The 115,343-nt window shown below is 42.2% G+C and carries 70 protein-coding genes and 1 rRNA gene (1 of these 71 running past the window's edge); 11 read left to right on the top strand and 60 right to left on the bottom strand.

What is annotated here, in order from left to right; all coding sequences use genetic code 11:
• The 30 genes from EWE74_RS17225 to EWE74_RS17080 all read right to left on the bottom strand — a co-directional run.
• On the bottom strand, window positions 1–138 hold the 5' portion of the coding sequence (locus EWE74_RS17225; protein ID WP_130142904.1) for a TonB-dependent receptor plug domain-containing protein. 1,935 nt of this gene lie to the left of the window's left edge; the window shows 138 of its 2,073 coding nt (coding positions 1–138); the start codon lies at window positions 136–138; its stop codon lies off the left edge, out of view.
• 24 nt (window positions 139–162) lie between these two features.
• Window positions 163–1,419, bottom strand: a complete 1,257-nt coding sequence (gene soxC, locus EWE74_RS17220) for a sulfite dehydrogenase (protein WP_130142903.1) — start codon at window positions 1,417–1,419, stop codon at window positions 163–165.
• 6 nt (window positions 1,420–1,425) lie between these two features.
• Window positions 1,426–2,013 carry a c-type cytochrome gene (locus EWE74_RS17215; protein ID WP_130142902.1) on the bottom strand — a complete coding sequence of 196 codons (588 nt, stop codon included), beginning with the start codon at window positions 2,011–2,013 and terminating at the stop codon, window positions 1,426–1,428.
• A 16-nt stretch (window positions 2,014–2,029) separates the two neighbouring features.
• Window positions 2,030–3,637: a hypothetical protein gene (locus EWE74_RS17210; protein WP_130142901.1), complete on the bottom strand. Its 1,608-nt coding sequence runs from the start codon at window positions 3,635–3,637 to the stop codon at window positions 2,030–2,032.
• Window positions 3,638–3,657: 20 nt separating this feature from the next.
• On the bottom strand, window positions 3,658–4,995 hold the full coding sequence (locus tag EWE74_RS17205) for a DoxX family protein (RefSeq protein ID WP_130142900.1): 1,338 nt from the start codon (window positions 4,993–4,995) through the stop codon (window positions 3,658–3,660).
• Window positions 4,996–5,009: 14 nt separating this feature from the next.
• Window positions 5,010–6,347, bottom strand: coding sequence for a RagB/SusD family nutrient uptake outer membrane protein (locus EWE74_RS17200; RefSeq protein WP_130142899.1), 1,338 nt, complete (start codon window positions 6,345–6,347; stop codon window positions 5,010–5,012).
• A 7-nt stretch (window positions 6,348–6,354) separates the two neighbouring features.
• Window positions 6,355–9,384 carry a SusC/RagA family TonB-linked outer membrane protein gene (locus EWE74_RS17195; RefSeq protein WP_130142898.1) on the bottom strand — a complete coding sequence of 1,010 codons (3,030 nt, stop codon included), beginning with the start codon at window positions 9,382–9,384 and terminating at the stop codon, window positions 6,355–6,357.
• Between the two features lie 738 nt (window positions 9,385–10,122).
• Window positions 10,123–11,619 carry a hypothetical protein gene (locus EWE74_RS17190; RefSeq protein WP_130142897.1) on the bottom strand — a complete coding sequence of 499 codons (1,497 nt, stop codon included), beginning with the start codon at window positions 11,617–11,619 and terminating at the stop codon, window positions 10,123–10,125.
• Window positions 11,620–11,631: 12 nt separating this feature from the next.
• Window positions 11,632–13,074 (bottom strand): hypothetical protein, encoded by a 1,443-nt coding sequence (locus tag EWE74_RS17185; RefSeq protein ID WP_130142896.1) that lies wholly within the window; start codon window positions 13,072–13,074, stop codon window positions 11,632–11,634.
• Between the two features lie 4 nt (window positions 13,075–13,078).
• The gene (locus tag EWE74_RS17180; protein ID WP_130142895.1) at window positions 13,079–14,407 is read right to left on the bottom strand and encodes a DoxX family protein; all 1,329 of its coding nucleotides are present in this window, start codon (window positions 14,405–14,407) and stop codon (window positions 13,079–13,081) included.
• A 19-nt stretch (window positions 14,408–14,426) separates the two neighbouring features.
• Window positions 14,427–15,803 (bottom strand): RagB/SusD family nutrient uptake outer membrane protein, encoded by a 1,377-nt coding sequence (locus EWE74_RS17175; RefSeq protein WP_130142894.1) that lies wholly within the window; start codon window positions 15,801–15,803, stop codon window positions 14,427–14,429.
• A gap of 20 nt (window positions 15,804–15,823) precedes the next feature.
• Window positions 15,824–18,871, bottom strand: coding sequence for a SusC/RagA family TonB-linked outer membrane protein (locus tag EWE74_RS17170; RefSeq protein WP_130142893.1), 3,048 nt, complete (start codon window positions 18,869–18,871; stop codon window positions 15,824–15,826).
• Window positions 18,872–19,287: 416 nt separating this feature from the next.
• Window positions 19,288–20,235, bottom strand: a complete 948-nt coding sequence (locus tag EWE74_RS17165) for a DUF4350 domain-containing protein (protein ID WP_130142892.1) — start codon at window positions 20,233–20,235, stop codon at window positions 19,288–19,290.
• 22 nt (window positions 20,236–20,257) lie between these two features.
• Window positions 20,258–21,793 (bottom strand): sulfatase, encoded by a 1,536-nt coding sequence (locus EWE74_RS17160; RefSeq protein WP_165384760.1) that lies wholly within the window; start codon window positions 21,791–21,793, stop codon window positions 20,258–20,260.
• A gap of 35 nt (window positions 21,794–21,828) precedes the next feature.
• Complete coding sequence (locus tag EWE74_RS17155; protein WP_165384759.1) at window positions 21,829–22,929, bottom strand: formylglycine-generating enzyme family protein; 1,101 nt, start codon at window positions 22,927–22,929, stop codon at window positions 21,829–21,831.
• 102 nt (window positions 22,930–23,031) lie between these two features.
• The gene (locus EWE74_RS17150) at window positions 23,032–24,690 is read right to left on the bottom strand and encodes a sulfatase family protein (RefSeq protein WP_206365291.1); all 1,659 of its coding nucleotides are present in this window, start codon (window positions 24,688–24,690) and stop codon (window positions 23,032–23,034) included.
• A 51-nt stretch (window positions 24,691–24,741) separates the two neighbouring features.
• Window positions 24,742–26,151: a sulfatase family protein gene (locus EWE74_RS17145; protein WP_130142889.1), complete on the bottom strand. Its 1,410-nt coding sequence runs from the start codon at window positions 26,149–26,151 to the stop codon at window positions 24,742–24,744.
• Window positions 26,152–27,765, bottom strand: coding sequence for an arylsulfatase (locus EWE74_RS17140; protein ID WP_130142888.1), 1,614 nt, complete (start codon window positions 27,763–27,765; stop codon window positions 26,152–26,154).
• Window positions 27,766–27,814: 49 nt separating this feature from the next.
• Window positions 27,815–29,326 (bottom strand): sulfatase family protein, encoded by a 1,512-nt coding sequence (locus EWE74_RS17135; RefSeq protein ID WP_130142887.1) that lies wholly within the window; start codon window positions 29,324–29,326, stop codon window positions 27,815–27,817.
• A gap of 5 nt (window positions 29,327–29,331) precedes the next feature.
• A complete protein-coding gene (locus tag EWE74_RS17130) occupies window positions 29,332–30,879 on the bottom strand; it encodes a sulfatase family protein (protein WP_206365290.1) in 1,548 nt (515 codons plus the stop codon).
• A gap of 28 nt (window positions 30,880–30,907) precedes the next feature.
• Entirely contained in the window at window positions 30,908–32,416 is a 1,509-nt protein-coding gene (locus tag EWE74_RS17125; RefSeq protein WP_165384758.1) for a sulfatase family protein, read from the bottom strand.
• A complete protein-coding gene (locus EWE74_RS17120) occupies window positions 32,385–32,759 on the bottom strand; it encodes a hypothetical protein (RefSeq protein WP_165384757.1) in 375 nt (124 codons plus the stop codon). Before EWE74_RS17120 ends, EWE74_RS17125 begins: the two co-directional genes overlap by 32 nt.
• Window positions 32,702–34,126 (bottom strand): sulfatase family protein, encoded by a 1,425-nt coding sequence (locus tag EWE74_RS17115; protein WP_130142884.1) that lies wholly within the window; start codon window positions 34,124–34,126, stop codon window positions 32,702–32,704. Before EWE74_RS17115 ends, EWE74_RS17120 begins: the two co-directional genes overlap by 58 nt.
• Before the next feature lie 8 nt (window positions 34,127–34,134).
• On the bottom strand, window positions 34,135–35,544 hold the full coding sequence (locus tag EWE74_RS17110) for an arylsulfatase B (protein ID WP_130142883.1): 1,410 nt from the start codon (window positions 35,542–35,544) through the stop codon (window positions 34,135–34,137).
• A 68-nt stretch (window positions 35,545–35,612) separates the two neighbouring features.
• Entirely contained in the window at window positions 35,613–37,427 is a 1,815-nt protein-coding gene (locus EWE74_RS17105; protein ID WP_239018696.1) for an arylsulfatase, read from the bottom strand.
• Window positions 37,428–37,438: 11 nt separating this feature from the next.
• Window positions 37,439–38,791: a DUF4959 domain-containing protein gene (locus tag EWE74_RS17100; protein WP_130142882.1), complete on the bottom strand. Its 1,353-nt coding sequence runs from the start codon at window positions 38,789–38,791 to the stop codon at window positions 37,439–37,441.
• A gap of 38 nt (window positions 38,792–38,829) precedes the next feature.
• On the bottom strand, window positions 38,830–40,794 hold the full coding sequence (locus tag EWE74_RS17095; RefSeq protein ID WP_130142881.1) for a RagB/SusD family nutrient uptake outer membrane protein: 1,965 nt from the start codon (window positions 40,792–40,794) through the stop codon (window positions 38,830–38,832).
• A 20-nt stretch (window positions 40,795–40,814) separates the two neighbouring features.
• A complete protein-coding gene (locus EWE74_RS17090; RefSeq protein WP_130142880.1) occupies window positions 40,815–44,009 on the bottom strand; it encodes a SusC/RagA family TonB-linked outer membrane protein in 3,195 nt (1,064 codons plus the stop codon).
• 355 nt (window positions 44,010–44,364) lie between these two features.
• The gene (locus EWE74_RS17085) at window positions 44,365–45,870 is read right to left on the bottom strand and encodes a sulfatase (RefSeq protein ID WP_130142879.1); all 1,506 of its coding nucleotides are present in this window, start codon (window positions 45,868–45,870) and stop codon (window positions 44,365–44,367) included.
• A gap of 20 nt (window positions 45,871–45,890) precedes the next feature.
• Window positions 45,891–49,892: a hybrid sensor histidine kinase/response regulator transcription factor gene (locus tag EWE74_RS17080; RefSeq protein WP_130142878.1), complete on the bottom strand. Its 4,002-nt coding sequence runs from the start codon at window positions 49,890–49,892 to the stop codon at window positions 45,891–45,893.
• A 129-nt stretch (window positions 49,893–50,021) separates the two neighbouring features.
• On the opposite strand from EWE74_RS17080, the gene EWE74_RS17075 reads away from it, so the two are divergent.
• The 4 genes from EWE74_RS17075 to EWE74_RS17060 are packed head-to-tail and all read left to right on the top strand — an operon-like array spanning window position 50,022 to window position 58,028.
• Window positions 50,022–53,111, top strand: a complete 3,090-nt coding sequence (locus EWE74_RS17075) for a SusC/RagA family TonB-linked outer membrane protein (RefSeq protein ID WP_130142877.1) — start codon at window positions 50,022–50,024, stop codon at window positions 53,109–53,111.
• A 29-nt stretch (window positions 53,112–53,140) separates the two neighbouring features.
• Entirely contained in the window at window positions 53,141–54,613 is a 1,473-nt protein-coding gene (locus EWE74_RS17070; RefSeq protein ID WP_239018695.1) for a RagB/SusD family nutrient uptake outer membrane protein, read from the top strand.
• A gap of 9 nt (window positions 54,614–54,622) precedes the next feature.
• Window positions 54,623–56,449 carry an arylsulfatase gene (locus tag EWE74_RS17065; RefSeq protein ID WP_130142876.1) on the top strand — a complete coding sequence of 609 codons (1,827 nt, stop codon included), beginning with the start codon at window positions 54,623–54,625 and terminating at the stop codon, window positions 56,447–56,449.
• Window positions 56,450–56,507: 58 nt separating this feature from the next.
• On the top strand, window positions 56,508–58,028 hold the full coding sequence (locus EWE74_RS17060) for a sulfatase (protein WP_130142875.1): 1,521 nt from the start codon (window positions 56,508–56,510) through the stop codon (window positions 58,026–58,028).
• Between the two features lie 69 nt (window positions 58,029–58,097).
• On the opposite strand, the gene EWE74_RS17055 is transcribed toward EWE74_RS17060, so the two are convergent.
• Entirely contained in the window at window positions 58,098–60,353 is a 2,256-nt protein-coding gene (locus EWE74_RS17055) for a RagB/SusD family nutrient uptake outer membrane protein (protein ID WP_206365289.1), read from the bottom strand.
• 22 nt (window positions 60,354–60,375) lie between these two features.
• Window positions 60,376–63,675: a SusC/RagA family TonB-linked outer membrane protein gene (locus tag EWE74_RS17050; RefSeq protein ID WP_130142874.1), complete on the bottom strand. Its 3,300-nt coding sequence runs from the start codon at window positions 63,673–63,675 to the stop codon at window positions 60,376–60,378.
• Window positions 63,676–64,075: 400 nt separating this feature from the next.
• On the opposite strand from EWE74_RS17050, the gene EWE74_RS17045 reads away from it, so the two are divergent.
• From EWE74_RS17045 to EWE74_RS17020, 6 genes are all read left to right on the top strand, one after another.
• Window positions 64,076–64,339, top strand: coding sequence for a 5-oxoprolinase (locus EWE74_RS17045; protein ID WP_130142873.1), 264 nt, complete (start codon window positions 64,076–64,078; stop codon window positions 64,337–64,339).
• Window positions 64,340–64,400: 61 nt separating this feature from the next.
• Window positions 64,401–65,324, top strand: a complete 924-nt coding sequence (locus EWE74_RS17040; RefSeq protein ID WP_130142872.1) for a family 2A encapsulin nanocompartment shell protein — start codon at window positions 64,401–64,403, stop codon at window positions 65,322–65,324.
• Window positions 65,325–65,354: 30 nt separating this feature from the next.
• Window positions 65,355–67,088 carry a family 2A encapsulin nanocompartment cargo protein cysteine desulfurase gene (locus EWE74_RS17035; RefSeq protein WP_130142871.1) on the top strand — a complete coding sequence of 578 codons (1,734 nt, stop codon included), beginning with the start codon at window positions 65,355–65,357 and terminating at the stop codon, window positions 67,086–67,088.
• 64 nt (window positions 67,089–67,152) lie between these two features.
• Window positions 67,153–67,962: a serine O-acetyltransferase gene (locus tag EWE74_RS17030; RefSeq protein WP_130142870.1), complete on the top strand. Its 810-nt coding sequence runs from the start codon at window positions 67,153–67,155 to the stop codon at window positions 67,960–67,962.
• Between the two features lie 2 nt (window positions 67,963–67,964).
• Window positions 67,965–68,216, top strand: coding sequence for a hypothetical protein (locus EWE74_RS17025; RefSeq protein WP_130142869.1), 252 nt, complete (start codon window positions 67,965–67,967; stop codon window positions 68,214–68,216).
• Between the two features lie 397 nt (window positions 68,217–68,613).
• Window positions 68,614–68,904, top strand: coding sequence for an NIL domain-containing protein (locus tag EWE74_RS17020; protein ID WP_130142868.1), 291 nt, complete (start codon window positions 68,614–68,616; stop codon window positions 68,902–68,904).
• A 47-nt stretch (window positions 68,905–68,951) separates the two neighbouring features.
• Here the strand turns inward: EWE74_RS17020 and EWE74_RS17015 are convergent, their stop codons facing one another.
• The 23 genes from EWE74_RS17015 to EWE74_RS16905 form a co-directional block, all read right to left on the bottom strand.
• Window positions 68,952–69,212: a DUF5675 family protein gene (locus EWE74_RS17015; protein WP_130142867.1), complete on the bottom strand. Its 261-nt coding sequence runs from the start codon at window positions 69,210–69,212 to the stop codon at window positions 68,952–68,954.
• Between the two features lie 1,015 nt (window positions 69,213–70,227).
• Window positions 70,228–71,679 (bottom strand): arylsulfatase, encoded by a 1,452-nt coding sequence (locus EWE74_RS17010; RefSeq protein WP_130142866.1) that lies wholly within the window; start codon window positions 71,677–71,679, stop codon window positions 70,228–70,230.
• Window positions 71,680–71,681: 2 nt separating this feature from the next.
• Window positions 71,682–73,310, bottom strand: coding sequence for a RagB/SusD family nutrient uptake outer membrane protein (locus EWE74_RS17005; protein ID WP_130142865.1), 1,629 nt, complete (start codon window positions 73,308–73,310; stop codon window positions 71,682–71,684).
• 4 nt (window positions 73,311–73,314) lie between these two features.
• Window positions 73,315–76,425: a SusC/RagA family TonB-linked outer membrane protein gene (locus EWE74_RS17000; protein WP_130142864.1), complete on the bottom strand. Its 3,111-nt coding sequence runs from the start codon at window positions 76,423–76,425 to the stop codon at window positions 73,315–73,317.
• A gap of 65 nt (window positions 76,426–76,490) precedes the next feature.
• Window positions 76,491–78,155 (bottom strand): sulfatase family protein, encoded by a 1,665-nt coding sequence (locus tag EWE74_RS16995; protein WP_239018694.1) that lies wholly within the window; start codon window positions 78,153–78,155, stop codon window positions 76,491–76,493.
• A complete protein-coding gene (locus EWE74_RS16990; RefSeq protein WP_130142863.1) occupies window positions 78,152–79,669 on the bottom strand; it encodes a sulfatase in 1,518 nt (505 codons plus the stop codon). Before EWE74_RS16990 ends, EWE74_RS16995 begins: the two co-directional genes overlap by 4 nt.
• The gene (locus EWE74_RS16985; protein WP_130142862.1) at window positions 79,656–81,095 is read right to left on the bottom strand and encodes a RagB/SusD family nutrient uptake outer membrane protein; all 1,440 of its coding nucleotides are present in this window, start codon (window positions 81,093–81,095) and stop codon (window positions 79,656–79,658) included. The genes EWE74_RS16990 and EWE74_RS16985 overlap by 14 nt, the downstream gene beginning before the upstream one ends.
• Before the next feature lie 28 nt (window positions 81,096–81,123).
• Window positions 81,124–84,231 carry a SusC/RagA family TonB-linked outer membrane protein gene (locus tag EWE74_RS16980; protein ID WP_165384754.1) on the bottom strand — a complete coding sequence of 1,036 codons (3,108 nt, stop codon included), beginning with the start codon at window positions 84,229–84,231 and terminating at the stop codon, window positions 81,124–81,126.
• Window positions 84,232–84,291: 60 nt separating this feature from the next.
• On the bottom strand, window positions 84,292–84,558 hold the full coding sequence (locus tag EWE74_RS16975; protein ID WP_130142860.1) for a hypothetical protein: 267 nt from the start codon (window positions 84,556–84,558) through the stop codon (window positions 84,292–84,294).
• Between the two features lie 11 nt (window positions 84,559–84,569).
• The gene (locus EWE74_RS16970; protein ID WP_130142859.1) at window positions 84,570–85,982 is read right to left on the bottom strand and encodes a sulfatase; all 1,413 of its coding nucleotides are present in this window, start codon (window positions 85,980–85,982) and stop codon (window positions 84,570–84,572) included.
• A 12-nt stretch (window positions 85,983–85,994) separates the two neighbouring features.
• On the bottom strand, window positions 85,995–87,401 hold the full coding sequence (locus EWE74_RS16965; RefSeq protein WP_130142858.1) for a sulfatase family protein: 1,407 nt from the start codon (window positions 87,399–87,401) through the stop codon (window positions 85,995–85,997).
• A 19-nt stretch (window positions 87,402–87,420) separates the two neighbouring features.
• Window positions 87,421–88,809 (bottom strand): RagB/SusD family nutrient uptake outer membrane protein, encoded by a 1,389-nt coding sequence (locus EWE74_RS16960; protein ID WP_130142857.1) that lies wholly within the window; start codon window positions 88,807–88,809, stop codon window positions 87,421–87,423.
• 13 nt (window positions 88,810–88,822) lie between these two features.
• Entirely contained in the window at window positions 88,823–91,933 is a 3,111-nt protein-coding gene (locus tag EWE74_RS16955; RefSeq protein WP_130142856.1) for a SusC/RagA family TonB-linked outer membrane protein, read from the bottom strand.
• 343 nt (window positions 91,934–92,276) lie between these two features.
• Window positions 92,277–93,737, bottom strand: a complete 1,461-nt coding sequence (locus tag EWE74_RS16950; protein ID WP_130142855.1) for a sulfatase family protein — start codon at window positions 93,735–93,737, stop codon at window positions 92,277–92,279.
• Window positions 93,738–93,759: 22 nt separating this feature from the next.
• Window positions 93,760–95,661 (bottom strand): sulfatase-like hydrolase/transferase, encoded by a 1,902-nt coding sequence (locus EWE74_RS16945; protein WP_130142854.1) that lies wholly within the window; start codon window positions 95,659–95,661, stop codon window positions 93,760–93,762.
• A 4-nt stretch (window positions 95,662–95,665) separates the two neighbouring features.
• Entirely contained in the window at window positions 95,666–97,126 is a 1,461-nt protein-coding gene (locus EWE74_RS16940) for a RagB/SusD family nutrient uptake outer membrane protein (RefSeq protein WP_130142853.1), read from the bottom strand.
• Between the two features lie 2 nt (window positions 97,127–97,128).
• Complete coding sequence (locus EWE74_RS16935; RefSeq protein WP_130142852.1) at window positions 97,129–100,269, bottom strand: SusC/RagA family TonB-linked outer membrane protein; 3,141 nt, start codon at window positions 100,267–100,269, stop codon at window positions 97,129–97,131.
• Window positions 100,270–100,417: 148 nt separating this feature from the next.
• Window positions 100,418–103,009, bottom strand: coding sequence for a TonB-dependent receptor (locus EWE74_RS16930; RefSeq protein ID WP_130142851.1), 2,592 nt, complete (start codon window positions 103,007–103,009; stop codon window positions 100,418–100,420).
• Between the two features lie 385 nt (window positions 103,010–103,394).
• The gene (locus EWE74_RS16925) at window positions 103,395–104,297 is read right to left on the bottom strand and encodes a sulfite exporter TauE/SafE family protein (protein WP_130142850.1); all 903 of its coding nucleotides are present in this window, start codon (window positions 104,295–104,297) and stop codon (window positions 103,395–103,397) included.
• A 172-nt stretch (window positions 104,298–104,469) separates the two neighbouring features.
• On the bottom strand, window positions 104,470–106,251 hold the full coding sequence (locus EWE74_RS16920; RefSeq protein ID WP_130142849.1) for an acyl-CoA dehydrogenase family protein: 1,782 nt from the start codon (window positions 106,249–106,251) through the stop codon (window positions 104,470–104,472).
• A 14-nt stretch (window positions 106,252–106,265) separates the two neighbouring features.
• On the bottom strand, window positions 106,266–107,441 hold the full coding sequence (locus EWE74_RS16915) for an acetyl-CoA C-acyltransferase (RefSeq protein ID WP_130142848.1): 1,176 nt from the start codon (window positions 107,439–107,441) through the stop codon (window positions 106,266–106,268).
• A 6-nt stretch (window positions 107,442–107,447) separates the two neighbouring features.
• Entirely contained in the window at window positions 107,448–109,874 is a 2,427-nt protein-coding gene (locus EWE74_RS16910) for a 3-hydroxyacyl-CoA dehydrogenase/enoyl-CoA hydratase family protein (RefSeq protein WP_130142847.1), read from the bottom strand.
• A 33-nt stretch (window positions 109,875–109,907) separates the two neighbouring features.
• The gene (locus EWE74_RS16905; protein ID WP_130142846.1) at window positions 109,908–110,396 is read right to left on the bottom strand and encodes a MarR family winged helix-turn-helix transcriptional regulator; all 489 of its coding nucleotides are present in this window, start codon (window positions 110,394–110,396) and stop codon (window positions 109,908–109,910) included.
• Between the two features lie 263 nt (window positions 110,397–110,659).
• Between EWE74_RS16905 and EWE74_RS16900 the strand changes: the two genes are divergently transcribed.
• Window positions 110,660–111,079: a nucleoside-diphosphate kinase gene (locus EWE74_RS16900; protein WP_130142845.1), complete on the top strand. Its 420-nt coding sequence runs from the start codon at window positions 110,660–110,662 to the stop codon at window positions 111,077–111,079.
• Between the two features lie 64 nt (window positions 111,080–111,143).
• Here the strand turns inward: EWE74_RS16900 and ybeY are convergent, their stop codons facing one another.
• The 5 genes from ybeY to rrf form a co-directional block, all read right to left on the bottom strand.
• Complete coding sequence (gene ybeY, locus EWE74_RS16895; RefSeq protein WP_130142844.1) at window positions 111,144–111,578, bottom strand: rRNA maturation RNase YbeY; 435 nt, start codon at window positions 111,576–111,578, stop codon at window positions 111,144–111,146.
• A 4-nt stretch (window positions 111,579–111,582) separates the two neighbouring features.
• The gene (ruvX, locus tag EWE74_RS16890) at window positions 111,583–111,996 is read right to left on the bottom strand and encodes a Holliday junction resolvase RuvX (RefSeq protein WP_130142843.1); all 414 of its coding nucleotides are present in this window, start codon (window positions 111,994–111,996) and stop codon (window positions 111,583–111,585) included.
• A gap of 31 nt (window positions 111,997–112,027) precedes the next feature.
• Complete coding sequence (locus tag EWE74_RS16885) at window positions 112,028–113,092, bottom strand: glutaminyl-peptide cyclotransferase (protein ID WP_130142842.1); 1,065 nt, start codon at window positions 113,090–113,092, stop codon at window positions 112,028–112,030.
• Between the two features lie 60 nt (window positions 113,093–113,152).
• Complete coding sequence (gene dnaG, locus EWE74_RS16880; protein ID WP_130142841.1) at window positions 113,153–115,138, bottom strand: DNA primase; 1,986 nt, start codon at window positions 115,136–115,138, stop codon at window positions 113,153–113,155.
• A gap of 126 nt (window positions 115,139–115,264) precedes the next feature.
• A 5S ribosomal RNA gene (rrf, locus tag EWE74_RS21575) occupies window positions 115,265–115,343 on the bottom strand; the annotation flags it as partial.

The raw sequence follows: 115,343 nt of genomic DNA, 5'->3' as shown, positions 1-115,343 counted from the left end.
AGATCCTTTCCCAAAAATGATGACTTCCTGAATCGCATAGTAGCGACTTGTACTATCATTTGACCCAATTTGTGCAAAAGAGTCCTGCACAAATAATAAAATAAGCAAAGGTGATAGTTTCTCAAAAATTCCTTTCACGTCTTCCGAATAATAAATAAGTTATTAGATATCCTTAATGTCTGCCAAGTACACTTCACCACTTTTCTCAATATCCCACCCCACAACAGGATTAAAATGGTAGCCGCCCTTCGATTCTCTTGCTTTTACAAGCTGATTGTATGTCGGTTGCTCATAACCCGTCTCATCAATCGCTTTACTGAGGACACGCGTAGGCTTTCCGTCCCAGTTCCACATGAATTTAAATGCGGTATGTGCCTTTTCTAAAACCGGTCCCTGCAAATGTGCTTCCTGCCATGTTTTGCCATTATCTACACTCACCAGTACTTTCGTCACTTTCCCCCGACCGCTCCATGCTATGCCACGCAATTCTTGCCAACCTTTTTCAATTTTCTTCGGATAAGCAGGATAGGTAACAATAGATCGGGCATCCATCACCAAACTAAACATCCGGATTTTCCCGTCCTTAACTTTCTCTGTATATTTAGAGGTTTCCTCCCGGGTCATCACCGGTTCGTCTGTCACTTCAATACGTCGTAACCATTTGATTTGGGTATTACCTTCGAAACCGGGAATGACCAGTCGCATCGGATAACCTTGCTGCGGTCGGATAGCCTCGCCGTTCTGACCATAGGCGATGATGGCCTCTGTTAACGCCTCCTTCAGCGGCACGCTACGTGCCATAAGCGCACCGTCAGCACCCTCTGCCAACAACCATTTGGCCTCCGATTTGACACCGAGATCACGTAAAACGGTAGACAATAACACACCCGTCCACTCACTTTGGCTAGTTAACCCACATACTTCTCCCGGTGTCATTTCCCGCTTTCCATAACGAAAATTACCCGAACATTCAATAAAACAAATTCGTGACACCGAAGGATATTTTTTGATATCTGAAAGCTTCAGACGTATAGGCTTTTCGACCAAACCGTGAATAAGTAATTCGTGTTGTTCAGGATCTATCTCCGGTATACCGGCATGATGTCTTTCAAAATGCAGATCCGACGGCGTAATCGTACCTTGCAGATCTTCCAAAGGCGTTCGTGAAGCCGTCGCGTAAGTCGCTATACGCTTGGGGCTATCGAATTTAGAACGATAACCCACTTCGGATGATGGGGCTCCTTGTACCTTACTAGGGTCAACAACAATTTTTGAATCAAAATCTGGTTCTATAACCTGATTAAATGTATGTTGATACACCACAAAGCCTACCGTCACTATTAGAAAGATGGCGACGGCCGCTGTCAACCAACGGACAAGGTTCCGTATTTGCTGAAAATATTCTTTTTCTACTGACATCGTATTTTATCTTATCTCCGGACCTCCCTGTCGGTCATCCAAGACATATCTTTTCCTGGCTGGCATTTCTATCGTAGGTAGGGTCTTTTCTGTAATAATATGCTCTTCCTGTATGATACCATTTAAATACAGCAAATACGCTGTGATATCATAAACTTCTTGATCCGTTAATGAACCCGGAGCATTAAATGGCATGGCGCGACGGACATAGTCAAAGATTGTGGTCGCATAGGGCCAATAATTTCCAATCGTATTTCTTCCCGTCGAATCCGTGACCAGCTTATCCTCAGGCCCCTCATAACCATTGACGCCATGACAGCTTGCACATTTATGCTGATATACTACGGCGCCGTTTTTCGCCCTGCCCTCGCCTTTGGGCAGTCCTTTACCGTCGGGCCGGACGTCGATATCCCATTTAGCAATAAAACTTTTATCGGCTGATTTTCCTATCCCAAATTTATCCGGCCACGTTGCTTCGTACGCCTCAAGTCCGTCTGACCAATCTGCTTCATGCCGTTGCACTTGAACGACAGAAGGATTTTTATCAATAGGATTGCAACGGACAAGCAATGCTACGGCGCATCCAAGCAACATATATACGCTCCCATTTTTAATCATATTGTCCGGCAACCAATTTACCTGGGGCAAGCTTATAATCTTTTATAACCCTATCCAAGACGACATAGAGCGAATCACGGTTTTCATCTATCCCTTCCAATATGACTTTATTGCCCTTATCATATACGGTATAATTGACTACAAAACGCTGCCTCACTTCTTTCTTCGCCAATTCATCTGCTTTAGCAAACTCGCGGATACGGCGTGTCGTCCTGGCTTGGGGATGTACATCATTCACCTCATCAGCAAACTTACTTTTTACGGAATCGGGTAACCATTCTTCTAAAGAAATCGACGGAGCATCATCATATGCTTTTTGATCTTTCAGATAGTTTCGAACACCTCCATCGCCCCCTTCACCAGCTGTCACATTACGTGGATCGGGAATAAGCTTAAATTTATCTTCTAGATACAATTTTTTATTGTCGGTGTCCGCATAATAATGAAACGCACGTTGTCCTCCTGCAACCCCAGATAATTCAAATGTGCGGTTCACATCTCGTTTTGGATCGCCACCACCATTTGATAAGTCTAATAGCACAGGTCTATTGACACGGAAAGTTAATGTAGACCAATTCTCAAACGTTGCAGACTGCCAGCGGATAGTGTCGTATGGATTAAAGGGTCTTGTTTCTCCGTTTAATTTAAATTCCGTCACATTATAATGACCCCGCAATTCCTTTACACCTGCAGAGGAGGGCTGCTTGTAAGGGTCATATCGATAGTCAAGATATTGTAAATAGAAGAAAACACCTACAAAAATGAATATAATGACGGTTTTGAAGCCAATTCTAAAATAGTTAAACGTAGGTTTAAATTTGGGGAGATAAAGTTCGACTTTCGTAACTATTTCTTTGACAAACAAATTATAGAACGGTCTGTAATACGGCACCAGCAAAAATAAACTCAACAATACGAAGTATGAACTGTAAACATGCACGCCCCCGTTGTAAGCAAAATTCACCACAACAATGGCTCCCAATGCGCCAACAAGTAAAGCCGCTCCGATAGGAACTGTTTTTCTGAAAAACAGCAAGGTACCTGCTCCCACTTCCAATATTCCGGCAAACACCTGATACCAGGGTACGATTCCAAATGAAAGCCAAAAAATCTTTTGTGCGGTTAAATCACCATAGTCGGTATCCAGAATCCCAAAAGAAGGATAAGGCATCTGCACCGGAAAAAGTTTTGTAAAACCAAACCCGATAATGCCCAAACCTGCTCTATAGCGCACGATAACATTAAGCCAATAAAACGACTTATTGTATTCTGACCGCTCTCTTTTGAACAGTTTCAAAACAAATGTCCAAATGAAACCTGCTATAATAGAAAAAAATAGGGTATTAACCCAAATACTGTATCCCTCTAGACGATATCCAAAGGTGGTCCGACCAAACCAATTCACACCTGACCCAAATCGACAAACATCATACAGATCCCTGTAATCCAGATTAAGCCAATCTATGGCAAACACATGCTTATACCACAAGGGGTTATTGGGTATAGATATGATGATAAAGAAAACAAAGCTGATACGAAACGCGATGAGTTGAAAGGTAGTCCATTGACGCTTACCTTGCGACAGATTATTCACTGACATCTTCAAATGATTTTAAATATTTATAACTTATATCCCAGTCCACGACGTCCAATCTTTTTAACCTCATACAAAAGATACTTTTTATCGACCTTGTTAAGCTCAATCTGAAGCGTATCTCCCCGTACGTTAAAACCGGACAAATTTATACGCAGACTATCCGGTCGTTCCACTTTGAATAGGTAGGTGTCGTCATGATAGTTTCTATTTGGATTTTTAAATGCTATACTGTCATTGGTAATCGTATAACGATAGTATAGACGATCCCCCACCTGGGTATATTCATAATCTCTGCTATCGTCTTCGCGTTGAAAAAAAGCTGTAGGGGGTTCGTCCTTGAAAACCGTGTTTACTTTTCGCACACTTAACGTATTCCATTTTTCGAATACAACATCTCTCCATCTTACGCTATCTGTCGGCGAAAAAGCCAATGTATCGCCATTCAATACAAAAGTATCCACCAAATATTTTCCTTCAATATCGGGTAGACCTGCCTCATTTGGATAATGTAACGATTGGTTTGGATCTTGGTATATAGAATAAGACCTGACGGCTACCAGTACAATAAACACGAAGACGAAAACTGCTTTAAGTGATAATCGCCATTTTGACCAGCTTACTTTTTGCCAATCCAATTTCCAACTGGCGGGTAATGTCTCTTTCAAAGAGACAATCAATGATCCTAAACGTTGAACATCGTACACAAAAATGGGCAAGGTCAATAACACAATATAAGTAGAGACAAAATAACTGGGACCTTGATACGCCAAATCCGCCAAAAATGCATTCCCATAAAATGGCACAACAAAAATAACGGCTAGAAAAGCTGTTTTCCGGAAGAGCAATAGTACCGCAGCAATAAGCTCAACGATGCCCAAAAACACCAAATAGGCCGGAGCTGTGGATAAACTTAACAGCAGATGTTTCCAATCTGCAAAATAACCATACGCTGTATTTAAGTGGCTCAAAGATAGTTCTGGAGCAAAAATGGGGAATAACTTGAGAAAGCCGGCTACAAACAATATGGCCGCCAGTTTAAACCGTACAAATATCCGCAAATAATAATAGTATAGTTGTTCTCTATCCGTATTTCCGGGTTTTTCCTTTTTCAGCCAGACAGCTGCTCCAATCAATGCAATGATCAAGAGCAATACCCAATCCAATAGACCAGTCTGTTCGCCAAAATAATGTGGCAGGAAGGTAGCTAAGTAGAATACGTCCGCAATAAAATATTGCCAACTGATCGTAAACAACGTTTTATAAAAATCTGGTTGCAAAGGCAAACTAAGCAACCCGATAAAAAGTATGCTTACACGAAGAATATACTTCTTCCATACGGGATTTTGAAGATATGATGCCATCTTATATCGATACTTTATGATGAATAATCTGGGTTTTGTTTCAGTGCCGGATCGGCTAGTATCTGGCTGTATGGAATCGGCAATAATAATCGGAATGATTCGGTTATTCCCAATACCTGCTGCGCCCTCCCTGTTCGCACCAAATCGAACCAACGGTGTGCTTCAAACGCAAATTCGAGACGGCGCTCATCCTCAATCCACAGCAAAAGATCAGCTTGGTTTGTTGTGTACGACTTATCTGCAAGCGAAGTTCTTTCTCTAACTTTGTTTAGATCATCTACCGCCAAGTTGTATTCTTCCAATTCAGCATAGGCCTCTGCACGGATAAGATAGACTTCAGCGATACGAATGACATAAGTTGGATCGGCTCCTGTGCTTCTGTAATATAAATCACCGTACCAGCGATTTTGGTTATCCCTTGCTATTAACTGGCTGCGAGCACCAGCTGTACTAGCATTTGTCAATAAAGCTATCAGTTCCTCACTAGGCGCCCATTGTCTAGTCCCACCATTGGTTTGCGGCTGCCATTGCGCTCTATGAGGATTTGCTTCATTGGCACTGTAAAACAGTTCGAACACCGACTCTTTAGTTCCTGTAACGTTATTCTTAAAGAAGGAATAATAAGGGGCGATTAGTTCATAATTTGATTGGTCATCAATCAATAGTTTTGCATAGTCTCTCGCCCCTTCCCAATTTTTCTGATACAAATGGTATCGAGCCTTTAAAGCCCAGACCGTTTTCTTGGTAAAAGCAAAACGATCGGTTGCGGAAGGTAAAAGATCTTCCGCGAGATTCAGATCATCAATCACTTGTTGATACGTTTGTGCTACAGTGCTACGCTCTATCCCAATATTATCCCCGACTTTCTCCGTTGGCTCTGTGATTAACGGTACCCCGCCCCAAACGCGCACTAAATCAAAATAGGCCAATCCGCGAATAGCGTATGCTTGCCCTAAAACGTTGTCCTTTACAGCTGCCGATATTCCATCTCCTTCGTAATTTACGAGTGCGTTAATTACATTATTCGCTCGATTTATCGTTCTATAAATTCCGTTCCATGTAGAAGATATCGTTGAATTCTCTGGATTGACTTTATTGTTGATAAACTCTTGCACCTGTGATTGCGACCCTGTCCATTGGACATTATCACCCGACAAGTAGGCGATGGACTGATAATCTACACTATAGTAACTTCTTAGTGCATCATACACTCCGCTGATAGCTGCGTTTGCGGATGTTTCATCTTTGATTATACCTTCCCCTGAGAGAGATGACTTGGGATCTACCTCTAAGAACGAAGAGCAGCTTGTGAATAGGACTATGTAAAATAAATAAAGAAATTTTGTTCTCATGACTCTCTTATAAAGTTAAATTAACACCTAGCTGAAAACTTCTGGGCTGCGGCGGTGTTCCCAAATCAATACCTTGTTGATTTGCTGCGCTATTCGCCGCAGATTCGGGGTCAAGCCCTGTGTATTTCGTAATCGTAAATAAGTTGGTTGCCTGAGCATATATTCTCAACTTAGACAAAGGCAATTTCCCTAGGTTCTTCGCTGTGAAATTGTACCCCAAACTTAATGTTCTAAATCTTAAATAGGATCCGTCTTCCAGCCATCTACCACCGCCGTCTTTATAGTTATTGTTATTGACGCCATCTGAACGAGGGACATCTGTAATATCTCCAGATTGTTGCCAGCGATCCAGATTAGATTTAAAAATGATACGCGCCGCATCTCTAGCCCCTCCAGCTTCCCCGAAAAAACGATTGTGATTATATATTTTATTGCCGACTGAGAACGTAAAGAATGTGCTTAAATCAAAGTTTCTATAGGAAAAATCGTTACTTAAACCTCCAAAATAGTCTGGCCAGATACTGCCCAGAATTTGTCTGTCATCGGTCGTTATGCGACCGTTACCGTCCACATCTTCGTATACCGCATCCCCTGTCTGGGGGTCTACATATAATTGGTTGTATACCCAAAATGAATACATTGGAAATCCCTCTCTAAACTGGATGAGATCTCTACTTCCATAATTTTGAGGCGTTTCTAATTTTTCGATGTTATTGATATTACGGGCAATATTAAATGAGGTATTCCAAGAGAAAACATCGCTATTGATATTCAACGAACTAATGCTCAACTCAAACCCTTTATTGCTAATCTCTACAGCGTTGTTCGTAAAACTGCTAAAACCTGTTGTTCCGGGCAACACTTCGGTCAATAAACCGTCCTTAGTATATTTATAATAATAGTTTAAGGACGTAGTCAATCTGTTATTTAATAAGGCGGCATCCAAACCGATGTTAAACTGCGATGTAGTCTCCCAGCTAAGCCCCTGATTGGCTAGTTGCTCAGGAAAAATACCTGCGACCCCTCGATAAGACGACCCTACTCCGGACCACAATTGCCGTGAAGCAAAGGAATTGATACCATTCTGGTTACCGGTCAGCCCATAACTGGCTTTTAATTTTAAGTCATCCAAGAAGGCAACATCCTGTAAAAAGCTTTCTTTACTTAAACGCCAAGCGACACCGACTGCCGGAAAATACCCCCATTGATATCCTTTATTAAATTTTGAAGATCCATCTGCACGTAGTGAAAAATCCAATAGATATTTATCATCAAACGCATAATCCACTCTGCCGAAAAAAGAAGCCAATTTATATTGGTCCCAATCTTGGTTACTTGTGGTCGTAGCAGCGGTATTGATTAGTGTAAAGTCATCCGTTGCGAAGCCCCGACCTTCTGCCGATGTTAGGGAAAAATAACTTCCCTGTAACGTGTTACCTAATAATGCGCCGATAGTATGTCGAGCATCTAATCTTTTCCTGTACGTTAATGTTTGCTCGTTGATCCATGTTGTCGATTGAGAAATTGCAGAAGTTGCTAATCCGTTAGCACCACTTCCGGCAATCAGCAATTTATTCCAGTACTCGTGCTCATTGTAATTATTATAATCAACACTAAATGTCGAACGAAATTTCAAAGCCGGTGTAATCTGGTATTCACCATAAACATTTCCAATGTAGCGCAAACTTGTCGACCCGACATCATAATTGTCTAATAACAAGGTTAAATTATCAAATCCGGCTCTGCCAACCAAGACACCTTCTTCATTGTAGGGCGATAGATACGTCGGTGTATGCAATGCCGCCTGCAGAATACCTCCTTGAGGACCATCTCCTGCCCGACCTTGGTTGCGACCCGTTCTCGAAATACCATTACTCGAACCTATTTTCAGGTTATTGTTTACCTTTTGGTCTAAATTAAAACGAAAATTTGCCCGGTCAAAGGAGATTGGCTTCAATATAGACTCTTGCTTATTATACCCTGCACTTAAATAATAAGCTGTATTCTCACTACCTCCATATACAGATAAATCTGCGTTATGAACTCCTGCCGTCCGGAATGCCTCCGACAATCTGTCGTATGTTTGCTGTTCAGAAGGCAGCCCTCTCCCCCCCTCTGCAACGGGTCTAAATGGCTCGGTCTGACCAATGTTTCTAAAATACTCGTTCACCAATTCAGCGTGCTCAGGTCCGGTAGTTAATTCCCACAATTTGGCGGCTTTTCCTCTTCCAGAATAAAGATTGACATCAATCTTTGCCGATTGCGAATTTTTTCCTCGCTTTGTCGTAATTAAAATAACCCCGTTTGCGCCTCTTGATCCGTATAAGGCTGTTGCCTCAGCGTCTTTCAGTACTTCGACATATTCAATATCAGAAGGGCTCAAGTCGGCTATGGGAGAAGTCGCTTTACCTCCTGTATTGATGGTTTGAAGGCTTTCTGAATTCAGAAAAACACCGTCAATAACATATAAGGGATTATTATCTGCATTAATAGAGGTCGCTCCTCGCAGACGGACGTGTAATGCTTCCCCGGGAATCCCTGTACTAGCCGCGACTTGCATACCCGCAACTTTACCTTGTAGCTGTGCGTCAAAACTTCCTGTGGGTATATCTTTAACTGCTTGTTGAGATACCCGATCTACAGCGCCGATGAGATTCTTTTTCGCTATAGTAGTATACCCAACGACAACTACTTCATCCAAATCTTCCGTAGATCGATGTAACTCGATGACGGCCGGCGAATTTTCAATGACAAGGTTCTGTGTTGCGTAGCCAACCGAAGTAACGGTAAGCTTAAAAGGCAATTTCTGACCTGTTACAAAGGAAAACCTCCCATTGCGATCAGTTTTCACATTATGTGTTACAGCCTCCAGCTGCACGGTAGCACCTTCGATAGGGTCTTTTGTTGCTGCATCAATCACCGTTCCAACAAGGGAAGCATTAATAATTGGTTTTGTTTCTTGTGCCCACACTGTTAGAACAGAGGCCCAGATTAGAAAAACAGAAAGCGAGTATCGGAATACTCTATAATATTTCATAGTTTTAAGTATTTGATAGTGAATACTGACAAGTGCCAACGCCAATTGAACTTGTTATTTGCTTATTAAATCAAAAGGGAGGAAGAATTAACTTCCCTTTTTGGTTTTTATGTAGAGAGGGAAGTTAACAAGTGCACATTCGCATTCGAAGCGAAAGACAATAAAGATTGACAAAATCACGTGTTGCGCGAAGAGAAAAAAATAGGGTCTGGTAGAAAGTTTTCATATCCTGTTTAATGTTTTAATACTATCGTTGCCAACGCCAATTGAAACGAACAGTGCAAATATAAAAACATTTTTCATAAAGTCTACTATTTAAGTAGACTTTATGAAAAATATTATTTATAGTTATAATACCAATCTATTAACTCCGTTTTCAGCGTATAATCTTTTTCGCGTTTATCCAATACGACATATAAAGAATCCTGTCGGTATAAACGGGACACCTAGTTATATAACAGTTGGATGCCATGTGTCGCCACTCCTGCCCATAATGCTTTTTTGTTTTAAACTACAACGCTGTCCACGTGGCCGGCTTTAAAGCTTTTAACCAAAAGCTTGTCAAATCCAGCGGATGACGCGGGAAATGCAATGGCCCCATCGTATCTAGAGTCAAGCTTTCCCATCGGTTAATGATGGGTAGAATCAATCTTTGTAGGTACGCGCATCCAAACCAAAATTTTATGTGTTTCATCTAAACTATAATGATCGCATCGTATTTTGCTGAAATTTTGCTCACTATCTATTCACACTTAATAATGGCTGTTGATATGTTGACTTCTTTAATTCGACATATATCGAATCTTTTTGATCATCTAAACCTTTCAAAATTATAGTTTGTTTATCTGGTTGTTCATACGTAAATGTCATTTTTTCATCTCTGTGGTATCTATTTTTATTAACTAGTTTGAGCACATTGTTAACGGTGTCAGCTTCATAATAATAAAATACCCTGCCTTGCATACCTGCAAATTCCCAATCAATGTTAACATCCCTGGGCCATTTTACTTTAGCAGGAAGTTTTTTACCATCAGCATCTAAATGGTATCTTCTAAAATCACCCCTCCAATCGAAATGCAATTTACCGTCATAAGGTTCGTTTACCCTTGGATAGCTACCTGCTGCAAACATGGCTATTTGTTGTGGCTTATTCACATACTTAACTCCTATAGAAGACCAATTTTCGAAAATTACATCTTGCCATCTTGCTGTATCTAATGGGTTGTGGGGCAGTCCGGTACCGTTACGTTTAAATGTTCTTACTTCATAAACTCCCTTGGTATCTTCCAAGCCTGGTGTATTGGGTATCTTATAAAAATCGTTCTGCACTACTGCCCTTACCTCATAATAGGCAAACAATGCTACCAAAAGAAAGTTGAACACAACTTTCAGCCCTGTTCGTACCCACCGTTGCCACGCTTTACCAAAAGTGGGGTTATAATGTTTTAATATGGTATTTTTTTCTCTAACAATAACCTGATATATTGCAGGAATATCTTTCCACAATATGAATAATGCTAAAACAGCCATTAAAGCACTAGGCACCTGTTCACCGATATCATAAGCATGATTAGATATAGCTATATTACCAAAAACAGCAAATGCCAAAGCTGCCCCAAGTGTTGTTGTGCGTCTAAACAATAAAAGGAAACCTGCAAAGAATTCGGCACAACCCAAATAAACCTCATATACAGGAGCTACACTGAGTACTTCCCAATAAAGACGCTTGGCAAAGAAATTTATTAGCTCCGTATTCCATATAGCTTCAAACTGCACGGGCATCTGCATGACAAATATCTTCTTATACCCCCAACTTATACCTGCATAAGCCACACGATAACGGGCAAATACCCGTACCAGATAATACAAATCGTTATACGATGGTCTGTGCTTATCAAAATACCCCCATATCAGTGCACCAACAACAGCTATCAACAGCACAAACGGCCAATTGATGTAACTGGCAACACCAAAAAAACCACTTTCAGAGTATACGTTTAAGAACTGTGGGTTAAAGAATGCTGCCATTTCTGTCAACTGCCTATAATTGAGATTGAGCCAATCAAAATGTCCTAGCATCACATAATACCCATAATCTGTAGGTATACTCATGATGGTAAAAAAGATAAAAGCAATGCGAAATGCTACTTTTTCTTTTTCAGTCCACGGTTCGTTACGATGTATGTTAGCTCGGGTTTCTTCGGATTGCCAATGTAAGTTTACAATATTTTTCATCCTTCAATATTATTATGGTGTCCAAATATTTTTCCTGCCACGTTCCTGAAATATAAGGTAAGATTTGTCCTTTCTTTTCAATAGCAACTCTATATCTTGACCGTATTCATTATTTCCTTGCAGCAATATTTCTTTACTATTAGGCCTTTGATAATGGAATATTAGCACCTGGTTTTTATATACTTTGTTTTTATTCTGCAAAGTCAAGGCATTATTCACATCATCTATCTCGTAATAAAAATGACGACGGCCCCCGCCTGTACCGGCAGATTCATAGGTTCTATCTATATCTTCATACTGCTTGCCCCTACCTGCTTCTCCGTGTATATCAAATGTATTGAAAACCGTAAAGGATAGCGTAGACCATTTTTCCAGACTTACTTCTTGCCAACGTAGCGAGTCAAGTGGAGAATACGGAAGCTCCTCTCCATTAACTTTAAAGTATTCTACACTGTATATCCCCCTAGCATTTGCCAAACCCGGATTTTGTGGAACTTTATACGAATCGTACTTATAGTTTTGCAAATGCAAATAAGCACTGACCCCAAAGAAAAAGAAGAAAATAAAACTCTTGAATATTATTCTGACCCACTTTTCCCAAGGCTTGCTAAATGGATAATATACGATGTCTAATGCAACATCCTTTTCACCAACAATTAGTTTCCATATAGCTGGTAAATAACGCCACAACACGAAAAGACCACCTAATATATAGAAAGAAGCCAATAAGTGTATCCCTCCGTCGTACGCATGATTCGCTAAGGCTATTACTCCTATCATAGCGATGCTTAAAGCCGCTCCTATTGCCCGTGTGCTTCTAAAAAACAACGCGAACATGATGACCAATTCTGCCCAACCGGCGTATCTTTCAAAATTGTGTACAAAGCTAAACTGTATCCAATACAGTTTCTGTGCTACAAAATCTCCGTAAGGCGTGTTTAACTGGGTTATAGCCAAGTCTGGCATTTGCGTGGGAAACACCTTGGAAAAGGTTAGCCCCTGTAACCTTATCAACATGGAGTAACTTACCAAAGCACCCAAAAAGTAATAAAGGGTATTGTAATTTTTAGAACGCTTATCAATGAGTGTCCAGATTAATGCGCCCACTATACCTATACCAAAAGCTATAACCCAATTTATATAGCTCCAAGCACCGTATTCACCTGACTTTGGATAGATGACATATTTAAATTCTTTTTTCCCGGGCGCCCCCCCAGTATCATTCCCTCCTTCCCTTTTTGTAGCTACTTCAATAATTTTGAAACTAGAACCACTTAAAGAGCCAATATCTCTGATGTGTAAATTTTCCCAGTCGGTAGTAAACCATCTCTGATAATATCTGGCATCCGTAGGAATCAACATGATCAAAAAGAAAACAAAGAATGTTCGGAAAGCAAATTTTTGAAAACCAGTCCAAACGGATCCACTATAATTCTTTTCATGAGTATTTGCCATAGTATTATAATTTAATTGGTTTCCTTCTACCTTCAAACAGCAGATATTTTTTGTTAATCCTGTTCAATTCTGCATAAACAGAGTCTTTCTTTTCATTTATCCCTGTAAGTACTATGGTGCTATCATTTACAACTCGGTAGTTGAGATTAAATATCTCTTCCTTATGGTTTTTATTTTTATTGACCAATTTTAATGTCTTGGACAAGGTATCCGCCTCATACGCAAAATACCTTCTACCTCCAACCCCAGCCGACTCAAAATTTCTTTCATAATCACTATCGGTAAATTGGTCTCCCAGACCCTCATCTATTACAATTGGCCTCGCAGTTTTAATACTCAACGTTGCCCATTTTTCAAAAACTACGTTCTGCCACCTGTTCATATCTGTCGTAGAATAGGGTATCTCTACATTATTAAACTTAAACACACTTACATTGTAATAACCGTAACTATCTTTTATACCTACGGTTTTAGGGTATTTATAAGGTGCCGTAGTGTAGTTCTTGTAGGTAGTATAGCCTAGAGCAATGATAAAAACCGCAACCAAAGACCTAACTACATTCCTGACCCATTTTTCTCTGTTATCGAACCAAGGATGATAGGTATTAGCTACAGTATATTTCTGAGCAACCAATAAGCTGTATAAACGGGGGGCATCATAAATAAACAGCACAATCGCAAAGATGGTCAATTGCAAGCTATACACCTCGTACCCCATACTATAGGCAATATTAGATGCAAATACATTACCATAGTAGCCTGCCAAAACACCTGATCCAAAAGTAACTGTTTTACGATACAGCAATAATAAACCTGCAAATATCTCTACACCTCCTAAGAACGCTTCGAATGGAGGAGCAATCCCAGTAGTATGGAAATAAATCTTCCAAGGTAGGAAATCACCATAATTGGTATGCAAATTACCTAAGCTAGGATAGGGCATTTGTAACGGGAACAACTTAATAAGCCCATACGATATGGCTACTAATGCTAAACGATAACGTAGAATTACCCTTAGCCAATAATACAGTTTATCGAAATCCGGATTAGTATTACGATAGAACCTATCCGCTGCCAATGCTCCTATTAATGCTATTATTGCAGCTATCAACCAATTTTGATAGCCGCTAAGTCCAAAAAACTGCGGATTGTAATTAGCAATTTTAAACAAGATATAAAATCCCTGTCCCCCACCACTTATGGCCAATAGATCTGTATAGAATTTATAATCAAAAGGAATCGCCTGTATAAAGAAATAGATAAGAAGAAAACGTAATACAAACGCATTTGTTCTATTCCATTGAATGGGTGTATTATAATTTAAAAAACTCATGAACCTTCGTTTTAAAAAGTTAATAAACCGGATTTTGATCCAAATTGTCCCTATCTAATTGAATCTGTGTAACCGGTATAGGGAATACATTTTGATGAGCACCTATCGTAATATTTGGGTTCAATGCTTCCAATACCGCCTTAGCCCTTCCTGTCCTGGCCAAGTCGAACCAGCGGTGCGCCTCCCAGGCAAATTCATATCTTCTTTCTTCTTCTATAGCTAACAAAACATCAGCTTTGCTAACAGCATTTGAAGGAGCCAACTCTGCCCTATCCCTTACCTGATTAAGGTCAAACAAAGCTCCGGTTGTAGCCGATAGGTTATCTTGCTCTGCTCTGGCCTCGGCACGTATCAAATACATTTCTGCAATACGGAATATGTAGGCCGGATCTGTAGCATCTCTTCTGTAATATAAATTACCAACCCAGTTTACAATACCGCTTTGGGTCACACTAGTAATCAAAGCTTTTCTGCCTCCGCCTATCGTTGGGTCATTGAGCAACTGTACGAACCTATCGTTAGGCGCGTAACGGTATTGTCCGCCATTGGTAGAGTGCGCCATTTGTATACGGGTAGAGTTTACATTATTTACGCTAAACTGCAACTCAAAAATAGACTCCCGGGTATTTTTCACATTATCTGCAAACCAATTACTAAAGGGTTTTATCAAAGTATAATCTGCGGTTTTCTCGATGAGTTTAGTTGCATAAGTTTCTGCTAGTCCCCACTCTTCTTTATAGAGATGCAATCGTGCTCTCAATGCCCAAACAGTACGTTTGGTTGCTCTAACTCTATTCACTACGTCAGGCAAAAGAATTTCTGCATCCTTCAAATCTTCCAGTACTTGCGCATAGGTCTGCTCTCGTGTACTTCTTTTGACCTGTGGTGTATTTTGTAGAGAGGTAGTAGGTTCCAATATGATCTGCACACCACCCCATGCACGGGCAAGATCAAAATAGGCAAGCGCTCTTAAAAATTTAGCCTCACCAACATATTGGTTTTTCAATGCGTCAGTAAGCAAAGGATCATTAACTGAGGGCACTTTAGTAATCACATGGTTAGCACTATTTATGGCTCTATAAATCGCAATCCAGGTGGTATTGAAGAGGACCTCGTCTGTACGAAAGTTAGCATTTACCAAGTTGCCCGCTCCTCCCGTTGTTAAATTTTTAATATCACCACTTGGAAAGTATCCAAACGTAACATAGTTTTCTCCATAATAACCTATGTTACCAAACTGGCGATAAACGGCTCTTAAAGCCGTTTCGGCAGAAACCTTGTCTATAATAGTAGCTTCATCAGAAACTGCGTTTAGAGGCTCTGTAGTTAAGAATTTCTCACAACCGGTAAAAGTTAACAAACCGGCAGAGAAGAGTATATATCTTAATATTCTCATGATCAATCTAATGATGATTTTTATAATGAAACATTTAAACCAAACTGTACAGTACGAGGTTGTGGTGGGGTATCATAATCATAACCTTGTATGTTCTGTGTTCCCAAATTCGTTTCCGGATCGGCACCTGTATACTTGGTAAATATTAAAAGGTTGTTACCCGTTACATACAAACGTACTTTGTTAATTTTGGCCCGTTGTGTAAATGATTTTGGCAGTGTATACCCAAAAGTCAATGAGCGTAAACGCAGATATGAAGCATCTTCAAAAAAGCGACTATTCTCTTGGCGAGCGTAATTTGCGGCGGTTAACCTTGGAATTTCTGTAATTTGTCCCGGGGTGGTCCATCTATCAAATTGGCTGGCCAACAATACCCGTCCGGCATCAAGCGTACCACCTGTTTCCCCAAGCATACGATTGTGGTTCCAGATGGAATTGCCGTAAGAGTAAACAAAAAATGCTGACAAATCGAAATCCTTATAGGTAAAGTTGTTACTTATTCCTCCGAAAAACTTAGGCCAAGTACTTCCTAAAATCTGTCTGTCCTCTGCATCTATTTTTCCATCTTTGTTGTAATCGTCAAAAATTACATCTCCCGTGCTAGGATCTACGCCTATTTGTTTATATAACCAGTAAGCATATAACGAGTTGCCCTGTTGTAAACGGATTAAATCCCGTCCTGCAAAAGGAATATCGGCAGGTATCTTTTCGATGGTGTTTTTATTACCAGCAATGTTAAAGTCTGTTTTCCAAGTAAATGACCTACTGCGAATATTCACCGAATTAATAGACACTTCGTAACCATTGTTGCTGATTTCGCCATAATTGGTTAAGTATGAGGTAAAACCTGTAATACCCGGTGTTGCTACCTGTAAAAGCGCATCGCTCGTATATTTACGATAGTAGTTCAGTTCGATTCCTAAGCGGTCACTGAACAAACCTATGTCCAATCCAGAACTAAATTGCGCTGTACTTTCCCATTTTAAATCGGGATTGGCAATCTGTAATGGACCTGTACCGGGCAACTCGTCACCTCCAGCTACATCGGCATAACCAAAACCTCCTGTCCATAAACCTCTTGATGCAAAATCGCTAACACCGCCTTGGTTACCAGTTATACCATAACTAAGCCTTAGTTTTAAATTAGATATTTGCGGAATTTTCTCAATAAAATCTTCTTCGCTTATACGCCATGCCCCACCTATTGCCGGAAAATATCCCCATCTATTATTCTCTCCAAATTTTGAGGAACCATCAGCCCTTATGATAAATTCTGCATAGTATTTCGAATTGAAATTATAATCTACACGTGAAAAGAAGGAAGCCAATGTACTATTGTTCTTATACTGCGAAGCAGTTTGTGTTGCAGCAGATGAAATTTGGGTATAAGAGTTGTTTGGGAAATTTGTTCCTGTAGCCGAAACATTCTTAATTTCTATTCCCTGTAAAGTGTTACCCAACAGCACTCCAAAGCTATGCTTACCTATTTTATCATTATAGTTTAGGGTTTGCTCGTTAATAGCAGTTGATGACTGGGTTATACTTTGTGTGCCACGCCCCCCATTATTTCCGAGAATTGTTCTGGTATCCCAATATTCATTTTCTTCATAATTATTATAATCTACACCAAATGTTGACCTAAAGCTCAGCTTGGGAGTTATTTTATAATCAAAATTTACATTACCAACATAGTGATAACTATTAGACCATAAGTTCTGTGTACTGGTAAGCACCCAAATATTATCAAAGTTTACCCATTTAAGTGGTAAACCTGCGTCATCAAAAATTGGCAGATAGGTAGGAATATTTAATGATGCTTGCAATAAGGTTCCATTTGCCCCGTTGGCCGGCCTTGCTTGATCGCGATGTGTTTTACTGATGCTGTTACTAGTTCCAATAGTGATTTTATCGGAAATTTTATGATCCAAATTAATTTTGACAGTCCCACGCTCTAAACCCATTGGACGCCATATCGATTCTTGTCCGGTATATCCTCCTCCAAAATAAAATTTAGTTTTTTCGCTACCGCCCAGTAGAGAAACATCATAGTTGCGAAGGCTAGCATTACGAAATAAGTAGCTCAGCCGGTCATAAGTGGGCTGTTCGGATGGCAATCCTCTACCGGCGACACCGTTAATTATAATGCTCTTATCTCTGAAAGGCTCCGGATTCCCCATGTTTCTATTGTACTCATTGACCAATATTGCATGTTGCTCTCCTGTTGTAGCTTTCCAAATCCTATCACTGGGAGACCATCCGACACCCTCGGAACCATTGAATTCTATTTTGGTTTTTTGCCCATAATTACCTCTTTTTGTTGTCACAATGACTACACCGTTCGCTCCTCTAGATCCATAAATAGCTACTGCAGAGGCATCTTTTAATATCTCTACACTTTCTATATCAGCAGGATTAATATCAGCCAATGGCGAAATCCCTCTCTCCTGATCAATATTTTGAAGACTGGAATTATTTACAAATACACCATCTATTACGTACAAGGGGTCGTTGGAAGCATTGATAGAAGTCGCCCCTCTTACCCTAATAAAAACATCAGCACCCGGAACCCCAGAATTTGCATTAATTTGAACTCCGGCAGCTTTACCTTGCAATTGGACATCAAAACTTCCGGTTGGAATAGTCTTGGTATCAGTAGGATCTATTTTAGATACTGACCCGACCAAACCCTTTCTGCTCTGCGTACCATACCCCACGACAACGACCTCATCCAAATCCCGGGAAGACGGCGTCAATTCGATAACAGCTGGCGATGAGGTAACGACCAAGCTCTGTGGCTGATAGCCTATAAAAGTAACATTGATTTTAAATGGCAACCTCTGCCCTGTTACAAAAGAGAACCTCCCGTTACGATCAGTTTTCACACTATGTGTAACGGCTTCCAGTTGAACCGTAGCACCTTCAATAGGACTTTTTGTTGTCGCATCTATAACGGTTCCAACGAGCGATGCATTAATAATGGGCTTGGTTTCTTGGGATTGAGCCGACATAGTGGCGACCCATAATAAAAAAATAGGAAGTGAGTATCGGAATACTCTGCGAAATTTCATAGTTTTGAATGTTTAATAGTAAATTACAGACAAGTGCCAAGACCAATTGAATACTTGTTATTTGTTATTGAGCAAAAGGGGGAAGCGTCAACTTCCCCTTTCGCATTCATATAGTGAGGGAGAAATTAGTGACAACACATTCGCATTTGCTGCGAGCATCTATACAGGTTGACAACACCCACGTACTTGTGGGTTAACGGGGATAGGGTTTGGTTGAAAGTCTTCATATTCTGTTTAATGTTTTAAATACTGCCGTGCCAACGCCAATTGAAACGAACGATACAAATGTAGAAACTTTTTTTACAAAGACTACCATTTTAGTAGATTTTTTTTAAAGAAAGAGACTTCATACTCTGAACTAATATGTTTCGTACTCGATCAGTCCTAAAATAGATCTACCATCTGCTAAAAATTCATTACTCTTTATCCACAACTGTTAACCAATATAGTATGTTTCTTATAAACGAAATATTACCTTTTGCTTTTGGGTGATTAATTCCCATAGGGCGCTTATCCTTTCCGCTAAACTGTGCCGAAAACATGGCAGCCTCACCGAATAGCGCCATCCTTCCCTTTCCAAACTCTAAAACAGCTCCTTGGGAAAATCCACCTACATTCACAGAATGTGTGGATGGACTAAACTTCCAAGCGGTATCTGGCAATAGGATATGAAATCTATCAGGCAACGTTATTAACGAAATTGCATTATCAGGAATCTCGAATGCCTGTCCACCAAATGTGGCAATAGAATCAACATTTTGTGTATTATCTTTTCCTTGTGCAGCTAAATGTTTAGATAAAGTACCTTCTTGAATACTAAACACATCGGGGCCACCCACTCTTTTAGCAATCTTTACCGCATCCCGTGCAAACCCATCCAACACACTAAAACCAAAAGCTGAAGCAAGGCTATCGACAGCACCGGGGAATGGCATATGGTCTGCAATAAGGAATAAAGATCCCCCTTGAGCTACCCACGATTTTATTGCAGCAATTTCAGACCCCGAAAAAGCTTGATGAATAGGTTTTGACCAATTATTCACATTAAATTCGTTCAAGGCATTAGCGATGACCAATACATCTGTGCCGTGAAGATTTTCAAATGTGATCTCTCCTTTACGACTATCTACCTGATATCCGTAAGCGCGAAGCAGGTTTGCAAATGTGCTATAACGACCATCCAACGTATGGAAATTATGGTGGCCTTCGTCAATGTAAACCCGTGGACCTTCACCAATAGGATGGGTTGGTATTGCAATTTTTGGATCAAATGACGTATCGGAGACTTGTTGCCCGCTTACTTTTGCAGAGGAAAAAACTAATTGAACTGCAATAAAAATATAAATTGCTCTATTTCTAACCATGATTTATTTGTTATTAAAATCACTATTTATTTTTTTGTCTAAAAACTTCGATAGGCAACGGTATTTCCCGATTCCTTAGGGAATTCCTTTTAGGAAAACGGCTCTCCCGCTCTTGTAAGAGCTCTGAAAATGCCAAGGCTAGTTCTTCCACTTTTAGTGGATATGTTGCCGCTAAATCGTTTTGCTCACCAATATCTTCAGTCAAGTTGTATAAAGATAATATCTCCTTATTGTAGTTATAGATCAGTTTCCATTCTCCTTTTCGTATCGCGCTGCTCCATCCGGCGCTATTACCTTTGTAATGCGGCAGATGCCATAACAGAACCCGACTAGAATCTACAAATGAGGGATCCTCGACAAAAGGTAATAGGGAAATACCGTCCACGATCTGTACTATACTATCTCGATTGCTTGCTTCTGCGATATCCAAGACAGTAGAAAAAACATCTTCTATCTGCACATATTGTTTCACTTCCTGGGGAGATTCTAACTTGCGTCTTGGATCTTTAAACAAAAAAGGTATACGAATTCCCCCTTCGTATACCGTCGCCTTACCCGAACGAAGGGGCGCATTACGATTGCCTGCGGCGAAATCCTGCCAACGGGGCATTATACTCACGCCTCCATTATCAGATAGAAATATGATTACTGTATTATCATCGATGGATTTTTTGGCGAGATGGTCCATTAAAATACCGAGGCTGTTGTCCATGCTTTCCACCAACGAAGCATAAGCCACATCGATCGGTGCAAGCCCCTTGCCTTGATAATTAGTTACATAGTTGGAGTCTGCTTGTATCGGAGTGTGTACAGCGTAGTGCGCTAGATAAAGGAAGAATGGTTGGTTGTTCGCTACCGGTCGATCAATTGCCTTTAATGCTTCACGGGTAATTGCTTCGGTCAAAAAGATGTCCGTTCCATGATAACTATCTAAATCTTTAACCGCAGCTCTGCTACTAGCACCATCTCTCGCGTTGTCGTAGCTTTTACGACCATAGTAACTGGCAGGATAACTGAATTCACCGCTCGCTATAGCTAAATCGAATCCTAAGGATCGGGGATCCGCAGCCGGTGTATCTTTTGGGCCAAAATGCCCCTTACCGCTCAGCACGGTATAATATCCGTTTTGCCTGAGGATTTCGGGAAGCCCTGTTGCGTAAAAAGTGTGAGGAATCCCAGGAACAGGACTAACACCGTTAGTGTTCCAATCCACTTCTCCTATCTTTAGATTGGGGCTGCTCTTATCAGGCTTTGTCCAAGAGGTGACATGATGTCGGGAGGCATTCGCTCCGGTAATAAGACTGACTCTTGACGGGGTACACAATGGATTAGCATAAGCATTGACGAACTTGTACGCCTGTGCAGTCAAGCGTTCCATATTCGGCGTTCGAAAATGCTTATTTTGTATCGTAGTTTTGTCCCAAAAAGGAACTGAAGTATCTTGCCATCCCATATCATCCACCAAAAACACGACAATGTTTGGACGTTTGAGATCTTGCCCCAACGTTATTGAAGCCCATAAACAAAGGGGTAACACCCATAAAAACTTTTCTATCATATTTCTTTCATTTTGAAGTGGCTTTAAAGAATACATCAAAGTGCAGCATCTTTCGCACAGCGAAATCCGACATGGTTACTAGAGCTCGAAATTTCACCTTTTCCTCTAGCTCCCGCTTTGTAGCGCTCACAATACATGTCGCTACATAAAAAAGATCCTCCACGTTGTACGCGCTTTACCACCCCCGGTTCTTGTGGATCATAGGCGGAAACAGGGCCCTTTGGGTTTATAAAGTATTTTTCTACATACTGAGGCTGATAATAGTCTGCACACCATTCCCAGACATTTCCAGACATGTCATATAATCCGTATCCATTGGCAGGAAATGATTTGACAGGAGCCGTTGTAGCATACCCATCCTCTAAGGTGTTTTTTAGGGGAAATTCTCCTTGAAAAATATTGGCCTGCCATACATCTTCCTTTTTTAGGTTAGCGCCCCAATAATAAGTTTCATCAGCATGGGTTGCTCCTTTTGCAGCATATTCCCATTCCGACTCTGTTGGGAGGCGTTTACCTGCCCATTTTGCATATGCCTCGGCATCTTCGTGTGCAACGTGTACTACCGGATGATTTTCTTTCCCCTCAATCGTACTACCAGGTCCCTCCGGCCGATTCCAGCAGGCACCAGATATATACTGCCACCAAGTCAGATGATTTGACAAGTTTCTGGAATTTTCGGGCGCAGTGAAGACCGCAGATCCCGGAACCAACAAGCTTTGGTCCACACCTGGAAAATCTTTTGGGTCCAATGGACGCTCTGCTACCGTAACATATCCGGTCTCTTTTACAAATTGAGCAAACTGTGCATTGGTGACTTCATGTTCGTCTATCCAAAAATCGCTTACCGTTACATCATGTATAGGTTGAGCATCGGGAAAATTGGATGACCCCATTGAGAATTTACCTCCTTTTATCAAAATCATCTTGCCATTATCCTGAATATCAATATTTTTTTGGTTTTTCCGACTTAATTTGATCAGTCCGACACGGGATGGTATCACATTTCCCGCACAGGTCGTAATGCAGTCTATGTCGCTTGTGTCTTTTGTCGTAGCATAATCATCGTTATATGAACTTCGTATTATACCAAACAGAGCAGGAAGAACTAGGATAATTGACATATAAGATCTCTTCATATCTATTAATGTTATAATTTCTCTTCTTTAGTTACTTTTTTGTAAAGATTTTGATGCTCTAAACAATATGTTAATTTTCATCTTTTTAGATAAAAAAAATGTTTATTCCTCGCCGACCGGTTTTTGTTTCAACTTTTTATTGATCTGATTCCTTTGCAGTGTCCCCAACGAAGTGCTCGGCCCACTGTAAGTAATTCGGTCTTCTTGCGTATTTGCAAATGACACGGTGTGTATTCCTTTTTGTAAACCGATCACAGCATAACGTTTATCTTTGTCTTTTACGCCATCAGCCGCTACCAGGACAGCCTGTCCATCAACAGATATACTGCCTGGACCTTTGATATAAAAAGTATAATAGCCGTCTACAGGAGCATTGATGTGGATGCCTTGACTTTCTTGCGAAGCATATAATACTGTATCAATTAAAACAGGATATCCAGAGCGTTTGTTAGGCATATGTTCCAGCGCCAACAGTTCGGTGATAATGCCTTGATCGCCATTATAGTCCATCCATTCTTTGAGTTCAGCGGCCAATTCGTCTTTCACCGTTTCCAATTCGGGTCGATCAATCAGGTTAAATTGATTGTAGGGATCCTCCTGATCATCATACAGCTCTTCTGCCGGTCGTTGAAGGTATTTGTTTACTAATTTTGCCGTCTCGGAATTACTTTTGGCATCTTCAATCCATTCTTTAAAATGTGCTGAATTGATCGCTGCATTGCGAAATGACACCTCTGGTGCTAGATTGCGGATATAACGGTATCGTCCATTGCTCACCGAGCGTATAGGGTAATAATCCGAACCATTAATGACACCTCGGGTCGTCATTTGACCAAATGTATATTGTTTGTGTATATCTTTTTCGCCTGTCAGAATCGGCACTATACTGCTGCCGTCCAGCGCAGATACAGGTGTTCCGCCAGCAATATCGATGAATGTCGGCAACAGATCCGAATACTCGACCAAAGCATTGGACACGCTATTGGGCTTAATTTTTTCTGGCCATCTGGCGATTAGTGCGGATCGCAAACCAAGATTATAGCACGTCCACTTTGCAAAAGGGAAAGAGTTTCCTTGTTCGCTAGCAAAGATCACAATGGTATTGTCCGAAAGGTTATGTTTATCTAAAAGCTCTAAAGTTCTTTTTACCTGGCCGTCCAAGTAATTGATCTCGGCGAGATAATCCCTAAAATCTTGTCGGGTCACAGTAAGATCTGGATAGATAGGAGGCAATGTTAGCTGTTGTTTGTCGAAGAGTGTGGTATCTCCCATATTCCACGGGCTATGCGGTTCATTGGACCACACCAACAAACAAAAAGGTTGACGTTCATTGGATACGGTGTTTAAGAAAGTATCAACACTTGCAAAGTCAGCATCATTCTTCAATTTACCAAGATATTCGATCGGATAATTCTGAGAAGGGCCAAAGTGTCGCTTTCCGGACAGCGCCACCCGATAGCCGAGTGGTTTTAGATAATGTGGCAAACTTTTTACGGTGTCTCTCACTTCTGTATGATTTGGATAAGCACCTGATCTGAATGGAGACAAGCCTGTCAGGAGATTTTGTCTAGTCGGCGAACATACCGGTGTGGATTGATAGGCGTTGTTGAACAAAATCCCTTCTTTGGCGAGCCGGTCCAGTGTAGGTGTTCTGGAATCAGGACTGCCATAAGCGCCAATATCCACCGAGCTACAGTCATCCGCTAAAATCAATACAATATTGGGCTGCTGCGCGAGTCCTCGTTGAATACTGAAAGTCATCAACGTAGTTAAAATGAGAAATATTTTATTTAATTGAAAATGCATACTTTTTTATTTTCTACCAAAGGGAACATCCATAGCTGCTCCTTTGTCATCCTGAGATTCCATCCATTTGGTCAACTCGTGCCTCATCTCATCGATTTTATTTTGGTATTTTGGATCGTTGGCCAGATTCACTAACTCATTCGGATCGAGTTTCAAATCATAAAATTCGACATGAGGACGGTTGGCTATACGCTCGACCAAAAGCTTTGCTTGAGGATCTGATGCCGCCTTTTCCACCCAAGAGGTGTAAGCTAGATTCTCATTTTTGGCGTTCATCATGTAACGGACATAATAGTTGCTGTCGGCACTCAAGTTTAGAATCAGTTTATAGTCCTTGTCCCGAATACTTCTTATCGGATATGCCGGTCCTTCAGGAATATTATTATGAATGCCAAAAGCAAATTTTCTGTGTTGCTGAATGTCTCCATTGATCACGTCCAAGAAACTTTTGCCATCCAAATTTTCAATAGGTTGTCCTCCAGCGATATCGATCAAAGTCGGCGTGATATCCTCGTACTGCGCAATGGCATTGGTCTCTGTTCCGCTATTGACGCGACCGGGCCAGCGGATAAGCATGCCACTCTTCTGCCCATTATCCCACAAATTCCATTTTCCTCCCGGAAATTGAGGACCTTGCTCACTCAAAAATATAACGATCGTATTATCGGCTTGTCCACTACGCTCCAATAACCCCAATACATCGCCAACTTGATCGTCCAAGCGTCTTACTTCTGCCAGATATTTTGTGAATAATTGCCGGGTCAGCTCCGTATCAACCCAATGCTTAGGCAAAGTAAGCTTGCTCGCATCAAATTCTGAAGGATCTCCTACAGTCCAAGGTGCATGTGGATTGATGCTCATCACGAATAGGCAATAGGGCTTTTCTTTGTCGTTGATAAAAGTTTCGACACTATCCAAAAAATAATCATCTGTTGCTGACACACAATTGGGCTCGAATCCGGGGATGATCTCGAAAGGAAATGGTCGAGTGACATGATTTTTGCCCGTCAAGCCAACTCTATATCCAAGGTCATTCAAATAATGCGCTACACTTTTTAAGTCCTTATTGACCGGCTTATGATTTTGGTAAGAACCATGTTTAGCCGGATAAAGACCAGTAAATAACGATGCTCTAGTAGGCACGCACATAGCTTCGGACGCAATAAAATGATTGAATTTGAGTCCTTCTTTAGCCAATAGATCAATGTTTTTGGTATTGATATTGGTGCCGCCGTATGCGCTCAGTTCGTGGCTGTCCAAGTCGTCAGCCATGATGATAACGATATTGGGTCGCTGTTCTTCCTGTCCAACAGTTGTATATTCTTGTGCTGACACAGGATGAAGAATAAATATACCCACAATTGCATATAACAAATGTGTTGACAGTATATATAACTTAGATCTGTTTTTTTTCATTTAATTACTTTCGTTTTTTGCTTTTTCGTAGTCGTAAAACCATTTAACTCCTCTAGTCCACGGTTCTACATTGACTTTCTTACTCCAATCTTTATATGCAGCGATGAGCTGCTCGGCAACTTCGGGATACTCTTGTATACGATTGTGCAATTCCGTACGATCGTTTTCTATATCGTATAGTTGCCAATCCTCTTCCCATTCGGCGACCAACTTCCATTTGCCGGATAGTACTGCCCTATTCCCTTCATGTTCCCAAAAAATCGGGTTAACACGATCAATTGTATGTCCAGAAAAGGCGGGGATCAAACTAACTCCCACCGCGGGTATAACCTGATTATCCCGGTAAGATTGTGGATAAGTTGCTTGACCGAGGTCGGCCACAGTGGCAAGAATATCGGTAATATGGGCAGATTGACGTTCAAACAATCCACGCCGTGCCGTTGGAATACCTTTTGGCCAATGAACGATGGTCGGCGATGATATACCACCTTCATGGGTGTGGTGCTTATATGCCCAGAAAGGTGTACAACCAAGTTCTGCCCATCCTTGTCCGAGAAAGACGGAGGATTGGGAAGATCCGGGATATTCGCCCTCATAACGGGCCTCTGCGCCCGGTTCTGGATTGCCGCCATTATCCGAAAAAAAAACAATTATTGTATTTTCAAGCACATGACGTTTCTTTAATCCTTCCACCAAATCACCAATGCTTTTATCTAGTCTCGATACGACAGCTGCAAAAATGGCCATAATATGGTCATATCGCTCTTTTTCTTCTGTGGTTAAACTATTCCATTTAGGAACCTTTGGATTAAATGGAGGAAGCTTCCAAGAAGAATCGATAACTCCCAGCTCCAATTGACGTTTGTATCGCTCTTCCCGTAATTTCTCCCACCCAGCCAAGTATTTCCCTTTGAATTTTTCTATTTCTTCAGAAGGTGCCTGTAAGGGGAAATGGGGAGCATTATGTGCTAAATAGAGGAGAAAAGGCTTGTCTTCTTGAAGCGCTTCATCGATAAATTGGAGACCAGCTGTTGTCCATAAGTCTGTGGAATACCAATTTTTAGGTAATAAGGGGGAATCGTTTTCTATAGGTTGTCCATTGAGAAATAACTTAGCATTCTTTCCATCTCCGTAATAAAAGCCCCCAGCCGGTGCATAAAGAGACCGGTCAAAACCCCGTGTTGTCGGAATGATACCATGAGCATGACCCACATGCCATTTACCAGTCATGGCTGTGAAATAACCTGCTTGACCCAATACATCGGCAATAGTTACGGTTTGATCATTTAGATGTCCGCGATAACCTGGATGTTCTGCTCCTCGATCGTTCATCATGTGTCCGATGCCCGCTTGATGTGGATATACCCCTGTCAATAATGCCGCTCTTGAAGGACAACATCGTGCCGCATTATAAAAATTAGTAAAACGGAGTCCCTGTGCAGCTAGTCGATCAATATTAGGCGTTGGAATCTCCCCGCCATAACAGCCCAGATCAGAGAAGCCAAGATCATCTACCAAAATGACAATAATATTTGGCGGCGCTTCCTGCGCAATAGTTGTACGGGTTAAAAGCAGAAATGTCAGAAATAAAATGGTAATTCTCAATTTTTTCATGGTTTAAATACTTATATTATTGATGTAATAATCTGGTTTTTGCGGCACTTTATAATTTGATAGTTCCATTTTTAATATGAGGAGCATTATGTTTAGCTTTCTGATAAAGATTCAACCGGTCGGTTAAATCTTTTACAATAACTGGATGTAAATCGTGTATATTCTCTTTCTCTCCAGGATCACTACTTAAATCATAGAGCTGAGCCGGTATTCGTATTCTTTCTGGCTCGTCGTCTTGCTTACTCCTAGATTTGTAATAACATTCAGGGATCAGCTTCCATTTTCCATGCCGCACAGCAACTACTTCGGGATTCCCGTTTAAATGGAATAACGTACGGTCAATCTTTTCATTGGTAACTTCTCCTTTCCATATCGGCGAAATATCCCAAGAATCCAAGGCTTCCGTTTCTTTTAAATGGTAGCCAGTAATGGATGCAAAAGTGGCGAAATGATCCGCTAACGAAACCAGCTGATTTGAAACGGAACCCGCTTTTATATGGCCTGGCCAGCGAACGATATAGGGAATCCTGTGCCCTCCTTCTTCCGAAGATCCTTTTCCCGCTTTATAAATCCCATTTGCCTTATGTCCATTGATCTTTAGCTCATCTTCATCTTCCCGATTACTATTTCTTGATCCCGGATAATAGAAGGAGCCATTGTCGCTTGCGAAAATAAATATTGTATTATCTGAAATGCCCGTATCATCCACCGCTTTTAATATTTCGCCTACACACCAATCCACCTGATGTACAAAGTCTCCGTACTTTCCAATCCCTGTCACTCCTCTAAATTCTTCATCCGGAATAATCGGTTTATGAGGGGAGTTGATCGGAAAATATAGAAAGAAAGGTTCCTCTCTGGAAGCACCTATTTTAATTTGTTCTTTAGCTTTGTCCGTTATCTGCTTTAGCCAATCCTGATGTATAAACTCATCAGAAACAGGTTTATCCTCCTCTAATATTACATTTCCGACTAAAGTTCTTCCCTCCATATTGGCATACCATTTATTTCCGGGTTGTATAGGCGTGCCAAAGAAATAATCAAAGCCCCTGTCCAATGGCCCCAATCTAGTCGGCGCATCCAGTTTCCAGTTGTCGGACGGTTTGGGAAAGCGTCCGCTAATAGGGTTCACATAACCCCAACGTCCATCTTCGCCTTCGAATAAAACGCCATAATGCCACTTCCCCACTATGGAAGTATAATATCCTCGCTCTTTAAGCATTTGTGGCATTGTTTTACAGTCCCATGCTTCTCCTTCTATATTATTAAAATTCTTCCAGCTTGCAGCATCTCTTCCTGTCAGCAAGCCAAATCGCGACGGTGCACATAATGCCCCCACGCAGTGTGCATCTGTAAACCGCATCCCCTGACCGGCAAGTTTATCAATATTTGGGGTGGGTATTCTTGATTTAGGATTATTTACCCCAATATCTCCGTAGCCTAGATCATCGGCTAAAAAGAAAACAATATTTGGCTTTTTGGGGGCAGCAGTCTGTGAACACCCCATAACCGGCAGTGATAAACTGATGCAGCAAAATAAAAAAATACACTTCCAGTTCATAAGTTCTAATTAAAATTATTAGTTTGACTAGCATGGCTGCTTACCTTTATCGAATCTAGTAGGTTTCCCAACGATTCAACGATTTCTGGATTTTCTGTCGCCAAATTTGTGGTTTCGCCAATATCATTCTTAAGATTATACAGCTGCGGTTCGGTCGATCTTCCAAGTTCTTTTTGCCTGTTTGAATTCGCGGTTCTCGCAGATTCAATGAATTTCCAGTCACCTTTTATTATCGCCAGCGCTCCTGCTTGTTTTACCAGTTCCGTTCTCCCAGTTTTAGACTGTCCCAAGAATGCTTCAATCACATTTTCGCTGTCCGGTGCATCTCCCTCGACAAGTTGCTGGTCAACAAGACTGGCAAATGATGAGAAGAAATCGATCTGCCCGACCAAAGCATCAGATTCTGTTCTTGGCGCAGTAACCCCCGGCCAGGATATGATTAAGGGAACCCGAGTTCCGCCCTCGAAAACGCTGTATTTGTTACCCCTTAATGCCCCTGCCGGTTGGTGATCACCTAATTTTTCCACAGCTTCGTCTACATATCCATCATCCAAAACAGGGCCATTGTCACTGCTGAAGATGATCAGGGTTTTTTGAGCTAAACCAAGGTGATCCAAGGTTTTTGTGATCTGGCCTACTGTCCAGTCCAACTGTAAGATGGCATCACCTCTTACGCCTAGTCCGCTTTTGCCCAGAAATTTTGTGTGTGGAGTACGCGGAACATGTATATCGTGTGTGGCGAAATAGAGAAAAAATGGAGTCGACATATTGGTCTCGAGAAATGCAGATGCCTTAGCGGCCAGTACGGCTGCTATGTTTTTATCATCCCACAGCGCAGACTGTCCTCCTTTCATATACCCGATCCTACCTATCCCATTTACGATTGCCTGATTGTGTCCGTGTGAGGATTGCACTTTGATCAGTTCGGGATTGTTTTCATAGGTCGGTTCATCTGGGATCGGTTCGTCATAAGAAACTGTGATGGGATCTTTCGTATCTAAGTTCGCGACGCGATGGTTTTCGACAAATACGCAAGGAACGCGGTCTCCCGTTGCCGGAATGATAAAGGAATAATCAAAGCCCAATTCCAACGGTCCCGGCTTGACATCTCTATTCCAGTCTGGGCCTTCTTCCGGTCCTAATCCCAAGTGCCATTTACCTATTACCGCATTTGTGTAGCCCGCTTTATGGAAAATATCTGCTATGGTGGTCCGTTCGGGATCAATAATAAGAGATGCGTTTCCTCTAGCGATGCCTGTACCCTGTTTCCGCCATGCATATTCTCCCGTTACCAATGAGTACCTTGAGGGGGTACAGGTGGCAGCAGACGAATGTCCGTTTGTAAAAAGAATACCATTGTGTGCTAACCTGTCTATGTTAGGCGTCTGCACCTTTCCGCCGTAAACACTTAGATCTCCATACCCCAGATCATCGGCCAGAATAAAAATGATATTGGGCTTTGTATTTGATTGGCCAAATGAAACCATTGAACTGATCGTCACCAGTAATAGTATGGACGCTGTTCTTTTGATAAAAAATGATTGTTTCAACATTGTATGTTCAATTAATGTAATCCTAATCTCATCTTCCTTCACTATATCTTGCTTTATTTTTATCCAATTCTTCGGCACCCGGGTAAATTCTATAGAACGCTCTGTTCGCTAATTCTGGTTTGTGTCTATTTTGATAAACCGGGACCAATGGATCGTTCGTTTGGATCATCCATTGTTCCAGACTTTTTCTAAATTCCGTTGCCAAAATTGCGGATTCGGGGTCATCGATTAGATTATGGAGCCCATCAGGGTCGTTTTCCAGATCGTACAGTTCTTCTGATATCCGGAAATGATAGAGATTAACGCGTTCTGCTATAGCTTTATCGCTTTCGGCCGCTTCTTTCATTGATTTTAACGTTAAGCCTTCATTGTTATTGGAATAGACCCGCTCCCCATCAGACCAAGCATTGAAGATGTAAGTATACCGCTTCGTATGGATACTGCGCATCGGCGTTGGACCTCCACCTGCTTTATAATCAATCTGTGCAAATATTCTATCCCTATCTGGTTGTTGACCATCTTTTAATAACGGGAAGAAAGACTGTCCGTCTGTGGAGAGTAGAGGTATCCCGAGTCCCTCCAGTAATGTCGGTACAAGGTCCACCGTGGAAATGAAATCCCAGTCATTGACACTTGCTGCCTTTGTGACACCTGGCCAATACACTAAAAAAGGCGTTCTATTGCTGGCATGATAGGTATTAGCTTTTGCAAAAGGCATGGCGATCCCATTATCTGACAGGAAAATCACCACGGTGTTTTCAGCAAGTCCCGATTCCTTTAAAGCTTGTAATACAGTACCAAATGTATCGTCCAAGCGACGTGTAGAGTTAAAATAATGACTTAGTTCCTCCCTGACGCCAGGAAGATCAGGGAGAAAACCCGGCACGGAGATTTCTTCCGGGCTATAGATTCTCGATGGTCTTTCTTCACCATGATCCAACGGGAGATCGGGATTGAAATAAGGGCGGTGAGGATCATGTGAATTAACCAGAAGGAAAAAGGGTTTGTTATCTTCTTTGCGTTCCGACAGGAAAGTCTTCGTTCGTTCATAGTACAGGGCAGGGCTTCTCCCGTTCCCCAGATCAGCCTGGTCGAAAATATAATCCCACTCAAAATTATCTTTGGGTGTAGCGTGTTCGGCTTTTCCCAAAACTCCCAAAGCATAATGATGCTCTCTCAAAATTTCCATAATAAGCGGTACTTTGTGGTCATCTTTAATTTTATAAAACCCATTTACACCGCTATTGTGTGCGTAAAGTCCGGTAGCTAGAATCGCTCGGCTTGGCGCACAGATTGCGGAATTCACAAAAGCATGATCGAAACGAAGTGATTCATTTGCAAAGCGATCAATATTCGGTGTTATATCTGGCACTTGAGAGCCGTAAACACCTAAAGAGTTGCGGTCCAAATCATCGGCGGTAAAAATAAGCACGTTCAAACGATTGGTAGCACCGTTTGCTTCCGTGGGCAATTGCCCGTAACAGGAACATGCCCAAGCAAATAAACTAGTGATAGTAACGATAATTCTTTTTTTCATGATCATTTTTTTCATGAATGATACTGTAACCCTGTTCTTTTATCTGTTCCAAATTTGTTTTTAACTCTTTTACGATATCAGGATATTTGTCATAAAGGTTTACGCGCTCCTCGATATCTTCCTCCAAATTATACAATTGCCCAGGAGTTTCCTCTTTAATGTTTGACCATCCGCCCCCACCATCGCTATCTATAAATTTCCATTTGCCCTGCCTAATCGCAAATATCCCTTTACTAGAATGATGTATAAGGTTTTGCCGTTCAACATTTTTCTGGTTACTGTATACTACCTTGCAGATGGAGGTACTGGCAATGGTAAATAATCTTGATTTAGGATCATCCACTCCTGTAGTTTTGCTTTTAATACTTTCTCCTCTTCTGCAAATTGCGGTTGACCAATCAGGTTTTCATATTCGTACGGATCTTTGTTAAGATCAAAAAGTTCAAAAATCGGACGGTGTCCCGAAAAAAACAGCTTAGAAAATCTTTCGTCTAGCTCTCCTCTAGCTTGTAATTCTGTCAGTTTTTGCCAAAACGGTCTGTTTGCAAAATCTACAGGATGATATGGCAACTGCCATAATGCATTATAAATTAACTTATAGTTTTTCGAAAAAACTGTTCTACCCAGATCGAAGTTAGAACTATTGGTGGGAAGTCCAGATCCGTGCGCTCCTCTTTGGGCAAAAACATACTCTCTGATACTGTTATTAGGATCAGAAAAGACAGGCAGGATACTTTTCCCTGTTACATTTTCTGGAATTTGGACTCCTGCCGCGGACAGGAAAGTAGGCGCGATATCTTCACCAGAGATTAACGCATCCGATACGCTACCCGGCTTGATCTTTCCGGGCCATCTTGCGAGTAGGGGAACATGAATGCCACGATCATACAGCGTTCCTTTGCCCCTCAAAAGTGCGCCCCCATTGTCTCCTATAAAAATGACCAAAGTGTTCTCACGGAGTCCGTGGTCATCTATAGCTTGCAGCAATAAGCCGACATGGTCATCCAAACGCTGTATTTCTCCATAATATCCCGCCAAATCGTTGCGAAGTTCCGGTATGTTGGGCATATCTTCGGGTACGCTAATGTTTGCCGGATCAGGCTCATATGCTGTCGCATTAAAAATTCTATGAGGATCACTGTAACCGACCTGAAGAAAAAAGGGCTTCCCTTTCGGGACTTGTTGAATAAATTCATTAAATATTCCCAAAACTTGCTTGTCTCCTCCAGATTTAATAAAATCCACACGCTTCTGGAATGTCCGTAGGTTATGCTCTTCAAAAACACGCTCTGTTTCGGGAGGAGTTCTAGAGCCATCTAAATGAAAACCTCTCCCACTTAACCCGGTATAATAACCTGCTTCTCGCAACAGTTCTGGATAACTGACAATATCTGTCGGAAGAGGAGCCGAGAAGCGCGTCATTCTAATGTCTACCACTGACCGGCCTGTCATGAGTGATGCCCTCGATAGCACACATTGCGGTGCAGTGGTATAAGCCTTGTTAAATAAGATCCCTTCTTTGGCCAAAAGATCGATGTTCGGTGTGCGCAAATCGGGATGACCATAAGCGCCCAAAAATGGAAAACTATGATCATCTGATATGATAAAGATGATATTAGGTTGCTTTGTGGACTGTGCCTGAATATGTTGGAATAACGCTAGAGAGAGGAACAGGACAAGATAATTTTTAAATTCGAAAATACGGTTCATAAGCGCTATTATTTTACGGGTTGTGGTACATTACTTTTGTCTGTGGTCTTAAAATCCGGCACTTTCCAGTCCACCGGAGGTTGCCAATGGTCGGGCTGTTTCAATAAGGAAAAAGGCAACACTATCTTTTGAAATTCTTTTAGGCAAGCGTCTAGCTTCTTAAAGACATTGGGGTTTTGTTTGGCGACATCCTCTTTTTCATAGGGATCGGTATCAAGATTGAAAAGCTCACCTTTGTTCACCTTCCAATTGTCGGCAACGAGCGCTTCTCTGCCAAGAAAAAGCACCCGGCTATCTATCGCTTTTCCTTCTAATGCAGGTTGTATATTGACGCCATCCAAATTCGGCGGAAGTTCGGCGCCTGCCAAAAAACCAATAGTAGGCACGACATCTACAAAAGAGAGTACTTGGTCTATCTGCTTTCCTCCTTCCACCTTCCCTTTCCAATAGACCAACGATGTACTCCTTACGCCACCCTCCCATTCTGTGTTTTTGTTGCCACGCAAAGGTAGATTGCTCCCCCCTACTTTGGGTGTACCTCCATTGTCACTTAAAAACCAAATAATCGTATTATCAGCGATGTCTGCCTGCTCGATCGTGCTGAGAATATGTCCTACCCCTCTATCCAAACTTGTTACCAAAGCTTTAAATGTCTGTCTGATGTCATTCCCCTTTCCATGAATCGTTTGCTGATCGCCATGCACGCCTTTTGTGGGGTCAAAACCGTTAACTAATAAATCTTCAGCTTTGGCCTGCAAGGGGCCATGTACACCATTAAAGGCCACATATGCTAGAAAAGGTTTTCCTTCTTTTGCAGATTTGGAAATAAAGCGAGATGCTTCATTTGATACCAAATCTACCGTATATCCGATGTCTTTACTTGGTTCAAAATCCATGTGCCAGTCTACCTGTCCTTCCCTTTCATGAGAAAAATAGTCAAGCGCACCATTGTAATGCCCATAAAATGTAGTGAAACCTCTGTTGAGTGGATGATAGCGCGTATCCGAATGTCCCAAATGCCACTTTCCAAACGCTCCCCGGTTTGGATATCCTGCATGTGCCAATATATCGGCAAGTGTCTGCTCTTCCAAAGGCAGGCCCCCAACAAAATTTGGACGAATAACATTATCCCTGATACCAAATCGGTCGGGATATTTACCTGTCAACAATCCGGCACGTGTGGGACTACAGATAGAGGCAACGTAGAATCGGGAAAGTTCAACACCTTTTGATGCTAAATCATCTAGATTCGGCGAAATAATATCCGGATTACGAAAGCCTACATCATTCCAGCCCAAATCATCCGCGACTATTATGACAATATTCGGCTTCTTACTCACCTGACCAAAAGCTTTATTAAACATTATCAATGGTAGTAACAGCACGATTTGCTTTAGATAATTCGGAATGTTCTTCATAGTGAATTATAACGCCAGTTAAATATTACAACGGTTTAACTTCTTCGATTTTTTTGCCCAATGGCATTTTACCTATTTATTGTTTTATTCTTTTTAAGATTAGGATTCGTATTTTCCCATTTATTCTTTAGTGGATAGACATTGTATTTCCAAGCTTCTTCCTCAAATACTTTCTGCAATTCGATCACTTTTCCAGGGTATTTCTTTGACAAATTCTGTATTTCATTGAAATCTTCCTTTAGATTGAATAAATAAGTGGTTGAGGGATCTTCTGCTCTGTTTTTAACGTTGTTCGGAAAAAGTGCTTTCCAGCCATCTTTATATACGGCATACGAACCTGTCATTTCATGGTATTGGAGGGTATGGCGTTCGGGAGCGTCAGGGTTCTCAATGGAATAAGCTAGACTAATGCCATCGGCTGGCTTTTGGGAATAGCCGTTGATAATCTCTGGTATCTTAGCTCCGGTGAGCTCTATCGTTGTGGGCAATATATCACTGACATAGGAGTATTGTGTCCGGATCCCATTTTCTTTGATCTTTTTTGGATAAAAGATAATCAACGGGTCACGTGTTCCCCCTTCCCATATCGGGTTCCCCTTATAATACCTAAATGGTGTATTTGTAGCCGCAGCCCAACCGGCCGGATACATCGGTTTGGTTTCCGCGGAACCGATATTGTCGATAGCCGAGAGGTCGCGATCGAAACGTTCTTGAGAAGTATACTGTTTCGGAGGTAAAACACGTCCATTATCCCCTCCTGCGGAAGTTGCCCCATTATCCCCGATCATAACCACAATAAGCGTGTTGTCTAGTTGATTTATTTCTTCGAGGTAGTCGACTATACGTCCGATTTCATGGTCTGTATGGGATACGAATCCTGCATAAGCTTCTATGTGACGCAGTGCCAGTTTTTTCCTGTCTTCAGTCAGATTGTCCCAAGGCTCGATCCCTGGGTTTTGCGGTGGAAGTTGTGTGTTTTGCGGTACTACACCAAGTTTTTTCTGACGCGCTAATACCTCTTCCCGATACCAGTCCCAACCTTTGTCGAATTTTCCCTTATACTTATCAATCCATTCCCTAGAGACCTGATGTGGGCCGTGAGCCGCGCCGGGAGCATAATACAGGAAGAATGGCTTGTTGGGATCTGCCTCTTTTTGTTCGGAAATATAATGTAGCGCTTCATTGGTAATCAATTCCGTAAAATGTCGTCCTTGGGGATCTTTTGGTTCCAGATGCGTATTTCGGTATATGATAGGATTCCATTGATCCCCTGCACCGGCAGATGGGGTATACCCGTAAAAGCGATCAAAGCCCCTGCCGGTTGGCCAACGGTTGAACGGCCCAGCGGCTGTAACATCCGAAGGGGAAGTGAGGTGATATTTCCCTACGGCATATGTATTATATCCGTTTTCCCTCAATACTTCGGCGATCGTCGCATGTTCAAAAGGTAAATATCCGTCGTAGCCCGGTGTACCATATGAGTTATTTGCAAAAAAGCCGAAATGTACAGTATGAGGATTACAACCCGTTAGCAGAGCGGCACGTGTAGGTGCACAGAAGGCAGCCGTATGCCAGTTTGTATAGCGGAGACCAGCGTTTGCAAGTCGATCAAACGTCGGTGTTTCGATAAGTCCACCGAAAGCCGTACTGGCACCATATCCGATATCGTCAATTAATATCCAAACCACGTTGGGTGAACCCACCTGCGCTTGTGGGTTAATCTGCGAATATGATTCTTGTGTTTCCGCAATTGTTTTACCTATCTTTCCTTTGAAAGGAGAAGTGGGGCTATGCTGTGCAAAGACAACACAATTTACCAAACAGGCCAACCATAAAATTCCGAATCTCTTTTTGTTGTTGCGTGTCAATTTCATTTGATTCATGTTTACATATTTTAATTATCGAACGGGGCACCGTACAGTTCAAATTCAGCAATACGAGGATTCGTATTTCCATTCCACATCGGGAGTACAGAAACAACTCGGATATACCGAAACGGAATACCCGTATATTCAGGAAAAATATCGAAAGCAAACCCGTTCTCTGCAGCATGTACTTTGTCTGCATTGGTCGGTGCCGTAGCACCAGAATAAGGTTTCGTCTCACATTCCGCGATTTTGATCCATCCACCTTCATTCTTCCAAGCATCTGTACCACCAAAAACGCTCCAACTCGTCCAGTAGGCTAAGCTTGCCAGTTGATTCGGAAAATCACTCGGTTGTTTCGGCCTTTCATTAGTCGCCCAGATTTCATAAGATTTCATATTCTGCCCAGCCAGCTCGTTGCCCGGATCGTGCCATAGCCGGTGGTCGCTGATGACAAATGTTTTGCCCAGATCAATCGTGAAGTAAAGTGGAACTAACTGATTACTGCCAGAACCAGGAATGTAGGTTGAAGGCGTATTGTTTACGCCTCCACCGTAAAAGGTGGCAGGAACTTCATCAAACATATTGGTAAAATAATTCTGTCCGCCTCTTGTTGATAGATCACCTCGCCATCTGCTGCTCCCATCTTCAAATCCATACTGGCTCCACAAGAATCCATTCGCGTTTTTTGATGGGATTTTGATCCGCTGAAGAGGGGTTAAGGTTGTGTCCAATGGCGTCGAAAGATTTCCCCATTTGTCTTTTATCTGTATAGTAAACCTCGTACTTTTATTTTCGAAGCCTTTAAAGATATAAGTACCCTGTTCTGCGCTTGAAAAGTAACTCAAATCCTCTGGTAAGCCAGTAGATTCGTTTTCAGCGTATAGGAATACGCCAATATTAAAACGGTGTAAATTTGACCAATTGACCAGTACTCCACCGAAGGAGGCGTCCACTCGCAGTGAGTTTCTTATCTCTTCTAATGGAGACGTCAAAGGTGTAATCTGTACATCCACAGGTTCGGATCTGTTTCTGCTTTCATCTACAGTGATCAATTGTACGGTTGTGGGATTTGTGTCGGGGAAACCTTCCAACCGGATGCTATCGGTAAATACCGAGGCATATGTTTCCACGTACCCATCTTGCTCTCCAGATCGGGAATAACGGGCGATTACGCCTAGCAGGTCGTCGTCTTCCGGCAGTGAATACCAGATAATTGCACCTCCACCGATATTTTCCTGCTTGATCACTGCAACCTGTCCAGGAGGCACATTATCAATTTCCTTATTTTCAAAATCCGGCAATTTGCTACATTGGGCAAACACCAATACCATGAAAACGTATATAGCGGACCGAATAATATAATGATTAATTATAGTCATATTATTAACGTTTTTATTTTAATGAGCTGTTATTCTTATTACCATCCGGGATTTTGAACTAGCTTATCGTTTCTTAGCAGATTGCCCTGTCTCAACGGCCATAAATAGTCTTTTTGTCGAAAATTCGTCTGGTAAAGAGTCACTTGTCTATAAAATTCATTAGCAGTTTCACCATAAATATTTAGTCCGCGGATCGGCTCGTTCAGATAATGTTCTGCCAGTTTCCACCTCCTTAAATCCCAAAAGCGGCTTCCCTCAAAAGCCAGTTCGATCAGACGCTCCCTCCGAATGATTTCGCGTAGTCCTTCTTTTGTCCGAGGCTTGTCTTTTTTTGAGACTACAGCATGGGCGTTCCAGCTATCCACAACTCCTTCCAGACCGCTTCTCTCCCGGATCACATCGATATAATAATAGACCTCCTCGTCCGGTTGTGCCTTTACTTCGTTCAATGCTTCAGCATACAATAGATACAAGTCTGCCAACCGTATTACAGGAAATGCGTATCGAAAATAGACCGGAGCAGTAGCTGCCTCAGCCATCGATGTATTGATGTTGATCATTTTGCGCTGCAGATATCCTGTTGCGGAATGACGGTCATAAACGAAGCCACCCAATGTTCCATGTCTGAACAACGTAGGGCTCAACCTAGTGTCATCAAATGCACCATTGGCGTAGTACAGACTTCCATCAAATGAGATCGCTCCATAAAAACGAGCCTCGCGGTCATAATGAAGATTGACGGTCTGGAAATTATCCTGAATATAATATTTGTGTCCTTCGTCTGAGGGACTAGCTGTACGGAGCCCGTACCAGTCCTTCTCCTGCCAATCTTCATCTTCTTCTAAAGGAACTCCATTTCTACTGTAAAATTGCTCAACGATATGTAGCGGCGGAGCATAGGACATCAGCAAATTGACGGATTTATTGGCCTCGGTGAATGGCGGAAAACTCATGCGCTGGATCAGATCAGGATTGTCCCTGGGTAATTGTCCCCAAATGATTTCCGGATTCCAATGATCTGTTGCGGCGCCTCTCGACTGCATGGCATGTATCGTTGGCTGATGCACAAAAGCAGCCTCGCTGGATGTTCTAAAGTCATATAAAACATGGCCGGCACTTTCCGCATATGCTATTGCCGATTCGATTGCAGTCGCGGCCAACACCCACTTTTCGGACTTGTAACCTCCTGTATGGAAAATTTCTACACCACGGGAGTCCGTAGTTCCCAGATTATCATAATAAGTATTTCCGTTGAACAACGGGCTTGCAGCCAGTACGAGTGTCTGCGCCTTCACAGCTGCGGCAATAGATTTTGTAGCTCGCCCCATTTCCGAGATAAAATTGGGAGAAACTTCTGGTAAATCTACAATTGCTTCGTCCAGTAGACGCGCGATATAATTAGCCACAGAGTCGACGGGTTCACGGTAAACCTGTACTTCTTCCGTTTCCGCACTGATCGGAAGATTTGTATCGATGATTGGAATAGGTCCATAACACCGCAACAACCAAAAATGGAAAAATGCTTTCAGGAACTTGGCTTCCGCAATCCACTGATTTCTTTCATTAATAGTAAGATCTCCGGGTTTATGGATTTCCTCCAGGAAGATGTTTACATCACGTATTGCCGTAAACATAGATATGCCGCCATCTTTACTAAAACCATCCTGGTTGCTCGCCCAATAGTTGAAGATCGGCGTATTTGTATTTTGTTCCCCTCGAGCAATTCTCCAGCCCCTAATATTCAGTACGGATGTATTTACCTCGTTAAATAGCCAGGCTTCATCGCCACCAAAGAAAACTGGGCTATGGTTAGGTGTGGAAAAGGTCGGCAAAAATGAATAACATCCGTAAAGATAGCTTTCTGCATGTGCCCTATCTGAAAATGCGTGATCTATTGTAGCTATATTGTCCGGAACGACATCTAAATAATTGCAGGAAGACAGGATAGATGACAACAATGCGATCCTTATGCCCACAACAATTTTTTTTATGTTATTTTTCATTGTCACAGTTGATTATAAAGTTAGAAAGACACGTTGAAGCCGAGGTTGACGACGCGTTGAAGCGGATAATTAAATCCGTTTCCACCCATTTCGACATCCCAAAGCTTGAAATCTGAAAACGAAGCTAGGTTCAGTCCACTGGCGTAAAAACGGACGTTCTTAAGATTCCATCCGCTGATCCAGCGGGATGGAATGTTATAGCCAATCTCCACGCTTTTCAAGCGCAAAAATTTTCCGTTTCGCATAAACCAAGTACTTGTTTGTGTATTGTTATTAATAATATAATTGGATAATCTGGGCCAGACGGCATAGGGATTTTGATTATTTTCGGACCAATAATCATCCGCTATAAACTTTGCCAGTCCCGTCTCTGTTGCCACTTCGTTGGCGTCGTAACTAATCACAAATGGCGACATTTTATTGGCATTAATCCAGAAAGATGAATTTCCCGATCCCTGAAAGAAAAAAGAGATATCCAAATTTTTATGTCCAAAAGACAGGCCAAATCCATAGTTGATTTCAGGCGTTTGGGGGTAACCAATCGGCACCAAATCCGCTTCATTAATCAGGTTATCACCGTTTATATCTTTATATTTGATATCTCCCGGACCATACTCGCCGAACTCCTGCCTTGCTGAATAGGCAACGTCGGCTTCATCCAAAAATAGTCTTTCGGCAATATAACCCCAGGTCTGTGATATAGGTCTGTCATTCCGCGAACGCCAAGACTGGCCAGCTCTGTTATAGTCCGGTTCTTCATAAAAGTTAAATACTGACCGGGCATAGGTAAAGTTTGCCCTTGCTGTTAACCAGGTGGTTCTATTAATAGTATGGTTGTAATCTAGTGACGCATCGACGCCCCTACCTTGCGCCTCACCAACGTTTACCTGAGGTGTGCTCCAAAGTCCCATCGTACTCGGTAAATCCGCACGATATTGCAAAATGTTAGTCCGATGTTCGTTGAACAGATCTACAAGGATATCGATTTTTCTATTGAACAGCCCCAACTCAATGCCTATGTTGGTTTTATATGCCTTTTCCCACCCAATCAGCGAATTAGGATAATTGAGTATTTTTACTCCGCTGAGATTTTTTCCCGACGCTGAGCTGAAACCTGTAGGATATCCGTTCCCTCCATTTAACTCAATCTGGGAAATATAAAAAAAGCGAACATCTCCTATTTCGTCGTTCCCCACTAAGCCATACGTACCCCGTACCCTTAATTTATTAATGTACCTACTCAGAAAATCACTTTCCTCCCAAAATTTCTCATTGGAAACGTTCCAAGCGACACCCACAGAAGGGAAGAAACCCCATCTATGCCCTTTATCGAACTTCTCCGATCCGTTGTAGCCAAAGTTAAACTCCGTATAATATCGACTGTCATATCCATAAGTAAAACGGCCAGAAACACCAAGGTTTCTTCTAGGCAGCGATTCCGCAAGAGTTTGAGCATCAGTAGTAAGTGAATTCCTGAGAATAGACACCACCATTCCACTGACATCATGTTTACCAAAAATTCTATTGTAATTCACAGACCCCTCGGCGTAAAAGGCACTCGTCACAGTCGTATTTTTATCCCTTCCAGGATTATAACTCAATGCTTCGCTCCCTGCAAATTCACCTTCCGAATTTAATTCTCTTAAAAAATATTCATCATTAGCCTGATCATACCTTGACACCTGATAGAAGTAAGGGCTGTACGATCGGGATAAACCAAATGTTGAATATCGTACGGTATTTCCGAGTACCCGGGCTTCCAATCCTTCTACCCATTGATTTAATTTTTGTTTGAGTTCAAATTGTGCCAACATGTTTGTTGTGCTTTGTTGCCGAAAACCTTTTACCAGCTCGGCATAAGGATTCATGTATCGGGTTGTTGAACCGCCAAAGAGAATATGATTGCTGTGGGCATAATTCCTGTCGGGTTCGTAATATGCAGGAAAGCGAACCGGGCTGACTTGGAGTATTTTATTATACATTTCGTTACCACCGGTAATCGGGCCATTGTAGTCATCAAATGCAGCCTGTACACGTATTAGGGCCTCTGTGGTATTGGTCAGATTTATATTAATATTGGATCTTAATGTATATTTTTTCAGATCTATGTTATTATTAAAATTGTTCCGGTTATCCACTTTTAACACACCATTATCTTGCGTAAATGATCCTGTGATATAATATCGGGCTATATTCCCTCCTCCGGTAACATTCAAGTTCACACGCTGATTGGATGTTACATCTTTCGTCAACATCTCCATCCAATCTACAGCTGGATAAACATAAGGATTGGTCTGTGCAATCGTATTCGCAATACGTTCTTCAGAAAATGCCTGTAAGGGTTGTTGATCGCCTAAGGTACGCGCGCTAATGGCTTCGTTACTGAGCCGCATATAGGTAATAGGATCAGCCATCTCAATCTTTGTCGTTGGGGAGGACAATGAGTTTTCCATCCGCACAGAAACAGATATTTTACCTTCCTTTCCTTCTTTGGTGTTGACTAGAATAACACCATTTGCTCCCCTAGCACCATAAAGGGCGGTAGCGGTCGCATCTTTAAGAATAGAAAAACTTTGGATATCGTCAGGGTGCAAACGAGCCAGATCATTCGTCGTCATTTCCACTTTATCGATCAAAATAAGTGGATCTACTTTACCTGATCCGAAAGATGTTATACCCCGAATAAAGAAATTAGCATTATCCTGTCCAGGCTCACCGCTTGTCTGATAGGATATCATACCCGCTATACGGCCTGCAAAGGAAGTTGTTAAATTACTTGACGGAATCCGTAATTCTTTCGCATCAATCGTTTGGATGGATGAAACGACACTTCCCTTCTTCTGCTGTCCAAAAGCGACGACAGTAACTTCGTCCAAATCTTCTGAAGAAGGAGACAATTCAATAATCGCCGGAGAGGATTCAACAATAATAGTTTTCGAATTATAACCCACCGCGGACAACAATAAGGTGACTGGAAGCTTTTGTCCGGTTACAAAGGAGAACTTTCCTTCCCAATCTGTCTTGACCTGGTGCGTAACAGCTTCCAGCTGTACCGTAACGCCCTCTATAGGCTGCTTCGACACAGAATCGATGACTGTTCCGACCAACGAGGCGTTAATGATTGGTTTGGGGATATCCTGTGCCAACGCCGAAAGATTACACCCCACAGATAGTACGAAAAGAACCAGATACGGGATTGCTCCGTATTTTTTCATATTTTAGCAACGTTTAATAGTAAATTACAGACAAGTGCCAAGACCAATTGAATACTTGTTATTTGTTATTGAGCAAAAGGGGGAAGCGTCAACTTCCCCTTTCGCATTCATATAGAGAGAGAAATTAGTGACAACACATTCGCATTTGCTGCGAGCATCTATACAGGTTGACAACACCCACGTACTTGTGGGTTAACGGGGATAGGGTTTGGTTGAAAGTCTTCATATTCTGTTTAATGTTTTAAATACTGCCGTGCCAACGCCAATTGAAACGAACGATACAAATATAGAAACATTTTCACTAAAGTCTACTGTTTTGGTAGTTTTTTTTGAAGAAAGAACAAAATACTGTAATCTAATCGTTTACAGAAGATAGCTCTGTCTTACCATGTACTTGTTGGATAGCCAACCTGTGAAAATAGTCCAGAACGTCGGCGTATTTTTGATCGTTCGCAAGATTAATGAATTGATGCGGATCGTTCACTACATCCGTCAACGATTTCCCTGCTCCGTGGCCAAAAAATTCAGCGTACCGCCATTTTTCCGTTCGGATCGTAATCCCAGTAACACCTTGCCCATTTTCGCTCCAAACGGTATAAGCAGGTCTTTCCCAGGCTTGTTCAGGTTGATCAAGCAACGGTTTTAAACTGGCTCCTTCTAGACCTTCATAGGGGGGTAATCCACATAAGTCGACCAACGTCGGGTAAATGTCCAGTAGCTCCACTACGCGTGGAGAAGACTGACCATTGCCTTTAGCGCGTGGATCGTGGATAATAAACGGCACACGCGTACCTTGTTCCCACAGCGAACCGGCTTTGGACCACTTTCCCTTTTCGCCCAGTTGATAGCCATGATCGCTCCAAAAGACCACAATGGTATTTTCTTTTAATCCCGATTCTTCCAACTTCTGCAACACGCGACCTACGTTCCAATCCATATAGCTTACACAGGCGAGATAAGCCCGGATGTATTCTTTGGCTTCCTGTGGCGACGCTGTACGATTAACGAAAAAATCGGCGTTTCTTCGGCGGATGGATCCGGCCGGGAAACCAACGGGTATCCCCGGCAAGGAGGAAAAATCGGGTGGCAGAACGATGCTGTCCAAATCATATAGATCAAAGAACTCCTGAGGTGCGATGAACGGCGTATGGGGCTTTGAAAAACCACAGGCCAAGAAGAACGGTTGTTCCGCTTGCTTGTGATCTTCCAGGTATTGAATGGCTCTGTCTGCTACTTTCGTATCGCCCAGTTGCTTGGCTTCTTCACCTGTCAGGGATGCCCATTGATCCGAACGTACTGTTGCCGCATAAGGTTCGATACGGGGAGGCGAACTGGTATACCCCTGCCAATACGATTGAGAATCGACTGCAGCAGGAGGATCGGCATGGATCAAAGTGCCGTACTGACGCGGCTCCCCACCAATATCCCAAGCTTCTGTATCATCTATTCCGCCATGGAAGACCTTACCGCTCCGAATAGTAGTGTATCCATGTTGCTTAAAATATTTAGGGAGACTGATCCAATCTGGAAATGACGCATTAAACCACTCCCTATTGCCATAAAGGCCACTTGTCGTAGGTCGTTTTCCTGTTAATAATGAAGATCTGGAAGGATTGCATAAGGGATATTGGCAATACGCTTGTTCAAACCATACACCTTCCGCTGCTAAACTATCTAAGTTGGGTGTTTTTGCTAAAGGATGGCCATATATACCCATATCCGTCCGCAGGTCATCTGCGATCAGGAACAAAATATTATATTTTTTTGTTCCTGAATCTGTCGGTGGCGTATGCTGAGCTTCTACGTTTGTGCAAAAATTAAGGCCTAAAAAGCAAAGCAAAAGATATAAATATGTTTTCATGGTGATTTATTGATTATATTTTATGAACTGATATTGATCATCTTAAAATGACTTTCTTTATATTTTTGTGGTGAAAGTTGGTAGAATTTTTTAAAGACCCGACTAAAATAATTGAGTTCCCTGTAACCACAACGATAAGCGATTTCGGTGATCGGCATATCGCTTTCCAACATAACTAAAGCCTTTTTTAGTCTATACTCGTTAAGCACTTCGCTGGCACTTTTATGGAGTATGGATTTAAGATTAAGGTGCAACGATGTGCGGCTAATACACATTTCAGCAGCAATATCCTCGATAGATAGCCCTGGATCGGTGTAAAACTTCTCTAAAGTGGCGTTCAGCCTGATTAGAAAATCCTGGTTCTGATTATTGTTTGCTACATTGCTACTCATTAATGTTCCGAGCTCCACAATATGTTCTTTTAATTTAATTCGGGAATCTATCATATTGGAAACCAAAAATTCCAATTCCTTTAAATTGAACGGCTTGCCGATATACGCATCAGCTCCCACAACCAAGCCGTTGATTCGATAAATATCTTCATCAGTCTCTGACAAAAGAATAATTGGAATATGGTCAAGCATTGGATGTTGTTTTAATTTTAGGCACAATTCCAGACCATCAGTTTTAGGCATATTCACATCACTGATAATGACGTCAGGTGGCGTCTTGTTGATCTTGTCCCAAGCGGCGGCGCCATCCCTTGCTTTTATAATACGATAAGCTTCCTGAAAATGTTCGGAAAGAAAATTTAGCAATTCTTTGTTGTCTTCCACGAGCAGCAATGTATATTTTTCAGAAGATATATTCGCGCTGACATGGCTCGCTATTGGCATCTCTGAAACAGGCAGCTTAACTACTGCCTGATTGTTATTTCCTGTTTGCTGCTCATCTAGTCGATCATATATCGGGAGATGAACTGAAATAGTTGTTCCTTTGCCAGGCACACTGGAAGCATCAATCTTTCCATGAAGACTATTAACTAAACTAGCCACTAAAGCCATACCAATCCCCGTGCCCGCAATGTCTTTATGTTCCAAAGATCTGTAAAAAGGATCAAAAATATGGTGTAAGTCAGTAGCAGACATTCCCGTCCCTGTGTCACTAACTGAGAAATCGATCGTCTTGTTATTATCCTGAATCGCCATCACCACGGCTATACTACCCTCATCCGTATGTTTTATAGCGTTGGACAGAATATTTGAAAGTATTTTTTCCAACTTATCTGCATCAAAGAAAACTTCTAAATGATCGACATTAGCTGAAAAAGTTATGGCTAAATTTTTACTCTGGGTTAGAATTTCGAATGAATCGATGATTTGCTGAACAAATACAACCACATCCGCTTTACTAAAAAACACAGCGAATTTGCTGTCTTCGATTTTCCTGAATTCCGCTAACTGATGAATAAGCCTGAATAACTTTGATGCATTTCTTCTAATGTGCAACAAGTCTGTTTGCTCGCTGTGATCGATCTCTTTTTCGGAGATGAACTTGTCAATGCACGCAAGGATGAGTGTTAAAGGTGTTTTGAACTCATGCGATATAAAAGTGAAGAAATTGATCCGATATTGTGAAAGAGCCTCCATTTTTTCCTTCTCCATATGTGCGAGCCGAATTTCAGCACGTTTTTGATGTAGAAAGCGCACAAATCGAGTATACATCCAGATAATACCTACGAGCAAAAATGTATAAAAAATATAGGCAAGATTACTTTTATAAAATGGAGGAGAAACCTTAATGCTAATTTTTGCTTCCATCGGCGAAAGTTCTCCTCCATCATCCAATGTCCTCACATGGAAAACATACTGACCCGGATCTAGATTCGTATAGGTGGCACTTGTTTTGTTGCCTACATAGTTCCATTGATTTTCGAAACCCTCTAAATAGTAGGCGTACTTTGTGCTGCCAGACAGAACATAATCGATAGCGTTATAACTAATGGTGAATACATTTTGATTATATAATAAGTTTATCTCTTTAGCATAAACTATCTGTTCCTTTAAAACAGCACTGCTTTTATCAGGTTGTACGGTTTTATTAAATAGTTGAAAATCAGTAAACACTAACGGTTGCGCCGAACTACTCATTCCCGTTTTTAAAGGATCAAAATAGCTAAGACCATCGATGCTCCCAAAATAAAAAGTTCCGTCACTGGCCTTTAAAAAAGATTTAAAATTAAACTGGTTGGAACTCAGCCCATGTTGCCTGTCGTAATTTATAATTTTGCCGGTTCTTGGGTCACATTTAGAGATCCCTAAATTGGTGCTTAGCCATACCATCCCTGTTTTATCTTCCAAAATACCATATACGTTATTGTTTGCCAGCCCATTTTCAGCGGTGTAATGCTGAAAGGAGTCTTTTTCGATGTTATAGACACACGCACCACCATCTAAAGTTCCGAACCATAACCGCTCCTGTCGGTCCTTATACACACTCACTATCTGATTGCTTAGTAACGGTGCATTTTTCCCTTGATTCGTATAATGTTTGAAGGTTTTTGTTTTGAGGTTATACCTATAAATACCATGTTGCCGCGAGCAAAACCATAAATCACCATTTTTATCCTCGATCATATCATATATGAATTTATCGCCCAGAACTTTCGGTTCAAAAAGATTGAACCGATCTGTCTTGTAATCAAAACAATTTAACCCCTGCTGTGTACCAATCCATAATATTCCCCGGCTATCACGATATACCGTATAAACTTGATTGTTTGACAACGAGTGCGGATCCGATGGACTCTTTTTATAAATCGTAGTCGTTTTGTTCTTTATGTTAAAACGATGCAATCCTCCCAAAAATGTGCCTACCCAAATGTTTCCGGCACCATCATTATGGATGGTATGGACGTTGTTGGAATTAAGAAAGAAAGGTTTAGACTCCTTATTGATGTACTCGAACGATTCCGTTGTGGGATCATAAATCGAAATTCCTCCATCTTCCGTAGCAATCCACACCCGATGTAAGCTATCTTCCATTAATTGGCTAACTGCTTTTCCTGATAAACCGTTTTGGAGATCACTTGGAAGTATTTTCTTAAAACCACCCTCCTCTATCGTAGTATAGTTGATGCCTCCGAAATACGTGCCAAGCCACACTACTCCGTCTTTGCTGATAAAAGTAGAATAAATCGCTTGATCATTTAGCTTGTTCGGCTCTCGATGAAATGATTGTTGATAATTGTACGTTAAACCGGTGAAGACGTGGTGAACGTATAAACCATCTTCAGTACCGATGAACAATTGATCTTTCTGGTCACTGGTTATAGATCTTACCGTTCGATTCTCCATACTTTCATGGATAGCAAAGTTTAGTTTTGTAAGGCGCTGATGATGATCGTCGTAGCGATAGATACCGTATGAAGTGCCTAACCAAATGCGTCCTTTTGGATCCCGATGTATTTGATATACTATAAAATCATCCGCGGAAATTGGCGCGAAAACGTCCTTCCCAAATGAACGTTCTATCTGGCCATTATGATCGATAATAATTAATTTATTGTCCAATGCCAGCAGAAAACGATTGTCTGGAAGTACACACATAGCCCTTACATGAACAGCGCCACTGATTCTTGACACTTGTTCCGAAATCCGAAACAAGCCAATATTTGTCCCTGCATAGATAACACCATTATCCTCTAACAAAAAGGTGATGTTCGGCATTCCGGGAAGTTCCAAAACGGTAAAAGAATCTTGGGTTTGATCATATACATAGAGCCCTTCTTTGGTACCGACATATAACTGCGATCGATAAAATTGCAAAGCATTTATATGATTGGTTGATTTGCCCAACTTGGACATGCTTATGTAATAACTTTTAATTTGATTACCATCAAACTGATTCAACCCCTCTCTTGTCCCAAACCACATAAACCCTGTATCGTCTTGCGCAATAGCAAATACGGTGTTATGGGAAAGTCCCTCTGCAGAAGTCAATTTCCGAAAATTCAGTCCTTGACCGAAAAGTAACATACAAAAAGAAGACAATAAGCAAGTGAAAATAGCTGATTTATTCATGTATAAACAATAATCCTAATAAATTAAACATTGCTGCTAATGCAGCATCAGACATTTGTTTAATTTTGTCTACCAAATCTATAGATTTTATATCAATAACAACAAATAATTTTTAAACCAAATAACAGTATGATTCGATCAATCACAACAGGGAATTTTATGGGCGGACTACTATTCCTTTATTTTGTACTTTTTTTGCTCCCTCATAAACTCCTTGCCCAGACCGATATTAAAGGGCGAGTATTGGACGATAACGGAGAACCGATTTCCGGTGTAAGTATTTCGATTATAGGAACCGATATAGTAACTGCAACTAATGCTCAAGGTTTTTTTACGTTAAATTCTGTTCAGAAAGATGTCACTTTAAAATTTATATATATAGGTTATAAGACACAAGAATTAGCGCTGAATGGTAAATCCGAATTAGAGATCATCATGGTTCCACAGCATGCTTCTCTGGATGAGGTTGTGGTCATCGGTTATGGTGCCGTCGCAAAAAGTGATTTGACAGGTTCTGTATCTTCTATTAAAGCAGAAGATCTTACCAAAGGTGTGAATGTAAACGTACAACAAAGTTTAATAGGTAGGAGTTCGGGTGTGCAGATATACCAAAAAAGTGGCGAACCCGGAGCTGCCATGAGTGTGCAAATAAGAGGAATTACCTCCATTACCGGAAACAATTCTCCGCTATATGTTATCGATGGTATGCCTGTGAATGATGCTGTTGCGATAGGCTCAGCCGGTGTAGCAGGAACAACCAACAATCCGAATAATCGCAATCCACTGAATGCATTGAATCCCGTAGACATTGCTTCTATTGAAATTTTGAAGGATGCATCGGCTACAGCTATTTATGGTTCGCGTGGTGCGAATGGTGTTGTGCTAATTACCACAAAAAAAGGGAAAGAAGGGAAAACAACCGTTTCCTATGATGCCACCTTCGGGCAGCAGAAAGTAGCTAAAACACAGCGCTATCTGTCTGCTGACGAATACACATCAGCCATTAATGGAATAATTGAAGAGGGCAAATTGAACACCAGTGTATATCAACCGGTAGAAGCCTCAGCATATAATACCGATTGGCAGGACCTTTTGTTAACGAATGCGCCGATTCAAAGTCATGACATTTCATTTAGTGGTGGCGTTCAACAAACGAAGTATCATATTTCCCTTGGTTATTTTGATCAGGAAGGAGTCATGTTAAACTCTTCCACTACCCGTTATAACGCACGTATTAATCTGGAAACTGGTGTGGCTTCAAAATATAACATTGGCATGGGCCTCTCCACGGCTTATATCAAAGACTATTACAACGCCAACGGAACAGGACTAAACGATAATGCTAGCGCGCTTTATATGGCACAAAATTATGACCCCACCGCGCAACCCTATAATACGGATGGGACTTATTATCGCTCACCCTTGATGGCGCCTATGGATAACCCCCTAGCAATAATCAATGGACAATATGCAGTAGGCGAAACCTACCGAACTTTTGGTAACATCTATGCGGAATATTTTATTCTTCCTTCGTTATCAGCAAGGGGGAGGATCGGGACAGACATCAATATCTCCCAACGGAATTTCTGGATAGACCCCTCAACAATTACGGGGGCATCCTATAACGGATATGCGGATGCCCGTGACGGAAAAAGAACTTACTATCTATTAGAAGGCACATTGAATTATAACAAAACTTTCGGTAAGCACAAGCTATCCGCACTAATCGGATCCACCTACGAAAACTATACTTCAGGCTCTTTAATTGCCAACGCACGGGATTTTGCATTGCCAGATCTCACATACTACGGAATAGGGTCAGGGAATGATGCTCTAAATGGTGTAAATTATGGGGCTCAGGAGAATAGATTACTCTCATACATAGGGCGGATAAATTATAGTTTCGCTGAAAAATATTTATTTACCGGATCCTTACGAGCGGATGGATCAGCACGATTCGGGCCGGAGCAAAGATTTGGTTATTTCCCCTCAGGAGCGTTCGCTTGGAAGATCAAGCAAGAAGATTTTCTGAAAACAGTAGATCCGATTGACGATCTAAAACTACGCGTAAGTTATGGAACAACCGGCAATCAGCCCAATAGCAATTATATATATTTTTCGACCTATGCAGCTGGTAGATCAGCTGTATTTGATGGTGAGAAGGTAAGTACTATCGCGCCAACAAGAAGTTCAAATGCCTATTTAAGATGGGAATCTGCTAATCAATTCGATATAGGTCTTGATTTTACGATCTTAAATTCGCGGATATCGGGAAGTATAGATTATTATAACCGGAAAACCACAAATCTTCTATATAACGTACCTCAACCATTAAGTTCAGGCTTTTCCAGTCGCACAGAGAATGTGGGAAGTATGCGTAATACCGGAATGGAGTTCAACCTTAACGGATCTATCATAGATAATGGAGATGTTAAACTGGATGCCAATTTTAATATCACTACGTTGAAAAATAGAATTTTAAGTCTAGGCAATGTAAGCCAATTTATTGGTTCTGGCCCTGGAAATATCGGAGAGTACAGTATACTAAGACCGGGTGAATCAATGGGTTCATTCTATGGATATATTGTAGACGGTGTTTGGCAAGAAGGAGATGATTTTTCTTTCGTGCAGCCCGGTGTGCGGCCAGGTGATCTAAAATATCGCGATCTCGACAATAATAACATCATTAATGCCAATGATAGAACCATTCTAGGAAAATCATTACCTGATTTTTATTACGGATTCAATACCAATGTCCAGTATAGAAACTTAACACTATCTATCTTTATAGAAGGTTCCAAGGGCGCCAAAATGCTAAACAGCAGTTTAGTTGATTCCTATTATCCCGTTGATTTTCGCAGAAACAAATTAGCGGAGCCCTATTTGAACAGATGGACGGCGGCCAATCCCAGTGAAAAATACCCTTCGTTTATTCCAGGTGACGCACAGGGCGCTCTAAATGTAACAAATAAAACTGTAGAGGATGCTTCCTATCTGCGTCTCCAATCCGTTCGTTTATCTTATAATGTTCCCTTATCGGAAAGCTTGTTTGTCCGAAGCGCGACCTTTTTCATTAATGGCCAGAACTTACATACGTTCACGAAATATTCCGGAGTAGATCCAGCTGTCAATGCTATTGGCGACGATATCTTGCGGGTAGATTATAATTCTTATCCGCTCACACGTACGTTCACCGCTGGTGTAAATATTCAATTTTAATAGCCATGAAACATCAAAAAAGTATTCCAATGAAAATGATCTTTAACTATATCAATGTATTCCTTCTTAGTGGATCTTTAGCGGCATGCAGCAGCATCTTGGATGTCGTACCCAATTCAGAGTTTTCCCCAGATAATGTGCTGAAGACAGAAGAGGGCATAAAATCGCTCTTATTTTCAGCATATGCAGAACAGCAGACACAGCAAAACGCTCGCTTTGTGATCAATGATTCCGAGGTGAGCACCGATATGGCTTTCAATTCAGCTGGTGCAGAAAATGGTCAACTTATACATCTCATAAACTTCACTTGGACGCCCACACTAAGTACTTTCCAAGGTGATATGTGGGGGCCAAATTACCGTTCGATCCGTGATGCTAACGGTGTAATAGAAAACATTGCGGATGCCAACACATCCGAAGAAACCAAGAATCTATTATTAGCGGAAGCCAAAGTATTACGCGCACATGCCTATGCTAATTTGTACAATTTTTTTGGCCCTGTACCTCTCCGTCTTTCTACCGAACAGGTAGGAGATTTGGAACGAGCCACGGACGAAGAGATGAAAAATTTCATTGAATCCCAATTAATTGAGGCTATTCCGAGTTTGCCAGATCCTGGCGACGAAGAATCATTCGGTCGTTTCAACAAAGGAAATGCTACCGGTATTCTAGCTAAATTCTATTTAAATACAAAACAATGGCAGAAAGCCGCAGACGCGGCTAAAGCCGTAATCGATTTTGATTATTACAGTACTACGCAATATAATTTTAAAGATTTGTTTAAAGTTGAAAACGAAGGAAAAACAAATAGAGAGATGCTACTAGTATTACCCTGCCGGAATGAAGCCGGTTATGGCAACTGGTTTATGGCCGGAGCATTGCCACCAAATTTCAAGAGCACTCCAGAGATACCCGAGTATGTTTATCAGCCAACAATGTCTATTTTTGCCACACAATACCGCTTACGTACCGCATTTGTAAACAGCATGTCGCCGAATGATTTAAGGCGTTCACTCATTTGTACAAGCTATATTAACAACAGTAATGTGACGGTTAACATTTTGGAGGCAGACAACGCCCGAAGTTTCAAATATTGGGATAACGCAATAATAGGAAATAACGGTGGCGCGGATGTTCCCGTTTTACGCTATGCTGATATTCTACTAACACGTGCTGAGGCGCTGAATGAACTCTCCGGACCCACAGATGAAAGCTTTACGCTAATTAATCAAATCCGTAAAAGAGCGGGCCTTCCAGCCTTATCATCTGCAGATGCCGGGACAAAAGAACAGTTTCGTGAAGCCTTATTTAAAGAAAGGGGCTGGGAATTCATCTCAGAAGGAAAACGGCGGGAAGACCTGATAAGGCAAGGAACCTTTTTGTCTTCAGCAATTGAAAGGGGCATCTCATCAAGCGTGGCAACCGCAGATAAGTTAGTATTTCCCATTCCGCAGTCTGAAATCGATGCCAATAAACTTTGCGAACAAAATCCAGGATATTAAGAATTTACCATGATGAAAAAGTTAGTTACTGTTAAGATTATCTTATCTATATTTTGTACGCTTTTATTGACCAATACAACCTTTGCACAATACAGTCCTACACCTAAATTTAAAGGAAAAATAGGAAAAACGATCGAAGAAACACAAGAACGATACGCACCTGTTCATCCAGTAGCACCCGAAAATGCACCCAATGTCGTATGGATACTCATTGACGATATCGGATACGGCGCTACGGCAGCCTTCGGGGGGCTTATTGAAACGCCCACATTCGATCGGCTCGCCAACAATGGTCTACGATATACAAACTGGCACACCACGGCGTTCTGTGCGCCTACTCGAGCGGCATTGCTTACGGGTCGTAATCCACATTCCGTGCATTTCGGCTATTTTGCCAGTGAATCTTACGGTACACCTGGTTACGACGGTTACTTGCCTTTTGAAAAAGCAACCATAGCCGAGGTTCTACGAGAAAACGGCTACAGTACTTTCGCAGTAGGTAAATATCACGTCACATCCCCCTCTGATGTTACTGCAGCCGGCCCTTTTAACCGCTGGCCTACAGGCCGTGGATTTGATCATTATTACGGTTACAAACCCAGTGTTGGTGGTGCCCCACAATGGAATGCCGTCTTATATCGGGATACCCAGTTAGCACCTAAAGATCCGGAAGGACGTCATGTTACCGAGCTATTTGCCAATGAAGCCATACGCTATATCGATGAGCTAAAAAAAGTGGATCCGGAAAAACCATTTTTCCTTTACTTCGCTCCAGGTGCCACACACACTCCCCATCAAGTGGCGGTGGAATGGGTAGATAAGTACAAGGGGAAATTTGACAAAGGTTGGGACTGGTACCGGGAAACAGTCTTAGCGCGTCAGAAACAGCTGGGAGTTGTGCCGCAGAACGTAGAACTGCCTCCTCAAAATCCAGATGTTCGCCCTTGGGATAGTCTGTTGGATGACGAGAAGACGGTAGCAGCTCGTTTAATGGAGAATTATGCAGGGTTCGTATCGCATACCGATTATGAAATAGGCCGAGTCATAGATTATCTCGAACAAACTGGCGAACTGGAAAATACATTGATCGTTTTGATGATAGGTGACAATGGAACGATGGGGGCGTCGCCAAGAGATAAACTTGTTAACTATACGGAAACGCTGCCAGAGGTTCTCGCCAAACAATTGAAAAACCTCGATTCATTGGGTACTGCCAAATCATTCCCTAATTATCCAGGAGGGTGGGCCGCAGCAACCAATACGCCGTTCCGTTACTATAAAGAAAACCCAAGCTGGGAGGGAGGAACACATAATGCTATGGTCTTATATTTTCCAAAAAAGTTTCAGGGGAATGGTGAGGTGAGATCGCAATATTCTTACGTAACTGATATTATGCCTACCACGCTCGAACTTGTAAATGCCAAGGTTCCGAAGATCATTCATGGCTATCGCCAAGAGCCCATAGAAGGGATCAGTCTAGCATATTCTATTGATCATCCTGAAGCACCAGAACGTCATACGATTCAGTATCACGAAACCACCGGTTCATATGCATTATATAAAGATGGTTGGAAAGTTGCCTTCCCCAATGGAATGAAAAGTCCGAATGGCGCTATCAGAGAACCCGACTCCAATGGTGTATATTTATACAACATGAGGGAAGACTTTAACGAAATACGTAATTTAGCGGATAAATACCCGAAAAAAGTAAAAGAACTTAAAAAAGCGTTTGAGAAAGAAGCATGGAAGTATAATGTGTACCCGCTCAAAAACAAGTGGGAAACAACGAACCCTTATACGATAAAATATTACAAGGACAATATGCCAAGGTTCTAGTTATATTTGAATGGCTATATGAAGAGCGACTCTTTTAAATGAATTAAACGGTTAAAACATGAATACCATAAAGTTATATCAAATTGCCCTCACTATCCTGTGTAATACTATTTTCATTACACCTTATGCCAGTGCGCAAACAAAGCAGGAAAAACCTAATGTTCTTTTCATCCTGATCGACGACCTGAAGCCTGCTATTCGCGGTTTTGGGGATAGTGCAGCCATCACACCGAATATCGATGCGTTAATCGATCGAGGCGTACGGTTTGATCGGGCTTACAGTAATCAGGCCGTCTGCGTGGCATCGCGAAACAGTCTCCTGCTGGGAAGTCGTCCCACCTCGACAGGACTTTATGATTTTGGGCGGGATATCCGTCAATATTATCCGGACGTGGTAACACTTCCCGAAGCATTTAAAACCCAAGGATATTTCACACAGGCAATAGGCAAAGTATTTCATATAGGCCATAACACCTATAATGATCCACAATCTTGGTCGGCACCTCACTTTCATGAGAAAATTATCGAGTACTTGACGATGGATAAGTCACAGTCCGAATTGACCGTAGAAGAGGCACTTTTTGAAAATCATTCCTGGGAATATGCTTTGAAACAGATAAAAGGTATTCCTTGGGAGTCCCCTAATGTGCCAGATGAGGCTTACGGAGATGGCCGTGTAGCTAATAAAGCGGTTCTGGTATTAGACTCTTTGCAAGCCCAAAACCAGCCTTTTTTCCTAGCTGTGGGCTTTGCACGTCCGCATCTTCCTTTTTCCGTACCCAAAAAATACTGGGATTTGTATGATGCGTACGAGCTCCCATTACCAAAGACGGAGAAACACCCTTCGGGAGCACCAGATTTTGCTATCAAACGCTTCGGTGAAATTGAACAATATCAGCATATTCCTGCGTACGAAGAGAATCGCCGCTATCCCGATTCGTTAAAAAGGCAACTCATCCACGGTTATTATGCCGGCGTAAGTTATGTCGACGCCCAAATAGGGAAAGTACTTAAAGAATTAAGACGGACTGGTCTGGATAAAAATACGATTGTCGTTCTTTGGGGAGACCATGGCTACCTGCTCGGTGATATGGGGATGTGGACAAAACACGTGAATTATGAATTGGCTAATCGTATTCCACTTGTGATCTCATATCCAGAAAAGATTCTGAGCGGACATGCCTCTAGATCAATTGTGGAAACCGTTGACATCTACCCTACTCTGATCCAGTTGTCCGGTTTGAAACTTCCAGCAAACAATCCGGTCCCTTTTGATGGTGAAAGTTTGGTTCCTTTGCTAACAAGAAAAGAACATACAATAGATTATGCCTATCATTGTTATCCCCGCGATGGTTGGATGGGTCGGGCCATCCGAACAGATAACTATCGTCTGGTAGAATGGACCAACCTCAAGAATAAGAACCTAGACCCACAGTATGAGTTTTATAACTATGGGCCAGATCTACTGGAATATAAAAATCAAACGGACATGAATAATAAGGATTTTCAGGAAACACTCGATTTGCTAAAGCAGCAGCCTGCGTATCGTGAACCGCTAGCACCTAGTCAGGCTAAATAGCATTTCATATCATTCGTTATGGCATCCCCATGTGGTTTAATCTATTAAATTTTCTAACGTCCTTCCTTATCAATATCCAGGATTCTGGTACTTTTTCTTCGCCTGTGCATCAAGTAACGTACCGTTTTCGTCTGTTAGCATATTGATGAAAGATTGCGGAAAAGGTTTGAACGTATGGGTTGCCTTAAATGTCCCCTTACCGTTTCCGTTTTGTCCGTTTCCGTTTACCGGATTGTTTGCAACCGGCCAGTTTCCACTCTTGGAAGAGGCTAGCTGAGAACGGTGCAGCACGCGCTCCAATTGTATGCCGGCGTGATGTATTCCTTCATAAACAACTTGCTCGGCATTAAATTCTCTGGAATACTCATTATAGATAAAATGGATAAACCGCTGAAGATTTGTATTGGCTTCGGACGGGTAATTTTCAGCTAGGGAACTAGCCGAACTTCCGTCCCAATAACTGGGGTCAACCTTGATTTTCTCATATGTCGACTCGATGCTCGTATAGGGATAAATCCGTTCTTCTTCATGTAGCGTTTCCGCCCCGGGATAAAGCCGTGCAAGCACTTCCGACCGGGACTCTCCGTTCTTGTATGCTGCACGTTCTCGGAGCACATTGATGTCAGCGAGCGCTTGGTTAAAGTCTCCTTTACGACCATGCGCTTCGGCACGCAATAGGTAGGTTTCGGCTAAGCGGAAGATAGCCACGTCCCGGGTACCAAAATGGTTGTCTACTGTGCTTCTATTGGGATCGACAAACTTTCGTGAAGACGGCCGTACCTGGCGGTTCAGCAGAAGCCCGATATCGCTATTCAGACGATCCGCCCCTGCTTTGCGATAAAAATACTGTCCGTCACGTGTTACCCATCTCGGGTAAAGCACATAAGGTTGCGCCAAAGCTTCGTCATAATCGATCGCTGTTTCTTTGCTGTTCTCCAGAAACACTAGCCCTAGATCGGCACGGCCTATTTTCGGCTGCCCTGCCACAGCAGCACGTCCTTCCCACGACGGGCGCTTATAGGTCGGTTTGATATTATTATTGAAAAAGGTTGCTTCTGCTGCTTGCCATTTTAAGGATTTGTTGTCACTATCCGTATAGGCTAGCCCCGGGCCATCACTTTGGGAACCATTATCAAACGAAGCACTTTGGTATTCTATCTGAAAACTTTTTTCGAACCTAGAATCGTTGATCTTATCTGTAAACACGTCGTAACCCCAATCCGTAGCCAGAAACCCTTGCCCTTTGAGCAGGCCATATCCCCACGTCCAACCTGGTATATTCCAAGCCGCGTTTCGGTAGTTCGCCGTGAAAGCTGCATTTGTCCGCATACCATAACGTCCATTGTCCAGGTTATTCCCGTAGGAAGCCTGCAGGATGATTTCCGGATGGGACTCGTTGCTCCAGTCGCCACGGGCCACTGCAAATAAATCCCAATAGTCTGATGCCAGACTAATCCCCGAACTGATAACCTGATCGGCATAATAAATCGTCGAGTCTAGGTCATTGCTGCCTTCTCCTTTATATAATAAGCCTAAATGTGCGTTAGAATTATCCGGATCTACGGTACCATCGGCGAGACGGTACTGTGCATAATCCTTGCCTTGTTCCCGTTGCAGGTAAAGCTTCGCTAGGAAATGTGCCGCCGCATTTTTGGTAATTCGGCCCCTTTCTGTTTGACCGGCGAACGGTAGATGTTCATGGGCAAAACGAAGATCGGAAATCAGCTGGCTATAAATCTGTGCCGAAGGTGTTTTTGGCAGATAGAATTTATCTGGCACACTATTATTGCTAACTAACGGGAAAGGCACATCACCCAATTGCGTAACCAATAGGTAGTAGGCAAACGACCGCAGGAAATATATCTCCGCTAATTTTTGGTTGGCGTATGCCGGATCTGTTTCATATTTGCCCGGCGGTTGTTGCTGAATGATCTCAATAGCCTTATTACAATCGTTTATAATGGGGTAGGCGCCCAATAACTGTTGCTGAAAGTATCCGATAAGATTATTGGCATAATCGCCGGCTTCTCCACCCGGTGACCAAATCGCCGGACTGTAAATTGCCCATTGGTTGTTTAACGGCTCGACAATATCATTGCCCGTTTCAAAAAGGAAGGGACCTTCCATAAAACCGTATTTCCATCTTAGAATATTGTAATTTGCCACGACAAGTTCGTCCAATCCTTTCTCGGTGTAGAAATAATCCTGTGTAATGGTAGAAACCATCTCCTCCTTCAAAAAATCTTTACAGCCTATTGGTAACACGCCGAGCGATGCTAAAAATAGAAATAGTATAGCGTATCTTTTATGTTTTTTTATGCTCATTTCTTTTTATGCTTAATGGTTATTACAAGGACAATCTTAATCCAAAAACAGCGCTACGCAACAGAATGGTGTTAGCGGTCTGTCCACCACGTTCGGCTCCCGCCACGGAATCCCAACCATTGACATCATCAGGATTCAGACCAACTTTTACAGCCTCTCCTCCCCAGATGATGGGATTAAGCACCTGTGTATATACCTGTAAATTGTTCAAACCAAAGCGCTCCAACAACTGATTCTTGAATGTGTATCCGAGGGAAATATAGCGTAGAGAGACCAGTGATCCACTCGTATAGTTGCGAACGCCGTTGAAACTGGTAAAAGACGCGGTAGTCGGTTGGGGAAATGCAGCATCCGTGTTGTCTGGTCGCCAGGTATCCGTCTCGACTCTTCTCCCCAGTGTTTGTAAAGCCCCATAGTACAGGTTCCCGATCCGGGCATACACAAAAAAGGAGAAATCGAAGTTTTTGTATCGGAAGGAATTGACGATACCACCTTGCCACCTGGGACGGTTGCTGCCTAAAATAACCTTATCATCATCATTGATCGTACCAAAGCCATTATCTAGATAGGTAACCTGCTCTCCGGATGCCAAAACGACGGTCTTTGAACCTTCGCTACCCGCTGCGGATTCGATAAATGGCTGGTCCTTAACCTTGACCTGTCCGGGAAGCGATGTGATGTTACCTATAGTTTTATACAACTCCATCAACCGTTGGTCTTCATCTGTATTTTGCCACAATCGGTCGTATTCATAATCCCGAAATACATTTATCGGGTGGCCTATATACCAACCACTACCTTGGTCATCAACTTTACCATCCGTTAATTCAACTATCTTTTCAACATTCCGTCCCCATGTAATCGAACTCGACCAAGAGAAGTCTGTCTTTTCTATATTACGGGTGTTTATCGTAATTTCCACACCTTTATTGCTCGTTCTGCCGACATTCGTCAGTACACTATTGTAACCCAATACAGGAGGGATCGATCGCGACAGCAGGAGGTCGCTGGTGTTTGCCTGATACCATTCTACACTTCCCGATACTTTATTACTGAACACGGAAAAATCCAAGCCAATATTATGCTGTTGCGTTTTCTCCCAACGTAACGCGCTGTTCGGCATGGAAGAAGACTTATAGCCGGCGTACTGTGTCTCATCGAAAACATAGGCTGCACCGGCTATGGTACCCGTCGTGGTATAGGGAGATACAGAAGAGTTACCGGTCGTTCCCCATCCGTAACGAAGCTTGAACTGGTTTATCCAAGAGACTTGTTTAAGCCACGGCTCTTCTTCGAGCTTCCACGCGACCGCCAAAGAGGGGAAAAACGCAAATTTATTACCTTCTGCCAGTACGGAAGCACCGTCCCATCGTCCGGTAGCGGTGAGCAGGTAGCGGTCTTTTAAAGCATAATTTGTCCGTAACATATAAGATCGTAGTGCCCACCGACTGTATGACGTTCCATAACTCATCGGGCGGCCATCGTCATTTGCGGATAGATTATACCATAGCGAGGTGGGAAAGGTGATATGTTGCGCGCGGATATTGATACCGTTGGACTTATTTTCCTGTGATGATTGTAAGGCGTCAATTTTGAGGTTGTGGGCGGCCCATTGTTTTTCAAAAGACAGCTGATTTTCCAATACCCAGGAAAGCCGCTTGCCTTGGTTATTATAACCGATCAAAGGAGCAGTGCCGACCGCAGAAAAAGGGTTGGTATAGTCCGGGCCATAAAAAGACCCATTCTCTTGTCCGGTGTATTGTACCCCGAACCGTAGTTGATACCGGAGCCAGGGACTGAACGTGATATTCGCAAAACTGTTCGCCAGAACGCTGTACTGTACGTATTCATTTTTACTGTTGGCAATATTGAGCAGTACGTTGTGTGCCGACAGACCGTTCCGGTCCGTATTCAATATATCGCCATTTTCGTCATACGCAGGGGCGTATGGCATCAAACTGAGTGCCTGCCCATAGGAATCCTTACCTCCGGAGTTGGCGGAGTTGTCTGCCATGCCGTAGTTCTGTTTCCCGTAAGAACCGATTGTTGATATGCCCATTTTTATCCAATGCCGGGGAGACACGTCTCCTTTCAAAGTGACGGAATAACGTTTATAGTCCTGGTCGATCATCGCCCCTTTTTGGTCCAGAATACCGGCAGAAAGGTAAAGGGAAGATTTTTCGCTTCCCGAAGACATGGAAAGATTGTGGTTATGGGTAGTTGTTAAGCGAGTCACCAAATCCGTCCAGTTTTGATTCAAAAGACGATCAGGGTGATAAACGGGTATCTTCTCCATATAACCGTTAGCGATTTCTTCTGCTGTAGCATCTCTCAAAACCACGTTGCCGTCGGTATCCCAATCATAGGCTTTTCTGATAGATTCCTGGCCATAAGTCTCGCCTCCGCCAAATGTAAAGATGTCAAAATCCGGATCCGGTGCTGTGCCATATTTACCTGTATAAGTGCCTCCCGTGATATGCGTCGTCCGTTGCCAATCCAATAGTTCCGCAGAATTCATCCAGTCTGTTGTGGATTGAATTCCGTCCAGCGAGGTGTTTCCATCTATCTTAATAGTGACCTGCCCCTGTTTTGCTTCTACCAACGTCACAAGGATAACACCATTCGCTCCCCGTGAGCCATAAATTGCGGTAGCCGAAGCATCTTTTAATATCTCAATGGAGGCGATATCTTTCGGATTCAATACCGCTGCTTCCGCAGCAGAGATCGGAATTCCATCAACGACATACAAAGGCTCGTTGGATGCATTAATAGAGCGGTTACCCCGGATCCGGATGGATCCGATACCCCCCGGTCGAGTATTGGAGGTTATATCTATTCCGGCTGCCTTCCCCTGTATACCGGCCACAATATTACCCACAGGACGGTCGTTCATATCTTCACCCTTGATTTGGGAAATAGATCCGGTGATATCGCGACGGCGCGTAGTACCATATCCTACCACCACCACCTCGTCCAAATCCTCAGATGAGGGGCTTAAGGCAATAACTACTGGCGAGGTACGCACCACGACTATTTTGGTCTGGTAACCGATAGAAGAAACGATTAACGTAAAGGGCAACTTCTGACCCGTTACGAATTGAAATCGGCCTTCACGATCTGTTGTTACGCTGTGGGTAACCGCCTGTAACTGAACCGTGGCACCGACCAATGGCTCGTTGGTCAAGGAATCGATAACCTGACCAGACAATGTTGCGTTGATGAGCGGTTTGGGATCTTCTTGAGCGTATACTATACGTGTACCGCAAAAAACAACAGAAAATAGCAGATAAATAGAATACCGCCGTATTCTTTTTTTGTTCATTTTATACCGTTTAAAAGTTAATAATGACAAGTGCCAACGCCAATTGTCTACTTGCTTTTTTATATCAGAACTGAAAAGTGTTTTTTTTACACTTAATCAGACGATGCAGCAAATATAAAAAGATAAAAAAATAAATACTACTAAATTAATAGTCTTTTTTTTATCGAATCCTCTTTTTCGAATAATACACTCATTTTCATAAGGATTATTTATAAAAGTTTTTTGGAATTTAAAAAAAGTCTACTAGTTTTGTAGAGTATTCAGAATTGCAATGCATAAGCAAGCCAACCGAGTGCGGGCACCACGGTGGTAAAATAATACGGGTATCGTCCAAAATAAGCGCATCCTTTCATTTTTGAATACAATTAAGGTAATAGGTAAATACTAAATTCAAAATTGTATGAAGACACACAATCTACAAGGACATCTTCTCCAACAGTTCCTTCAATACAGTATTTCGGAACTGATCGAACTAAATAATGATCTGGTAAAGGGTACAGGATGGGGGCGGGATCGTTCTGCTTTCCGTACGGCTGTCATCTCTGCGCTACGCAGAAAGGGCGTAGATTTGTCGCCCATTATAAGCAGGGACGACGGTTTTACAACAATCCATATGGTACCTATAAAACTTTCGGGAGATAATAATATAATTATTGCGGGATAGGTAGCTTCTACAAAATGAAGCTAATATACTTATGTGTTCTTAAAAATTTAAATATAGAAGTATGAGCGAAAACTTAAAAAAACAAACTGCTCTAGGAGATGTCGCGGCTCGTCAACTAGCCATAGCGACCAGAACCGTACCTCAGCTTGAAAGCATATCACCTCGTTGGCTGGTACATTTGCTGCACTGGATACCTGTGGAATCGGGCGTATTTAGGCTAAATAAGGTAGTCGGTGAAGATAGTATTGAGGTAGATTGCTCCAGACGGGATGAAAGTGTATTACCACACACTTTCGTGGACTACGAAGAAGAACCGCGGGAATATAACCTGAATGCCGTAAATACATTAATAGATGTTCATACACGTGTGTCGGATCTTTATAGCCATCCCTATAATCAGATCAGCGAACAACTTCGTTTGGCCATTGAAAAAATCAAAGAACGGCAAGAAAGTGAACTTATCAACAATCCAGATTACGGCATACTTAGCAACGTTGCCGCTAAACAGATTGTAAAAACCAGAACCGGAGCGCCAACTCCGGATGATTTGGACGAGTTGATAACAAAGGTTTGGAAACAGCCGGGCTTTTTTCTATTGCACCCATTAGCCATAGCGGCATTTGGGAGAGAGTGTACACGCCGTGGTGTACCACCACCGACCGTTTCGTTATTTGGATCACAATTCTTGACTTGGAGAGGTATTCCTTTAATCCCTAGCGACAAGGTGCCTATCGTAAAAGGGAAAACTAAAATATTATTAATCAGAACCGGACAGGAGCGTCAAGGCGTCATCGGACTCTATCAACCCAATTTACCAGGTGAACAAACACCCGGTCTATCAGTGAAGTTCACCGGCATAAATGACAAAGCCATTGCGTCTTATCTTATATCATTGTACTGTTCGCTGGTGGTACTGGTCGATGATGCAATAGCTGTATTGGAAAACGTAGATATTACCCAATACCATACGTATAATTATCAATAATTTGTTTTTTTAAACCCTAAAAGTTAATGTATGCCTCATTTAGATAAAGAATTTGAAGCTTTTCTAGCGAAAGAAGCCAATAAGCACTTTAAGGCCCTCCCGACAGACAACCATACGGAGGTCGTGGCGTCATCCGTGCAAGATAATTATACGTCAAGAGCATATTATAAGGATTTCGATATCGACAATCCGCCTACAAGTTTTAATGACAAATTATTACATAAGGAAAATATATCTCCAGCTGTCTCCGGTAACGGTAGACAGCCGGAGATATACGATTCTGAACCCAGCAGTATTCCCATTGAGCGTACCCATTCTCTATTGCATGTCCCTTTTCAGGAAACAGCTAATGATCATCTTGATAATTTAAATCAAGTCTTACAACACTTTAGCAGCTTTAAGCATACATCCCAAATTCCTGTTGAACAGCAATCCGCTTCGTATTACTTCTTAAAATCAACGAAAACTAAACAAGAGACCGGAAAAGTATATAATCCGTTTGGCGATACGGATATAAAAAGTGTTCAACGTTTGCCAACTGCATTCGATGTTTACGCTATCCGTCAGGATTTCCCAATCCTTCAAGAGTTTGTAAATGGCAAAAACCTCGTTTGGTTAGACAATGCGGCTACTACCCAGAAACCGCAGGTTGTTATAGATAGAATATCGCAGTTCTATAAGAAAGAAAACTCCAATATCCATAGGGCTGCCCATGAATTAGCAGCGCGGGCGACAGATGCATACGAAGAAGCACGAAACATTATAAAGCGTTTTCTTAACGCTACCTCTGCCAACGAGATCGTTTTCACCAGAGGAACGACCGAGGCTATTAACCTCATCGCCAACAGTTGGGGAGATCAGCACCTGAGTAGCGACGATGAAATCATCATCAGCCACCTAGAACACCATGCTAATATCGTTCCCTGGCAACAACTCAGCAAGAAAAAAGGGTTCAGGATTCGCGTGATTCCGGTAGACGATGAAGGAAACTTATTAATAGAAGAGTATGCTAAATTGCTAAGCCCCAAAACAAAACTAGTATCTTTTACCCACGTGAGCAATGCACTAGGTACTATAACTCCTGTCAGGAAAATTATCGATTTAGCGCACAATGCCGGCGCAAAAGTACTGCTAGATGGTGCACAATCTGTTTCACACATATCTGTAGACCTTCAAGAACTAGATCCTGATTTCTTTGTCTTTTCCGGCCATAAAATATTTGGCCCTACGGGAATTGGCGTATTGTATGGAAAGGAAGACCTCCTCAACAGCACCCAACCCTATCAGAGCGGAGGAAACATGATTCGCGATGTCACCCTCGAGAGAACGGAATTTCATAATGCACCGAATCGCTTCGAAGCCGGAACAGGCAATATTGCAGACGCTGTCGGATTAGGTGCTGCTATTCAGTATGTCCAACGTATCGGTCTTGACCATATTTATCGTTACGAACATGAACTTCTCGACTATGCTACGACTCAGCTTAAACAGATTGCGGGGGTTAAGTTGATCGGCACGGCAAAAGAAAAAACAAGCGTACTTTCCTTTACCTTAGCAGGCTATAGCAACGATGAGGTGGGGCAAGCACTAAATGAGGTGGGGATTGCTGTGCGGACCGGCCATCACTGTGCACAACCGATTTTGAGACGACTCGGTTACGAATCATCGGTAAGGCCATCCCTTGCTTTTTACAATACCTATCAAGAGATTGATCTGCTTGCCAGGACAGTTGATCGTTTAGCATGGAAGGCAGCAAGATATTAGTAAATATATATGTAGATAAAAAAGTTTTGTATACGATAGGATAGAAATTTAAAATTATAATACGATGCATGAGTTCTACGAAAATTTATTTACACGACACCAAGAGACCCATGACATGCCCAGCAATGTCCGGATTTGGGAGTGGGCACGGAACGTATTCCGACTGATGTTCCCCGAGCGCAATTCAAAGAAACTACTATCTGTAGAGGCCGTTAGAGCAACTTTCAAGATACACGAGAATGAACTGTATGAGCTTTTATTGAAAAGTAAAGATTGCGCGGCATGTGACCATGCAAAAATCGTGCGTAACTTTTTCCATGCCTTACCCGATATCTATCAGCAGTTGCTGGAAGATGCACAGGCGATGTTAGATGGCGATCCGGCGGCAAAAAATCTCAGTGAAGTCATACGCACTTACCCTGGTTTTCTAGCAATAAGCTTATATCGAATGGCACATCAGCTATGGCTGGATGACGTACCTCTATTTCCTCGTATCCTAACAGAATATGCGCATGAGCGTACCGGAATCGACATCCACCCAGGAGCCACCATCGGCAGACATTTTCATATAGATCACGGCACAGGTCTAGTTATCGGAGAAACAACTATCATTGGTGATTATGTAAAATTATACCAAGGAGTTACGCTCGGTGCTTTAAGTGTAGACAAATTCCTTGCGGGCCAACGACGGCACCCCATTATTGAAGATCATGTGATTATATATGCAGGGGCGACGATTCTAGGTGGAGAAACCAGAATAGGTCGTCATGCAATCATTGGCGGTAATGTATGGCTAACCAGTAGTGTACCCGCTTATACAACCGTCTACCATAAGTCACAAGTAAAGTTCGCTGATCCTAAAATCGGTCTATAACGATGATACAGGAAATAAACAAAGCGGTGCAGAGTTATTTTCAAAATAACACGGATGCACACGAGGTTCCTGTGAAGGTAATTGCTTCTATTTTATTGGAAAGAAAGGTTCTCGATAGAAACCACGCAGCTGGCCTAAAACTCCGTCAGTTATTAAAGAAATTGGATAGAGAAAATCGTTTAGATGAAATTCCATTTGTATTTCCGCTACGAAAAGAACAATATACGTATTGGTATTTTAAAAGGCAGACTTAACAGAACACAAAACACTATAAAACAAAAACTTTTATTTTTTTAAAAAGACTACTAAGTTAATAGATTTTTTTATATCTTTGCTTTATGATTAGATACGCGAACATACAACAGAAAAATAAGTCAATGCAGATGTATATGTGTTTGTGTATTTATACGAAGGGTTTTCGATGATTGCTTTATGGTATTCCAAAAAACAAAGCCCTTCCGTAAAAAGAAGGGCTTTGTTTTTTGGAAACCGAAAACACTTCACAAAATTTGCCTCATCATAAATTAGGTTTATAATTGGTTAGCTAAGTGAAGGTTCCTGCCCATCAGGAACCTCACTTTATTCAAATTGCTAAATCTTTCTAAGTGATGAGCCGTTACGAGATATCATTAAAAGAACTTGTATAAGCTTATGGAAACAAATACACGAATTTCAAACGAACTCCTACCTACATCTACTTCCTTACGGCCAGTTCTGCTACTTCAGCTCCAAGGTGAGACGAACATTAATACAATCCTCACGGACTTAACGCTTAAGATTAAGAGTAATATCAGGATCATCGAGGCACAATTAGATTATGTAGAAAATATGAATTTCGGGATAATACATCTCCATCTATTGGACGATGACGCACAAAACCAGAAAGTAATTAACTACTTTAATAACCAGCGAATTAAACATAGTGTGACTCGATACGCCTGATAAAGCTTCTGTCTAAAAACAAGACCTTTCATTTTCGTCTCTGTCGCTTACCTTGCAATAGCCGGCTGGTCAAATAGCTTACCGCAGCCCCCCAGCACGGCAGGTATACCAATCTGTTCGCCATGTTTGGTATAGTTCCGCTTTTTTAGCTTATAGCGCCCTTCTGGGATGCAGCTGATGCGCGGTATATTATTTCGATCTGGTAGCTCAATGGTATGGCAGATCTTATCTCCTTGGAAGTAGATCGTTATATTAGTCCCCTGTTCTCCGTAAATCCGTCGGAGAACCAAGGTGTGTTCTGTTTTCATTACGGGATATCTACATCGACGATGGTCATAGCGTTATACGGATTATTCTTCAACGGATAATAAGACTCCATTACTTTCCAAGAACGTTTCGATACCTACCACGATATTCGCGGGTACGTTCAAAATTGGGGTCGCTCATGATACGCGCCCTGTCGACCCCGCCCCGCATACGGACTTCATAGCCTCTGCTGCGATGCTTCGTAAAGGAAACATCCCCGACCTTTCCTCTAAACTTTCTCGTTTTGCCATACTATTATTTTTTGATAACAACACAAAGATGTAGCTCAGAAAATAAAGGCTTGATCAGTACAGTCGTATCGGATCAATTTGGTATCAAAAAGTAGTTTTTGAGCGGGGTAAGAGTATACTGCGAATGTACTGTTAGTGTACCGAAAAGGTACTAAGGGTGTACTGGAAAGGTACTGGAGATCTACTAAGAAGCTACTGGGAAGCTACTAAACGCTATGTATATCTGCCGTAATTTCATGGGCAACCAACTATAGATCCGCAAGCTATTCTTCATGCATCTATCTCTATTTTTTGGATCATTATGGTCATACATGTTCAAAACATTAACTATTACAGGAGATCCCAAGCATCGAGCCTATCTTTCGGTTGCTCGCTCCGTCACGGTGTAATATAATTATTTGTTTAAAGTCCATCGGATCAAGGATATGGGCCATGTCGCCATATTTTTTTCAAGCGGCAAGGTAGTTTCTTGATCTCTTAATAGTGGCACAGAACGAAACGCAATCATTTCCTTAAACCCACCTGTTCTGTAAAAAACCTGATTGACATTGGCACCATTCGGACCAGAACGGCAACCTTAAACATTAAACTAAAATGGCTGCTTTTGAACCGTAACAGCTAGCATCATTCGGCCGAAATGACCAGCACAAATCGAACCGTAGTATCCACTTTTTAGTGTTTTTATTACTGCTAGCTTTGAACGGAAGTTATACTATTCCACAATCACCAGATAATGAAACATTTGCTACAGTTCCACAACTTGCCCCTAGTTCTCGTCCTGCTCAAATGGGAAAATATCACTTTCTTGGTGAGCTTCTTCCATAAATCCCAAGATTTTTCTAGCTATATCAGGGTATTTCTCGGCAATATTATATTTCTCTGAAACATCACCGCTCAAATCATAGAGCTCAAACAAATCCTCATCATCCGATTTGGCATTCAACTTAATACCCTTCCAGTTTTTCCAACGGACGGCCTGCTTTCCTCCTTGCTCATGGAACTCCCAATATAAATAATCGTGCTGCTTTTGTTCCGCTTCATGCCCTAATAAACTGTTCTTGAACGAAACTCCATCCAGATTTTGGGGTGTAGACGCACCGGTAATATCTGCCAAGGTGGGTAAAATATCCCAGAATGCACCGACGAACGTGCCTTTTGATGCTGCTGCTATCTGCGCAGGCCACCTGACGACGAACGGCACCCGTATGCCACCTTCATAGAGGTCTCTTTTTACACCTCTTAACCCTCCCGAACTATTAAAATAATCTGGATCAGCTCCGCCCTCTACATGTGGTCCGTTATCGCTCGTAAAGATGATAATCGTATTGCTGTCCAGCCCCAGTGTTTCCAAAGTTTTTAGAACGTCGCCGACATAACGGTCTAGCCGACCGACCATCGCTGCAAAAGCTGCATGGGGATAACGTTGCGATGCATAACCACCAGGAGCAGCATTATCTCCGTAATCTTTCCCGACAAATGGTGTTTCCTCAAATTTACCTTTATAGTAATTAAAAAGACTATCGTCGGGAACAATCAATTCCGCATGCGGCAAAATGTAAGGTAAAAACAAAAAGAACGGATCATGTTGATTCTCCCGAATAAAGTTTATTGTCTGCTCATGGATTAAATCTGGGGCATATTGTTTTTGCTCCTGCAGATTCTTGTTCTCCGTGAGAAGCACTTTCTGCCCATTGTCCCAAAGATGCTCCGGATAATACCGATGTGCCAAACTCTGACAATTATAGCCATAGAATTTATCAAATCCTTGACGATTGGGATCGCCTGATGAACCGACCGGTCCCAGCCCCCATTTGCCAAAAGCACCGGTTTTGTACCCTCGATCTTGTAGTACTTCCGCCAAGGTCACTACGGAATCGGCGATAGGAAACTGTCCTTCGGGTTCCACACCTTTATTGCCGCGTATAAAAGTGTGCCCGGTGTGTTGCCCACTTATAAGGGATGAGCGTGACGGAGCACACACTGTACTCCCCGCATAAAACGTATCATACACTCTGCCTTCTTTAGCCAGTAGGTCTATATGTGGTGTCTGAATGAGTTCCTGCCCGTTAAATCCTACATCCCCATAGCCCAAGTCATCAGCTAAGATGAATATGATATTGGGTTTATCCTGCGCTCTTTCCTGAGCGAATATCGGCCCGTTCCACAAAATAGAGACGGTTAGTAGGAACCGGCCTATGCCATTTATCAGTTTATCCATTGCTATTTCCAATTTTCTTTTTGTTCTAAATTTCGATTAATGTCTATTTCATCTTGGGGTATCGGCCAAGGTAAATCGGAAGCCGAAGCCTTTAGGGTCAGCACCTTGTAATGGCCTTGCGGACCAACCGGAAAACGAGTATAACTACTTGGGTCATTGGTCAACTTTATACCATATAACACCTTATTACTCAATCGTTCATCCACCTCTCCCCATCGCGCCAAATCCCAATATCGTAATCCCTCGAAGGCAAGCTCGACACGTCGCTCCCTTTTTACAATTTCCAAGAGCAAATTACTATTTTTTTCAGTAACATCCGGCATGTTTACCGTCGCTCTGCGGCGTACACTGTTAATGGTCAAATCTAGCAAGGCGGTCGTAATCGCCTCACCAGCCATAATTTGGCATTCCAAATAACTCAACAAGACTTCCGCATACCTGATCACAGGGATATCCACGCCGGAGTTATATAAATCGCCATTATAGGTGTTGTCCACATATTTCTGAAGACAGTATCCGGTCATACCGGCATCATAGGTAAATACATCGCCGATAACGGAAGTGGAATCTGGATGACCTTGATAAAGCACATTGTTGAGCAACGATATCCCCGGGTAAAAAATAGTTTTTGTTAACCGGGGATCGCGATAATTCACACCATTTTTGACGACCGGATAGTTAACATCATAAAGCGGACTCTCTCCTATGGGCAGCCCATCTATACATAAATAGCTATCGACCAAATCCTGGGAAGGGTTTAAATGATGCCAGCCGCCCCCTAAGCTTGGGCGATAATATAATTGTGTGGGGTTGGTTACCTCTCCCTCCAAATACTTCCTTGAAAATATGATTTCACGACTATTCTCGTTTTTACCGTTGAATAGCTCTTCATATTGATTATCAATAACGTGCACACCTGATTCGATAACAGCTTCAAAAGCTTGGGCCGCTTCCTGCCATTTCTTATCCCACATCAGCAACCTTCCTTTTAACGCAAGGGCAGCACCTTTCAAGATCCGTCCATGCTCTGTACCGGGACGTGTTTCTGGTAAATAGGGCGCAATTTCCGAGAGCTCTGTCAAAAGAAATTCATAAACCTGCGTTTTGTCCGTCACGCTCACCGTGTTCGCTTCATTTTGATCTAATAGTTTGGTGACCAACGGGACATCTCCCCAATAGCTATACAGATTGAAGTATGTAAATGCCCGCAAAAATCGAACTTCTGCCTTCAATTGGTTCTTTTCCTCATCATCTAGCTCAGAGACCTGATCGATGTTTTCCAGAAAGAAGTTTGCGGCAGCAATTTCTCGGTAAGAACCGTTCCAATAACTTTTAATCTCCGAAGTAGAGGTGTTGAGATTGCCATAGGTTAAAAATGCCGCATTGGGCTTCCGATTGATTCCATTATCGCTATTGGCGTCGAAGGCACAGATTTGCTCGGAACTCGTCCAGGTTGTTGACTTACTGTAAACGCCGGCCAGCGCCAGATATGCGTCGTTGCTGGTCGTCCAAAAATTCTCAGAAGCAATCGACGTCAATGGCTGTTTGTCTAACAAACTCCCTACGCAGGATGTAAAAATTATCGCAGCGACTGCCAATACACTATATTTCACTTTCGTTATTCCTTCCATCACCTTAAAAATTAATATTCAATCCGAGTATATATGTACGAGTCATTGGATAATGCACACCTTCGCCAACCATCACATCGATCTCTGGATCCCATCCTTCAAAAAATCGATCGAAAGTCAACAGATTTCTTCCTGAGAGAAAGATTCGAGCCTGACCAACTCCTATTTTCTTAGACAAAGCCTGGTTAAACGTGTAGCCAACCAAGGCCGACCGCACTTTGAGATAAGAAGCATCTTTTGCCCAATAGGTAGAAATATAGGAATAGGGTTCATCATTCCCACCACCGTGGGTGTAAAATCTCGGGTAGATGGCATTAGGGTCGGGATTCTCCGGTGTCCAGCGGTTATCCCACATCCATTGTTGCACGTTAGACTTATTAGCAAAAGCTCGCCCGGCCATGTTGCTCAGGTATTTTTTCATTCCACCAGCTCCATCCAACAAGATATTGAAATCAAAACCCTTCCAATTGGCACTTAAGCTCAATCCAAAATTATATTTCGGTGTGGTCTGCCCGATAACCCGTCTGTCATAAGCAGCGTCTACTTTTCCGTCTGGAACGCCATCCGGCCCACTGATATCTTTATATTTAATATCCCCTGGAACCGCATCATAAGCTTGTTTTGCATAATTGGCGATATCTTCCTCGTCTCGAAACAGGCCATCAGCTACGTAGCCGTAGATGGCATGCAAAGGCGGACCAACAAATAATCCATTAGCTATATCTCGTTCAATATTGGCCAATTGTAATACCTCAGAGTGTATGCTTGCATATCGTGGACTAATTGAATAGCCGAAATCTCCTACCTTTCCTTTGTAAGTTAACTGAAAGTCCCATCCGCTATTGCGAACCTTACCCGCATTCACAGGAGATGTATCCAGCCCTAAAACACCAGCCGTCGTTACGGAGTATAAAATATCACTGGTTGTTTTGTTGTAATAGTCGGCCACAAAATTAAGCTGTCCGTTGAGCACCGAAACATCCAAACCAATATCGCTGATTTCAGTGCTTTCCCAACCAATATCCCGAAATGGCAAGGTATTAAGTGTCACGCCTGGATTGATATTGTCACCCCATACGGCGTTGCTACCACTAGAAAGAAATGACTGATAAGGATAATTACCTATTTGTTGATTCCCCAATCTACCCCAAGACGCCCTAAGTTTCAAACCGCTTACCCACGGTAATGCATCTTGGACGGCTTGTTCTTCAGCAATGTTCCAACCTGCCGAAAAAGAAGGGAAAAGACCAAATTTCTTTCCATCCCTGAATCTGGAAGAACCATCATAACGCAGATTAGCCTCTACGAGATATCGATCTTTGAAACTGTATTTTGCCCTTCCGAAAAAGGACACCAACGCCCACGCGGAAGCTCCTCCAGTATTTTTCTGATTTGCTGAACTACCAGCGTCGAGCTCATACAAATCGTTGGTAGGGAATTCATCCCTATAACCTGTTAGGTATTCGTACTTGCTTTCTATTTGTGAATAGCCCGCTAGTCCAGAGATATCGTGATCACCAAAGGATTGCTGATAAGAAACCAAACCTTCCAAGGTGAGTTCCCTTCTCAAATCCCAGTTTACATCAAGTTTGGCCGGTCCGTTATAGGTCGTTGCATCCACCTGTTCATCAGCCGCAAAGAGTTTATAGTTTTGATTATTATAAACATATCCCGACCGTAATTGTAACGTCAAAGGCCCAAACAGTTGGTAATCCAGATTGACGTTCCCTGTAAAATTGGAATTACGTTCATACTCGAAAGAATTGGCGTCTAGATCTGCCCAAGGAGCTCCTTTATCTACTCGCCCGTAATATCCTTCCGAGGTCCGTGCAGGAATGGCAGAAGGCATCCTCGCAATCCTGGTTACCACACGCATGGTGTTGCGATCACCAGTTTGTGCTCCGGGTCCGGTTTCATCATCAACAACACCCGCAAAGTTAGCCGTTAGTTTCAATTTGTCCGTTAACTGATTGTCTAGGTTTAACCGGATATTATACTTATTGTAGAAGTTTTCCAAATTATCCTTATAACTCGACGAACGATTGTTCTGCAACAAACCGTCATTTCTCAGATAGCCTCCCGACAAGCGATAGGTTAATTTTTCTCCTCCTCCCGCAAAAGACAAGTTGTGAAAAGTTTGGTAGGCTTGATTATCAAATGCCATTTCGTAATGTTTGTCGTTTGGGTATAGATCAGGATTATTACCATTGATAAAATGCTGGATATCTTCCTCGCTGTATACTGCTCCTTGTCCAGCGTTGGTCAGTGCTTCATTATAGGCTTGGGCATATATCCAAGAATCAACGAATTTAGGCATGTCAGCCAGTTCGCTGAATCCAACCGTTGCATTATAGATAATTTGAGTCTTATCCCTTATACCCTTCTTCGTTTGTACGAGGATGACGCCATTTGCTGCCCTTGCTCCATAAATTGCTGCCGAAGAAGCATCTTTTAATATGGAAATATTATCTACGTCCTGAGGGTTCACTGCATCGAGACTTCCAGGGATGCCGTCGATCAGCACTAAAGGCTGATTACCGGCAGAACTGAAGGTGCCGTGCCCACGGATTACTACTGAAGGAGACGATCCCGGTCGGCCGTCCGCTTGTTGAATAGTAACACCTACAGCTTCACCTTGTAATGCCTGTCCTAAAGAGATTACTGGCTTTTCAACAAGCTGCTCTTGCTGGATGGTTTCTAAGGATCCGGTTAGATCTTTCTTGCGCTGCGTTCCGTAGCCGACAACGACTATTTCGTCTATCTCTTCTGTAGATGGCTCCAATTCAATAACGGTCGGCGATATGGATGCGATAAGTTCCTTCGACACATAGCCTACAAACGATACTTTTATCTTAAATGGTAATTTCTGACCAGTTAAAAACTCGAAACGGCCCAATCGGTCTGTTTTCACGGTGTGTGTAACCGCATGCAGTTGTACCGTGACGCCTTCTAACGGTTCCTTTGTTAACGCGTCGATGACCGTACCTTGCAACGACGCATTTATTATAGGTTTGATTTCCTGTGCATATACTTCATGCACGATTGATGCGCTACCCAATAATGCAGCTACCAGTGAATACCGAAGTATTTGTTTTTTTATGATATACCTTTTCATTTAATAGTAAAAAACAAGTGCCAACGCCAATTGAGTACTTGGTTTATAGTTAAAACATCCCTTCCCTATATCTCGCTAGCCGCACGAAGAACCCGCTCTGCTTCTTTATCTTCATAAGTTTGGATCAGCTCCTGCAGCCTATCGCGCAAGCTTTCCAATACTGCACGGTAATCCGGATGATCAATAACATTTGATAATTCGTTCGGGTCCTTCTGTAGATCAAAAAGCTCCCAAGTATTCAATTCTCCATAAAACCTGACCAGTTTATATCGGTCTGTACGAATACCAAAATGTGGATGAACATGATGTGGTTGTGGAAATTCATAATAGTGATAATATCCAGCATCCCGCCATTGCACACTATCTTGATTGTTCACCAGCAAAGGTAAAAATGAGTTACCTTGTATATCCCTGGGAATAGTCGCACCAGCCAAATCCAACACCGTAGGCGCCCAATCAATATTTAGTATAAGATCTTGAAGATCCGATCCCGGTTTTACAACCCCAGGATATCGGAGTACAAAAGGTGTTTTCAACGATTCTTCGTAAATAAATCGTTTGTCAAACCAACCGTGTTCTCCCAAATAAAAGCCTTGATCCGAAGCATATATCACGACCGTATTCTCTGCTAAACCACTTTCATCCAAATAGTCCAATAATTCCCCTATATTTCGGTCCAACGATTTTGCGGTAGAGAGATAATCTTTCAAATAGCGTTGATACTTCCATTCCACCAATTCCTTTCCATCCAATTTTTTTTCAGCAAATTCTTTCGATATTTTGCCGTAATAATCAGACAGTGCTTTTTCTTGTTCGGGTGTGTAGCGTCCTTTGACGTGGGCTTCCAATGCTTTACTTTGGCTGGCGGTAAGTTCCTTACCTCCGAACCACTTTTCAATAAGCTGCTGCTTTAATTCCTGCGCCTGCTCTTTGTTTGGGTTGAACACCTGTTCCACTTTCAAATCCTGTCTTAGCACCATCGTTTTATCGATAGTCATATCCTGATCCTTAGCAGCTTCCCTGTCTTCATAATCGTCGTAAAACGTCGCTGGAATAGGAAAATCTATATTGTCAAAGGCACCTAGATCCTGAATATCGGGCATCCATTCTCGGTGTGTAGCTTTATGTCCTACAACTAAAAAGAAAGGCTTATCAGCATCTTGCTGTTCAATAAAATCCTTGGCGAAAGACGTGATGATATCTGTTACATATCCTTCGTGCCTCACCGTATCGCCGTTGTTATGAATAAAATCTGGATTATAGTAATGGCCTTGTCCGGGCAGTATATTAAAATAATTCAACGCTTCGGTAGGGAGTGTTCCCAAATGCCACTTTCCGACCCAAGCCGTATTATATCCTGCTTTTTGCAACTCCCTTGTAAAAATTGTCTGGTTAAGATCAAAATTAGGGTTTTCATTTGTCTTAAAGCCATTCTTATGACTGTACTTCCCGGTTAATAAAGTTGCCCGACTAGGTCCACAGATACTATTTGTCACCAGTTGGTTTTTAAGGATCACTCCTTCCTTTGCGATCCGGTCAATATTTGGCGTTTGTGCCAGCGTACTTCCATACGCACTGATTGCCTGATATGCATGATCGTCCGAAAAGATGAACACGATATTTGGTCGTTTACGTTTAACCGAATCCAGATTTTGTCCAAGAGTACTGAATGTCACACCAGATAATAATCCAGCGAGCAAATAACTATATATTTTTCTGTTCATCATCATTTTTTTAAGTCGTTAACTATTTCATTAGGCCAAGGAATGAGCTTCTCCGTTCCCTTAAAGCGCGGCAACTGAGCTTCCCGCTGTTTGAGTTTTTGCGTAAGTATCCCCGCCAGTTCCTTTGTTTTTTCAGGATGTTTATGGACCACATTTTGCTTCTCTCCTATATCACTGTCAAGATTGTACAGTTCTAGTTCTTGTTTCGTATAATCATAGATCAGCTTCCAATTCCCTATTCTTAAGGCACTAGCCCATGATGAGGACGAAAAATCCTCCTTGATCCATCGATTGGGATGATGCCATACCAACGCTCGCGTAGAATCAACCAGATCAGCATCTTGAAGATATGGTAGAAGATTAATGCCATCTACTGTCTGCACCACCTCCCTGTCCTCCACACCCGCAATAGCGCGTATAGTAGAAAACAAATCTTCCACGATCACAGGATTTTTGGAAACAGATTGTGGTCGGACCACCTTTGGCCATTTCACCACAAAAGGAATACGAATCCCGCCTTCATACACAGATCCTTTACCCGATCGCAACGGTGTATTATGTGTATCAGACACTCCTCCTCTGGGCGGAACACGCGATAACCCACCGTTATCAGACAAGAAGAAGATTGCTGTATTTTCTGACAAATTGTTCTCCTCCAGATAATCCAAGACATCGCCTAAACTTTTATCCACTCCTTTTACCAACGATTGATAAGCCGCTTCCACGCTGTCCACCGACGTGTCATAAAACGAATCTACATACCGTGGATCAGCCTCTATCGGGGTATGTACGGCATAATGACTTAAATATAGAAAAAATGGTGTCTGCTTTTCTACATTTCCTAATGCTGCTAGAGCCGACTGGGTAAGTGCTTCTGTTAAAAAAATATCTTGTCCGTGGAATTTTTCAAGTCCCGGAACCGCATTACGATTAGGGGATCCGTTTCGAGGTCGATCAAAATTTTCCCATCCAAAATACGAAGCAGGATGTCCTATTTCACTTCCTGCAATACTAACATCGAAACCAATATTTTTAGGATTTGATGCCGCAATACCTTTACTTCCAAAGTGAGCCTTCCCCACTAAAATAGTTCTGTAGCCATTTTCTTTAAGTAAACGAGGTAAGGGCGTCACCAAAAAGGTATTGTTTTCGCTCTGGTCTATTCCCAGACCGTTTATATTCCAGTCTACATGCTGGAATATTGTATCCGGGTAATCCGTGCTTCTATCCTTATCAGGATGTGTCCAGTTCGTCACGCGGTGCCTCGCCGCGTTCGTACCGGTAATAAGGCTCACTCGCGTTGGTGTACAAAGTGGCGTTGCATAGGCATCCGAAAACTGGACACCGGTCTGCACTAACTTTTTAAAATTAGGAAAGGTGGAAATATCCTGCCATCCTAGATCATCTACGAGGAATACGATGATGTTTGGTTTAGGGTCTTCCCTTTCATAAAATGTACCGGCATTACACACGCCATATCCAAACAGCAAGGTAAAAAGCAAAAATTTAATATCCATCATTTTGGATAAGATTAGGATTTCTATCAATCTCACTTTGTGGAATCGGGTATAATACTTGATAATCAAACGCCACCTTTCCTCTTTCCTTTGCATATTCAATAAAACGGCCATGTCTGACCAGGTCCTGTCTACGCAACTCTTCCGAGAAAAATTCCCAGCCACGTTCCTTTAGGATGTGATCGCGTAACGTAATCTTATCTCCAAACGAAGATAAGGTTAACAGTGGAATATTTGCTTTCTCACGCACCTGATTAATCAGAACTATCGATTCTTGGTTAGGTCCGTTTAACTCGTTGAGCGCCTCCGCCTTTGACAATAAAATGTCTGCATAACGTACGACGGGAAAATCATTACCTAAGTCAGCTCCCGTCGCTGGCAAATCCTCTTGAAACTTAAAGCTCCGTGCATCGTCTTTGCCTAACGAGATGACGTTTCCATTCAAATCTTCGTAGGAAGTGATGATGACCTGTTTTCTTTCATCGGCAGCGTGAAAAGAATCCAAAAATGACGAAAGTGTCTTCAGCTGCGTTGCATAGTTCGTTTTTGCGGCACCTTTATATTTATAATTTGGAGGAGCTGCATGGGGAAGATAATTTGTCCCCAGACCCGGTTGGGCTATATGCGGCCTTACATAAATAAATTCCTTATTCTCTTCATTTTCAATCAAGAATAAATCTGTCCGCTTTTGACCATCAAATAGATTATACACTTCCAAACCGATCAGTTCGTCCGCTACTTCGACCACTTTATCCCATTTTTTATTGTTCAGATAAAATTTAGTTAGAAAAGCCAATGCGGCTCCTTTTGTCACCCGTCCATATTCTGTCTGTTCGACAGGTAGAACGGCACTCACGTCCAATAGTTCATCTTCTACGAACCGAACAAAATCTTCTTTTTCAGCTCTCGATGGTCTATCGTCGGCGTCTACCTCGCTACTGGTAATCAATGGAACCGGTCCAAATAAATCGAACAAATAAATATAATTGCTTGCTCTTAGAAACCGGGCTTCGGCAATGATCTGGTTTTTCCTATTTTCGTCAAAGTCTATATTTGGGACATGATCGATGACTAAGTTTGCTTTATATACGGCACTGTAGTACCTCGACCAGGCCGTTGCGAAAAACTCATGAGCCGGATTCCAGGTAAAATCCTCCAACGGCTGTGCCAGCCCCCGTAATCCGCCCTCGCGTATGATGAGCAAATCCGTATTCACTTCGGCCATTACCAAAATATTCCGAAAGCCATCCGTACCTTGCTTCTGCTCCGCTGCATACGCCGCCAGCAGAAGTGATTCGGCATCTTCTTGGCTGTTAAAAAAGTTATCAGGACCAAAAGATGAGTAAACCGTTTCGTCTAGTGCATGCTGACAGGAGAACAATAATAAAACTATCAATAATCCAATACTAGTTTTCATTTTCATCTTCATCTAAATATTTTTATACATTTCAACGTTCTTATTTGCCCGTTTTAAGACTGGCATTGATACCGAAAATATAAGATCTCGTTAATGGATAGGCGTTAAAATCTGCCCTCACGTTCGAAGTCCCAAATGCGCTAACCTCTGGATCAGAACCCGAATAATTCGTGATTGTAAACAGGTTCTGTGCTGTCAAATGAAAACTCAATGCGTCAAAAAAAGCGTTGTTCTTTAACGGCAGCTGATAGCGTAACTGTACATTTTTTAACCGTATATACGATGCATTTTCGACCGACCTGCTATTGACATTGCTCGCGTACGATACAGCCACCGGCACGGAAGAAGAGTTCGTATTTGTAGGATTCTCGGGTGTCCAACGATCCAGGTAAGCGTCACGCAATCTGTTTCTTCGAAAAGATATCGGATTTTCCGAATCCGCACGGTTCATATAGAATAATGAAGTTCCAGAAACCCCTTGAATAAAAAACGATAGCCCAAACGATTTATAGCTAAAATCATTATTTAACCCATACGTGAAATCCGGAAATGGAGAACCCAAAATAGTACGGTCGTTAGCATCTATGCGCCCATTACCATCTACATCTTTATATCGGTATTCGCCCGGTCGCGATAATGGTTGAGCGGAATTCTCTATATCGTCATCCAATTGGAACACACCATCTATCTGATACCCATAATACGCATTCAATGGTTGTCCCTCCTGTATAATCGAAAAATCACTAATAAATCCCGCCGATCCAGCTAGGATGAATGGCAGCCCGCCCAAGTCGGTCACTTCATTTCTAATTGCAGAAAAGTTTATATTCGATTTCCATTTGAATACCCTATCTATGTTCAGCGTGTTCAAACCGAATTCAAAGCCATAATTTTTCACACCTCCCACATTTCTAAGTGTCGTGTTAAAACCTGTTGTTCTAGGAACGGGTAATAGCAAGAGTAAATCTCGGGTGTTCTTATGGAAAAAATCAACACTACCCGTTATGCGGTGGTCTAAGAATCCGAAATCAATACCAATATCGAATTGCCTTGTTGTTTCCCATTTCAGATTGGGATTGGGTAGTTGAACTGCCGATATTCCGACTTTGGACGCGCCACCTAGCACAGCCTCGCCAGAAGGGCCGAACAACACCAAGGAATTGTAATTTCCGATTTCCTGGTTTCCGGTAAGCCCGTAACTTGTACGGAGCTTCAGATCCGACAGAAAAGATACATCTTTCAAAAACGCCTCATCTTTTAAGTGCCAGCCAATCGCAGCCGAGGGAAAAAAACCAAACTTATTTGACGCTCCAAACCGGGAAGAACCATCTGCTCGGAACGTAAATGTCAATAAATATTTTTGTAATAAATTATAGTTCACACGCCCCAGATACGATTGCAACTGATTTCGTGTCCGCTCACTACCCACACCGAAAGTAGGTTGCAGTCCCGCTCCTATATTATTGGTGTATAGTGCATCCAAAGGAAATCCCTGTGCATTGGCCGAAAGTCCACGGAATTCAAATTCTTGAAAAGTATAACCCAATAAAGCGTCTATGCCATGCACACCTACTTGCTTTTTATAGGTTGCGGTCAATTCCAATAAGTTGTTTAGTGCTTCGTTGGATTTTACGTCTGCTATGCCCTTTGTTCCCTCGCCTCGCTTTAATAGTCTACTGATGTAACTATCCCGCCTGGCATTCTGGCGATCAAATCCAACATTTGCACGTACGGAAAGTTCCGGAAAAATAGTATATTCGGTATACACATTTCCAAACGTCCGGTTGGTCTTTCCATCATCTCTTACCTCCTGACTCAATGCATAGGGATTTTCCAGATTGACGATACGTGTTACACCATACGATCCATCCTCCTGAAAAACGGGCAGCGTAGGATCCTGAAACAAGGCTGAATAGATGATACCAGCGCTCTCGTTTATACTTACACCACTCGGCGCATATTGGTCATCAATGGAACTACCATTTAAGTTAATCCCAAACTTAATCCGATCAGATTGATAATCCAGATTTGCTCTGCCGATATATTTCTTTAACCCGGAATTCAATACTACCCCCTGCTGATTGGCGTAGTTCAATGACGCATGTACATTCAACTTATCTACGCCGCCTGAAAAGGTGACATGATGATCTTGCAAAGCTGCACTCCTATATATCTCATTCTGCCAGTCAGTTCCTATCCCTATCGTCCGGACTTGTTCTTCCGTAAACTCTGGAGCCTCGCCAAGGTCAGATTTAATGTCGTTCAGAAAAGACATGTACTCCTGGGCGTTCAACATTTCTATCCGATTTGCAACAGATTGTACGCCGGTGGAAACGTTATAGCCGAGGGAAAATCTATTTCCCTCACCTTTTTTTGTTGTTATCAAGATGACGCCGTTTGCCGCTCTCGACCCATAGATTGCAGTAGCTGAAGCATCCTTCAATATTTCTACCGATTTGATATCGTTCGGGTTTAATGAATTGAGAGGATTCCGAGGAGAAGGGTCGCCAACTACTGCCGAACTAGGTGATATAGGTGTATTATTGATAGGTAAGCCGTCTATCACGTACAAGGGGTCATTACTCGCATTGATCGAATTTGCGCCGCGTATACGGATCGACGCTCCTCCCCCGGGCTCACTGCTCGACTGCGTTACCTGTACACCAGGTGCCCTACCAGCAATCAATTGATCCACCGATTGTTGAAAGCCTCTATTAAAATCCGCAGCTTCCAAGGAAGTTACTGAACCGGTAAGATCCCTCTTTTTCTGGGTACCGTAACCGACCACTACGACCTCATCGAGGTCTTCAAAAGATGGTCTTAACGCTATCACGGTTGGTGAAGATTCGACAACTACCGTTTTCGTTTCGTATCCCAAGTAGCTGACGATAAGTGTAAATGGCAGCTTTTGTCCTGTCACGAATGCAAACTCTCCATTACGATCCGTTTTTACGCTATGTGTTACCGCTTCCAATTGCACCGTAGCACCTTCAATAGGTTCTTTTGTTATAGCATCGATGACCTGTCCCGTCAAAGATGCATTGATAATGGGCTTAGGGTCTATTTGGGAATAAGCTTTCGTTCCAATAAGATTTACAGAAAGCAATAGAAAATAGACTGCGTACCAAAGTACTGCAATTTTGTTCATATTTAACATATTTATAGTGAATAACCCCAAGTGCCAACGCCAATTGAATACTTGATTTTATTATTTTTTGTGCCACACGTTATCCCCATTCGGTGGAATAAATCGGGCTGTGTCTGTATTATTTTTATTTTTTTCTATCGCTGGAGCGGCTGCTTGCATTATCAACGCGGCACGGCTAATCGTTGATTTACCTGCACAAGTAACTGCACAGCTATCAATCGTATTTGTTTTGTTATCTAACAATCGCGGGATAGAATAGCTTCCGCTTAACAACGGCAGAACTAAAAAAATAAAAAAGATCTTCTTTGTGTTATTTGCTATCTTCATTTTTAATAAATTTATTTATCACGATGCAGAATACCTTTCAGCTCTTCTAAAATTTGGGTATAATCTGGATCGGTAACTAGGTTCTTGAACTCATTAGGATCGTTCTCATAATTATAAAGTTCTGCCCCGTCACGCCCCTCGTTCCATTCGGTGTATCTCCATTGTTTATAGCGAACACTGCGTCCAAGATAATCACGGTCAATATTCCGGTACCATGCTTTTTGTTTGACATTCTTATCTATCTGCGTATAGGCAGGTCGTTCTATCGCGAGTTCCGGTCTTTGCAGCACATCCACTAAACTTTTTCCTTGTAGTCGATGGGGAGGATTCAACCCGGCTAGTTCTGCAAGCGTCGGATAGATATCGATCAGTTCTGCGGTACTCAATGTTCGTTCTTTTTTAGCGTGGCCTGGAGCGGCGATCAATAAAGGCACACGTGCGGTATGCTCAAAAAGAGTTTGTTTCATCCATTGTCCATGCTGTCCCAGCGCATACCCATGATCGCTCCAAAATACAATGATCGTATTTTCGGTTAATGCCAAACTATCCAACTGATCTAGCAACTTCCCGACCTGGGCATCCATAAAAGAAATGGATGCGTAGTAAGCCTGTGTCAATTCCTTACGTTGCGCAACATTAAGTCCGCTGTGATCAGTCAGGGTAAACCGAGCTGCTTCCGGTTTATCTTCCCACTCACCTTCCTGCTCTTCCGGTAAATTTATCTTTTCAACCGGGTAAAGGTCAAAGTATTTTTTAGGCGCTACATACGGTGTATGCGGCCTAAAAAATCCCACCGCAAGGAAGAACGGTTCATTTTTATGTTCTTCTAATAGTTTTATCGCCTCTAAAGCAACCTTTCCATCGGTCTGTTCTTCATCGGAACCAGGCGCTGCCCAAAACGATAGTGCTCCACCCAGCGGAACCCCAGGTGTGTAGTTGGTGATGTTTTCTTCCTGCTGACGGTCAATACCTATCGGATTAACACGAACATCCCAAGAAAGAGAGTCATCCTGTCCATTCGTACCGATCTGGCTAGGAACGCCATAATGATAAATTTTGCCCACTCTCGCGGTGAAGTACCCATTATTTTTAAATAATTGTGGAAGCGTTACAACATCCGGTAACGTATCACGAAAAAATGTAAACAGGTCTTTAACCTTCGTTTCATCCGGCCTTAATCCCGTCAACAAAGAAGCTCTACTGGGTGCGCACAAAGGATATTGGCAATATGCGCGATCGAACCGCACACCAAGCTTGAATAGTCTATCAAGATTCGGTGTTTTTACGAAAGGATCGTCAAAAACATTCATGTCAACATTTAGATCGTCCGATGCTATAAACAATATATTTGGGCGCTTAACCTGTCCAAATGAAGCATATATACCAAGCAAAATAACGAGAACGCTTGTACAAAATCTTTTCATCGTTTCACATTTTTATAAAATATCTAATTGACTGACGACCGGCACAACCGTTTTGTGGTGTTCTTCGGCCAGTGTAGACAAGGCCTCTACGATATCCTCGTGCTGATCTGCAATATTTTCTGCTTCACCGATATCTTCATTCAGATTATGCAATTTGGGTTTTTCCAATTTTTTCAATTGGTCAGGATAGCCTTTTTCACTATTTTCATAAAAGCTTAATTTATATGGTCCTTGACGCACAGCCACCAATGTTGAAGCATGATAATAGAACATTTCATTCCTTGGGCTTTTTTCCGCACTTCCATTCAAGACAGTCGTCAGATCGTATCCATCGAATACCCGATCGTTTGGCAGATTTATGCCGGCAAGATTGGCAAAGGTCACCAACACGTCCAATGTACTTCCTATTTCTGTAACCTGTCCTGGTGTTACATGATCTGGTCCCCAAAAAATTGCAGGGACGCGCACCCCTCCTTCGTAACTGTTCCCCTTAGCGCCATACAATGGTCCAGAGGAACCACCCAATTCTTTAAATATTTTCCAAGGGCCATTGTCCGTCACAAACACCACATACGTATTTTTATCCAAACCGTTTTTCTTCAAGGCTTCCACAATCTTCCCCACACTCCAGTCTATTTCTTCAATTACATCACCATATATACCCCGCGCACTTTTACCTTTAAATTTTTCGTTTGCAAACAGCGGAACATGCGGCATGGAATGCGCTAGATAAAGAAAAAACGGTTCGCCTTGATTTTTCGAAATGAACTTAATTGCTTCATCTGTATACCGCTCCGTCAAGGTATTTTGGACAGCCGGGCGTTCAATTATCTCCTCATTGCGAAGCAGCGGAACTTGAAAATACTCATTCTTAGGTTGTGTAATAGCTTGGAGATACGGAATAGAGTCGACCCTGTCCATATCATTACTATATGGGATTCCGTAATAATAATCAAATCCATGCCTCGTCGGTAAGAATTCCGGCAGACTTCCTAAGTGCCATTTACCTATAATTCCCGTGTGATAACCTTTCTGTTTTAATAGACGTGCAATCGTTATCTCTGACGCGGGAAGGCCTCCTTTAGAATCCGGAAAGAGCACTCTTCTCTTCTCTCCTTGCATGCCACTTCTTATGGGCAAACGCCCCGTCATTAACGCTGCACGCGAAGGCGTACACACGTTAGCTGCCACATAGAAATTTGTCCATTTTTGCCCTTCGGCAGCCAATTGATCGATATGCGGTGTTTTTATCGTAGGATTGCCGTACGTGCCTAAGTCTCCATACCCTTGATCGTCCGTAAATATCAAGATAAAATTTGGCTGTGATGCCGATTGGCTTTTCTGAGCGTATCCATTTAGCAACAGTCCATATAATGCAATAAATATACCTGCTGATTTGACTAAAAAGTTTTTTTTCATGATTTTAATTTTATGGTTATCAATATCCATCATTTTGTTCCAAGTTAGGGTTAGCATCAATTTCTGTTTGCGGAATAGGGAAAAGGATGTGATGCGCTTTTGCAGCAGTTTTACCTCTTCTGTTTGCGTCGGCGATGAAAGTTCCCTGACGTACCTGATCACTCCTTCGTGCTTGCTCGTACCAAAACTCCCATGTCCGCTCCTTAAAAATTTGTTCTCTAAGCGTTTCTTTGCTAAAGTCCCCAAGCTGTAGCAATTCAGGTAGCGCTCGCTGCCGTACCTGATTCAATAGAGCTATCGATTCCGCATTTGGTCCATTCAATTCATTTAGCGCCTCTGCCCTACTGATCAGCACATCTGCATAACGTAAGACTGGTACATCATTTCCATAAGAAGCACCAATTGCATCCTTATCAAATTCATATTTTCCAGGATAAGATCGGTTATTCCCTAAAAGTTGTACAAAAACACCATTCGTATTGGTATATGATGTAATAATCAATTCACGTCTTTTATCATTAGCGGCAAATGAGTTGACAAAATCATCAAAAAGATATACCTGAGAGGCATAGATCGTTTGGTTTGGAAGATGTGGGTAATCTGTAGGAAAGGTATTCGCCACAAACGGATTTCCTAGCTGTGGAGTAGACTGTATTGTCCAGATAAGCTCTGCATTACCCTCATTTTCAATTAAAAACAATTTGGTATAATCACTAAACAAGCTATATTCCTGCAATTCGATAATTTCATTTGTTAGATCAGCACATTCCTGCCATCTCTTAGTATTTAGATACAATTTTGCGAGAAAGCTCCATGCCGCCCCTTTCGTTGCTTTTCCATATACAGATTGTTTGACTGGCAAAATCTCAGCTGCTTCAAGCAAATCCTGCTCAATAAACGCCACGGTCTCCTCTTCAGTAACACGAGATTGATAGTAATCGTCATCCGGACTTTTGTACAACGGCAACCGCCCGAACCAATCGTGTAACCAATAATAACTGATTCCCCTTAAAAATTTGGCCTCCGCAATTAGTTGCGCATCATTAGCCGGATCGGCATTCTGTAAAATAATGTTGACATCACGTATTACACTATACAACCGTGTCCATATTCCGCTAAAATACGGATGGTTGCTATCCCATGTAAAATTGCACAAGGGCGTAAAGTTTGCTTCAATTGCACCGTACTCATTCCAGTTTTCACCAGAAGTCATACCCGATGTAAAAAAGTATTCATAGTTTCTGAGCTGTGCATTGCCATAAGCGGAGGTGAGCAACGACTGGAGCCCCTCTGGAGAATTTGCATAATTATCGTCCAATTCAGAATAAAGGTCTTCCTGGAGTAAAGAATCACAGGAGGATGTTGCAAAGATTAATAATGCAAGCGGTATATATTTTGAAATTTTCATTATCTATTACGAATTAAAATGATATATTTAAACCAGCAGACCACACCTGTGCTAACGGATATGTATTTAAATCTATTCTGGCACTACTTCCCCCTAATGCATTGGCTTCCGGATCATACCCAACGTAGTTATTTATGGTAAATAGATTTTGTGCAGATAAGAATACTTGAATTCCCCTGACAGACTTTGTCGAGCGTAATGGAAGATTGTAATTCAATTGAATATACTTTAACCGGAGGTAAGAAGCATCTTGCAACGCCAATGTGTTGGATTTCCCTCCGCCATACGAAGTCGGTTCGGTCGCTGATGGCCATTTGGCATCTGGATTATCGACCGTCCAACGATCTTCAACGGTAATTCTCAACATATTCCGCCGGTAATTGCTGGGATAAAGGCTTTCCAGAATATTGCCATTTAGAATATCCCCGCCATACTGCCCCTGAAACAGGAAATTTAAACTAAAATCTCCATAAGCCACCTCATTACGCCACCCATAGGTGAAATCTGGATAAGGATTACCTATTATTTGTTGATCGTCAGCATTTATTCTTCCATCGTTATTCACATCTTCAAAAATTGGATATCCCGGCCGGGAAGATGGCTGCGCACTATTTGCAATTTGGTCTACATCGTTAAAGATACCTATCACCTTGTAGCCGTAGTAAGAAAATGCAGGTTCACCTTCCGTTATGATCGCTACATTCCCAATATTTGCCGCACTGCCCGTGAGTATCCGCTTAGCATCTCCCAAATCTGTTACCTTATTCTTTATGTGCGTGAAATTCAATGATGAGGTCCACCTAAATTTGTTTTTTTGTATGATATCACTAGACAGATAAAGTTCTATTCCGCTGTTCCTCATACTTCCGATATTCGAAAGAATCGAACGATATCCTGTTCCTGATGGCAATGGGAGTTCAATTAGCATATCCTTTGTTGATTTCACGAAATAATCGGCGGTAAGGTTCAATCTGTTTTGAAAGAAAGAGGCGTCTACTCCGATATTTGACTGTGCAGTAGACTCCCATTTTAGATCACGGTTACCGATTCTTGATGGCGAGGTTCCTACCACTAATGTATTTCCCGACACAAAAGTTCCTCCCGTTGTATAGGTTTGTAACGAATTGTAGTTTCCAATATCCTGGTTGCCCGTAACACCATAGCTTCCTCTTAACTTTAAGTTATTGAAAAATTGCGGAATAAATGATTCATTTGAAAGTAACCAACCCGCTGCGACTGACGGAAAATAACCAAATTTATTATCCGTCCCAAAACGCGAGGATCCGTCTGCCCGAAGCGTTCCTGTCAGGATATACTTATCATTATGGGTATAGTTAACCCTACCTAGATAGGATAACAGTGTATTTTCTGCTTTTCCACTATTGAGCGAAGCCGTTGCGATATCGCCTAAGTTCAGGTTATTTGTAGCGAGGTTGTCTGATGGGAAATTTCCTATCGAGCCACCAAAACGTTTAATCTGAAAATTCTGATAAGTGATCCCGCCAAGCACATCGAGTGTATTCCCTCCCGAAAATTGCTTATTGTAATTCATGGTATATTCTCCTAGAATATCTTGTTTTTCAAGCGTCGCTATATTGGCTATTCCGTTTTGTGCGGCACCCCGAATCGTAAGCCTACTATTGAAGATATCCCTACGTTGTGAAAAAAGATCCGTTCCCAGATTAACCTTAGCCTTCAGTCCATTCGCGATCTCATATTCAAAGAAAACATTCCCAAGCGTTCGGTTTGAAGAACTTTCGTTTTGGATGCCGTGGACAAGGCTTAAAGGATTGTTAATCGTCAAAAACGATGAACGAGTGAATGAGCCATCCGGATTGTAGATAGATTCGGTTGGATCGTATAATAATGCCGCATTTATCGGTCCTGCAGATTCATTGATGCTATTGCCGTCAACCGCATTATTATCTATTATCCTGCTGGTTGTTATGTTTATACCAAACTTACCTTTTGCAGCAAAAGTACCATCCAGATTCACCCGACCAGCATATCTATCCATTCCGGTGTTACGTAAGATACCATCTTGAGAAGTAACATTTAAGGATGTAAAATACGATAACGATTCCGATCCACCCGATAGGGATAGATTGTGATCATGTACAGCTGCTTTCTGTAAAATGGCGCTTTGCCAATCTGTTCCTGAACCGATTGTCGCGATCGCTTCTGAATCAAAAACGGGATCGCCCCCACGCTCAACCGATAATTGGTTGACCACATCAATATATTCTGCAGTATTCAAGATGTCTATCCTATTAGCCAACGATTGTACACCGACGTTAACCCCATAGTTTAGTCTCTTCTGTCCTGCTGTACCTCTTTTAGTCGTTATTAAAATAACACCATTGGCGGCCCTTGATCCATAAATAGCGGTAGCTGACGCGTCTTTCAATACTTCAATTGACGCGATATCATTTGGGTTAATTGAATTTATCGGATTCTTTGCGACTAGATTATTTGCTATCCCCCCTTCGCCCGAAGAAGAAGTGAGGTTGGTTGAATTATCAATAGGCAACCCATCTATCACATAGAGCGGGCTGGATCCAGCGTTAATCGAATTATTACCCCTAATACGGACGTTAACACCCCCTCCCGGTTCGGAACTTGACTGCTGTATATTAACGCCAGCTGCGCCTCCCTGTAAAAGCTGATCTACGGATGTTACTGCTGCTCCCCTATTAAAATCAGCCTCTTTCAAACTGGATACCGAACCCGTTACATCTCTTTTTTTCTGCACACCATATCCGACCACAATAACTTCGTCGATATCTGCTGAAACCGGAAATAATTCTATTACTGTTGGAGATGTGTTTACTACTACTGTTTTCGACTCATAACCTATATAGGAGATCGACAATGTGAACGGCAATTTCTGGCCGGTTACAAATTGAAATCTTCCATTCCGATCTGTCTTAACACTATGCGTAACCGCATCTAATTGAATAGTTACACCCTCAAGCGGATCCTTAGAAACCCCATCTATAACAGACCCTGTCAATGTTGCATTGATGATAGGTGTCGGCGACACTTGTCCGTAAGTCTCTACTATAAAAAAGAATAATACAATAGCCGACAAAAATGAATACCGAAGTACTCTTATATATTTCATAAAAAATATCTAATGTTGAACGATGAAAAAGTCAATAGTAATTGGCTTTTATGGAAAATAAATAGTCCTACGAATGAATTTAATTTCTTCGTTTTGTTGCTTTAAGATAGCACGATATTAACGGCACATTCGACAGGTGTCACGAAATAAGACGTAGAGTGGAAGGTTAGATAGGAATCTGTTTAAAGGGTTGATGTCATACTTTTTCATTACGATAATTGTTTATTAGTAAAATTACACTCGTTGCCAACGCCAATTGAAAAACGATTGAACAAAGATATAAATATTAACATAAAAACTACTAAAAAGGTAGACTTTTCTAAAAATTAACGACTCTATCCAACTAAAAAGGTCCCGGATTAGTAATCGTATCCGCCCTATTTGCTGCTCCTGGTATTTCGCCACGAATACCATTTCCGGGCAACGGCTCCCCCGTTTGTCGATGATACCAATCTTTTGTCAGTACCTCCGGCAATGTATCACCTGTGTCTTCTTGCCATTTTTCGAGTACGGTGCGTAGTTTAAAGATCGCGTCTTGATATGCCTCGTCCTGGATGAGGTTGTCAATTTGTGTCGTATCACGATTGTCGTAAAACTCTTCTCGGGGTCTAGGGTATAAATAGGCCTCCTTTTGCAGAGGAGTGAGTGATCCTTCCACCAGTCCACGTTTTAAGGATTTGGCCGAAGGGCTTTGATTGGCATCAATTGGACCATCATTCATGAATTGCGGCCGCTCATTGACAATATACAGATAGTCTGTCGAGCGCACGGCCCGTTCATACGCTTCGTAATCATGCCAATTGTGCTCGGCAAATATATATTCCCGGAAGGATTGATCTGGTTGGGAAAGTAAGGATAAAAAACTCCGACCTTGGATTTCTTTCGGTTTGGAAATGCCAGCGACTTCCAACAATGTCGGTGCAATATCAATGCTACTCACCATTCCACTTGCGACAGCTCCGACCTGCTTGATACCCGCTGGCCAGTGTACAATGAAAGGTGTCTTAATTCCTCGGTCGAGAAGTCTCGTTTTATTACCGGGGAAGGCCCGGGGATTATCTGCCGTAAACACGATAATAGTGTTTTCTAACTGTCCGCTATGCTGCAATCCCTCCAAGAGCTGCCCTACATGATCATCCAGCCGAGAGATTTCGTTGTAATAAGCTGCTAAATCGACCCTAGTATCTTCGTCATCCACCAAGGTGGGTGGCACACGGACATCCTCAGGAAGATAAGGCTTATCAAACTCACTTTCGGCCGACCATGTGCGATGTGCATCGTAAGGAGCTAACCAGAAAAAGAAAGGTTGATCTTGAGAAACACTTTCCAATAGCGACAACCATTGATCCTCGCCGCCTTCGCCATTTGCTTTTTTGTCTACTAACAACGTATCGTACGCCCGTGCCGTATGGGGACCCTCGTGCCACTTACCAACGAGAGCCGTGAAATACCCATTCTCTTTCAGCAATTCGGGAAAATAGAGCAGATGCCGTGGAGCTTCATTATGCAGTTCTGCGGCGCCGGTATTGTGTGGATACCGTCCTGTCAAAATACTGATCCGACTAGGGCTACACGAACTTGTTGTAAGATATACATTGTCAAATCGAATTCCTCCTTTAGCCAAGCGATCAATATTCGGTGTCCGGATATTGGGATTGCCATAGGCACCGATATCATCCCAACTCACGTCATCAGCAATAATGAAAATGATATTGGGAGCGTCGGTATGTTTTACTTTTCCGCACGACACGCCAAAAACACATAGGCCGATAAAAATCCAAAACCATTTAAAAACATTTTTCATTAGCATAATTTTTTTAAGCCCGTTATTTACCAAATTTTGTTGTCAACAAGTACTGAGCAGCTTTTACGTCGTATTCTGTCTCCCTTTTTTCTACAATACTCTTCAACAGTTCTTCGTGTGGCTTCAATTCGTCCGCTTGTGTCGATACCAGTGCATTCAGTGCTTGCAGCCTTACCATATTATTGGCACTATGCAGTTCTTGTATAAGAATAGGGATTGCTTCTTCTTTCCTCTCAAATCCGTAAAGCGCTTCTGCAGATACTATACGCACATACGGTACCTCGTCCTTGGATAATCGCACCAAAGCACGATAAACATCGTCATTTCTATGCTTTAAGATAAGTAACCCCGTAGCGGCCCAATAACGAATAACCGGATCAGCAGCAGCAGATGCCTTTAACAAAAGAGGAAGTTTATCGGAATTTTGTTCGGAAGCGGCCCATGCGACATCCAACACCTTACGCACATCATATTGATCCGAACGGGCGTAATCGTAAAGCGTTGTTGTTTTCGTAAGGGCTTCTGCCGCTCCTTCAGGAATGAAACCCACATCATTCAATTCGACCAACAAATCGTAGGTCTTTTTTCGCAATGAATCCAATACACCTTGATATGCAGGATCCTGTGCCAGATTATGTATGTTATGCGGATCTTTCACTACGTCGTATAATTCCTCCACAGGCTTAGGAAGAAAAAAACGAGCTTGTGTTTCATTCAATTTACCTTCATTAAATGCCTTTTCCCAAGACGCCATGGATTTTGCCAACCAGAGAAACTGGATATGCTGTCCATAGGGCCTATGCGGCATAAAATTACGTACATAACGGTATTGTCCATATCGGATGGTTCTAACCAAATCAATCCGTTCATCCATACGCCCCCTAAAACCAAAAGCAAGTTCTTTATCGTTGTCGTCCGCCTCCAAGTGCTGTCCCAGGAAAGGTTTGCCTTGGTAATATCCAGGAATCGATATACCAGACAATTGCAGTACTGTAGGGGCAAAATCAGCAAAGTCGACCAATCTGGTCGCTACGGCATCTGATCCATAGGGGTTGAGGTGCCGGTATTTTTCCGGAACGCGTACAATAAGTGGGATGCGCAACCCCGATTCGTACATAAATCGTTTGCTCCGCCCTAAGACACCGCCATTGTCGCCATAATAAAACACTATGGTATTTTCAGCAAGACCTGCCTCTTCCAACTCCTTTAACAACGATCCTACCTTTGCGTCCATCTCCTCTATTTTATCATAATACAAGGCCCAGTCATGTCTCATCTCTGGCGTCTCCGGATGATAAGGTGGCAAAACGATACTATCCGGATGGTGTCGCAATGGCGGATCAGGCTGTTGCAATTCTTTTGGTGGTTCTACACCGAATTGCCTCAACATGCGCTCCTTTGTCTTATTATCGAAAATCGAGCTTTCGTGCGATATCTCTATATTAAAAACGGCAAAAAAAGGTTGACCATCCTTCCTATTAGCATAAGTAGCCGTCCGACCTGATTCATCCCATACTTCTGGCTGATCAACCGTATTATAATCTTTTTTTGCATTGTTGCTGGTGTAGTAACCTGCCTCACGGAGATAGTATGGGAATAATTTCAAAAATGCCGGTAACGGATATTCGCTTCTCATATTTTCAGTACCTACCGACGGTGGATATACTCCTGTAATCAGCGTGGAGCGGGACGGAGCGCAAACAGCAGCTGTACAATATGCATTTTCGAACAGCACCCCTTCCGATGCCAGACGATCGATATTCGGCGTGGTTGCATACCCATCTCCATAAGCGCCAATGAACGGGCTGTTGTCCTCGCTTACAATCCAAATGATATTTGGGCGATCTGTTTGCTGCTGACTAAGTACTAACGAGGTTCCAAACAGAAAACAAACCAAAAAAGACTGTGTAATTTTTCTTAACATATTCCTACGGATTTTGTGTTAATCCCGGATTGATGTCGATCGCGCTTTGTGGAATCGGGAACAACAAACCATTGGATGAAGTCGGTATCCCCTTTGCCGTTAACACCTCGACCGCTCGCCCGGTACGTACCAAGTCAAAAAGCCGGTGAAATTCGAACGCCAGTTCTATACGTCTTTCATGCTCAATGGCTAACGTTAATGTAGGATATTCACTGGAAGGATATCCTGATGCTCCGTAAGGTTCTAAACCAGCACGTGCCCTAACCTGGTTGAGATAGGATGCATCACCGGTCAATTCAGCATAAAGCAAAAGTAGATCGGCATAGCGAATGACTTCGACATTCTGTCCGGGGTAGAGAAAGTTCTCATCCAAAAACTTAATGGTATAGGGATAATCTACGAAAGCATTCGTTTGCAGATTTGTAAAGCCTAGTTGTAACGAGAGATCCTTTCGCGGGTCATCACGCTCGTATTCGGCAATCAGGTCTGCAGACGGTGTATTCAATCCAGTACCCCGGAAAGTGGTGCCAATTCCCGGCAAGTGAAAAGCGAAATCCCAAGGCGAATATTCCGTCTGATGGTTGCTGTTCACATTGTTTTGCCCTGCCAAATATTGCACTTCCAAAATGGATTCTTTGGAATTTTTAGTAGACGACCTGAAGAGGTGCGCATAGTCCGCAACGTTAATTTGACCGTCGCCGTTGGCGTCCAGCGAAAACTGGCCACTTTGTATAATTTCCCCTAATTGTGTAATGGCTGCGGGAATATTATCGTCGGCGATATACACCTTGGCCAGTACCGCAGCCGTGGCATAGCTTGTGATCCTCCCCACATTGTTCCCGGTATAAGACCCCGGAAGTTGCTCCTTTGCCTGCAAGAGGTCAGCGATAAGGCGTTCGTAGATCACCGATCGGTCAACCCTCAGATAATCATAACTCTCCTCTGGTGTAACTACAGTGAGCGGGAAGGGCACATCTCCAAATGCTTGTGTCAAGTAATAGTAAACAATTGCACGAGCTACTAGTGCTTCGGCTTCCAGGCGAGTTTTCAGGTTTGGATCTGCAAACGTTATTGTCGTATTGTTCAACCTGTCTAGCACATTGTTTATGATATATAAAGCATTGTAAGCGGTATTCCAAGCTGTCTCTACAAATCCATTGTCTGTTCGTATGTTGTGCTCACTAATCTGCTCTGCAAAATTGTTTGCTCCGGTGGTTGTTCGTATATATACATTGTCCGAGAATAGCTCTCCGTATAAATCGGGAATTCCTCCGGCATCAAAAAGTCTAGACAACTGCCGATATATATCATTTGTTGCCGCCGTAAGATCGGCTTCGCTGGTATAAAAATTTCCGTCTGTAAGATTGGTTTCAGGATAGAGTTCCAGTTTATCGCTATTGCAGGCAGACAAACATACAGATACTACAAGCAGTCCGATTATGATATTATTTATTGTCTTCTTCATTTCTACAACGCTAAGTTTAAACCAATTGAATAAATCTTTGCTGAAGGAAAAGTGTTTGAACTCACTCCTCTTCTGCCGGCGTCATCTGCATCGCCCGAGAAACCTTCTGGATCAAAAACCGGTGCGCTCTTACTTGTAAAAAGATTGGCTCCGTTAAAGTAGATCCGTAACGAAGACACTTTGATCCGTTCCGCAAAAGCGGACGGCAGCGAGTAGCCCAACGTGATGTCTTTCAAACGGAAATAGGACCCGCTGAACAACCAATAACTCGACGGTGTTTTCTCATATCCGTTTTCATCTACCTTTATTTTATAATGGTATCCATCACCTGGCTCGTCTTCCGACCGCCACCGGTTGGTCAACGATTTTAGATAATTTCTTCCTTCATGGTATAACAAAGAACGGTGTACATTGTCATCCATAATCTGACCGCCTTTTACACCTTGAAGCACAATACTGAGATCAAAGCTCCTGTACTTAAAACGATTGGTAAAGCCGTAGATAAAGTCAGGATTTGGGTTCCCGATGATGGTTCGATCATCTGCATCCAGTGTACCGTTGCCATCAACGTCTATATATCGACCATCCCCCGGTCTGGCATCGGCATAAGCGGCGGGATCAGCGTCAATAGCCGCTTGATTCAAGTACACGCCTCCATATTGGTAACCAAAGAAACCAAATGCCGGATGACCAACCTGATTGATCTTCTGCATACCACTGAACACGGAACCGCTAAATATCATGGGGGCATCATTGTCTCCCAGAGACAAAATTTTATTCCGATTGAACGAGAAATTGAGATTACTGCCCCAAGAAAAATCACCCGTTTGGATATTATTGGTTCCCAAGCTTACTTCAAGCCCTTTGTTTTCTACCTCACCAATATTCTTGAATACGGTAGTAAATCCGGATACCACCGGTGCGGGAACTTCCAAGAGCAATCCATCCGAATTGGACTGATATGCATCGACTGTCAGTTGCAAACGTTCATCCCACAGCCCAAGATCCAGACCAACATTATATTGCTTTGTTCGTTCCCATTGCAGATCTGGATTGGTAATGCTCGACGGATAATAAGTGATCAAGAGATTGTCTCCTAAAGCAGCCCTGCCTTGTCCGATCTGACCAACCCAGCGATAATCTGCAAATCGGTCATTTCCCGTCAGACCGAAACTCGCCCGTAGCTTTAAGTTGCTGAGAAAGTTTGCATCTTGCAGAAATTGCTCTTCTGACAAAATCCAGCCTGCTGATATAGCAGGAAACGATCCCCATTTGTTATTAGGAGCGAAACGCGAAGATCCGTCTCTTCTAATACTGGCGGAAAGAAGGTATTTATTTGCAAAACTATAGTTTGCCCTCGCAAAATAGGAAATGAACGTTGTACGTGTTACGAAATCCTCTGCCGCCGCGACATTTGCACCCGCACTGACAGCTTTCACCAGATCGTTATCATAACCCCTTCTTTCCAGATAACTATAATTGTAGTTGGAATAATTGTATTCGGTTCCTGCCAATGCTTCTAGACGATGTTGATCCCATTGTTTGTTGTAGGTAAGGAGGTTTTGAAAGGTATAGCCAATGGTATTGGAAAGATCTCTCGACATAGCGCCCTCCGTGTAATAGGATGATCCCAATAAATGGTCTCTCGCCTGGTAATTGCTACCATCGTTGCGGTGATAATAATAGTTAAAAGCAGATTTGAAATCCAAGCCCTCCAACAAGCGCACCTGCCCGAAGATATTGCCTATAGCATTGAACCGGTTTCGTAAGATTTCATCCGTGCTACGATAGAGCGGATGCCCATTTTGTGGTCTAAACAAGATGGCATTATAATTCTCAAAGCCCGGTTGGTTCAACGGTGCGCCCAAATAGCCGTTTTCGCTATAGACTGGATAAATACTAGGATACTGCACCGCCCATTCAAACATCCTGTTAAAAGGCTCTTGCTCCCTATCGTAGCTTAAATTAGTGCTCCCACCAACTTCTAACCAATCCGCCACATTTGAAGTTGTATTGAAACCCAAAGCGTAACGGTCATAATCCGAGTAGAGCGCAATACCTTGTCTTTTTAGTATACCTCCCGATAGGCGGTAGGTACTCTTCTCGCTTCCGCCACTGGCGCTAATCTCCAAACGGTTAAGTGGAGCTGTTCGAAAAATAACATCCTGAAAATCAGTATTGGGTAGGGTTTCAGGATTTTCCAAAGCTATCGGCCATGTATACTTGTAAGCTCCCCTTGCAGCAACTGTATTCGGTGCATTGGGACCCCCTCCACTCTCGACCCAGCTGGTCTGAGCAGCATCAATCGCAGCTTGCGCATATTCAGCTGCATTCATTACAGGGACTTTATCGATTACCTGTTGTAAACCAGACACAAAATTAGCCTCAAATCGCGTACGTCCAGCCTTGCCTGTTTTTGTGGTGATCAAAAGCACGCCATTCGCTCCTCGAGATCCGTATATAGCCGCAGAAGCAGCATCTTTTAGTATCTGAATCGATTCTATATCGGCATTGTTGATTAATGAAAGATCGAAATTTGGCACAGGCAATCCGTCGACCACGATCAATGGGGAGCTTCCGGCGGAAATAGAATTAATCCCTCTCACCTGTACACTACTAGACGCGCCCGGCTTACCACTACCCGTGATCACCTGTACACCGGCGGCCTGACCATACAATGCCTGACCTATTTCTGTACCGGGGCGCCCGCTGATATCCTCTGTGAAATTTATATTGGTGCTCGCTCCCGTCAGATCTCGTTTACGTTGTGTACCATACCCCACTACAACAACCTCATCTAGATTTTCTGTGGATGGCTCCAGCTCAATAATAGAGGGCGATAGAGAAATGACAACTTCCTTCGACACATAGCCTACAAAAGATACCCTTATCTTAAATGGCAATTTCTGACCGGTTAAAAACTCAAAACTGCCCAACCGGTCTGTTTTCACAGTGTGTGTAACCGCATCCAGTTGTACTGTAACGCCTTCCAACGGTTCTTTTGTTACCGCGTCAATGACCGTACCTTGCAGTGACGCATTGATGATAGGTTTGATTTCTTGTGCATATCCTTCATACACGATTGATGCGCTACCCCATAATGCCGCTACCAGTGAATACCGGAGTATCCGCTTTTTTATCATATACCTTTTCATTTAATAGTGAAAATACTAACAAGTGCCAACGCCAATTGAACTTGTAACATTATAATTATAAGGCAGAAGTTATAGGGGAACAATTCCCCTATATACTTCCTTAAATAAAGAGAAATAAGCTAATACTAAACGTAAATTATCTAAGATTATATCGCAGCGTCACCCCATAGGTCTGCGGATCACCAATTACCCCAGCATATTGACCGAAATTACCCGGAGCAGCGAGTAACTGCTCATAATAATCTTTATTCGTCAAATTCCTGCTCCATACAATGACAGAGAGTCCGCTTGCCGCCCGGAATCCTACACGCGCGTTTAGTAATGTATAAGCGTCTATATTTAAGTATTGCGATGGGGACGGACTGGACGAGAATTTAGACCGATAAAAAAGGTCTGTTCCAAAAAAGTAATTTCCTGCCAATCCTAACAAACGCCCCTTTGCCGTCAATTCGGCGGACAATGACCAAGACCATTTCGAAATACCAGGAAGTTCTCCGCCGGAGACATCTTTAAAGGCTTCGGGACCTCCCACTTCTTCCAATGGAACAGGCGCGTTAGTGAACGAAACATATTTTCCATCCGTATAAGCCAATGATCCATTCAGTCTCAAAAATTCCCATGGCCTTACACTTCCATCTAGTTCAATACCTTGTACGCGCACTTTCTCTGCATTGGCTAAGTAACCTCTGTTTACTCCCGGATCTGGCGTCTGTACTTGCGTCTGATAATCTTTAATATTCGTCTGGTATACTGTTAAGTTCAAGAAAGCATTTCGGTTGGGACTGGTTTTTACGCCAAATTCCACGTGGTTTACAGATTCTGGCTTTACCTCAGCTAAATCGGTCGCGACTTCTCCATCAATAACTGGAAGTCCACCGACGTTGATTCCTATTGGCTTGTAACTTTTAGAATAGGTTGCGTAAGCATTGTAAAGCGGGTTAAACCGATATTGGAGTGACAGTTGTCCCGACAGATTTCCGGCGTCGGCATTTACATCAAATGTTTGATCAGAATAGATACTATTTACCGCTGCAAGTTGTTCCGGCGTGTAATCTATCGTGTTATCGATGTATTTCTTGCGGTCGTAATCGGCTACTTTTTTATCGTAGTTATACCGTAATCCCGGCAATAGATGTAATTTAGAGGTAATTGCCCAATCAAATTGGGAGAAAACGGCCAAACTCGTACTTTTAATACCATATTTGGTGCGAATACCAACTCTATCGATCAGGCCCGGACCCCATTGCGTGGCCGACTCATTGTTTTGCTGAAAGCGCCATAATGCATCACCAGCTTCTTCCGTGTGTACCGGATCCGTTTTCAAATCCTGCCACAAACCAAATACGCCGACAACAGCACTTACTTTTTCACTAATATTACCGGAATACCGAAATTCCTGCGACCATTGATCGTGTACGGAATTTCCGGCTGAAATAGTATAAGCAGGAACCCCTAAGTAATCTCTGTCATTTAGCGGTACCCAATCCCAATAACGCCAGGCAGATGTCGATGTCAATGTACCGTTTCCAATTTTATAATCCACGTTAAGAGAAACACCTCCCAGTTCATTGTCCGCCTTAGAACGGGTATCCAAATCAACTTTTCGTTCAAAGGCACTTTTGTAGGGAATTTCATAACCTAAGTCTTCAATAATTTTATTGAACTGGCGATAGGCTGATCGTTGGTTTTCAACAACTCCGGCGATACCCCAGCCGTAACCATCCGGACGTTGCTTCGTCACATCTCCGGCCAATGATATGTTTAAATTCTCATTCGGCGTAAATAACAATTGTCCTCTCACACCTAAGTTATTAATATCATTAATCTGGCGATCGGAATGGACATTATACAAAGTTCCGTCACGCTGTGTACCTGAAAAAGAGACACGAGCTGCCAGCTTATCTTTGATCAATGGACCAGTTAAAGATGTTTTAGCTTGTATATAACCGTAATTACCGTAACTCAATTCGAAATTTGCACTGGGTGTAAATTCGGGCTGTCTGGAAGTTATATTAAAAGCTCCCGACGTCGTATTTTTACCAAATAGTGTTCCTTGGGGACCACGCAATACTTCAATTTGCTCAATATCAATAAAATCTAAGGATGTAGCAGCGGGACGTGCCAAATAGACACCATCTAAATAAAATCCCACACCCGGATCTATTCCATCATTGGTAAGACCATATGTAGATCCCAACCCTCTGATGTTTAACGTCGTATTACGTGGATTGGAAGAGTAAAGTTGTACCGTGGGAACTATTTCTTTAATTCTACTAACATTAAATGCCCCCGCATCTTCTATGGTACTTGCTCTCACTGTGGAAACCGGAATGGGTACATCCTGAAGTTGTTCTCGTCTTCTTCGCGATGTCACCACAACCTGATCTAATGTTTCCTGTTTAGGTGACAACACGATCTTAATCGGCGAGGTATTGGCAATAATTCTTTTTTGCTGATATCCGACAACTGTAACAATCAACGTGAGCGGTAATTTCTGACCAGTGATAAACACGAACTTTCCATCTCGGTCCGTGCGAACACTGTGCGTAACTGCCTCTAATTGAACGGTAGCCCCTTCAATAGGAGCGTTAGAAAGGGAATCAATAACAATTCCTTCTAATGTAGCATTAATGATAGGTTGCGGCTGAACCTGGCTAAATACCTGTTGTTTGAACAGAAAAACAAACAATAAGAGGGCTGAGTATCGTATAACTCCATAATTTTTCATATTTTCGGATGTTTAATAGTAAATACTAACAAGTGCCAACGCCAAAATTGAACTTGCGGTTTGTTATTAAACACAGGAGGGAAGCAAGTGCTTCCCTTTCTGTGTTCTATTGAAGAGGGAAGAAATTAAGATCTGCACATTCGCATTCGTAGCGAAAGATTATAAATATTGATAATATCTTGATTCATTTTAATTGACCTGTTTTGAATATGGTTACTTTTCATTTTTTTGTTTACTTCATTTTTAATTGTCGCTATCAACGAAGACTGAAACGACAGGGCAAATATAAAAATATTTTATACAAAGTCTATAAATTTAGTAGTCTTTTTTTTCTTAAAAAAATTAAGCCCATAAATTACCATATGAGAGCCATAACTTTACTCGCCTAAAACGAAAGAGCAGCAAAAATACCCCACCCTGATGAAATAACGACTAATACGCCCACCAAAATTAAAAGTAGACGCTGATTAATTCGCGACGCGATATACGCTCCTAAAGGTGCTGCAATAACGCCACCGATGATTAGGCCCAAAACGATCTCTAAATGCTGAACACCCAACACGAAAATAAATACGGCTGTAGCAAAGTAAGTTACGAAAAACTCAGCAGTATTGACTGTTCCGATGGTATGTCTCGGACTGTTGCCACGGCTCAATAAGTTAGAGGTTACGATGGGACCCCAACCTCCACCACCAATAGCATCCAATAGTCCACCGGCAAATGCCAGCAAGGGTGTATGTTTCATTTTCTTTGGCTTATCTTGCCTCTTTTTAAACGCCTTGTATAATAGATATACACCCAATAAAAGCAAATAAAAAGATATAAAAGGTTTTACTAAATCGCCGTCAAAGAGATCAGAGATGAAATAAGCACCGATGACTGCACCGATGCTTCCTGTAACGACAATCTGAAAAAATAATCTTTTGTCAATATTATCAAAACGAATGTGAGATAAACCGGAAACACCTGTCGTGAAAATTTCTGAGGTATGCACACTCGCAGAAGCAAACTTTGGTGGAATACCCAACCAAAGCAATAAGCTTGTACAACTCACACCATAGGCCATCCCTAATGCTCCATCAATCAATTGTGCTACGAACCCTGCTAAAATAAACCAAAGAAAACGCTCTCCAAACTCAAACGCATTCGTACGAAACCCTTCTACCAAAAGATAAATAAAATATCCTGCAATAGCGAGTTTGAGCGCTAAAATAGCCCACCCTACATGCTTTAACGTAATTTTCTTACTTACATTGGTTAATCCCAAAACCGCTATTGCCTTATCCATTTATTCCTATTATTTATTTTTTATCAAAAAGATTCTACATCCATATTTATGATGCCCCCGCAAATATAAAAACATTTTCACAAAGTCTACTAAATATATAGATTTTATTAAAAAAAATAAAAAAACCTGCCACGTATACCGTGGCAGGCTAAATCAACCAAACCAAAATGTATCAAAAACAATATTTATTCTCTTCGATCATTTTCTTCGCGATGCGCTGGCGGGCTTCTTTTGTATTGAACGGTTCTGCTTTTGCAAATCGTCGCAGACCGACCAGCATCATCTTTAGCTCATCCCCTTCTGCAAAGGCGTAAAGTGCTTCCTTACCTGCGGTAGCTACTTTATCCAATGTCGTATATAAATACACCCTCGCCATATCTAAGGGGAAAGCAGCAGCACTCTCTCCTTGCGTATGATAAATCTTTTCTGCCCGCAACAATATCGACTCGGCCACATAAACGTAACCAATAATATCCGCAATATTCATCAATATCTCCTCTTCCTTCGACAAGCTCATCATCAATTTTTGCACTGCAGCACCCGCTACCATTAAACCTACCTTTTTTAAGTTTGCTATTATTTTCTTTTCCGGGGAAAAAGCAGCTGTATCTTCTTCTCCGAAATCAGGAATAGCCATCAGTTCATTTGCAACCGCCGTTGCAGGTCCCATTAAATCCAGCTCTCCTTTCATGGCACGTTTTAATAGCATATCCACGACCAATAAGCGATTCACTTCATTGGTACCCTCAAAAATCCGATTAATACGCGAATCCCGGTACGCTCTCTCCATCGGCGCTTCAGCCGAATAACCCATACCTCCATAAATCTGTACCCCTTCGTCAACGACATAATCCAGCATCTCAGAGCACCATACCTTTATAATCGCACATTCAATAGCAAACTGTTCTGTAGATTTTAATTTGGCTTTAGCTTCATCCAATCCGCCAGCAACAAGCGCAGCATAAGCATCATCAATATTCTGTCCTGCTCTATAAGCAGCAGATTCATTAGCGTACAAACGAATAGCCATTTCTGCCAGTTTGTGACGAATTGCCCCAAACTTGGATATGGGCAAATTAAATTGCACGCGCTCATTGGCGTATTTTACGGCTTGCGTAACGACAGAACGTGCAGAACCAATGGTCGCAGCACCCAATTTGATTCGTCCGATATTTAGAATATTAACGGCAATCTTAAAGCCGTTTTCCCGTTCAGATAATAGATTCTCTACCGGAACTGGACAATCATTAAAAAATATCTGCCTTGTCGACGAGCCTTTGATTCCCATCTTATGTTCTTCGGGATTCATGGTAATACCGCCAAAATCTCTTTCTACGATAAAAGCACTGAGATTCTTGTCGTTATCAATTTTTGCAAATACTATGAATACATCCGCAAATCCACCATTTGTAATCCACATTTTCTGCCCATTGAGCAGATAATGCGTGCCTTCTACATTTAATTTTGCGGAGGAACGTCCCGAATTCGCATCGGACCCTGCGTTAGGCTCCGTCAAGCAATAGGCTGCTTTCCATTCCCCTGATGTTAGTTTAGGGATGTATTTTTCTTTTTGGGCATCGTTTCCGTAATATAAGATGGGTAATGTACCAATACCGGTGTGTGCAGAAAGAGCTACAGCAAACGAATAACCGCCACCTACCGCCTCGCCAACTAACATAGACGTATTGAAGTTTTTACCAAATCCTCCATATTGCTCGGGGATGGACACGCCTAACAGGCCCAATTCTCCAGCTTTATCCAAAAGGCTTTGCATCAACCCCTCTTCCTGCGCGTCAATTCTATCCAGCTTGTCCAACACTTCCGTATCAAGAAAATCCAAACAAGTCTGGCGAATCATTTTCGCTTCTTCATCAAACTCTTCCGGAATAAAAACTTCCGTATAAGGCGTTTCGCGAATCACAAACTCCCCGCCTTTAATAGCTTTTGTTTCCATTATTTATAAATTCCTCAATCTAGCATTTCAAATATCCCAGCTGCTCCTTGTCCCGTTCCCACGCACATTGTTACCATACCGTATCTTTTCTCCCGACGTTTCAACTCGTTTAAGAGCTGCACGGTCAATTTAGCTCCTGTACAGCCTAGCGGATGCCCTAAAGCGATTGCTCCACCATTGACATTTATTTTTTCTTCATCCAATCCCAATTCGCGGATAACCGCCAGTGATTGCGACGCAAAGGCTTCATTCAGTTCGATTAGGTCGATATCTTCTTTTCGCAATCCCGCCATTTCCAGTGCTTTTGGGATGGCAGCTACCGGACCTATTCCCATAATACGCGGAGGTACTCCTGCCACGGCATAACTCACCAATCGCGCTATCGGCTTAACATTCAATTGCTTTAGCATCTTTTCTGACACGACCATAACAAAGGCCGCACCGTCGGATGTTTGTGACGAGTTCCCAGCGGTAACACAACCTCCTGCTGCGAAGACCGGCTTCAACTTTGCTAACGCCTCAGCAGAAGAATCAGCTCTCGGCCCTTCATCTGTATCTACAATATATTCACGTGTGCCAATTTTATTATCCTTTAGGTAATTTTCGGTGATCTTAATAGGCACAACACCGTCTTTCAAATGACCGTTTTTTATCGCAGCGATTGCTTTTTGATGCGACCGAAGTGCAAAAGCATCCTGATCTTCACGCGAAACATGATATTCTTTCGCGACGGCTTCCGCTGTCAGTCCCATCCCCCAATACCAATCCGGATGGTCTTTCGCCACCACCGGATTCGGCACGATTTTCCAACCGCCAAACGGCATGCCGGACATAACTTCTACACCACCGGCAATAATACAATCGGCCATACCCGATTTAATCTTCGCTGCAGCTGTCGCAATGGTTTCCAACCCAGATGCACAATATCGATTCACCGTGACACCGGGTACTTTGTCGGTATCGAGTCCCATCAACGAAATCAAACGTCCGACGTTCAATCCTTGCTCTGCCTCCGGCATAGCATTGCCCACAATGACATCATCAATTTTCGTCACATCCAATTGTGGCACGGTCGCCACGATATGTTTAATAACTTCAGCCGCTAAATCATCTGCACGCATGAAACGAAAGCCACCTCTCGGTGCCTTTCCTACTGCTGTACGATATCCTGCTATAATGTATGCTTCCATGTTTCACTAATTTCTAAGAGGTTTCCCTTTCGTCAACATATGTTGTATTCGTTCCAATGTTTTACGCTCCGCGCATAACTCCAAAAACGCCTTTCGTTCCATATCAAGGAGGTATTGCTCAGAGACTTCGGTAGGTTCTGAAAGATTACCACCACACATCACCCATCCCAATTTTTCGGATATCTTCTTATCATGATCGGAGATATAATTCCCTTCCCACATGGAAGAGGCTCCTACGTAAACTATTCCTAATCCTTGATTTCCGAGTACTTTAATATCTGTTCGAGGAGCCGGCTGTACATATCCTGCATTCGCAAGCTCCAAAACTTTTGCCTTTGCATCCGCTAGCAACCGCTTACGATTCATCGTGATGGCGTATTTACCTTCTTGCAAATATCCCAGCTCCGCAGCTTCTATGGCAGAAGTCGAAACCTTCGCTTGTCCTATTGTTAAGAATCGATCTTTTAACGTGTTCTGTACAATTTGATCCGGTTTATATTCATCCGAGGCTCGGAGAGCAAACTCCTTAGAGCCACCTCCACCCGGAATAACACCAACACCAAATTCCACCAAGCCCATGTATGTCTCCGCATGCAATTGTACGAAATCGGCATGCATCGAAAATTCACACCCACCACCTAATGTCAGTTGGAATGGCGCGACGACAACGGGAATAGACGAATAGCGAATCCGCATGGCGGTATTTTGGAACATACGCACCGCCGTATTCAGCTCATCATAATCCTGCTCGACCGCCATCATGAAAATCATGCCGATATTAGCACCTGCCGAAAAGTTTTTACCGTCATTCGTAATAACAAGGCCTTGGTACTCTTTTTCTGCTAAATCAATCGCGTTATTGATGCCTTGGATAACATCGCCACCGATCGTATTCATCTTGGTATGAAACTCACAATTGATGATACCATCACCCAAATCCGTAATAGTCACACCCGAATTTTTCCAAATGGTTTTTGTGTCCCGAATATGATCTAAAATGATTAAATCTTCTGTTCCTGGAATCGGTTTATAGGATTTAGAGCCTATGTCGTAATAATGCCTTACACCGTCTTGCACTTTATAGAAAGACTCGTGTCCGGCTTCCAGCATCTCATGTACCCACTGCGCTACTTCACCTTGCTGTCCTGGTAACCTTTTCTCTTCTGTCCGAATCTTATCAATCGTTTCCTGCACGCCCAGCGCATCCCAAACCTCAAACGGCCCCAGTTCCCAACCGAAGCCAGTACGCATGGCATCATCTATCCGATAAAAATCATCGGTAATTTCTGGAACACGGCGGGAGACATATTCAAATAACGGGTAATGCATTGCACGGAACAATGTACCGGCTTTATCGGTACCTTGCTCATAAACTTTCATCCGTTTACGGATATCTTCTACAGGCTTAGTTGCCTCAAGGGTTGCCGATTTAACTTTCTCTTGTTCTTTATATTCCAGTGTCTTTAAGTCGAGTGCAAGAATGACCGAATCACCTTTATCGTCTTTTACTTTTTTATAAAAACCCTGTTTCGATTTTTCGCCCAACCATTTATTCTCCACCATTTTGGTGATATAGGATGGTAATTGGAAAACCTCTTTGGCCTCGTCGTTAGGAACATTTTGTGTCAGTCCCTGCGCAACATTGACTAACGTATCCAACCCCACGACATCTGCGGTACGAAACGTAGCTGATTTAGGATGCCCCATCGCTGGCCCTGTATATTTATCAACCTCTTCTACGGACAAGTCCATCTGTTCCACGAGATGTGTCAACGCTAACATGGAGTAAACACCAACACGGTTTCCTATAAAAGCCGGGGTATCCTTACATAATACAACCGTTTTGCCTAACATTTTATCTCCAAAATGCAATAGGAAGTCGACAATTTCCGGTTTGGTATCCGCAGTGGGAATAATCTCTAATAGCTCCAGATAACGCGGTGGGTTGAAAAAGTGTGTTCCGCAAAAATGTGCTTTAAAATCATCCGATCTGCCTTCGGTCATCAAATGGATTGGGATACCAGAAGTATTCGATGTGATCAAGGTTCCTGCCTTCCGGTATTGTTCTACCTGCTCAAAAACAGATTTTTTAATCTCCAATCGTTCGACCACCACCTCAATTACCCAATCGCACGTTGCAATAGCGGGCATATCGTCCTCAAAATTCCCGGTATGTATACGCTTTACGTAGTGTTTGCTATAAATGGGGGATGGATTAGTTTTTAAAGCCGTATCCAAAGAATTGTTCACTATACGATTTCGAACAACCGTGCTTTCCAATGTTAAACCCTTAGCCTCTTCCTGTGATAAAAGTTCACGCGGCACAATGTCCAACAGGATTACCTCTATACCCACATTTGCAAAGTGACAAGCTATCCTCGAACCCATCACCCCCGAACCTAAAACAGCTACTTTCTTAATACGTCTATTCATTTTATTACTTTTTTTAGTAAAAATGTCTCCCGATTATTTTCCAATATTTACCGTCTTTGAACCTTCAGCCTTCTTCTCTGCACCTGCTTCTTGTTCCAGCTGATAACTTGCCGTCAATGCGTTGATCTTCTTTAACGACTGAATCAACTGCGCACGCTCGTCTTCCGGAATCCGGGACTCCAAAAACTCATTAAAGCTCCGAACGACGTCTTTCGCTAGTTTTCGCTTTTCCACACCTAACGGTGTCAAATACACCTTTACCGAGCGTTTATCGGATGCATTTACCTCTCTATAGATAAACCCTAACGTTTCTAAATTGTTTAATACCCGAGACAACGATGTCGTTTTCACGCCCGTAGCATTTGCAATTTGCGAAACCGAGGTACCTTCTTTATGTATATTGATCAAAATATATCCTGCTGCTTGAGTGAACCCGAATTGCGAAGCAATAATGTTGTACTTGTTAGCGACCGTCTGCCAACAGGTTTTTAAAAAATAATCTATGGTATTGTCTTGAGACATAATTTGATTTATATTTTACTATGCAAGCATAACAAATATAATAAGTCTCTTGGATAAAACAAATTTTTTTAGGTCATATTTTTGCGGCTTTTATCTTCCGCTAATTTCCTATATTTCCTGTGATAAGCAAATTTTTATGTAAATTTCCTCTATAAAATAGTCCTTGATGGCTGAGGAGAGCGAAATAAATTTATTTTATATGCTACGCGATTATATTGCGTATAAAAGTAAATTTATTTAGGTTTGCACAAAAATTTATCAACATGGCAACAAATAGAACTTTTACGATGATTAAGCCAGATGCTGTAGCAAATGGTCACATCGGTGCTATCTTAAATGATATTATTGCGGACGGTTTCAAAATCGTCGCTATGAAATACATCCAGCTTACAAAAGAAACTGCAGGCAATTTCTATGCCGTACATAAAGAAAGACCTTTTTATAATGATTTAGTTAGCTTTATGACCTCAGGGCCAATTGTAGCGGCTATTTTGGAAAAAGACAATGCTGTAGAAGATTTCCGCAAACTAATCGGTGCTACAAATCCTGCCGAGGCAGCGGAAGGAACGATTCGCAACAAATACGCTAAATCTATCGATGCGAATGCTGTTCACGGATCGGATTCGGACGAAAATGCAGAAATTGAAGGTAATTTCTTTTTCTCACAATTCGAAAGATTTTAAGGCTTCAGGCCTTAACTTAAAAAAGGGAAATCGTTGGATTTCCCTTTTCTGTTTATATGCTTCTTTAAAAAACTCGCTTGCTTAAGTACTCGTTCTCCTTAGCGGTCATCAACTCTTTAGCTTCTTTTTTCTTATCCAAGTATCCGCATAGATGCAATACGCCGTGAATGATCACACGATGCAATTCGTCACGTTCGGATACACCAAACTTCAACGCATTCTCTGCTGTTCTTTCTACGGATATAAAAATATCACCCGCAATGACATTATCTTCTTCCGAAGAGTCAAATGTCACGATATCTGTATACGTATCGTGATCCAAATATTGTTTGTTAATTTCTAACAAATAGGCGTCTGAGCAGAGAATAAAATTTAATTCGCCAATTCGGTCAAAGCCTTCTGCCGCAATCGTTGCACCGATCCATTGCCGTATTTTTTGTTTGTCTTTGATTTTATAATCAATGTCCTCGTTGAAAAACGAAATATCTCTTAATGCCATTGTATTAAAATGCTTTAGAGTCCATATAAGTTTGCAGGATGATGGTTGCCGATACCGTATCAACCAAACCCTTCTCCTGTCGTCTTTGCTTTTTCATACCGCTTTGTGCGATAACGCTGGCAGCCATTTTAGAGGTAAAGCGTTCATCAATTTCGACGACCGGGATAGCTAGATAGGTCTTCTTTAACTTTCGGATAAACCCAACAATATGCTGAGCTGACTGTGATGCTGTTCCATCCATCTGCAAGGGTTTACCCACGACAAATGTTTCTACCTCTTCTTTTTGAAGGTAATCCGCTAAAAACGTCCAAATCTCCTCTGGGTGGATAGTCGTCAGCGACGTTGCAATAAGCTGCATCGGGTCGGTAACCGCAATACCTATCCTTTTTGTCCCGTAATCAAAAGCCATTATGCGCATATCCGTCTGTTATGAAATAGAAGATATTTTCTTAACGCTCTACTATTTTCACTTCGTAGAGCTTATTCCATTGTTTACCTGTAACAAACAGTCTTTTGCCTACTTTATCATAGGCAATCCCGTTCATTTCTTCATCTACAGCGTGTCTCTTAGCATTTTTATACAGACCTACAAAATTGATCTGTCCTTCAACGGCACCTGTTTCAGGATTAATGATAACTACTATATCTTTTCCATATATATTGGCATATACATTCCCATCTATATATTCTAATTCATTAATATAATCAACGGCCCCATTGTGATCATACACCGAGATAAAACCTATCTCTTGATAAGTGCTAGGGTCTAGAAAATATAATTTATTAGAACTATCGGTTTTAATAAGTCTCTTTCCATCATAACACAAACCCCACCCTTGTGTACTTTGTTGGTAATTAAATGTTCCAATCTGCTCAAAGGTATTTTTATTAAACACATACCCCAGTTTATTGCGCCAGGTGAGCATCACAATTTTATCCTCGACAATAGTCATTCCCTCACCGAAATAGGGTTCACCAGACACATCGGCACCTGTGATTTCTTTCTTCTGCAAAACCCTTCCAGTAGTGAGTTCTACTTTCCTTAAGGACGTTATCAAATCGTTGCCCGCACCGGTGGATTCATACAAAAAGCCGTTTTCAAATTCGAGACCCTGTGTAAATGCCGTTGTATCATGTGGATATTCATTAACCACTTCGAACGTATACTGACGAGGTGATTCCGGCAAAATAGTTATATTACTAAATGCGACATCCTCTTTTCCCTCCCGATAAAGTTTGGCCACCATATTACGTGCTCCAAGACCAATAGATTCCGTGTCCAACAGCAGTTCTGTTGTATCCTGCTTGCTTTCAATAACCCGCCCATCTATGGAATATACAATAGAATCAAGCATACTGTCCGGAAATTGCATGCGTACAGCTACTTTTTCTCCTAAAATAATTGTTTCACCGGATTTGGGCGACAAAAACTCAAATTTTCCTTTCTGCGATTTGCATCCTGCCATAAGCACGATAGCAAACGCTACAAAAAACAGAATATTATTTATTTTCATTGTTCTTATGTATGTGCGGTGCCAATTTACAGAAATAATATGATAACATAGACTCACCGTCTATTTCACCACGATATTTCCCAAAAATACGCCTAGTACCTTCTCTGCCTCTTTCAGCTTCTGATATTTGGCTAATAGAATCTCCATATCTTCTTCGGTAGACATCGCTTTTAGCTCTTCTCTGATTTTGATCATTTCTTTTTCTACCTTCCGCTTTTTTATGCGATATATGGCTTGCATAGTAAGTTCTTTAAGATGCTCCCTTTCCTGCCGAACATATATTTTACGCTTTTCATCATTCCAGTTTGGACTAAGCTCATACGGTGTAGCCACACATGTGATCGCTAAATCCTGTACGTCCTTGTCTTCGTGTGAGAAGAAATATTTTGTATCTGGAATTTCAAAATGTTCGGCTTTCTGTTTAAAAGTATCAACGATAAAGGCGCTTGCTCTATCTTCAAAGGCAATATCATCCAAAGCACTCAAAAGTAAAGGAGCTATAGGAACATCTCCATCACCTTCCCATATAGCAAGTTCCTCACCATAATTCAATAGAATACGTACGATTTCCCTCTCCTGTAAAGTATCTGATGTAATAGTTTGAGGAGTTTCCTCTCCCGACGAAACGTCTTGGACACGTTCTACATCCGTCAAAAATAAGTCGGCAGGAGGCATACCTTCCGGAGGGGTGTCATTTAAAGTTCTAGATGCCTGTTGTATTTTTTTATCCTGTGCTTTTGCTTTCTGTACACGTATTTTATTCAGCTCGGTCAGTAATACACGCTCTTCAATATCGAGCAAATGTGAACACTGTTGAATAAAAACTGAAACTTTTATCTCGTCAGGTATTAAAGCAATACTCTCTACTACTTCTCTAATAACTTCTGCACGTCTAATTGGATCTCCCCCCGTATCTTTTAATAAGATATTTGTTTTATAAAAAATAAAATCTTCCTGATGCTTAGCGATATATTCTTTAAATGCCGTAGAGCCGTACGTCTGTACATAAGAGTCGGGGTCATTACCATCTGGAAATAATAAAACCTTCACATTAAGTCCCTCTTCCAGCAACATATCGGTTCCGCGTAGCGAGGCCTTAATACCGGCAGCATCTCCATCATATAAAATGACAACATTATTCGTGAAGCGAGAAATAAGACGTATCTGGCCGGAGGTCAAAGAAGTACCGGAAGAAGACACCACATTTTCTACTCCGGCCTGATGCATAGACAGAACGTCAGCATACCCCTCCACCAAATAACAAATATCATTATCTTTTATAGCCTTCTTGGCAAAATGAAGTCCATACAGAACATCCGATTTGTGGTATATATCGCTTTCAGGTGAGTTAACGTATTTAGGAACAGTTTTCTCCGTTTTTAACGTACGTCCACCGAAACCAATAACGCGACCGGTAAGATTATGAATAGGAAAGATAACACGGCCCCTAAAACGATCATAAAGACTCGCGTCGTCTCGCTCTATAGCAAGACCGATTTCCTTTAAATAATCTTTATGAAAACCTGTTTCGATAGCCACATCTACGAGAGCGGTCCATTGATCGGGCGAATAGCCTAAATCGAATTTCTGTATGATGTCCTCTCTATATCCACGCTCCTTAAAATAAGATAAAGCTATACTTTGACCCGACTCCGTATCCCAGAGTTGTTCTTTAAAATATCTACCAGCCCAAGTGCTGAGCACATATAGACTTTCCCGTTTATCTTGAGCAGCAAGCTGCGCAGGAGAACGTTCTACCTCCTCTACCGGGATACTATATTTATCCGCCAAATAACGTATTGCTTCTGGATAAGAATATTTTTCCAGCTCCATAACAAATTTAAGCGCGTCTCCTCCGGCACCACAACCAAAGCATTTATAAATACCTTTCGCTACCGATACATGAAAAGACGGTGTTTTTTCATTATGAAAAGGACAATTACCAATGAGAGAGGTTCCCCGTTTTTTTAAATCCACGAAGTCCCCAACTACTTCTTCTATTCTAGCGGCATCTAAAACTTTCTCGATGGTCTCTTTTTTTATCATAAATCATCTGTAAAATGACAACGCGATTTATACAAAGGTAATAATTTAGTAGCGAGTAATGTGTGAAGTTTGTCCCTCACAAACAAAAAGGGCCCCTGCAGTTATACTGCAGGGGCCCTGTATAAGGTTCGGCACCGACCTACTCTCCCACCTTTTACGGCAGTACCATCGGCTCTGGCGGGCTTGACTGCTCTGTTCGGAATGG

Origin of the sequence: Sphingobacterium corticibacterium (genome assembly GCF_004208525.1) — a bacterium.
Classification (GTDB): Bacteria; Bacteroidota; Bacteroidia; order Sphingobacteriales; family Sphingobacteriaceae; genus Sphingobacterium; species Sphingobacterium corticibacterium.
This window is presented reverse-complemented; position numbering and strand designations above follow the sequence as displayed.

Excerpts from the sequence above, each read along its gene's own strand:
- soxC (WP_130142903.1), bottom strand. The coding sequence starts at position 1,419 with ATGTCAGTAGAAAAAGAATATTTTCAGCAAATACGGAACCTTGTCCGT.
- EWE74_RS17215 (WP_130142902.1), bottom strand. The coding sequence starts at position 2,013 with ATGTTGCTTGGATGCGCCGTAGCATTGCTTGTCCGTTGCAATCCTATT.
- EWE74_RS17210 (WP_130142901.1), bottom strand. The coding sequence starts at position 3,637 with ATGTCAGTGAATAATCTGTCGCAAGGTAAGCGTCAATGGACTACCTTT.
- EWE74_RS17205 (WP_130142900.1), bottom strand. The coding sequence starts at position 4,995 with ATGGCATCATATCTTCAAAATCCCGTATGGAAGAAGTATATTCTTCGT.
- EWE74_RS17200 (WP_130142899.1), bottom strand. The coding sequence starts at position 6,347 with ATGAGAACAAAATTTCTTTATTTATTTTACATAGTCCTATTCACAAGC.
- EWE74_RS17195 (WP_130142898.1), bottom strand. The coding sequence starts at position 9,384 with ATGAAATATTATAGAGTATTCCGATACTCGCTTTCTGTTTTTCTAATC.
- EWE74_RS17190 (WP_130142897.1), bottom strand. The coding sequence starts at position 11,619 with ATGAAAAATATTGTAAACTTACATTGGCAATCCGAAGAAACCCGAGCT.
- EWE74_RS17185 (WP_130142896.1), bottom strand. The coding sequence starts at position 13,074 with ATGGCAAATACTCATGAAAAGAATTATAGTGGATCCGTTTGGACTGGT.
- EWE74_RS17180 (WP_130142895.1), bottom strand. The coding sequence starts at position 14,407 with ATGAGTTTTTTAAATTATAATACACCCATTCAATGGAATAGAACAAAT.
- EWE74_RS17175 (WP_130142894.1), bottom strand. The coding sequence starts at position 15,803 with ATGAGAATATTAAGATATATACTCTTCTCTGCCGGTTTGTTAACTTTT.
- EWE74_RS17170 (WP_130142893.1), bottom strand. The coding sequence starts at position 18,871 with ATGAAATTTCGCAGAGTATTCCGATACTCACTTCCTATTTTTTTATTA.
- EWE74_RS17165 (WP_130142892.1), bottom strand. The coding sequence starts at position 20,235 with ATGGTTAGAAATAGAGCAATTTATATTTTTATTGCAGTTCAATTAGTT.
- EWE74_RS17160 (WP_165384760.1), bottom strand. The coding sequence starts at position 21,793 with ATGATAGAAAAGTTTTTATGGGTGTTACCCCTTTGTTTATGGGCTTCA.
- EWE74_RS17155 (WP_165384759.1), bottom strand. The coding sequence starts at position 22,929 with ATGAAGAGATCTTATATGTCAATTATCCTAGTTCTTCCTGCTCTGTTT.
- EWE74_RS17150 (WP_206365291.1), bottom strand. The coding sequence starts at position 24,690 with ATGACTTTCAGTATTCAACGAGGACTCGCGCAGCAGCCCAATATTGTA.
- EWE74_RS17145 (WP_130142889.1), bottom strand. The coding sequence starts at position 26,151 with ATGAAAAAAAACAGATCTAAGTTATATATACTGTCAACACATTTGTTA.
- EWE74_RS17140 (WP_130142888.1), bottom strand. The coding sequence starts at position 27,765 with ATGAAAAAATTGAGAATTACCATTTTATTTCTGACATTTCTGCTTTTA.
- EWE74_RS17135 (WP_130142887.1), bottom strand. The coding sequence starts at position 29,326 with ATGAACTGGAAGTGTATTTTTTTATTTTGCTGCATCAGTTTATCACTG.
- EWE74_RS17130 (WP_206365290.1), bottom strand. The coding sequence starts at position 30,879 with ATGTTGAAACAATCATTTTTTATCAAAAGAACAGCGTCCATACTATTA.
- EWE74_RS17125 (WP_165384758.1), bottom strand. The coding sequence starts at position 32,416 with ATGAAAAAAAGAATTATCGTTACTATCACTAGTTTATTTGCTTGGGCA.
- EWE74_RS17115 (WP_130142884.1), bottom strand. The coding sequence starts at position 34,126 with ATGAACCGTATTTTCGAATTTAAAAATTATCTTGTCCTGTTCCTCTCT.
- EWE74_RS17110 (WP_130142883.1), bottom strand. The coding sequence starts at position 35,544 with ATGAAGAACATTCCGAATTATCTAAAGCAAATCGTGCTGTTACTACCA.
- EWE74_RS17105 (WP_239018696.1), bottom strand. The coding sequence starts at position 37,427 with ATGAATCAAATGAAATTGACACGCAACAACAAAAAGAGATTCGGAATT.
- EWE74_RS17100 (WP_130142882.1), bottom strand. The coding sequence starts at position 38,791 with ATGACTATAATTAATCATTATATTATTCGGTCCGCTATATACGTTTTC.
- EWE74_RS17095 (WP_130142881.1), bottom strand. The coding sequence starts at position 40,794 with ATGAAAAATAACATAAAAAAAATTGTTGTGGGCATAAGGATCGCATTG.
- EWE74_RS17090 (WP_130142880.1), bottom strand. The coding sequence starts at position 44,009 with ATGAAAAAATACGGAGCAATCCCGTATCTGGTTCTTTTCGTACTATCT.
- EWE74_RS17085 (WP_130142879.1), bottom strand. The coding sequence starts at position 45,870 with ATGAAAACATATTTATATCTTTTGCTTTGCTTTTTAGGCCTTAATTTT.
- EWE74_RS17080 (WP_130142878.1), bottom strand. The coding sequence starts at position 49,892 with ATGAATAAATCAGCTATTTTCACTTGCTTATTGTCTTCTTTTTGTATG.
- EWE74_RS17075 (WP_130142877.1), top strand. The coding sequence starts at position 50,022 with ATGATTCGATCAATCACAACAGGGAATTTTATGGGCGGACTACTATTC.
- EWE74_RS17070 (WP_239018695.1), top strand. The coding sequence starts at position 53,141 with ATGAAAATGATCTTTAACTATATCAATGTATTCCTTCTTAGTGGATCT.
- EWE74_RS17065 (WP_130142876.1), top strand. The coding sequence starts at position 54,623 with ATGATGAAAAAGTTAGTTACTGTTAAGATTATCTTATCTATATTTTGT.
- EWE74_RS17060 (WP_130142875.1), top strand. The coding sequence starts at position 56,508 with ATGAATACCATAAAGTTATATCAAATTGCCCTCACTATCCTGTGTAAT.
- EWE74_RS17055 (WP_206365289.1), bottom strand. The coding sequence starts at position 60,353 with ATGAGCATAAAAAAACATAAAAGATACGCTATACTATTTCTATTTTTA.
- EWE74_RS17050 (WP_130142874.1), bottom strand. The coding sequence starts at position 63,675 with ATGAACAAAAAAAGAATACGGCGGTATTCTATTTATCTGCTATTTTCT.
- EWE74_RS17045 (WP_130142873.1), top strand. The coding sequence starts at position 64,076 with ATGAAGACACACAATCTACAAGGACATCTTCTCCAACAGTTCCTTCAA.
- EWE74_RS17040 (WP_130142872.1), top strand. The coding sequence starts at position 64,401 with ATGAGCGAAAACTTAAAAAAACAAACTGCTCTAGGAGATGTCGCGGCT.
- EWE74_RS17035 (WP_130142871.1), top strand. The coding sequence starts at position 65,355 with ATGCCTCATTTAGATAAAGAATTTGAAGCTTTTCTAGCGAAAGAAGCC.
- EWE74_RS17030 (WP_130142870.1), top strand. The coding sequence starts at position 67,153 with ATGCATGAGTTCTACGAAAATTTATTTACACGACACCAAGAGACCCAT.
- EWE74_RS17025 (WP_130142869.1), top strand. The coding sequence starts at position 67,965 with ATGATACAGGAAATAAACAAAGCGGTGCAGAGTTATTTTCAAAATAAC.
- EWE74_RS17020 (WP_130142868.1), top strand. The coding sequence starts at position 68,614 with ATGGAAACAAATACACGAATTTCAAACGAACTCCTACCTACATCTACT.
- EWE74_RS17015 (WP_130142867.1), bottom strand. The coding sequence starts at position 69,212 with ATGAAAACAGAACACACCTTGGTTCTCCGACGGATTTACGGAGAACAG.
- EWE74_RS17010 (WP_130142866.1), bottom strand. The coding sequence starts at position 71,679 with ATGGATAAACTGATAAATGGCATAGGCCGGTTCCTACTAACCGTCTCT.
- EWE74_RS17005 (WP_130142865.1), bottom strand. The coding sequence starts at position 73,310 with ATGGAAGGAATAACGAAAGTGAAATATAGTGTATTGGCAGTCGCTGCG.
- EWE74_RS17000 (WP_130142864.1), bottom strand. The coding sequence starts at position 76,425 with ATGAAAAGGTATATCATAAAAAAACAAATACTTCGGTATTCACTGGTA.
- EWE74_RS16995 (WP_239018694.1), bottom strand. The coding sequence starts at position 78,155 with ATGATGATGAACAGAAAAATATATAGTTATTTGCTCGCTGGATTATTA.
- EWE74_RS16990 (WP_130142863.1), bottom strand. The coding sequence starts at position 79,669 with ATGATGGATATTAAATTTTTGCTTTTTACCTTGCTGTTTGGATATGGC.
- EWE74_RS16985 (WP_130142862.1), bottom strand. The coding sequence starts at position 81,095 with ATGAAGATGAAAATGAAAACTAGTATTGGATTATTGATAGTTTTATTA.
- EWE74_RS16980 (WP_165384754.1), bottom strand. The coding sequence starts at position 84,231 with ATGAACAAAATTGCAGTACTTTGGTACGCAGTCTATTTTCTATTGCTT.
- EWE74_RS16975 (WP_130142860.1), bottom strand. The coding sequence starts at position 84,558 with ATGAAGATAGCAAATAACACAAAGAAGATCTTTTTTATTTTTTTAGTT.
- EWE74_RS16970 (WP_130142859.1), bottom strand. The coding sequence starts at position 85,982 with ATGAAAAGATTTTGTACAAGCGTTCTCGTTATTTTGCTTGGTATATAT.
- EWE74_RS16965 (WP_130142858.1), bottom strand. The coding sequence starts at position 87,401 with ATGAAAAAAAACTTTTTAGTCAAATCAGCAGGTATATTTATTGCATTA.
- EWE74_RS16960 (WP_130142857.1), bottom strand. The coding sequence starts at position 88,809 with ATGAAAATTTCAAAATATATACCGCTTGCATTATTAATCTTTGCAACA.
- EWE74_RS16955 (WP_130142856.1), bottom strand. The coding sequence starts at position 91,933 with ATGAAATATATAAGAGTACTTCGGTATTCATTTTTGTCGGCTATTGTA.
- EWE74_RS16950 (WP_130142855.1), bottom strand. The coding sequence starts at position 93,737 with ATGAAAAATGTTTTTAAATGGTTTTGGATTTTTATCGGCCTATGTGTT.
- EWE74_RS16945 (WP_130142854.1), bottom strand. The coding sequence starts at position 95,661 with ATGTTAAGAAAAATTACACAGTCTTTTTTGGTTTGTTTTCTGTTTGGA.
- EWE74_RS16940 (WP_130142853.1), bottom strand. The coding sequence starts at position 97,126 with ATGAAGAAGACAATAAATAATATCATAATCGGACTGCTTGTAGTATCT.
- EWE74_RS16935 (WP_130142852.1), bottom strand. The coding sequence starts at position 100,269 with ATGATAAAAAAGCGGATACTCCGGTATTCACTGGTAGCGGCATTATGG.
- EWE74_RS16930 (WP_130142851.1), bottom strand. The coding sequence starts at position 103,009 with ATGAAAAATTATGGAGTTATACGATACTCAGCCCTCTTATTGTTTGTT.
- EWE74_RS16925 (WP_130142850.1), bottom strand. The coding sequence starts at position 104,297 with ATGGATAAGGCAATAGCGGTTTTGGGATTAACCAATGTAAGTAAGAAA.
- EWE74_RS16920 (WP_130142849.1), bottom strand. The coding sequence starts at position 106,251 with ATGGAAACAAAAGCTATTAAAGGCGGGGAGTTTGTGATTCGCGAAACG.
- EWE74_RS16915 (WP_130142848.1), bottom strand. The coding sequence starts at position 107,441 with ATGGAAGCATACATTATAGCAGGATATCGTACAGCAGTAGGAAAGGCA.
- EWE74_RS16910 (WP_130142847.1), bottom strand. The coding sequence starts at position 109,874 with ATGAATAGACGTATTAAGAAAGTAGCTGTTTTAGGTTCGGGGGTGATG.
- EWE74_RS16905 (WP_130142846.1), bottom strand. The coding sequence starts at position 110,396 with ATGTCTCAAGACAATACCATAGATTATTTTTTAAAAACCTGTTGGCAG.
- EWE74_RS16900 (WP_130142845.1), top strand. The coding sequence starts at position 110,660 with ATGGCAACAAATAGAACTTTTACGATGATTAAGCCAGATGCTGTAGCA.
- ybeY (WP_130142844.1), bottom strand. The coding sequence starts at position 111,578 with ATGGCATTAAGAGATATTTCGTTTTTCAACGAGGACATTGATTATAAA.
- ruvX (WP_130142843.1), bottom strand. The coding sequence starts at position 111,996 with ATGCGCATAATGGCTTTTGATTACGGGACAAAAAGGATAGGTATTGCG.
- EWE74_RS16885 (WP_130142842.1), bottom strand. The coding sequence starts at position 113,092 with ATGAAAATAAATAATATTCTGTTTTTTGTAGCGTTTGCTATCGTGCTT.
- dnaG (WP_130142841.1), bottom strand. The coding sequence starts at position 115,138 with ATGATAAAAAAAGAGACCATCGAGAAAGTTTTAGATGCCGCTAGAATA.